A 115343-nucleotide genomic window follows, 5' to 3' on the forward strand; every position below is an offset into this window, starting at 1 on the left:
ACACTGGCCAAGCGCTATGCGGTCGCGGGCAGTTCATGGCTACATGTGGTCAACCTTGATGGCGCGCGAGAAGGCGGCACAATCGACTATGCTCTGCTTCGATCACTGTGCCAAATTCACGGCCTGCATGTGCAGTGCGGGGGTGGATTGCGCTCTGCTCAGAGCATTCAGCGTGCATTACAGATCGGCGTCGAGCGCGCCGTTGTGGGCAGCCTGGTCGTGAGTGATCCAGGTGCGCTCAAAACGTGCTTAAGCGATTACGGCGCCGAACACATCACGCTAGCCCTGGATGTTCGAATCGTTGACGGCGAGCCGCGTTTGGCCATTAACGGTTGGCAGGAACAATCAACGGTCACCCTGTGGGCAACGCTCGACGAGTACGCCAATCTGGGCCTAAGCGATGTGTTGTGCACGGACATCTCGCGCGATGGCGCCATGCAGGGACCCAATGTTGAACTGTATGCTGAATGTGTTGAACGGTATCCGCAGATCGACTTTCAAGCGTCAGGCGGCGTTCGAGGCATTGATGATCTTCACGCACTCAGCGACGCCGGCGTCGCTGGCGCAATTGTGGGTCGCGCACTCTACCAACGCCCGAAACTACTCGAAGAGGCACGGTCATTCTTGCCAAACGCATAGTTCCCTGCCTCGATGTGAAAGATCAGCAGGTGGTAAAGGGTGTCGCCTTTCGAAATCACGAGGTGGTCGGTGACATTGTCGAGCTCGCCAAATACTACAGCGACGAAGGCGCCGACGAACTCGTTTTTTATGACATCACGGCAAGCCCGGCCGGTCGATCGGTATCGCTCGACTGGATTGAGCGTGTCGCTCGTGTGATTAACATTCCTTTTTGTGTTGCCGGTGGCATTCGCTCCGTCGAGGCGGCCGAGCGTGTGCTCAATCATGGCGCCGATAAAATTTCGATCAATACGCCCGCACTTGAAGACCCCGACTTAATTGACGCGCTTGCCACGCGGTTTGGTTCGCAGTGCGTCGTGGTTGGCATCGACAGTCATCTGATCGATCACACCTATAGCGTCTATAAAAACACCGGCGATCCGTCGCGGACTGAACAGGTTTCACGTGACAGCGGCGAGTGGCTGGATGAGGTTCAAGCACGTGGCGCAGGTGAAGTGGTTCTTAACTGCATGAGCCATGATGGGGCGCGCACTGGCTTTGACATCGAGCAGCTAACGGCCATGCGTGCGCGCTGCGCTGTGCCACTCATCGCGTCAGGCGGCGCTGGTACAAAGCAGCACTTTGCCGATGTGTTTAATCAATGTGATGTCTCCGGCGCGCTCGCCGCCAGTGTGTTTCACAAAAAGCAAATCCGAATTGCGGATCTAAAATCTTTTCTCTCGAAAAACAGCGTGACCATACGATCATGAATACCGACCTACCAACACTCGACTGGGAAAAAATGAACGGCCTGATTCCGGCCGTCGTGACACACTATCTGACCGGCAAGGTGCTCATGGTGGCATGGTGCAACGAAACCGCCGTGCAACACACACTGGAATCCGGTGACGTGACGTTTTACAGCCGAAGCCGACAAGCGCTGTGGACGAAGGGCGAGACGTCGGGACACACGCTCAAACTTGTCTCGCTGCGCACCGACTGTGACCGGGACACGCTGCTTATCGATGCGCTTCCGGCCGGACCCGTTTGCCATACGGGCACGTCCACATGTTTTGATACGCCCAATCCCCTGACTGGCGCCGGATTTCTGGGCGAACTCGAACGCATTATCGACGAGCGTAAGCGCGCGCCGGCCGAGGGCAGTTATACCGCGCGACTATTGTCACAGGGCCACGCCAAAGTGGCTCAAAAGGTGGGCGAGGAAGGTGTGGAAGTGGCACTTGCCGGCGTACAGTCCGATCGCGCGGCGCTGATTGGCGAGAGCGCCGATCTGGTGTATCACCTGCTGGTCTTACTGTCGGCCCACGAGGTGCCCTTTGACGCCGTACTCAGCGAACTCAACCGTCGTCATACACAACCCCGCGAGCGCTCCGCGTGAACGTCGACTGTTCCTACAAGCAGTCGAGGTAGCGCTTTACGGTCTCTGACAAGCCATACTGGAGCGCATCCGAGATCAAGGCGTGTCCGATCGACACTTCGAGAATGCCTGGAATCTGCAAGAAATCACCTAAGTTTAGACGATTCAGATCGTGGCCCGCGTTCACGCCCAAGCCAATTTCTTGGGCGGCAGCGGCCGCCGCGGCGTATCGACTTAAGACTTTATCGTGATCCGACGTGTTGTGCGCGATGGCGTAGTCTTCGGTGTACAACTCCACACGGTCTGCACCCAGTCGCTTGACCAGCTCCAGTTCGTCCGAATCGGGGTCCATAAACAAACTCACGCGGCACCCTAACTCTTTGAGGTCGCCGATCGCACGTTCAAGGCGATCCCGGTGACGGGCAACGCGCCAACCCTGGTTCGATGTAATTTGATCAACACTGTCGGGCACCAGCGTGGCCTGCGCGGGTCGCACTTCTCTGACGAGTGATAAAAACCCAGGATAGTCGCCCAGCGCACCCTCAAAGGGGTTGCCTTCAATGTTGTATTCCACGGTTACCGCATCCGCAATCGCCCGTACATCATCCGGCCGGATGTGTCGAAGATCGGGTCTTGGGTGTACGGTGATGCCGTGCGCTCCCTGATCGATGATGGTTTGCACAGCCCACAAAATATCGGGATCGTTGCCCCCACGCGCGTTGCGCAACCAGGCAATTTTGTTGACGTTTACACTCAGCGCGGTCATGCCCGAAGCATAGCCCAAAAAGAGAGCGAGTACCTCACTCAACCCATGAGAAATTGTGATGCGAGCAACGCCTCTTTATCCTCAGCGTCCGCGATGCCACACGCGCCCTAAATGCGCCTCACACCACCCCGCGACGCGGGTAGGCGTCGCGGGGCGATGTGACGAAACGCGCCAGCTCTTCGGCACGCGTAATGATTGGATAGCGATCGCTTACAGCTCGTAGCCGCGCTCACCATGAAGCGCAAGGTCGAGACCTTCCGTTTCGTTTTCGTCCGAAACGCGAAGGGGTATGACAAAGCCGATCAATTTCAATAGCACCCAGGTCAACACCCCACACCAAACCAACGTTGCAAGACAGCCGATGGCCTGAACGCCCAGCTGACTGCCAATCGAGACGCCTTCATCTAAACCCAGTCCTCCGAAGACCTTGGCGGAGAACACCGCCGTGAGTAACGTCCCTAAAAACCCGCCTACTCCGTGCACTGGAAACACGTCAAGCGAGTCGTCGATCTCGAGTTTTCGCTTGATGAATTGGGTCGCGAAGTAACACACGACCCCCGCGGATAAGCCGATCGCCATGGCGCCCATCGGTCCCACATAGCCTGACGCTGGCGTGATGGTGCCGAGTCCGGCCACCATGCCGGTCACAATGCCGAGCACGCTGGGCTTGCCGTGGCGGATCCATTCCATCGCCATCCACGCCAACGACCCGCCAGCTGCACCCAAGTGCGTCACCAACATGGCCATGCCCGCACCATACCCCGCCGTCAGCGCACTGCCGGCATTAAAGCCAAACCAGCCCACCCAAAGCATCGCTGCCCCGGTGACGGTCATGGGCAAATTGTGCGGTGGCATCGGTTTGCGCGGGAACCCACGACGATTTCCGATCATGAGCGCCGCCACTAGGGCAGCCACCCCGGCGTTGATGTGCACCACTGCACCACCGGCGAAATCGCGAAAGCCCATTTCCGCGAGCCAGCCACCACCCCATACCCAGTGGGCCACCGGAATGTACACAACAAACAGCCAAAGGACTGAAAACAGAAGCAGCGCGGAAAAACGCATACGCTCGGCCACCGCACCGACAATCAGAGCAGGCGTAATCACCGCAAAGGTCATCTGAAACATCACAAATACGGTTTCAGGAATCGAGCCAGACGGCGTTTCCAACCCCACACCGTTCAGAAAGGCCTTCGCCAAATCACCGATGTACGCGCCGGAACCTGAAAACGTCAGCGAATAGCCGGCAAGGACCCACGCGAACGACATCACGCAACACAACGCAAAACACTGCATGAGTAACGATAAAATGTTGTGATTGCGAACAAGGCCACCATAAAACAACGCCAGCCCGGGCAACGTCATAAAGAGCACCAATGCGGACGACGTCAGCATCCAGGCGGTGTCACCACTGTCAATTCCGGCGTCCGCCATAACTGCGATCGGCATGGCGGCCAGCCCCATAAGAAAAACTTTTAACCCTCTATTCACCGCGATCCCCATTTGGTCTGCACACAAAAAGAGCGCCGATTGTGGTCAATTGATGCCACTGCATCAAGTTGGGGCGGTTATTCCGGGCCGCGTCTTTTTGGGTCAACATTCTGCACCAATATAGTGCGTTATTAAAGTCGAACTCACCTTAATACTAGCTGCTTATGCGCTGTAATTGCTTACTTTGTTTGATTCGATTATGTGAGTGTGTCGACAGATCGAAAATCCGCTGGATGACTGCACCAAATCGGGGACTTCAAGAGCGCTATGTCAGTGCGCACACTGCGCACCGGTGCCCTGCGTGCGCATGATGATTCGGTTAATACCGACTAATTTTGACCGACCGTCTTACGGTAAGCGCGCCGAGCGAGGTACCTGTGCGGTCGCAGGTAAGGGTGCGACCGCTTCGCGACATGGCCCGTATTGGTCGTCACACGCCGAAAGGCAGAATGGGCCGATTAGGGCACCCAGGCCGGCTGAATACTGAGACGAGTTTGGGAGGGAGAAAGCGAGACGAAATGGTGGGCCGTGTTGGGCTCGAACCAACGACCAACGGATTAAAAGTCCGGTGCTCTACCAACTGAGCTAACGGCCCGTTTCGCTTCAGAGAGCGGCATAATACCCCACTTTGGGTAAAAAACAAGACGATTCGGAGACTTATCGATAGCGCGTTGGGTCGCTCACCCCAGCATCCACAAACCCTTGTTTCCGCAAGCGACACGAGTCACACACACCACATGCCGCGCCGTCTTCGCTTGCCTGATAACACGAAACGGTCAGCGCGTAGTCCACGCCCAAGGCCATGCCGCGCTGAATGATCTGTGCCTTAGTAAGATCGATTAGCGGCGCCTCGATTTTTACCGACTGGCCCTCGACAGCCGCTTTGGTCGCCACATTCGCAAGCCGCTCAAATGCCGTAATGAATTCAGGTCGACAGTCCGGATAACCTGAGTAGTCAACGGCGTTTGCACCGATATAAATGTGCTGTGCATCCAGCGTCTCCGCATAGCCTAGCGCCAGCGCCAACAATACCGTGTTGCGGGCCGGTACATACGTAATCGGGATTCCCGTCGCCTCCTGCTCCGGGACCGCGATTGACGCCTCAGTCAACGCTGAGCCACCAATTGCGGTAAGGTCCACGCCGACCACCTTGTGACCGCTCACCGAAAACGCTCGTGCCAATGCTCGTGCCGCGTTGAGTTCAGCTCGATGTCGTTGGCCGTAATCCACCGACATCGCGAAGCACTCGTGTCCAGCATCTGAGGCCATCGCGAGGGCTGTCGCCGAATCCAGGCCACCCGAAAGCAGCACAACCGCGCGAGGAATATTGGATGAAGTCATTGATGTTACCCCCACCTGAGTGCAGGTAAGACTAACGCCATTTTGTCCGCATGTCCCGACCTAATAAAAAGCGGTATTAGAAAACAATACGAACAGATAGAACGTCGAAATGTAGAATCAAAGGAGCGAATTCTGGAACCACTCAATGAGTGAGACGCCACTTAGACAAACATGTTCGGGTAACACCCTTGGAACACTGCTCTTTCTAGGGCGCCGCGCCGCTTGGCCCTGGCGGCTGTTGAAAATAGTTGGCTAGAATCGAAAAATCGACAAAATTGAGCGTACCATCGCCATCGAGATCAAGATCACCCGAGCTATTCATACCAAAGCTCGGCGTCCAGGCGACAATGTCAAGAAAGTTCACAACCCCATTGTTATCGAAATCCGGATCGCATTGGTTCCCAAAGCCATCACCGTTGGTATCGCGCTGATCCGCATTTGCGACCGTCGTGCAGTTATCCAGCGAGTCGATGACGCCGTCCGAATCAACATCCGACAGCTGCGCATCGAGAGCATAAGTATACGCAAGCCCATTCGGATTGACGCCCCACGCGCCAACCACCGCATCTGAGCCACTTAGGGCAAGGCTACTCGCATAGTTATCGCCGTTTTCGGCATCTTCAGCATTAAATTTCTGCACCTCCGACCAGCTCCCATTAACGAGATTAAAGAGGTAGAACGCGCCAGTAGAAACCGACACATCATCACCACCAACAGGCGTACCAATGATAAGAGTGTCTCCGTCAAATCCGATGGAGCGACCAAATTGATTACCGTTTTGACCATCAGACGCGGTGATTTTTGACGATTCAATCCAGTTGGACCCACTGCCGGTAAAACTGTAAACCGTTCCCCCAAGCATATCTGGACTCACATTATTAGTGTTTCCGTAAAACAGCGACCCTGCTCGAAGCACCACGCTGCTAATACCGGCACCCTGCGTTAGCGGCGCATCACTAGCGACCAGATTGGCCTGTTGACTCCAGACGTCCGCCACACGCGCAAACACGTAAATGGAACCTGTAGATTCACCATTTTCGTCAGTTCTCGACGTAATCGCGAGTGAATCTTGATCCAAACTGACATCCCGACCGAACTGTGCATTTTCGGATGGCGTAGTGGCGACCAATTTTTGCTGTTCTGTCCAAACACCATCTGTACGTGTAAACACGTAAACCGCACCCACGTTTTGCATGAGGCTCGGCGACTCTTCTAGCCGGGCGCCCACAACGAGTGTGTCGCCGTCTAATGACAACGACGTTCCAAATGCATCCCCAAGGCCCGCACTGTCGGCGTCGCTCGCCACCAGCACTTGTTGCTCGACCCATGTGTCACCTTGACGTGCATACACATACACAAAACCACAGTTCATGAATGCGCCAACGCCTTCGCATTGAGATTCCGCACCAACCGCGATCGTGTCATTGTCTACTGCAACAGTAAGCCCGTAACTTAATTCGCCCTCAATAACTTGCTGCTCGGTCCAATATCCACCTGTATTGACAAAGACAGTGACGTAACCATTAGCCCCGACGACGGAAGTATCGCCATCAATCGCTACATCGATCCCATATCCCTGTCCACTCGATGGGAAAGGATTGCGAAGTGTTGTAATCGGTGCGGGCATCGGCGTAATGGTTTCGGTCATCAAAACGCCTGAGTTCGATTCGAACGTGACACCCTCTGGCAAGACAAATCGTGTAATCAAAGAATCACGGAAATCGATGGTGCCTCCAAAAGAGCCGCCGACTCCGGTCGAAACCGTGAGACCGTATACCTGGCCCGCATTGACCGTGGTATCAAGAACGATCTGATCAAATGGCAGCGCCAAGTCTCGAATACCTCGGCTGACGGTCGCGCCGTTAAAGTTAATGGTTGAATTCCAAAATGAACCACCTGCCACGCAACTTAAATCACCATTAAAGCAATCAATCAAACCTGCCGTGTCCATCACAATTTGAATGTCTGCTGACGTTTCGCCGTTAGGAAAATTAAAACACACATAGTCAGAAAAATTACCGCCAGCACCGGCGTAGGAATTTGTAGCGGTGGGCGACGTGGTAACGAAAAAACCGATCGCGCCGGTCCGCAAACTTGCCGAGGCGATGGCTTGAGAATTATTGGCAAAGCCCGTATCAAGCGAAAAGAATTCGGAATCCTGTGGATCGCCGCCAGAAGCTGTGCTGTTGAAGCTAAGCACAACCGGGTCCGGCTGATTAAGTGCACCCGCTTGTACACCACCGGTTAGGTAGCTGGCGCCAACAAACCCTGGATCCGGATCACACTGACCCAGCGCAGTGAGTTGGCAAAACAACAACCCAATTACAAGCAAACTTCGCTGCAACACCATATTTTGTCCCCCAGACATATTCTTGTTATTGACCCAGCTTACTGAGTCTTGAACGTCATTTGCAATGCCCCATTTCCGCCGGTTCGCCGTAACGACGACCATAGAATCCTAGATAGTTGAGAGAGCTCACAATTTTCGACTGGGCCGTTGACATTTTGGTGGCGTTCTAACGCATTAAGTCAATCCAAACACACCGTTGACGCCATTGAGCCGTACCCACACTCCAAATATTAGAGCGCTGCATAACACGACGTTGCGTCTTCTTGTCTAACGCCCCGGTTCGTCGTCCCATAGAATTTTGTGCAGCTGCAACTGGAATCTCACTGGCAAGGCATCAGCGACGATCCAATCGGCTAACTGCTGATGCGGAAGTTGATTAAAGCTCGCAGAAAACCACACGGTGCTCCGATCGGTGAGATTATGCCTCTCGATAAACGCCACGGACCAGTCATAGTCGTTGCGGTCACAAATCACGAACTTAATTTGGTCGTGAGGCGAAATGAAATCAAGATTCTCGAGTCGGTTGCGCGATTCTTCACGTGATCCCGGTGTTTTAACATCGAGCACCTTGCTACAGCGCGGGTCGACACGGCTGACGTCCATCGCACCGGAAGTCTCCAGTGACACCTTGAAGCCTTCGTCGCACAGCCGAGAGATTAGGCCGATCACGTTTTGTTGTGCGAGCGGCTCGCCGCCCGTCACGCATACATGGCGGACACCAAATTGATTAACCCGATCGAGTATCTCGTCGAACCCATGCCACTCACCGCCGTGAAACGCGTACTCCGTGTCGCAGTACTGACAGCGCAATGGACAACCGGTCAGACGCACGAACACCGTCGGCCAGCCGGCATCGAGCGCCTCGCCTTGCAGTGAACAGAAGATTTCGGTCAGGCGCAAACGTTGCGCCGCCGGCAGGTCGTCGCGTTGCATTCGTATCTCGGTTGCCTGATGCGCCACCGCGGCGCGTTGATTAGCGGCCTTCGCCTGCCATTTGCTGTAGGCGCTGTTGCGCTAAGCGTGCCGGCGTGGTGTCCGGATAATTGGCAACAACCGCCTCCAGTGCGCTGCGGGCTTCGCCATAGGCACCCAGCTCATATTGACAGTAGCCGGCTTTCATCCAGGCATCCGCCACTTTGGCACTGTTTGGAAAGTCTGTAATGACCTTTTGAAACTGAGCTAAGGCCGACTCGAAATCGCCCGTGACGTAGTGTGCTTCGGCCAACCAAAAGTTCGCGTTGTCGGCAAACGTGCTGCCTGGGTAATTTGTCGTGAACTCGCTAAACGCCGTTTTCGCTTCGTCGTAGCGCCCGTTCTTCAAAAGATCAAACGCCGCTTCGTAGCTTTGGCGATCAGATCCCGCCGCGAAAGCCGAGTTAGCGCCCGCAACATTGACACTCGGGAAAGCGCCTCGTCCCTGCTCCAACTTGGCAATACGACCATCAAGGTCCAAATACTGCGTGCGTTGGCGCTTGGCCACGGCTTCGTTCTCAAATTGCACCTGCTCCGCCGTACCCCGCACCGAGCGCATGTCTTCTTTTAACTGATCAAGCTGGCCTTGCAGCCCCACGAGACTTTGGTTATTCACCACCCGCTCGATCGCCACCAGTCGGTCTTCAAGCTCATTGAGTTTGAGTAGAACCGGATCGGGTTCGGGCGTGGTGGCGCAGCCGCCGAGTGCGAGTGTGGTGCCTAATGTAAGCGCGGTCAGTAAACGGGTTGCACGGTATGGCATGACAAATCCTGTCGTCGAATCTTAAAAACAAACAAAGCGCCAGAGCTCGCGAGAACTCTGGCGCTTTTCAATCTCAATCGATTAGTTGTACACCAACTCAACGCGGCGGTTGAGTTGCCATGACGATTCGGTGTGACCGGAATCGAGCGGCTTCTCTTCGCCATAGCTGATCGTGGACAACTGATCGGCACCCGCGCCTTGGAGCGCGAGGTTGCGACGGACCGTTTGGGCGCGACGCTCGCCAAGACCAATGTTGTACTCTCGCGAACCGCGCTCATCGGCGTGGCCCTCGAGTCGCAATTTCGATCCTGGGTTTTCTCGCAGGAAGCGTGCGTGTGCGGCCACCACTTTCTGATCTTCAGGGCGCAAGTCGCTGCGGTCGAAGTCGAAAAAGAGTGTACGAATTTTAAGCAATTCCTCGTAGGAATTCGGGTCAACCGGCTTAGGCTCGGCGGGCTTGGCCACTTGCGGTGCTGGTTTCGGCGCCGGTTTCGGCTTCGGCTTCATGACCTGTGGTTCGGGCGCGGGCTCCTCGACCACCTGTTGGGTCGACTGACACCCGAACAGCGCGACTGAAAGGACCAGTACCAGGCTTGCGATTTTCGTGTTCATGTAGTTACTCCAATTTGGTGGATCGAGTCATGTGCCCCCCATGGACGCGCTGACCGCCAAACACCGACACATTATAGTGATATTTCAGCTAAAAAATAGGATTGTTACGTGCTTAATTGGTTTCGAGCGGAAACGGCGACCAGACCGGTTCCCGCACCGACGTGCCTTTCGAATTCAACTCTCGCTTCACCTGCCCGTCGGACGATACGGTCGCGAGCCCGCCGAGACGTCCCCGGCTGGTCGCATAGATCAGCACCGCCCCGTTGGGCGCGATGCTGGGCGATTCATCCAAACGCCCATCACTGAGCAGGGTCAGGCCACCGGTGATCAGATCAACTCGGCCAATTTGATACTGTCCGTCATTCTCATGAACGACTGCCAGACTCCGCCCGTCCGGCGCCACACGCGGGCGCGCGTTGTAACGGCCCTCAAATGTAATTCGACTGGGGTTGCCCCCGGCGACCGGCACCGAATAGATCTGCGGGCCGCCGCTACGATCGGAATTGAAGTATAAAGTCTGCCCGTCCATTGACCAGGCGGGTTCCGTATCAATGGCACTCGAGCGGGTAATTCGATTGAGTTCTTGGGTATTCAAGTCCAGCGTATACACATCCAGATTGCCCGTTCGGCTCGACAACGTCAGCGCCAGCATTTGACCGTCGGGTGAAAAGGCCGGCGCGCCGTTGACGCCTTGTCGCGCCGAGACGCGAGTCGCCGCCCCAGAATAAATATTGCGGATGTAGATCGCCGAGCCGCCTTCCTCAAAAATCACGTAGGCCAGTTGTTCGCTATCGGGTGACCAGGCCGGGGACATAATCGGTTCACGCGCACGCACGACGGTTTTGGCATTCTCGCCATCCGCATCGGCCACGACCAATTCAAAGTCACCCGCCTCAGATTGTGTGACATAGGCGATCCGCGTCGAAAAGATGCCACGCTGACCCAGCAACGCCTCGTAGATTTCGTCGGCGATAAAATGCCCGGCACTGCGCATTCGATCAGCCCGCGCCTTTACGATCTGGCTTGCCAACCGCTCGCGCTTGACCACGTCAAACAGCGAATAGCGAATGTCTACCATGCCACTCTGACTGGGCAGTATTTTGCCGATCACAACAAATTCCACACCCAGCAAACCCCAGTCATCCAGGTCTACTTCGTAGTCGTCAGTGGGTTGCTCCAACATATTACGGCGAGGAAACGGCAGAAAGCGACCGGTGCTCGACAGGTCGTCTTCAATCACCTGGGCCACATCTTCAGCCAGCGCGGTCCCACCTTCCCAGCCAAACGGCACGATTGCGATGGGTGTGGGGTCGGTGACACCCGATGTAATCACGAGCTCCAGCGCGCCTTGGCCGTGACTAATCGATGCCAGCCCCATTAGGTAAATACCCACCAACACCTGTTTCAGTCGTCGCGTCATTCTCTTCACTCTCAATTCGTTCACTGTGGACTCACGTGTGTCCTACTGGTCATACAAGGCACGATCCTGCCGAAATTACACGCCATTCAGGTAGGGCTATTTAGCCACAATCTGCGCCAAAAATCTCAACTTGTCCGGTGCTTTATCTATTCTGCTCAACCACTTGCCGATCACGTAATCACGACTTTGGCTCAAACCGGAACACCAGATTACGCTCAAACAATGTGGGGTCGGCCGGCTCGGGCAGCGGTGAGGCTTTGAAAACCGCATTCTCAATCGATCGCTGCACGACGGCGTCGCCGTTGCATTCAACAATTTCAACCGTCGCCACCTCGCCGCCCGGCAGTTGAGACGCTTTAACTGTGCACGATAAGCCTTCCCCCGCACTGGGTGGGCGGTTCCAGTTCCGCTCAACTTTGGCCACGATCTGCGCGATATATTGAGCGAGCAAGCCGTTATCGACCGCCTCGGTGCGCTGTTGTTCCAACCCCATACTTCGACGCATTTCCTCTTCACGCGCCATCTGCTCCCGCAACTTACGCGCCGCTTCAGCTTGGCGCGCCGCCTCGGCCGCCTTTTCTTTCGCGATGCGTTCGCGCTCTTTACGCGCTTCTTCTGCCTTTTCTTTGGCGATGCGCTCGGCCTCGGCCTTTTCTCGTTCCCGCTGCTCTGCCTCTGCTTTTTCTTGAGCCAACCGCTCGGCTTCGGCCTGTTCTGCCGCCAATCGATCGGCCTCTGCTTTCTCTTTTGCCAAACGCTCCGCGTCGGCGCGTTCTTGTTCGCGTCGTTCGCGCTCGACTCGCGCGGCCTCCTCCGCCTCGGCCTGCTTTTCTCGTGCAATGCGCTCTTGCTCCGCTTGCTGCTCCTCGCGTGCGATTCGTTCCGCCTCCTCACGTTCGCGTTGCTCCGCTCGCGCTTGCGCGTCACGCTGGCGCTGGGCTTCACGCTCCGCTTCTTCTTTGGCCAGGCGCTCACGCTCGAGCTCCGCCGGGGTCGGCCCGTCGGGCTCCTCGAGCGGCACCAAATCGAGTTCACCTGGATCGATCATGACCGCCTCCATGACCGGTCCGGATGGCAGGGGTGGACGCACGGTCGGTCGCAACGATGGCCCAAAGACCATCAATGCTACGAGCGCAGCGTGAAACACGAGCGAGACTACCCAGGCGGTTTTGCTCGGTCCGTTCACGATGGATCTCGTCGGGGTTGTTTCATTGGTGGGGCCCACTCGGTGCGCTCAACGGGATCCGTTTACTCAGGTAGATCCGCTACGCGATCGGGTGGATCGGTGATAAACCCGACTTTTTTAGCGCCAGCGCTCTGCAAGAGAACCATGCCGGCCACCACGTCACCGTAGGCGACGCGATGATCCGCGCGAACCAACACGGGAATGGCCGGGTTAGTGTTCATCACTTTGCGGGCGCGATTGCGCACTTCGAGCTCATCAATAGGCTGATCCTCGTCTTTACCGACGCTCAAATACATGCGGCCGTTGGCATCGATCGACAGGACCAGAGGATCATTGTTGTCCAGCAATTCGTCGCTAATCGGCTCCGCGTCGGCACTCGGCAACTCCACCTCGACGCCCTGCGTCAGGAGCGGCGCCGTCACCATGAAAATGACCAGCAAAACCAGCATCACATCAATATAGGGCACGACGTTAATGTCGCCCATCACCCTGCGTTTACTACGTGCCATCAGAGACTCCTATTGCGCTTTCCGCTGTTGGGCGTAGCGCTGAAGAATGCTGGAAAACTCTTCCATGAAGGTTTCAAACCGACTTTCTAATCGATCGACTTGATCGGCATAGCGGTTATAGGCAATGACGGCTGGGATGGCCGCAAACAACCCCATCGCAGTGGCGATCAAGGCCTCGGAAATACCGGGCGCAACCACCGACAGTGTTGGGTTTTTTATGGCCCCAAGCCCCAGAAACGCGTTCATGATGCCCCACACGGTGCCGAACAAACCCACGTACGGACTTGTCGAGCCCACAGTAGCGAGCGTGGCCAAGTTGTGCTCGAGTCGATCGATTTCTTTTGCCTGTGAGACCCGCATCGCACGCTGACAACCCTCCACAATCTGCGCCGGGATGAGGTTGCTCTCGCCACGCAGTCGCGTGAACTCACCGAAGCCCGCCGCAAAGATCGCCTCCATGCCCTGACTGGATCGGCCGGACCCAGATATGCGCTGATAGATCGTGGTCAGATCACTGCCGGACCAGAACGTTGATTCAAACTCATCGGATATTTCGCGTGACTTTCGGATCAGGCGACTTTTATTCACGATGATTGCCCACGACGCGATCGACGCGAGCAGCAGCGTCGCCATGACAAGCTGCACGACGAAGCTGGCGCCTAGAATAAGATCGAGAATGGAATGATCGTTCATGAGTAGATTCCTAAACGGGTTGAAAGCTTAATCGGTAAACCGAGAGGTATAGTGAAGTGGCATTCGCGCAGGCTTAAGGGTCGATCCTGCCACATGCGCGCACCGGATGCTGGCCTCAAACAATCGGCGTTGATCTGAGTCCCTTTCCACAGTTTGAAAGAACGTGACGCTAGCCCGACCGAACTGTTCGACTGATGTGTTCACGCGTAGTTCGTCACCCAATCGCGCCGGCGCGATGAAGCGCATCGTTGCCGCGGCGACCACAAAGGTGCTTGACGACGAAGCCAGATCATCGAAGATGCCAAGATCAGCCAGCCATTGGGTGCGCGCTCGATCGCAAAACTTCAGATAGTTGGCGTGATACACCACCCCGATCGCATCGGTATCCTCATAATACACTTTAGCCTTAAATATATACATATTTCATAAGGTTATTTGGTATATGTGATGTAATTTAAGAGATAAAGTTTCGTGATGGAAGCGATCCGTCGACGCCATGTCCGTCACGCTGGCCACGACTCAGTGATTCAAGCCGATGGGTCGCCATCCTTAAACAATGGTAAGGAGTCATCGGCGTTGCCCGGTTCCAACCCGAAATGGCGGTAGGCACGTGCGGTCGCGACGCGGCCGCGTGAAGTGCGCATCAAAAAGCCCTGTTGAATAAGATACGGTTCGATCACGTCCTCGATCGTGCCGCGTTCATCACCGATCGCCGCAGCCAAACTCTCGACGCCAACCGGCCCTCCATCAAATTTATCGATCACCGTGCGCAATAGTTTTTGGTCCATGATGTCGAAACCTTGTGGGTCGACCTCGAGCATGTCCAAGGCCGCATTAGCCACCGCTTCCGTAACGCGCCCGTCCCCCTCCACCTCGGCAAAATCACGTACCCGCCGCAGTAGCCGATTGGCGATGCGGGGTGTGCCACGCGAACGGGCCGCGACCGCTGTTGCACCGGCCGCATCCGTGGGCAGCGCGAGAATATCGGCTGATCGCGCAACGATATCAGCCAATTCTGCGGTTTCATAAAACTCCAAACGCTGGACGATGCCGAAACGATCGCGCAAGGGTGAGGTCAGCAAACCCGCACGGGTCGTTGCACCTACCAAGCAAAAGCGCGGTAAGTCGATTTTGATGGACCGCGCCGCTGGCCCCTCCCCGATCATGATGTCGAGCTGGAAGTCTTCCATCGCTGGATACAGCACTTCTTCGATAACCGGGCTTAAGCGATGGATTTCGTCAATAAACAACACGTCACCGGCCTCGAGATTGGTCAGTATGGCAGCCAGATCGCCGGCTTTTTCGAGCACGGGCCCAGAGGTCTGCCGTAAACTCGCCCCCATTTCATTGGCGACGATGTGCGCGAGCGTGGTTTTACCCAAACCCGGGGGACCAAAAATGAGCATGTGGTCGAGCGCTTCATTGCGCTGTCGTGCCGCCTCGATAAACACGCGCATTTGCCGTTTTACACGCCGTTGGCCTACGTATTCCTCGAGGGTACGCGGACGAATCGCGCGCTCAATGGATTGCTCTCCCTCTTCGGGTACCCCGCTGACCAGCCGATCTTGCTCAATCACGACGCCACTCTCCTGCTCGTTTGGGCTTCATCATGCACTGGCTTTGAGCGCCTGACGAATGAGCTCTTCAGTGCTGAGCCCTTCGGTATCCATGTTTTTCAGCATGCGTCGAACTTCCGCTTCTTTGTATCCCAGCGCCTGGAGCGCGCTGACGGCCTCGCTGGTTGCGCTGCCCGTCGTCGCAGTACCACCAAAACTGAGTTTCGCCAGCGGGTCTTTCATTTCCACCAGCAGTCGCTGAGCGGTTTTCTTGCCAATTCCAGGAAGGCGCACCAGCCGATCGACATCGCCGTTGGCGATCGCATCGGCAAACTCGGCAGGCGTAATCCCTGATAACACCGTCATCGCCAGTTTGGGTCCAACGCCAGACACCTTTATTAACGCGCGAAATAAAACTCGGTCTTGGTTAGACGCAAAGGCATACAGCGTGTGCGCGTTTTCACTGACAGCCAAATGAGTAAAAACCGAAACGGTGGCACCGGTTTCGGGCAAGTCATAAAACGTCGACATCGGCGCCAACAGCTCATACCCCACGCCATTGACATCGATCACCAAGTCCGGCGGCTGCTTGAGCGCCAGCGTTCCACGCAAGTAGCCAATCATCGCACAATCCCAGCAGCTCGAGTCTTGGCCACCATGCCACGCGTGTTGGCATGACACACGGCGACCGCCAGCGCATCGGCCGCGTCGGCAGACAAATCGCCTGACAGCTTGAGCAGGTGTTTCATCATGTGCTGCACCTGTTCTTTCGACGCGCCGCCAAATCCGACGGCCGCCTGCTTAATCGCTCTGGGCGTATATTCGTAAATGGCCTCGGCATCCAGGTCATCCAGAATGCGACAGATGGCGGCCGCACGGGCCTGGCCGAGCTTGAGAGCACTGTCGGCATTCTTGCTCACGAAAACCTGCTCAATCGCCGCCTCTGCAGGCTGATAGTCAGCCAGTAATTGCCGTACGCCCTGCCCAATGGTGTGCAGCCGATTGATGTGCGAGCCCTTGGGCGTGCGAATGCAGCCACTGGCCACGTAACGCACCTGGCTACCGCGCACATCAATCACACCATAACCGGTCAGGCGTGAGCCTGGATCAATGCCCAGGATGCGCACCGATTCGGTCACGAACGCCTGACTCGCGGTCTGGTCACTGGGCTTAGTCCGCCATACCAGCCAGAATCTCGTCAGAGATCTCAGCGTTGGAATAGACTTCTTGCACATCGTCCAGGTCTTCGAGACGTTCGAGCAAGTTCATAATGGTCTGAGCTTCTTTGGCATTGAGTTCGGCTGTGGTTGACGCTTGCATCGTCACTTCAGAGCGTTCCACCGGAAACTCAGCACCGGTCAGCGCATCCCTCACCGCTTCAAACTCATTGGGATCGGTTGTGACATCGAAGGTACCGTCACTGTTATTGACCACATCCTCAGCACCGGCATCGAGCGCAGCCTCCATCAGGGCGTCTTCATCCGCCTCCTGCCCTATGCTGATCAATCCGACTTTGTTAAACAGATACGCCACCGAGCCGTCCGAGCCGAGATTACCGCCCGCCTTACTAAACGCATGACGCACCTCCGCTACCGTGCGGTTTCGATTATCGGTCATGCAGTCCACCATGACGGCGGCGCCGCCTGGGCCATAGCCCTCGTAGCGCACCTCCTCATAGTTCGCCCCTTCGAGTTCGCCCGCCGCTTTTTTGATCGCACGCTCGATATTGTCTTTGGGCATCGACACCGCTTTGGCTTTATCGACCGCTAACCGCAGTCGCGGATTGGCGTCCAAATCCGATCCCCCCATCCGTGCTGCAACCGAAATCTCTCGGATCACTTTGGTAAATAACTTTCCGCGTTTTTTATCCTGTGCGCCCTTGCGGTGCTGAATATTTGCCCATTTACTATGGCCTGCCATCGTGCTGTTCCTGTCGTATTGTCGAGTTGAAAAGAATTCGTGTTGTGATTCGGCTTCGATTAGAACTTGAGCCTAAAGCCAATATGAACGCCGGTATCAAAATTGAAATCGCCACGTAATTTGAAGTCGCCCTTTAGCGTACGCGCCCCGATATACACATCGCCATTGCGCAAAACGCTATAGCTACCGTACAGCCACAAGTCAGCAAACTCTTCGAGATCACCAAACGCCAATACGTCCGGCGAAAAATACAGATGACCGCCGTATCCAATGCGATCATAATTTGGCAATTGACCACTGAAGTAACCACCGATCGACAACGCATAACCGTCTTCGGTCGGCGACGACGGCGGCGGCACAATGGCGATAGTCGGGAGGTTGTCCAGATCCGTATTGGCGTAAACCACACGACCACCCAGACCCGCCGCTACCGGCCGCGCCTTGGTTGCGGCATTGCCGATGATATGAAAATCACCCGTGATCACCGTGCCGCGATCTTGATGATTGAACGCCGAGGCACCAAAGGCAATCTGTCGAGTCGACGGCGATTGCTGCCACGATAGCCGCACGGCATCATCGTTGATGTCCAGACCCAGCGTCGCGGTTTGCGCACTCGCGGCCATCGACCCTACCAGGCTGAGCGATACGGCAGCGGCCATGGCGCCCTTGGATACCCATTCGCGTAAGTTCTGCAAATTTGTCGAGATCATGACTCCCCCTTGGTGCATGGTGCACCTATTTTACGCACAAGACTGAATGAAAGCACCGTCTAACGGTCTATCTGACAACAGAAAAAGCGTATGATTGCGCGGTAATGTGCTCCATCACCGCCGCCTGCCAGAGTCTGACCCCAATAAACGGCCGCCCGCCATGACTGATAAACCCTCCGACAATCCGCGTTCCATCACAAACAGCGTCACGGCGCTTGCCCCGGACGAGCAGCTTGACGGCCGCGTGGTTCGATCCGAGGTCAATGAGGCCGAGGCGCTGCGCGAATCAGTGGAGCAATTTCTCGCGCATCGCAACGACGGTGGTGATCGCTTTGCCCAGGCCCTTGCCGAAGGACAGGCCATCGTCGCCATTGTGGGCGACCTGGGCGTCGACGCCACCATGCGCGCTGGCACCCTGCTCTTCCCATTCGTTCGCGACGAGCTCATTAGCCTCACTCAGATCGGTAAACACCTCGATAAAACACTCGGGGCTCTGGTGGGCGAAATCGTAAAACTATCCAAGTTTGGTGAACTGGGAAATTGGAACAACGAAACGGCCTTGGGTGCTCGTCAGGTCGACTCGCTACGGCGCATGCTTCTGGCCATCGCCGAAGACGTGCGGCTAGTGCTGGTGCGCTTGGCTGACCAGCTTCATCGTTTACGTCAATGTAAAGACGCGAGCGAGGCAGAGCAACGTCAAGTAGCCATGGTCACACGCGAGATTTTTGCACCGCTCGCCAGCCGTTTGGGTATCTGGCAGATCAAATGGGAACTCGAGGATTTATCGTTTCGATTCTTGGAGCCTGAGCAATACCAAATCATTGCGCGATTTCTAGCCGAACGCCGCGCCGACCGAGAGGCGTACATCGCGGACGTCACACACTTGCTCACCACTCGTATGGATGAAGCCGGTATTCGAGGCGACGTACAGGGACGACCCAAACACATTTACAGCATCTGGCGAAAAATGCAGCGCAAGCAGCTCGACTTTGAGCAGGTGTACGACGTACGCGCCGTCCGGATACTGCTCGATGATGTAACGGACTGTTACACAATGTTGGGCGTGGTACACGGCAATTTTCGCTACTTACCCGGTGAGTTTGACGACTACATCGCCACACCCAAAGAAAACAACTATCAGTCACTGCATACGGCGGTAATTGGTCCGGGCAACAAAACCGTTGAAATTCAAATTCGCACGCACGAAATGCACGCACATGCTGAGCTGGGTGTGGCGGCACACTGGACCTATAAGGAAGGCGCTTCCGCCAAACCCAGCTACCACAAGAAAATTAATTGGCTGCGGTCGATTCTCGAGCCCGCTGCCGATGAAGACACGCGGGTAGATGAGAACGACACCGAAGACTTCATTGACCGTTTCAAAGCGGAAATATTCGAAGATCGCGTCTATGCGGTAACCCCCAATGGGGATATCGTTGATCTGCCGTTTGGGTCCACGCCACTCGACTTCGCCTACTATCTGCATACGCAGCTTGGCCATCGCTGCCGTGGCGCTAAAATCAACGGTCGTATCGTGCCGCTCACGCACACGCTTGAAAATGGCGATGTCGTCGAGATCATCTCCGCCAAAGAGCCGAAGCCCAGCCGCGACTGGCTCATTCCACAATTGGGTTACCTCATTTCCACACGGGCCCGCGCGAAAGTGCGTGTGTGGTTTCGGCGGCAGGACAAAGAACACATCGTGACGCAGGGCCAAAATCTTTTGGAGAAAGAACTCAAACGACTGGGTGTCGAAGTGCCCCATGTCTCAGAGCTCGCCAAAGAACTCAAGCTGGAGGGCGCCACCGGACTGTATGCCGCTGTCGGCAATGGCGACCTCACGGTTGTTGACGTCGTGCGCGTGGTACAACGACTGACTACGCCACAGCTTCCCGATGACCCGCCGGTAATAAAAACGAAGAAGACGAAGGAAGCCGGATCCGGTCAAGATATTCGTATTGCCGGTGTGGGTGATCTGCTCACCACCATGGCGGCATGCTGTAAGCCCGTGCCACCCGACGATATCTGTGGCTACATTACGCAGGGGCGTGGCGTTACCATCCACCGCACCGATTGTGGCAATGCGTTACGCCTTCAAGTGACACACCCTGAACGACTTCTTGAGGTGACGTGGACCGAAGACCGTCCAGACAAATATCCGGTCGATATTGAAGTAGAGGCCTACGATCGCGAAGGCCTCCTCAAAGACATCACAGCCTTGTTATCCACGGAGCGAATCAATATCGCTGCCATTAACCTCATGCAAGATGAGGCAAGTTTTGCGATCAAAATTCAGATGACGTTGCAGATTGCGGGTCTCGATGAATTGAGCCGGATTCTGCTCAAAATTTCCTCTCTACCCAATGTATTTGCCGTTCAGCGCCAATAGCGAAACGGATGGCGGCGCGCTGTGCGCCGTCGGGTCACCGACCCGTTTCGCAGTTTAAGTGCAGACCAAACCGGCCAAAACCACCGCCTTAACGCGGGTATGACTGACTTTTTGCGCATTGTGCGTCGTGCTGTTGCCGCTTGGGACGTATGCAAGCCAGCGGGATTGCGGGTAGACTGTGGTGGAGTGGATCAGCCGGCCTAAGAGCCGCTTGTCACGAACACAATAATAAATCGCGATCGCGCGCGAGGCGCGTCGATCCAATTGGGAGAGCAATTCGATGAAAACGATTATTCGCGTTACGGCGACTGCGCTACTGTTTACCGCCTCGATTGTATCGCACGCGGCCAGCGTCAGCCTCGCGTCGTTCATGAGCGCAGACAGCTATATGGCAGAGACAAGCTTCAGTGGCGCTTTTGCCCAAATTGGCCGTGGCGATGGCAGTCTCGGCTCAGTCGGTGCGCTTACGGGCGACAACGATGGACTGTACAATTTCGCGGACTTTGGCGAGCCCGACCCGCAAGCGTTCGGCGGCGTTGACCTGTTTCCTCGCGAACAGAACTTTGAAGTGGGTAGCCTCACCTATGATGATTCGCAGCTCAATGGCTCCGGCACGGAAACGGTGCAAATCACAGGCATCGATTTGAGCGCCTTTTGGACCGCTGACCCAGCCCGCTTGGATAACTCGCCAGGCGCGGTACCGACTGTCCTCAGCGACATTTCGGATCAGGCGATTGGCCTATGGTTGTTCAACAATCCCGGCGGCATTAGCTTTGGCGGCCTGGACAGTAACGACACCTTGACGTTTGTTGACGGCGTGCTCACATCCATTGACCTGAGCATCACAACGCAATTTACGGTTGAATCGTTCACAACGTTGGTCTTCGACGGCACGTTCACGATTTCCGGCAGCGCATTGTCTTACATGATTAATGATTCCGCTGCAGGCTCTACGTTTATCGCCGATCTCAATGGCGAGGTCTTAGCGGTCTCTCAAGTTCCAGTGCCACCGGCGCTTGTACTACTGCCCTCCGCCCTCGCTCTACTGGGTCTATCCGGGCGGCGCCGTCGTCCGTAACGGAAAATAGCCACAGGGCTAAAACGAAAGGAAACGGGGTATCGGTCGACAATCAACGATCATCGGGCCCACGCTGGCGGATTAGCCAAAACAAAAACGGCGACATTAAGTCGCCGTTTTTCGTTCCCCGATATCAGACAGCACCGAACACACTCGAGTTGTTCGGCATGTCATTCACCGTTCGCCCTTCCTAGGCGGGCATGCTATCGATTAATGCCGTGAATGGCTCGCTTATCCGTTGCGAGCGCTGCCTCATGCAGTGCCTCGGACAATGAGGGGTGCGCATGAATGGTGCGCTGAAGATCTTCCGCACTGGCCGTAAACTCCATCGCCAATACTGCTTCGGCAATCAGTTCACCCGCCATCGGGCCGATAATATGCACACCCAAAATTTCGTCATCGTCGGTGGACGCCAACACTTTGGCCATGCCGCCGGCCTGTTCCAGCGCTTTGGCCCGACCGTTTGCACCGAATCCAAATGAACCGGATTTATACGGCACGCCCGCTTCTTTGAGCTCTTCTTCCGTTTTTCCAACCCACGCCATTTCGGGCGCCGTGTAAATCACTGAGGGAATCACGTTGTAATTCATATGGCCATATTTGCCGGCCATAAGATCACCCACCATCACCCCTTCTTCCGAACCCTTATGGGCCAACATCGGGCCACGCACCACATCCCCGATGGCCCAGACATTGGGGACGCCGGTTCGGCACTCATGGTCGACCACAATAAAACCGCGCTCGTCCGTGCGAACACCGGTATTGTCGGCCAACAGTCCGGCCGTATTGGGCCGGCGGCCGACCGCGACAATGACTTTATCGACATCGAGCGTGCCGCCACCTTTCTTATCTTCGTATTCCAGCGACACTGCACCGTCATTGACTGTTGCCGATTTGACCTTTGCGCCCAGGCGAATATCAACGCCCTGTTTTTTAAATTGGCGGTGCGCGTCTTTAGCAAGCTGCTGATCCGCGGTGGCCAAAAAGCTGTCCATCGCCTCAAAAATGGTGACCTGTGAGCCCAGTCGCTTCCAGACGCTGCCAAGTTCAAGACCGATGACGCCACCACCGATGACTCCCAGTCGCTCTGGGACATGATCAAACTCTAGTGCGTCCCACGAATCGACGATGTGTTCTCGATCAAAGGGCATGTTGCCGAGTTCAATCGGTACCGATCCAGACGCCAGAACGATATGCGTGCACTCCAGCACTTCCGCTTCTCCCTCATGCGGGATGTACTCGACCTTGCCCGGTGCCAGCATACGACCGTGACCAAACAGCCCCGTCACTTTGTTGGCTTTAAATAACTGCACAATGCCACCGGTAAATTGTTTGACGATGCCGGTTTTTCGTTCCTGCATCTTCGCCACATCAATGGTTGGCTTGGACACGCCAATACCGTGAAGATCAAACTCGTGCTCGGCGCGATGGTACAACTCCGACGACTCCAGCAGCGCCTTGGACGGGATACAGCCCGCGTTCAAACACGTGCCGCCAAACGCCGACGAATCGTCAAAATTTTTCCAGCCGTCAATGCAAGCTGTGTTGAGTCCATTTTGAGCGGCGCGTATGGCGGCTACATAGCCGGCCGGGCCCGCGCCAATGACCACGACATCAAATGTCTGTGACATGAGTATTCCTCTACTCTAGATAATTCGGATCGGATTGAACGCGCAGCGCACTTCGGTGCAAACGCGTTCGATCAGTGTGATTAAACGTGCAGCAATAGACGAGCCGGGTCTTCCAACGCTTTTTTGATTTCAACCAAAAACTGCACGGCATCGGCACCGTCAATGATGCGATGATCGTATGTCAGCGCCAGATACATCATCGGACGAATCTTTACTTCCCCATTTACCGCCATTGGTCGATCGGTAATCGCATGCATACCCAATATCGCACTCTGCGGCATATTCAGAATCGGCGTTGACATCATCGAACCAAACGTACCGCCGTTGGTGATACTGAAGGTTCCCCCGGTCAATTCTTCCAGCGTGATTTTTCCTTCACGTGCACGGGCCGCAAATCCTCGTATGCCTTGCTCTATATCGGCGAGTGTCATGTGTTCGGCGTTTCGCAACACCGGCACCATGAGTCCGCGTTCTGTCGATACCGCAATACCTACGTCGTAATAGTCGTGGTACACGATATCCCCGTCTTCAAGCGACGCGTTGATAATTGGAAACTTCTTGAGTGCCTTGACGGCCGCGACCACGAAAAAAGACATAAAACCCAGCTTAACGCCGTGTTCTTCAACAAAGGCCTCTTTGTACTTTGCGCGTATCGCCTTGACTTCGGTCAGGTCCACTTCGTTAAACGACGTCAGCATGGCTGCGGTCGATTGCGCTTCGATCATTCGTTCGGAGATACGCGCCCGCATTCGGGTCATGGGAACCCGTCGGTCGCCACGCGATCCCACCGGTGGCATCGCCGCGGGAGCCGAAGCCACATGCCCCATCACATCTCCCTTAGTGAGTCGACCATCCTTTCCGCTGCCTTTAATGCCCGAGGTATCGACCTGGTTTTCTTCCACAACACGACGCACGGCTGGGCTCAACTTATCGGCATCGTTGTCGGCCGTCGCGGCGGCGGCTGGCGCGGGCTCAGCCGCGGGCGTTGGGGCCGCGGCGGGCTCGGCGTTGACTTCGCCTGGCTCAACCACCGCGAGCACCTCACCTGCGACCACCGTGGTGCCTTCCTCCGCTTTGATTTCTTTGATGACGCCATCGACCGGCATGGGAATTTCAAGCACCACCTTGTCGGTTTCAAGCTCAACGACGATGTCGTCGCGACTCACCGCATCGCCAACAGCTTTGTGCCAGGTGCCCACCAATGCATCGGTCACCGATTCGGGCAGGGCATCAACTTTAATTTCAGTGCTCATAAATCATCCTTTGAGGAAGGCGTGTTTGTTTCATGTGGTTGGTTTAGTGCGCCAGACCCAGGGCCGCGGCGACGAGCCCGGTCTGTTGCTCTTTATGGATGCTTGGGTAACCCGATGCCGGCGCTGCCGACCCGGCGCGCCCGGAATAATAAAGACGACGGGTCGTACCCAGCGGTTCCTGTAAGCGATGGCGAATCTGGTACCAGGCACCCTGGTTTTGTGGTTCTTCTTGACACCACACCACCTCGGTCGCATTGGGAAACAACTCCAATTCTCGGGCGTAGTAGCTCGCTGGGAACGGATAGAGTTGCTCGATTCGTACGATCGCCACATTGTCGACGTTGTGCTGTCGACGCTGTTCATCCAGATCAAAATACACTTTGCCACTGCACAACACGATGCGGGTCACTTTACCGGGGTCGGGGCGACGATTGTCCGAAATCAGTAGCTGAAAACCACCGGATTCGAGTAACTTAATATTGGATACCGACTCTTTATGCCGCAGCAAGCTTTTGGGCGTCATCACAATCAGCGGTTTGCGCAATGGTCGCAACATCTGACGCCGCAGCATGTGGAACATCTGCGCGGGCGTTGACGGCACGCACACCTGCATGTTCCATTCGGCACACAGCTGCAAATAGCGCTCAAGGCGAGCCGACGAGTGCTCGGGTCCCTGCCCCTCGTATCCGTGCGGCAAAAAGAGCACCAGTCCGGACAAGCGCCCCCACTTGGTTTCGCCGGAACTGATGAACTGATCGATAACCACCTGAGCGCCGTTGGCGAAGTCGCCAAACTGGCCTTCCCAGATCACTAGTGTGTCGGGTGCCGTGGTCGAATAGCCATACTCAAAGCCCATCACGGCCTCTTCGGAGAGCAGGCTGTCGGTGACACGAAAACGCGGTTGATTCTCGGCAAGATGCTGGAGCGACACATACTGCCGGTCTTGATCCTGGTCGTGCAGCACCGCATGTCGATGGAAAAACGTGCCTCGACCACTGTCCTGACCGGTGATGCGGATGGCATAACCATCATCGAGCAAACTGGCATAGGCCATGTTCTCGGCGAATCCCCAGTCCATCGGTATCTGATCATTGAGCATGCGTGCGCGATCTTCGATGATCCGTTTGACCCGGTTATGCAACCGCAAATCTTCCGGCATCGTGAGCAGCACTTCCCCAAGTTTTTGAACCTGCCCAGGCGGCAAGCGCGTTTCCGTGCCCACACCAAGATCACCCTCTAAGAAACGTGTCCAGTCGACGGTGTGTTCGTTGCCCTCTAAGCCGATCAACGAATCCTGCACGGATTCTTTGCGATCAAGCTTATCCCGATACTCATCCGCCAGTGCTTTGACCGTGGCGTCGTCCAACACGCCAGTGCTGACAAGATGTTCGGAGTACATTTGTCGGGTAGTGGGGTGTCGCTTGATCTTCTGATACATCTGCGGCTGAGTGGCCGAAGGCTCGTCCGCCTCGTTATGACCATGACGCCGGTAGCACACCAGGTCGATCACAACGTCCTTGCCGAAACGCATTCGATAAGCGAGTGCTAGGCGACCCGCCGCCAACACCGCTTCGGGATCGTCACCGTTCACGTGGATGATCGGCGCTTCGATCATCTTCGCCACATCGCTACAAAATGGCGTGGAACGTGCATCGGCCGGATTGCTGATCGTAAAGCCAATCTGGTTGTTGCAAATAATGTGCACCGTACCGCCCGTGGCGAACCCGCGGGCCTGCGACATTTGGAAGGTTTCCATAACAACGCCTTGGCCTGCAAAGGCGGCGTCACCGTGAACAACGATCGGTACAACCCGCTGCCCGGTTTCATCCAGCCGTCGCTCCTGACGAGCGCGCACCGAGCCCACGACGACAGGACTGACGATCTCCAGGTGGGACGGGTTGAACGCCAATGCCACATGCAGCGGACCGTGCGGCGTGGACAAATCGGCCGAAAAGCCCATGTGATACTTAACGTCGCCCGATCCGTTGTTCGCAATTGCGCTGTTTCCCTCGAACTCATCAAACAAGGTCGCCGGCGATTTGCCGAGCACATTGACCAATACGTTGAGTCTTCCCCGGTGCGCCATACCGATGACGATTTCCTCAACCCGCTCTTTCCCACACTGGCGCACGATATCCTGCACCAACGGAATCAGGGAATCACCGCCTTCCAACGAAAAACGTTTCTGCCCAACGTAGCGTGTGTGCAGATAGCGTTCGAGGCCCTCCGCGGCGGTGAGATCCTTGAACAGTCGTGTTTGATCGTCTGCGGTGAGCTCCGGGTTCACTCGCCCCATTTCAAATCGTTCACGCAGCCACAACCGTTCCGCCGTATTCGAGATGTGCGAAAACTCAACGCCAATGCGTCCAGCGTAAATCGTATCGAGCAACGAAAGGATGTCTTTAAACGGTAAACGCTCTTTACCCGCCAATTCAGCGGTCAGGAAAGATTCATTGGGGTCTACGGCCGACAAACCATGAAACGATGGTTCCAAATCGGGAGAGCGAACCGGATCGGACAGTTCCAATGGATCGAGCTGTGCGCACAGATAACCATGCAAGCGATAATTGTTAATGAGCCGCAGGACAGCTGATTGGTCGCCTAGACTGCCTTGATCGGTGTCATCGGTCACACCGCTCGCGGCACCGCGCATGCTTTTGGCCTGTTCGGCCAGCGCCTTGCGGATGGGCCCATGGGCCACATCGCGGGCGGTTCCCTGGCCGCTCTGGCTTATGCCTTTGAAGAAGGTCTGCCAACCCGGTTCGACCGAATTGGGGTCTTCAAGGTATTGCTCATAAAACTGCTCTACGAGTGCGGCGTTACCGCCAAAGAGTGCGGAGTACTTATATAAGTCGGATAAGGATTGACCCATGGGGATTCCCGGCTCGCCGTGGCTCGGTCAGAGGATACAAGGGCCGTGATGACGGCCCGCGTCTGGCATTGCAAACATGCTCGAATTGTAGCGTATTGAATGCAGCGAAGGAACCGTTCAACCAACCGAAATCTGTCGGTTTTTTCGTCCAGCAACCCTCGCCACCAAGCGCACCCTCTGGCGGACCATCCGCGCCCGGATTTCAGGCTGTGAATAGACGCGCGAGGCGAACCGTTTCGTCCACCAAGAGATCGAAATCTGACTGTTCGCTACGGTGATTAGCGATCGCGACACGCAGGCAATACACGCCATTTAGAGTCGTATACGACGGCACAGCCGTGCCGCTTTCCTGCATCTCGATCAAAATACGCTTATTGAGCTGATTGAGCGCGTCTAAGTCGAGACCCGCAACGACCACGCGATAACACACAATATCGAGCCCGACGGGTGCCACAAGCTCTAGCTCTGGCACGGCTTGAACGCGCTGGGCTAGATACTGCGCCTGCGCCACATTCTTGCTCATCATTCGACCCAGTTTTTTCGTGCCGTGTTCTTTCAGGGACATCCAGATTTTGAGTGCTCGAAACTGCCTGGAGAGCTGCACACCATACTCACTCGCCCAATCGCTACCGCTGGCAACACCGGCTGTTTCTTTTGCCAGATATTCTGGAATGAGCGTGAACGCCTCTTTGTGTGCCTGGCCATGGCGGACCAGCACGCAGCCGGCCTCGAACGGCACATGCAGCCACTTGTGCAAATCGAGGGCCACACTATCGGCGCGCTCAAGGCCCGAGAGCTGGGGGCGAATGTCATCGGCCAACATCGCAATGGCACCGATCGCGCCATCGACGTGAAACCACAATCCGTACGTCTGACAAATATCAGCCAACGCCGGTAAATCGTCAATGGCGCCCGTATTGACGGTTCCCGACGTGCCGATCACGCAGATCGGTTGATAGCCTTTGGCCAAATCTGCCTCAATCGCGCGACGCAGCGCACTGATGTCGATGCGGTAGTTCGCATCGACCGGCACGCGAACCAATGCTTGGCTACCCATTCCCATCAGTTCAAGCGCCTTTTGATTACAGCTGTGCAACTCCGTGGAGGCATACACTCGCATTGCTGGGGCATTGGCACCGGGTCCCGACTGATAACCGTGTCGCCGATGGTCGTAGGTCGACTGGGCGTGTCGCGCGACCACCAGCCCCACTAAATTGGCCATCGAACCCCCACTGACCAGCAAGCCGGAACTGTCGCTTGGCAGATTAAGCGCCTGCACCAGCCAACCGATGACCTGTTGCTCAACCACCATGGCGCCATGTTTGCCAGCTCCGGAATTGGCATTGAGCATCGCGGTCAGAAGTTCAGCGTACGCGCCCATAACGGTGCCGTTGCCCATGTACCAAGCCCAAAATCGAGGATGAATATTGCCGAGTGGGAAGGGCCTTATATACGCCAGAAACTGCTCGTAGACGGCATCGGGCCTCATCGGCTCAGCGGGCGGTGCCTGCTCGAAAAACGCCTGCATTTCATCGCTCGGCGGTTGCCAGACCGGACGCTCGCGAACCTCGGCGAGAAAATCGATCAGATCGTCCACCATACGATGCCCCAATGCACGCATCGATGCCCAGTCGGCCGGGTCGAGCGTCTCTTGATCGCTCTGCGGATCGAGTGGCTCAGGGTGAAGATCGCTCATGGCATTCGCGCTCCCGACTCGCACATAGCGAAGTGACGCATCGTGCAGCGTTCTTGGTTCAACACATCGCACACGTTACGAAGACGCCTGTTTGTGCAGCATCGCCGTGCGTAAGAATGTGCAAACCACCTCTTGCCGTTGGTTTGTCACGCGATGCTCAAACGTCACAATACCGGCATTAGGACGCGAGCGACTCTCACGACGCTGAACAATTTCGGTCTCGACACTCAACGTATCATTTATGAACACCGGCTTGGGAAATCGCAGGTCGGTGTAGCCCAGATTCGCCACCAAGGTTCCCAGCGTCGTGTCCTCAACCGATACGCCCGTTGCGAACGATACTGTCAGCATGCTGTTCACGACCCGTTGCCCAAATTCGGTTTTCGCCGCGTATTCGGCATCCAAATGCAGTGGCTGAGGATTATGCGTTAACGCACAAAAGAACACGTTGTCCGCTTCCGTAATCGTGCGACTGAGTCGGTGAACAATAACCGTTCCCACTTCCGTCTCATCAAAATAAAGCCCTGGCATGCGTGCTCCTCTCCTGTTGTATTACCTCATGGTAACTCCGTGCGCAGGTCAATACACGCCCCGTGGCTGACACAAAAAACACGGCGATTCGCCCTGATGATGGTGTTTTGGACGATTTGCATGCCGTTATCCCCAACCATTTCTTAATTTATAAACCATTGTTTTTATTTTATTTTCCAAATTTATCGGCCGACGATTAACGAATTTTGACTTTTTTTGAGGGAATATCGCGTTGCGCGTCGCCTTGTGGGTCAGGAACGAATAAAAACCCAACTCGGAGAGAACAATGAAAATCAAAACGCTGCTTTTTATCCTTGCTGCCCTGACTGTAACCGGTGTGGCCACCCAAGCCGATAACACATCACTCTATATGACCGTGCATCACGATTACGCAGGCTCCGCTGAAATCTTGAATCAAGACTTCGCCCGAGGCGTTAAGCGCACGAAAATGGCACTGCGCGCTGAACAGTCTATCTCCGGACATTCGGTGGCGTCCTCTGAGCTGTTCAATAACTTGTGTGTTGCCTACGTCAAACAAAACGAACTCAAAAAAGCACGCACCGTTTGCAAGCGCGCCGTAAGCCACGCGATGCAAACTTCTTCGGGCATCGGTCAAAACCCAAAAGCCATTAAGCGCGTCAAAGCTGCTGCGCTATCGAACCGAGGCGTGCTTAACATGCTCGACGGAAAGCTCGATCGCGCCCTGGCAGACTTTAATAAAGCCAGCACGTTGAGTCCGGCCCTCGGTTTCGTACAGCTCAACATGGCGGCCGCGACGACCGCGCGCTCTGAGTCAGGCCTGGCTGTTGTCATCGACTAGACAGCGCCTATCGTCGATTACGGATAATCAAGGCCACGGAAGGCTCAATATCCAACGACTTCTCCCCTCAAACGAGTCGCGCCCCAGCTGGGCCGACTCGTTTTTTTATGCGTGACGACGTCAGTGCGCGAACGACGTGTCAGCACTTCATGCTACATTTGCATCCGACTCATCACCGGTATCCAACATGACTTCGCACGTATTCTCCCATTCTAATCAGACTCAGACCGCACGCCGCGTCACATCGTTTCGGCCCCGCCCGCGTCGAACCCCATTAGCGCTCTTCTCGATCCTGTCGACACCGGGTCGTGACTCGCTGCATTGGTTCGCGGCATTGACGTGCATCGGTTTGCTCGCTGCGTGCGGTGACGCCCCGCCGTTTATCGACAACGCCGACGCGGTATCCATGCCCGCTGAGCTCCCACCCGCTCGTGCTCACGTGGTCGAAGATCGTTTCGCTCAGCTCGCATTTGACTGCATTCACCGCGAATTCCCTAACAAGATCAGTCATGTCATGCAAAACGAGGGCGACGTCGAGCGACCCAGACAGCTGACACCCATGTTTTACGGCTGTTTCGACTGGCATTCGGCTGTGCATGGTCATTGGCTGTTGGTGCGCATTGCCAAACACACCGATTCGCCCGAGCAGGCAGCGGCCATCAAGCGCCGCCTGAGCATCAGCTTCACCGCGGACAAAGCCGCGGCAGAGCTGGCGTATTATTCGCAACCGGGCCGTGCGTCCTTCGAGCGACCCTACGGAATCGCTTGGTATCTGCAACTCGTGGCCGAACTGCACGAAAGCGACGATCCGGAGTTGCGTCAATTTCGTGAGGTATTGCGTCCTTTGGAAACGGCCATCGTCGCTCAGGTGCAATCGTGGTTACCCAAACTCGCCTATCCCATCCGACTCGGCACGCACAATCAATCGGCGTTCGCATTTGGATTGATGCTCGACTATGCGCGTACGGTTGGTAATACCGATCTGGCAACACAGCTTGAGAACAAGTCACTTGAGTTTCACGCCGATGACACCCACTGCCCGATGGCCTACGAACCCTCAGGCGAAGATTTTTTGTCGCCCTGTTTGATGGTGGCCGATCTGATGCGACGTGTGCTCGACACGCCCGATTTTCAGGACTGGCTTAGCCTCTTCTTGCCCGAGATTCCCCGTGACGGCACAGCAAACTGGCTTCAGCCTGGCGTGGTACGCGATGCATCCGACGGTAAGCTAGTGCACCTTGATGGCGTGAATTTGTCCCGCGCCTGGGCGCTGGAAGGAATGGCATCGTCGTTGCCCGTTGACGATACACGAATCGCAGCCCTACTCGCCGCCGCCGACGTGCACACTCAAACCGGCATCGCCGCGGTTTCCGATGAACACTACGCCGGCAGTCACTGGCTCGCCAGCTTCGCGCTCTATTTAACCAGCCGTCGCGGCGTGTCTCGCTAACGGCAAGACCAACACCAGACCGATGCTCAGCGCGCCTCCGTTAGGAAGCCTGTCCTGTTAATTCGATAAGCTGCTCATTGAGCAGCACAACGAGAATGCGACATTCCTCAGCGGACAGAGGCGCAAACAATTTGCCGTGACAAAGTTGCCGAGAAAAGGATTCGCTGGCGTTAAACGCCACACCGTTGGCGAACAGCTGAGTGCGTGAGTACGCCAAGCGTGCATGGGGCGCAGGACGCAGCACGAGAGATCCTGTCTGCGCCAGGCGCCGCTGAATGTGCGAGACATCGCACGACGTCTGCGTTTCGCTCGAACCCACATAGCGGCTATCGGTAACGAGTCGCCCCAACGCTTCGTGGAGTGCGGCGTGCCAGTGCTCAGGCGGCAGGTCGCGCCAGGCACGCACGGCATAATCAAGCGCGTAATCATTGAGCTTAAACGGATCATCGTCAAGCGATTGCCGCGTGTCGCGAAATCGATGCTCGGCGACCAACTGATCACTCAATATATGGATCGCCTCGCTAAACAGCTCATCATTTGAGGGCGCACGGAACCCGACCGACAGCGTCACGCAGTCGTCACTCAAGGACGTTCCCCAATGGGCGAGTCCACCCGGCACGTACAGCATATCGCCCGGCGCCATGTCGACACACGCGCTTTGTTCAAAGTGCGCCAATAATTTAATCGTGTCGTGTACCTGTATAGACGTACGGTCATCGCACTGCTGGCCGAGACGCCACTTACGCCGACCGCGACACTGTATGAGAAACACATCGTAATAGTCGAAATGTGGACCGACACCACCTCCTTGTGGCGCAAAACTGGCCATAATGTCCTCTAATCGCCAGCGTGGTAAGAACGAAAAGTGCTCAAGCAACGCCCGCAGCGCGTCATCCCATTGATCCACGCCTTGTACCAGCAGCGTCCAATTGCGTAGACCGAGCGCGTCGTAATCAAAGTCGGGAAACGGGCCCTGGTGACACACCCACTCTCCCTGGGGGTCATAACCCGCCACAATACGTGACTCAACGCTGTCTTCGCAGGCTAGCCCTGCCAGCTCATCGCCATCGATAAGATCCACCGCCTGCGGTAACGCATCAACGAACAGATACGGTTGCTGCTGCCAGTAATCGGTCAGAAAGGAATGCTTTGACAGTTTCGAGAACATCAAACGGAATCGTATCGTACTGAAGGCCAAAGTCGAAGGTCGGCTGCACTCAGGGCTCGTGCATGCGTATCTGGCACCGCGTCACAGGTCGCGGATCGAGCGATCACGGATGGAATTTCAATTCAATGGCTTAGGTGACCACGATCCGCGCATGGCTAGGTGGGGGTGGTCGGACGCAATTGATGCTGTAGTAACAAGTGGGGTCGGTCTGTCGCCAGTCGGCAAGCCGCGCTCACCCTAAAAGGACTCCATGCAGGTAAACTATTCACCTGCCAACACATCACGAAGCGAATAAGATGGATAAAAAAGCAGTCAGCCAGCTCAAGAAAGCATTTCTCGAGGCGACGTCGCTGAACCATGCGGCACAATCATCGTTTGTCGAGGCGCTGACCGCAAAAGACCCGCGTCTCGGTCAACAGCTCGCAGAGCTGTTGTCTTTTCAGGCAACCGGCGAAGACGAAATCGCCAAAGCGGTGCAGTCCGTGGCGACCGACTTCAACGAAACGGGTGACGACGCCTACATTGGGCAAACGCTCGGCCCCTACAAATTGATTGAACATCTTGGCCAAGGCGGTATGGGAACCGTCTATCTGGGCGAACGCATCGACGGCGAATTTGAACAAAACGTCGCCGTGAAACTGATCGGCAGCCAGTCGTTTTCAAGACAATTAGTAGAACGCTTTCGTAACGAAAGGCAAATTTTGGCACGTCTCAATCACCCTTTTATCGCCCGCATTTTGGACGGCGGCACGGCCGAGAACGGTGTCGCCTACCTGGTTATGGAACTGGTTGAGGGAATTCCGATCACTGACTATTGTTCCGACAACGCGCTTTCCATGACACAACGGTTGAATCTATTCCTCCAGGTTTGTGAGGCCATTGAGTTTGCGCACAAAAATTTGGTCGTACATCGGGATATCAAGCCGTCCAATATATTGGTAACGACTGATGGCACGCCCAAACTACTGGATTTCGGCATCGCGAAATGGCTTGATCCGATGAGCAGCACCGACGCTAACCAGCCCGCCACCGTGGTTGCCATCACGCCGGACTATTCAAGCCCCGAGCAAATTCTCGGCCAGCCGGTTACGACATCGTGTGACGTTTATTCACTGGGTATTTTGCTGTACGAAATGCTAACGGGCACACGCCCATACGAACGTCAAGGCAAACGCCTCAGTGAGATCGAGCAGGAAATTCGTCTTACCGGCGCCACCAAACCCAGCGCCGCTCTTGATCGTGAGGGCCGATCGGCTACCGCGCTGATCAATTCGCGCGCATTGAGTGGCGATCTCGACACGATTGTCATCGCGTCCATTAGGCGCGAGCCCAACGACCGGTACCAAAGCGTTAATGCTCTGGTGATGGACATTCATCGCTATCTCAACGGCGAACCCATTGCGGCTAAACAACGCCATATCGGCTATGTGGCGTTAAAGTTTTTGCGTCGCAATCGATTGCCCGCGACCATTGCGATGGCGATGATGCTGGCGACGGCCGGAGCGATCTACTTTCATATCGATCAAATTGAAACGGAACGGGATCGCGTTGTCGCCGAGTCGCGAAAGGCGATGGCCGTTACGCGTTACCTCGAAAACCTGTTTGAAATCACAGGTCCAAATGATGCACTGGGTAAGGAAATCTCTGCTTTGGATATACTTGATCGCGGCAGACAGAGACTGGACAAAGAATTGGCCGATCAACCCGATGTGCGGGCCCGTTTGCTCACGTCAATCGGCACGGTGTATCACAATCTCGGTGTCGCCGATCAAAGCGTCGACATAGCCAAACAAGCCGTCACGATCCTCGATGAACTGCCCCCTACTCCGCAAATGTTGCTCAGTCTTGCCAGTCTTGCGGAAATGCACCGGCTTCAGGGGGATTATGACCAGACGCGCCGCGTGTTGGAGCGCGCCGACCGCTACATGGCGACGTTGGATAAAAACGACGGGATTGAGGTTGCGCGGTTTCAGTATGAATACGGTGAGCTCTCTCTTAACGAAGGTAAATACCAAGACGCACTGACTTATTTCCATCGCACGATGACGCTGCTCGATGATTTGTCTGTGGGCGATCCAAAATTCAAAGCTAATCTGCTTGCCTCACTCGGTCAAAGTTATCAATTTGGCGGTGATGTTGATAAGGGTGAACGCTATATGCGCGAGTCACTCGAGCTTATCGATGAACTCGATTATGACATTCCGCTCGACCGATCGACGATTTCTCACAATCTGGCGACCTTGCTCCATGAACTCGGTCGCTACGAGGAAGCCGAGGTCCTCTATCTCGACACCTACGAAATTGAGGGCCGGATATTGGGGGAAGATCACCACGCGCTCGATGTTGTCATGACGAACATCGGGCGTCTTTATAAAGATATGCGTAATTTCGAGAAGGCTGAACAGTTCTTGCGTGGCGCCATAAGGGTAGTGCAAAAAGTGCATGGTGATAATCATTTCTTTACGGCCTACAACACAAAAAATCTCGCGGATCTCCTGCGAGATAAAAACGACTTCGCCAACGCCGACGTCCTGTACACTAAAGTGATCGCGACCTATGAAAACACACTGGAAACTGACCACCCCTATATGGCTTCGGCACAGCTAAGCCGCGCTCAACTGTTCGTCCGCCGTGCACGCCCAGACGATGCGGTTAGCGCAGCGGAAGAGGCGCTCCGTATCTGCAATCTGCACTTGCCCAACGACCATTGGCTGACGGCCACCTCCAAAAGCGCGCTGGCGGCCGGTCGCATGCAGAAAGTGTTGTTCGATGCAAGAACCGAAACGCTACTGCTCGAGTCCTGGGAGGCACTCAACGTGTCTCGACCGCATCACAGCACAACACTGGAAGTAGCTCGCCAGCTCTCTGCCTTCTATGCCAAAACGTCGCAGTTGGACAAGCAACGTGTGTTTTCAGAACACGCCGAGGCGATTGTCAACGCGAATCAATAGTCGAGTGCGTCCGGCCGTTGCGGGCATCGCGACGGGTGTTTACCATAGCCCCTCACTTTTGGGCGGAGTGCTTGCGTGTCCGACGATCAACTGACTCGCCTTCTTCAAGAATGGCAGCGCGGCGATGAGAGCGCTCTCGAACAGCTGACGCCAGCTGTGTATGACGAATTGAAGCGGCTAGCCACAGCGGCGTTTCGCAGTGAACGTCCTGGGCATACCTTACAACCCACCGCGCTCGTCAACGAAGCGTATCTCAAGCTGATCAATGCGAGTGTCGATTGGCAGGATCGCGCGCATTTTTTTGCGCTCGCTGCCCGTATGATGCGGCGCATACTGGTCAATCACGCCAAGGCACGAATCGCGCAAAAACGAGGTGGCGGCATGGGCCACGAAACGTATCAGGACGATGTGCACGCTAGTATCGATGACGACCAGTTTCTGGTGCTCACGCTAGACGATCAACTACACCAGCTGGCGGAGCTTGACCCGCGCAGCGCGGAGGCTATTGAGTTGCACTACTTTGCCGGCTTAACACATAAGGAAATGAGTCTCGCGCTCAACATTTCCACGTCTACGCTCGAACGCGATCTCAAGTTTGCCAAGGCCTGGATGCGCAAGAACCTCGCCGAACTCAAAGACGGCGAATAGTTCACCCGACTCTTTGCCCGCCCACCTATCCGGTGGAAAGCGTATGACCAGAGAGCTGATGACGATGAACGAGCGCCTCAAACTCGTTTGGTGGAATCGCTTTGCTGAACAGAAAACCCTGAACTTGTTCACAACGATGCTCCCGCAGATAGTCCACCTGGGTCTCACATTCGACGCCTTCAGCGACGACTTGCAGATTGAGCTTATGGGCCATGGCGATAATCGCTGCGCAAATGGCTGCATCGTCCTCATCAATACGCAAATCTTGAACAAACGAGGCATCGATCTTCAAGGCATCAATCGGAAACCGCTTTAGATAGGCCAGACTGGAGTAGCCAGTGCCAAAATCGTCCACGGACAGTCCCACGCCCAACTGTTTTATTCTCTGCAGCGTCTCGATCACCTTTTCAACATCTTGCATCAGCATGCTTTCTGTTATCTCAAGCTCGAGGTTGACGGGATCAACGCCGGCGCGTGCGAGTGTTTCTGCGACACTGGCGACAAGATCACCCGTGTACAGCTGCGGCCCAGACACATTAATGGAAACCGCGAGGTTTGACAGTGGAGAATGACGCCAAGCTCGGAGCTGACGACAGGCCTCCTCCAACACCCAATTGCCAAGTGACAGAATCAGACCGGTTTCTTCTGCTATAGGAATGAACTCACCGGGGGAAATCCAACCTCTATCGTGGTGACGCCAACGAACCAACGCCTCGGCGCCGACAATCGACCACGACGCGAGGTCAAGTTTCGGTTGGTAATGCAATTCGAAGTCGTCGTTTTTGATGGCCTTCCTGAGCTCCTCTTCCAACGACAGCCGATGAAGAGAACGCTGACGATTTGACCCCGAGTAGAAGCAATGCGTGTTTCTGCCTGCGGATTTTGCACGATACATGGCCGAATCCGCGTTCATTACCAAATCGTCTTTGGTGTGCCCATCTTTCGGGTAGAACGCCACACCAATACTCGGTGTCACCACAAGATGATGCCCTTTGCAGCTAAACGGCTCTGATAAGGTGGCAACGATTCGATTGGCGATAGACGTCGCCACCTCTTTGGAACTGACGTCATGCATGACGATGACAAATTCATCGCCGCCTAGACGCGCCAGTCGAAATTGATCGTAGGCCTGATCACCCATCTTCATTAAATCATCGCTGGCGCGCGTGCAATTATCCAACCTGCGTGCTACCGCCTTGAGCAGCTCATCGCCAATCGAATGACCCAACGTGTCGTTAATGCGTTTGAATCGATCCAGATCAACAAGCAGCATGGCGAATTTACGCTGGTCGCTCGACGCTGAGTCAAGAATTCGTTCCAATTCTTGGGAGAACAGATGCCGGTTAGGCAACCCTGTGAGACGATCAAAATAGGCTAAATCGTAAATTTGCGATTCGGACTGTTTGCGTTGAGTAATGTCGCGTACCATCGCAAGCACGGATTTTCGATCACGCGCCACAAAACGCGTTTCTAAGAACACACCCGCATCGGCGTACTCATGTTCCAATATTTGCGGTTCGGACGTCTTGAAGGCCTCAGCGATTTTGCTTATCGCTCGCGCTCTCACCTCACCCTCAAATAACTCTGAAAAGGCCACATCACGCAGCCCGTCAATGCCGACCGACACGACCTCATCGACGCCTGCCGGCCCGCTCAGCACAGCACCGTGCTCGTTCAAGACAAACAGCACATCCGGGATCGCACTCACCAATCCGCGAATGTCGTTGAGTGCGTTGCTCGAGCGTAGTAAGTAGCGCACGCGAAACGCAAGCACCGACCAATCGATAGGCTTGGTGATAAAATCCGTCGCACCGATGTCGAATGCTTTACCGGCAGAGGAAAAGTCGTCGAGGCCGGTAACGATACACACGGGCGTTGTGCGCCGCGTTTCGGTCGCACGGATTTTCTCACAAACCGTCAAACCGTCCATTTGCGGCATATCGACATCCAGAAGTACCGCATCGGGCGCATTCGCAAGATAGAGATCAAGCGCCTGCTCCCCATCGCGCGCCTCAAGCACGTGCATACCAGCCTGTTCCAAAACTTCACGGGCGATAAGACGAGTAGTCGGGTCGTCATCCGCGATCAAAATAACCGGTTGTGTCGGCTGAGAATGAGTCATCGCGCACCGCCCAATTCGATTTCCAGTTCGCAAACAACACGGTCATATTCGAATTCCAGGGTCTGCTTGAGCGACGGATCAGCCGAGATTGTATTATCTCGCCCCATCACCTCCAGTCGCTTACAAAAACTGGCAAGTTGCGTTGCGCCGATATTCATACTACTGGACTTCAATGCATGCGCAGTTTCTCGAACAATAACGGCATTCTCACTTTCGATCGCACTACTGAGTTTTTCTTTGATCACACTGGACGACGACAAATAGAGATTAAGAATTTTGCGTAGAAGATCTGGCGCTCCTGGCTGCTGAAGTTGCTGCAGTCGTTTTAGCGTGCTTCGATCGATAGCTGCGTCCACCTCACCGTCCTTGTTCAAGGCGGAATCGGTCTCTTCGAATCCCATCGAGGATTGATCCAACACGGTTGTTGACGTTAGGTCCGCCGCCTGAACTCGTTGAGCGAGCGGTAAATACAAGGATAAGAGCGCGTGAAGTTGTTCTCCCGTGAACGGCTTCGTGAGCCAGTCGTCCATCCCAGCGCAAAGGGCTTCTTCTTTATCACGTTCCAAGGCATTCGCCGTTGCTGCGACGATGGGTGTGCGAGAACGATCTGTTTCAGCCTCTATGAGTCGAATGGTCTCGGTTGCTTTCAGACCGTCCATCACCGGTAGTTGACAATCCATTAGGATAAGATCAATCGGCTCAGACGAAAATTTCTCAACAGCCTCGAGACCGTCGCTGGCCAACACCACCTGTAGACCGAATTTTTCCAACATTGAGAACGCCACTTGGCGATTGACGTGATTGTCTTCAACAAGCAAAACTCGCCCCTGCAGCTGTTGGCTGGCAGTAAAAACAGGCTCAAACTGACTCCGGTCCTCTTCGCCCCGCATCACCCTGGCGAGCGTGTCAAACAGCTGCGAGTGCTTCACCGGCTTGCACAATTGTCCGGCAATGTTGAGCTCACGCATATCGTCTTCAGGAATTTGCGATGCAACGGAACTGAGGATAATGATTTTTAGCGTACTCAATGCCGCACTAGCGCGAATGGTTCGCGCCAACTCGAGCCCATCTTCTAGCGGCATATGACGATCCAGTAAAACCAAATCATAGGGCGTATTGTTATGAGCGGCCTTCACCAGTTTCTCGTACGCCTGTCCGGCCGATGACGCGGTACCCACTAACGCGCGCCAACTGTCCAGCTGGTGTTCGAGAATGTCGCGATTCGTCGCGTTATCATCCACAATCAACACGCGTTGATCGGACAATCGCGGCATCTGCGTGCACTCTCCGGCGGCAACAAAATGACTGGTATGCATACGCAACCGGAATGAGAAGACGGAACCATCCGATGGATGACTGCTGACCTTTAGCTCGCCACCCATTTGCTCGACAAGCTGCTTGCAAATCGCAAGCCCAAGACCGGATCCGCCATAGAGCCGAGTAATGGAGCCGTCCGCCTGAGTGAAGGACTCGAAGATTTGTTGCTGTTCTTCCGGTGCGATGCCGATGCCCGTGTCGTGCACTTCGAAGCGGATCGTCTCATAGTCTCCAAGTCGCTCCTCCACGGACAACTTGACCAACACCTCTCCGTCGTGTGTGAACTTAATGGCATTGCTGACAAGGTTGGTGATGACTTGACGCAACCGCACAGGATCTGTTTTGACCAACTTATTGAGCCCGGGCGGCACCATGGTCATGAGTTCAATGTTCTTTGCGTGTGCCTGACTGGCCAAACTGTCGACCGTTTCTTCGATCACAGCACGAAGATGCACGTCGACGATCTCCAAATTGAGTTTGCCTGCCTCCATTTTGGAAAAATCGAGTATGTCATTAATCACGTTGAGCAGTGATTCAGCCGACGAGTAAATGGTGTCGGCGAATTTGCGCTGTTTGGGCTTTAGCGGCGTGCTGCGCAGTAGCTCGGTCATTCCGAGCACACCGTTCATCGGCGTTCGAATTTCGTGACTCATTCGTGCCAGAAATTCACTCTTAGCCTTTGAAATCGCTAGCGCGTCATCACGCGCTTTTTCCAGTTTCATACGCCCCCGTTGTAGCTGCTCCGCCATCGCCGCAAACTCACCGCCCAGCACACCGACCTCGTCACGACGCCATCTGTCTACATCAAACTGAAGATTGCCGGTTTGACGAATGGTTAAAATTTGACTTGTGAGTTTGGTCAGTGGCGCAATAATCAGACGCCGGACAAACAGCAGCGTCGACACCAGGAATATGGCGGTAAGCACAACGAGCAGTAACGTGAGTTTCTCGGTGATTTCCGCGCCCACGCGCGTTACGCGCTTGGGTGTGTGCACACGTAGGTTCGCCACGGTGTTACCGTATAGATCACGTAGAGGCTTAAAGCCAAACGACGCGATGCCGGTCGTTTCCACCACTCGCATTGCGCCATTTTCGGTGTGAGGTCCATGTGTCGACGTGGTGGGCCGCGGCGTGGCGTCATCCAATAAATACACACTCGCCATGGTGCGCTGTTCGATCGCCAGCATGCGCTGATGAGTGAAATATCGGCCCACGACGACGCTGCCGGCCACTGGCCCACCGGCCTCGTCGGTAAGAATCGGATAGGACGCGACCTGCATAATGCCGGAGCGCGTGCGCAGAAGACCCGAAATCGAGTCGCCAGGCGATTGATGAGTAACAAGAACATGATCGCGAACCAGAGGCGATTCGAACTCTTGTTCAACGCTCAGCGGCTCGTCCGCATCCGGATTGGTCAGTTCCGCGTAAAGACGCTCACCATTCGCGTTAAAAATTAGCACCATGTGCAGCCGACGACTCGCTCGATTCGCCCGCACAATGCTCTTGTCTGCAAATTCTGGACGGCGGCCCTGGGCAAACTCATACGTTAGGTCACGGCGTGACAACTCAATGTTGGCATTTTTCAACGCGCTCAGATCAGCCTCCAGCGCTTGTGAGACGCGGGTCAATGCCGCTTCGGTGGATTCGCGATCAAACTCATGAAACAACGGAAACACCGTCCATTTGAGAATGACGTAGCTAACGAGCGAAAACGCCAACCCAAGCCCTAGGAACAACCAGACTGTTTTTCTTCCCAGCGACATTCAATTCCTTTGAGCCAATCGCATCTCAATGCCCCCCGCCTCTCGCGGTCGTAATCTGCATCGCAGCCAAAAACATTGATGCACTAAGGAGATAGCGGCCAAAAACGGTGAACGTTTAGTCACAATCCAATCGATCCAGGCAATCTTGTTCTTATGTCAAAGCCGTGTCCGGGTAACCCCTATCAGAGCATTTCTTGCAGGTCCACGCTCAAGGCTAAAGGTGTGCCCGGGATTGCCGCTAAACGGTGTATTGGGCACCTGTCCCCGGATGGCTCGTGTGGAAACGGCCAGACGCGCCGCCCTGTTTGCCCGACCCGCGGGCTGACCACCCACACTGGAGACGCGCACATTGGATATCGCAACACTGGTCGGACTACTTGGTGCCATCATCACGGTGGGCGCCACGATTCTACTCGGCGGATCGGCCTCAACCTTCTTCAATATCCCCTCGCTGGTGATCGTACTGGTCGGTACGCTGCTGGTGACTATGGTCAAATTCAGCCTCGCTCAATTTCTGAGCGCAACCAAAGTCGCGGTCCATGCCTTTACCAACAAACTGCCTGAACCCGAGGCACTGATCGAAAAAGCGGTTGAACTTGCCAAAGCTGCACGTCAGTCGGGCATCCTGGCACTGGAAGAGGCAGAGGTACCGGATCCGTTCATGAAAAAGGGCATCAATCTGCTCATCGACGGTCACGACGCAGACGTTGTGCGCAAGATGCTTGAAGACGACACCCGCTTGACGGTGCAGCGCCATCTTAACGGCCAGGGCATTTTTAAAGCGATTGGTGATGTGGGTCCGGCGATGGGCATGATCGGGACGCTGATTGGTCTGGTGCAGATGTTGTCCAATATGGACGATCCGAAACAGATCGGGCCGGCCATGGCCGTGGCGCTGCTCACCACACTCTACGGCGCCATCCTCGCCAACGTGATCGCAATTCCAATCGCCGACAAATTGGTCAAACGCAGTGCCGACGAAAAACTCTGTAAAGCGATGATCATCGATGCACTGATGGGTATTCAAGACGGGCAGAATCCGCGCGTTATCGAGGGTTTATTGCAAAACTACCTACCGAGTTCGCTTCGTCCCACAGAAGACGCAGAGGCCGCCTGATCGATGTCCGACGCGCCTGAAGAAAAAGGTACTCCGGCGTGGGTCATGACCTTCGCCGATCTGATGAGCCTACTCATGTGTTTCTTCGTGCTGCTCTTAGCGTTCTCTGAAATGGACGTCATGAAATTCAAGCAGCTCTCTGGTTCGATGAAAGAAGCGTTCGGTGTGCAGGCCGACATGAAAGCGGACTTCATCCCTAAAGGCACCAGCGTCGTAACCACCGAGTTCAGCCCGGGACGTCCAGACCCGACCGTGCTCAACGAAATTCGACAGCACACAATCGACTCGTCCAAGAGCACGTTGGAGTTCAAAGACGGTGAGCACGATCTACCGCCCGAACTCGAGGAAATTATCGAGGACCTGGAACGAATCAAAGAGGAGCTCAAAGAGGAAATCGAGAACGGCAACCTCAGCGTCGAACGCGAAGGCTCTCGCATTGTCATTCGCATTCATGAGCAGGGCTCATTCGCGTCAGGCTATGCCGACATCCAAGATAATTTCTTACCAACGCTGGACAAAATCAGCGCACTCAGCGCGTCAATGAACGGCATCGTACAGATTACCGGACACACCGATAACGTGCCCATCGCCAATCAGCGATTTCGCTCAAACTGGGAGCTCTCGTCCAGTCGGGCGGTCACGGTGGCTCATCGTATGCTCAAGCGCAGCGATCTCGACCCTAGACGCATTGTGATCACAGGTTTGGCGTGGACTCAACCGGTTGTTGACAACGACACACCGGCTAATCGTGCGCTCAATCGACGCGTCGAAATCAACATTGTACGCAGCGTATTTGACGACGTTGCGGCCGACATTGATCAAGCCGACTCCCCCACTGAACCGCCCGCTGAATCCGACCTCTCCACCGCACCATAGAGCACCGCCGTGAGTATGAAAGAAACCGCCAATCGTCGTCAGGACTTTCGTGTCGAAGACCAAATTCTACTTGACTATGAAATTGTCACGGAAACCGAAATGCGTGGAGGCTTACGCAACATTGTTCTGGTCGACTCAGCCGAGCTGAACGCTACCACCACCCTGCGTCGTCTCGAAACCGACATCCAGGACGCGTTGGCCACGATTCAAAAAACCGACAAAGATCTGTCGCGGTGTCTGGATCTTCTCAACAACAAACTCAATACCATCGCAAGCCTTGTGCCGATGGCGGTTGAAATCGATGCCGCCCTCAAGCGGCGTGAGGTCCGGACTTGCAGTCTCAGCGCTTCCGGCATCGCATTTAGTTGTCGTCGAGCGTTAGAGGTAGGCAGCAACCTGTGCTTACGCATGGTCGTACTGCCCAATTACCATCATGTTATGGCTTATGGTGAGATCATTCGCGTCACGGAAATGCAAGAGCCCGTCGACGGATTCACTCATGTGATTGGCGTGCGTTTTGTTCATATACTCGATCGCTATCGCGAGGTTTTGGCCCGCCGCGCATTGCAACGCGAAATAGAAGATCTGCGAATAAAACGCCTCGATTCAGAGGAATCGCACGAGAACCCATGAACAACCGTCAGCATACAACGCTTGACTTGTCGATTGGATATTGACAGGTTGATGCGTATGGGGGAATGGTATTTGCGACGAGTCGTGAGTGCGGTGGTTTTTGTTTGGGTAACCTCGGCAGCGGCGGACAACACGCCTACGCCTAATCAAGCTAGCGCCTCGATGACCCTATCGGTAACGGTTAACACACCGATCAACGCGCGTGTGCTACAGCCACGCACAGCCGATCGTCCCGCCCAATCGGAACCGCGTGTGTGCCTTGAAGGCGGTGATTATTCCTATCGCCTCTACTCACTCAACCGAGCAGGCGAACATCCGTTAACGATAACTACCACAGCGCCAAACCCCATCAAGAGCGATACTGATGGAGCCTGTATGCTCACGGCGGATTGGGTGCGTCAACAGATAGAGCACAGCGATCACGCAATTGTGAGGCTGATCATTTCACCTGAGTAGTGGGACGGTTTATCGATCGATGATCACACCAGATGGCTCCGGGCTTTCCCAATCACATAGTCATTTCAGCACAGACCGCCGCCTTACTCTGGTGGCAGGTTGCCAACTCGTCCGATGAATCAGGATGCGACGTTTTCTTTGAAGCGAGCCAATAACTGCGCCTGAGACGGTCGGCGGGCGGAGCCCATTTGACCCAGCGTATCGTCCGACAAGGCCAACTCGAACTCTTCGGTTTCCGCGTGTCCGTTCACGGGCTTCTCGTCACTCGGTAACTGTTGTTTGGGGGTGGCGTGGGAATTCTCGGGCGACGAAAGATCGGTCGACCCCGAACTGTTGGGCGTCGTCAACGTCGTATCGACGCATCCTGTCGATTCGCTCTTAACCAGCGACGACCATTCGGTTGGAGTAAACGATTGCTTGGGTAATGACTCGGTGCGATGTAGTCGCTTGAGTAGCCGAATCTCTGACGTCTTAAGACCGATCTCTTCGAGCAACGCGGTCTCCACAGAGCCTCGTTTTAAGAGTCTCGTTGCCATGGCAAAACGTTCTGTCGGTGCTACCGACTGATTCAGCCGATTCTGGCTAAATTTGAGTGAGTCACATTGCTCGCTGAGTACGGTTACCTGATCGGTGGTCACGATTTGCTGCTGCAAACACACGACAAGCTGCTCATGGAGCTGTCGGGTGAGCGCGCGCTGGCGGCGAGCGTTGTCGGCCTCTGCGGAGATCGACCGAAACATAAACAGTCCGCCAGTGAGATACAATATGAGCGCGATAAAGGCGCTGTATTGATGGAACAATGTGGAAAAAACGGCGCTCATTACACGTACTCGTCAATCAGTGGTGGGGAATCCTCGTCGTCATCGCTAGGCGTGGACGGCAAAGGCTTTTCGGGCTTCGTTCGTTCATCGTTTGATTGCTTCTGTTCGCGACGACGTACGGGCAGAATCGGACTGGCCGGTTTAATTTCACTGACATCGCTCATTGACCTCTCCTACCGTCAGCCAGTCCATTCGCCCAGGCGCGCCCGTAATCGAACGACCGCTTTGCTGTGAATTTGCGATACACGCGATTCGCTCACCTGCAGGACTTCGCCAATCTCACGAAGATTGAGTTCATCGTCATAGTACAGAGACAGCACTAGCGCCTCTCGCTCCGGCAGCTTGCTAATCGCGTCCGCCAACGCGAGGCGAAACTCCTCCTCGGACGCACTCTCTTGCGGCCCTAATTCCAAATCGCCCGCAGGCTGTGTGTGACTGCCCTCACTCTGCGTCTGCTCGAGCGAGAATAATCGGCAGGTCGTCGCATCGCGCAACACCTTATGATATTCGTCAAGACCCAGACCGAGTTCCTCGGCGACCTCACTTTCGCGAGCGCTTCGGCCATGACGCATTTCGACAGCGCGCATTGCCTCGGTCACTTTACGCAGCTTTTGATACACCGATCGCGGCGTCCAGTCTGATCGCCTCACTTCATCCAGCATGGCGCCACGGATGCGAATACCGGCGAACGTCTGAAAGTTAGCACCGCGTGACGCGTCATATTTACGCGAGGCTTCAAGCAAACCAATCATCCCGGCTTGGATCAGATCGTCGACATCGACATTTCCGGCCAGGCGGCTAACTAAATGATAGGCAATGCGTTTGACCAACTGAGCGTTCTCAATAACCAGTTCGTCCTGTGCACTCGACGAGTACTGTGCATACGCTGTACTGACCACCATTACACAACCTCCGCGGGCATCGGCGCCACCAATCGTTCGGCGAAAAACTCAATATTGCCCCGCGCACCGGCACGGCTGGCTCGCTTAGATAAATTATGGGCCACGTCGCTCAACGCTTTGGCCGCCCGACTGTCCGGATACGTGTTTACGACACCGCATTGCTGCTGAATCGCTTTACGCACACTCGAGTCTTGCGGTACGTGCCCCAAGTACTTCAATCCGACATTGAGAAATCGCGCTGCGACCGCACTCAATTTGTCAAACAGATGCCGGCCATCGACCGCACCGCGAGTCTTGTTGCACAGAATACTGAAGTGCTTTACGCCGTGATCACGACTGAGAAGCTTTATTAATGCATAGGAATCGGTGATTGACGCCGGCTCATCACACACCACAACGACCACCTCCTGGGCCGCCGCACTGAAGCGAATCACGCTATCCACAATGCCGGCGGCTGTGTCGATAATCAGATCATCTACGGGCGTTGCCATATCGCTGAACGCCCATATCAAGCCACTGTTCTGAGCCGGTGTAGTATCCGCTAATTGCCGGATACCCGATGACGCCGGCACAATTTTAATGCCACCGGGTCCATCGATCATGATGTCGTCCAGCGAACACGTCCCATTCATGACGTGGGCCAAGTTCTTTCGCGCCTGCAACCCGAGACACACATCGACATTCGCGAGGCTCAAATCGGCGTCCATCAGCACCACATTCCGCCGCAACGAGGCGAGCGCCATGGCCAGATTGATCGAGACCATCGTTTTGCCCACGCCGCCTTTGCCACCGGTAATGGCGACTACGCGCACAGGTTGCGGCATCGCGCGACGCAGGCCGGCTGCTTGGTCCGCTGGATAATTAGGCGAAGACATGCGCATGACCCTCCGCAAAATGCCGGGCCATAAATTCATCGCCGTGCTCCATCGCTTCTTCTTGCGCGAGCCGCTCAGCGCGATCTATCAATGTTTGGCCGCTATTTTGTGTGCTGTGTAAATCCTCCGGCACCCGTTGTCCGTTCGCGAGCAGGGTGATCGGCAACTGTCGGCGAATGGCGACCGAGAGCGCTGGGCCTAAACTGGTTGCCTCATCGATTTTCGTTAGAACACAGCCATCCAATGGCACGTCCCCAAAATGTCGGACCACGTCATCAAGCGTTTGCTCTTGTGCGTTAGCCGCCAGGGTCAGATATGTTCGAATCGACGCATCGTCGAGATGGAGCGCTTGCAGATGATCCGCCAAGCCACGCGCGCGCTGGCTCACGCCGGCGGTGTCAATCAGCACCAGTTGTTTGTCGGACAGCCCTCGGAGTACGTCACTCAATTCGCCCGCTTCGTTGACGCACAGTGCCGGGACATCCAATATTCGAGCAAAGGTGGCGAGCTGTTCTTGCGCACCAATACGAAAACTGTCTGTGCTCACCAGCGCGACTTGATCACGCCCATATTTTAGCGCGTAGATCGCCGCTAGTTTGGCGATGGTGGTGGTTTTCCCGACACCGGTCGGACCGATGAGTGCGACGATACCGGGCGCGGTCGTCATGTCCTGATCCGGCAGCGGCAGCGCCTCGGCTAAGACGCGCGTCGCGTTTTCGATCTGCAGCGGCACCTCAAAACAGTCCGCCACACGGTCAGCGAGTTCCTGCGCCAGTCCCGCATGGATACCCATCGCGGCGTATTGCTGAAGTACGGCGGCTCGTTCCGGACTCCGCTCGCAGGTTGACTGCCACGCCATCTGCGATAACTGTTCGGTGAGCAGCGAGCGCATGCTTGTCAGTTCCTGGCGAACTGCTGTCATTTCGGTCGCCACTGGTTTTGACGCGTTGGATTTTGATTCATCGCTCACGGCAAGAGACTCACTAAACGGCGTGTCATCGGAAAGCAGCGACGACAGTTCATTTTGCTCAGGCGAATCGGCCAATGCCTGATGATCTGTCGACGGATCGGCGGGCTGGTGAATAAGCGTTTCGTCGTAATCCACGGCCGCCACCACTTCCACACCATTGTCCGCTCGGCGATTTGAGAGGATCACCGCATCGGGACCTTGTTCTCGACGAACAGCGGCGAGTGCAAGTCGCATTGTAGGCGCATTAAATCGTTTGATCTTCATACGTTGTCCTGTCTGTGGTTCGTGTTACTCGAACCGGTTTCTGTGTTATCCGCCACCCTGCTCGAGCACGCGGCCGTCAATGTTGCTCTGTTCGCGCTAACCCACTGTCGCGACCATACGGATGGGCTTGTCATCCGGCACCTCGTTGAACGCGAGTACATTCAAGTTAGGCAACGAGTGTCTGGCCAGCCGCGCAAACCAAGCACGCAGTCGTGGCTCAACCAGCAACACCGGCGTTTCACCTGCCGCCTCCTGTCGCTTCGCCCCGTCTTTCAGCGCACCATGGACCCGTTCAACCAGGTCGGGTTCAAAACCAGGGCCGTTATCCGCTGAATTGGCTTGTAGTGAATTTTGCAATATCTGTGCCAGCTCCGGTTCGAGCGTCAGCACCGGAAGCTCATCTCGTAAGCCACTGATTTGTTGAACGATTGACCGTCCGAGCGCAATGCGCACCTGGCTGATTAGAACGTCAGGATCCTGACTGACGGTCGCCGCAGACGCCAAAGTTTCGACGATTTTGTGCATGTTGCGCAGCGATATTTTTTCGTTGAGCAAGGCTTGCAGAACTTTGAGTAGAACACTCATCGGCAGTGATTTGGGTACAAGATCTTCGACCAATTTTGGCGAGGTCTCGGCGACACGATCGAGCAGCTGTTGCGATTCATGCGTGCCGAATAAATCCGCTGCATGATGTTGAATCAGTTTGCTCAGATGCGTCGCCACCACAGTACTCGTGTCCACCACTGTGTAGCCGAGCGTTTGCGCATGCTCTCGATGGGCCGGTTCGATCCATACCGCATCCAAATCAAAGGCCGGATCCTTGGTGTCGATGCCGGCCAGTTTGCCAAACACCTGGCCAGGATTGATGGCCAGATCACGATCAACGTGAATCTCTGCCTCCGCCACCGGCACGCCCATAATGACGATACGATACGCATTCGGCGCAAGCTCCAAATTATCGCGCACGTGAACAGGCTGAATAAGAAAGCCGATTTGCTGCGAGATTTTCTTACGCACGCCCTTAATTCGATTGAGTAGTTCGTTACCACCATTACGGTCTACGAGTGGAATCAATCGATAGCCAACCTCAAGACCAATCGCGTCGACCTGCGGAATGTCCTGCCAGCCAAGTTCCGTAGGCTCTTCCTTCACCGGCGCTTCGACCGCCTCCTCAGACACCGGGGCCGTTTTTTGACGATGCGTCAGATAGGCACCGCCTGCGCAGGCCGCGGCCAAGGTTAAGAAAGCCACGTTGGGCATGCCGGGAATCATTCCTAATAAGGTCAAGATACCCGCCGTGACCACCAGCACGTGGGTCTGACCGAAAAGCTGACCGAGCACCTGATCACCGAGGTTTTGCATACTCGAGACACGCGTCACAATGATCGCTACCGCTGACGACAGCAGCAAAGACGGAATCTGCGCCACCAAGCCGTCACCAATCGTCAGTAGCGTGTAGTTATGCATTGCGACCGACAGCGTCAGATCATGCTGGGCCATCCCGATTGAAATGCCGCCGATTATATTGATGAACAAAATCAGGATGCCGGCGACCGCGTCGCCTCGCACAAACTTACTCGCGCCATCCATTGAGCCGTAAAAATCAGCCTCTTCGCGAATGTCATTACGTCGCCGCTTGGCTTCTTCTTGATTGATCACACCGGCGTTTAAGTCGGCATCAATGGCCATTTGCTTGCCGGGCATCGCGTCGAGGGTAAAACGGGCCGTCACTTCCGAAATGCGTCCCGCGCCTTTGGTGACGACCACAAAGTTGATGATCACCAAGATCGCAAACACCACAAGACCGACGGCGTAGTTACCACCGACCACAAAGTCACCGAATGCCTCAATTACCTTACCGGCCGCACCGGTGCCGGTATGCCCATTGAGTAGCACGACACGCGTCGAGGCAATATTCAGAGCCAGTCGCAGAAGCGTGACGACTAATAGCACCGTCGGAAAGACCGACAATTCGAGTGGGCGACTAACGTAGATAACGGCGAGCACAATTACCAACGACAAAGCGATATTAAAACTGAATAGCGAATCGAGCATCAACGGCGGCAACGGCAAAATCATCATTGCGAGCAACAACAACAGCAGCAGCGGCACACCCACGCCACGCGCGCCCGCGCGGGTCGTTGAAAACAGTTCCATCAATTTATTCATGTATTGTTCTCTTCATCATCGAGCTCCACGGTTGGCCGATCTGGCTCCAATCCTCCGTGTTGCTGCACGTGTCTTACCTGAAACACCCAGGTCAACACTTGGGCGACCGCGGAATACAGGCGAGCTGGAATTTCATCGTTTAGTTCGCAACTTCGGAACAAGGCTCGTGCAAGTGGTGGCGCTGAGAGCAACGGCACGCCGTGCTCGCGTGCCGACTCGCGAATTCGGGCTGCAACTAAGTCCGCGCCCTTGGCCACCACGCGCGGTGCCGCATGACGCTCGGGGTCATACCGTAATGCCACCGCAAAATGCGTCGGGTTGGTGATGACCACATCCGCGGTTGGAACCTCTTCCATCATGCGCGCGTTTGCTTGCTCCATTTGGAGTTGACGAATCCGTGATTTGAGTTCGGGGTTGCCGTCGGTCTCCTTCATTTCATCGCGCACTTCCTGTCGTGTCATGCGAAGCTGTTTGGCGTGCTGCCACAACTGGAACGGCACATCGACAGCCGCAATGAGTAGCAACGGCGCGCTAAACATGAGCAGCGCTTTGACACCGAGAACGGCCGCTTCCACCAACGCCGCTCTAACGGGCATGGTGCTCAGGGCTAAAAACTCCAAGGCGTAGAGCTTGAGAAAGACCACGGCAAAGCCGCCCACCACGGCAAACTTGGCCAGCGCCTTAACAAGCTCGAGTAAGCCGTTCGCGCTAAACACGCGCTTGAGTCCTTTGATCGGATTGAGCTTGCTGGCCTTAAAGGCGATCGCCTTGGTGCTGAACGACCACCCGCCCGTCATGGCCGGTGCGCAGATGGCCGCCGCAAGCACCACCGCAAAAAACGGCAATAGAGATTTGAGTGCCGTGTAGATGGCCTCGCCGAAGGTGGCGATCGGTGCATTGAGATCAAACAGTTCGCCGCGCTCAAGCGCAAGACCCGAGCGCAAGGCCTCCAACGTGTCAACAGCCAGGTTATCCCCAAACGCAAACAGCCCGGCCGTCGCAATAAGCATCACGGTAGCCGTATTGAGTTCGCGGGATCGTGGTACTTGCCCTTTCTTGCGCGCGTCGGCCAGACGCTTCGGTGTCGCCTGTTCGGTTTTTTCTTGACCATTGTTTTCGCTCACGGCGCTAGTATCCGGAACGACTGTTCGAACGCGCCCTCAAGAAGCGATACGAAGACGCCAACAATGTTCGGCACGCTCACCATGAGAATGACAAACCCAAGTACCATCGTGATAGGGAAACCCACCGCGAACAAATTCAGTGTCGGTGCAGCACGGCTAATTACCCCGAACGCCAGGTTCACAATCATGAGCGCCGCCATAGCCGGTAACGCGATCTTAACCGCACCCACGAAAATTTGACTGCCCCAGTAGGCCAGCTGCTGAAAGCTGCGTGGCGCCAGTCCGGTTTCCCCAATCGGTAACACAAAGAAACTCTGTGCAAGCGTATCGATAATCATGATGTGGCCATCAATGGCCAAGAACGCCAAGGTGGCGAGCACCATGAAGTACTGACTCACCACCGGCACGTTTACACCGCGGGCAGGATCGACCGCGATCGCAAAACCTAAGCCCATGCTCATGGCCGCCGCTTGACCGCCCAGTATCAGCGCGTCAAACACAATCTGCAGAGCAAACCCCATGCCGATACCAATCAGCAATTGCTGAGCGGCAACAAGCCCGCCGTTAATGCTCAACGGGTCAATGGCTGGCGGCGCAGGGATCAACGGCACAAGAATGAGCGTCAGTGCGACGGAGATTAGAATACGAATCCGCGGCAGTACCATCGACGCACTGAAGATTGGTGCGACCATTATCATGCCCATGATGCGTATGAACGGCCAAAGATAGATCGCCACCAGATTGGTCAAATCGACGCTGTGCAGCTGCAAGAGCCCGTTGTTGACCGTCACCACCGACATCACCCGACAAGTTGCGGGATGGTGTGGTAAAGACGGCGGGTGAAGTCGAGCATTTTGTGCATCATCCACGGACCACCGATAGCCAATGCCGCCGCCAGCACCAGCAGCTTGGGAATAAAGCTCAGGGTCATCTCATTGATCTGCGTGGCCGCCTGAATCATGCCGATAAACAAGCCAACGGCGAGGGCCGACAGCAACATGGGCGCCGCGATTAACACCGTAAGTGCTAACGCGTTCTGCCCGATGGTCATGACGGTTTCAGGAGCCATAAGTCAAGCGAAGAAACTGGAAGCAAGCGTGCCGACTACTAAGGCCCAGCCGTCGACCAGCACAAACAGCATCAGCTTAAATGGCAAGGAGATAAGCATCGGCGACAACATCATCATACCCATCGACATGAGTACGCTCGAGACCACCAGATCGATAATCAGAAATGGAATAAACATGAGAAAACCGATCTGAAAAGCGGTTTTCAATTCGCTGATAATAAAGCTGGGTATTAATAGCGTGAGTGGCACGTCATCCGGCGAGGCCATTGGCGGGGAATCGGCAATCTCAGACAGAAGCGCCAAGTCCGACTCGCGAGTTTGCGCGAGCATAAATTGCCTTAGCGGAACGCCGGCGGCGACCACCGCTTCATTAAACTCAATATCACCGGCTGAATACGGCTGGATCGCTTGCGTGTTAATCTCGTTTAAAACCGGCCCCATGATAAACAGCGTCAGAAACAGCGCAACACCAATGAGTACTTGGTTGGGTGGCGTTTGCGCCGTTCCCAGCGCTTGACGCAGTATCGATAGCACGATAATGATGCGCGTGAAGGACGTCATGGCCAGCACCAATGCCGGTAGCACGGTGAGCAACGTCATCAGCAGCAGCACCTGCACGCTTAAGGTGTAGGACTGTCCACCATTTTCAGTGGGCGTTGCCGATAGCGCTGGGAGTCCGTCAGCCGACACGGACAGCGAAAACAGCACGGCGACTAACACGCCTGCGACTCGGATCATGAACGGGACTCCGAATGTGGCTGGGCATCGACGCCTTGCAGTGCGCGTTTTAGCTTAGCGCTAAACGATACAGCGTCAACGTCTTCCGAATCAGACAGCGCATTTAGGGGCGCGGCCAATACGTGCAACGTCGTCAACCCCGCCTGACTGGCGCCAACGAGAATCTGCTCTTCGCCTACTTCAACCACGAGGATCTTTTCCTTGGGCCCAAGAGGCAGCGCCGCTGTTACTCGAAGCTGGCCGGTGCTGGGCTGATCGATGCCCTGAAATCGTTTAAACAGCCAAGCCAGGACAAAAATCGCGATGAGCACCAAGCCAAGATTGAGTGTGACTTCAACAAGATTGGTCGTAAGACCCAGTGCTTCTGGCGTCGCGGCACTTTGTGCGTGCGCATGCACAACCGACGCACTCAGCGTCAACGCCATCCATCGTTGAACGTGAGAAAGAACGCTCATGCAGCCGCGTCATCCTTCAGGTTCTTAATGCGTTCACCAGGGCTCACTACATCAATGAGCCGAATACCGAAATTGTTGTCGACCACCACGATCTCAGCCTTGGCGACGAGTGTGCCGTTGACCAGTAAGTCCATCGGCTCGTCGGCCGCACGCTCAAGTTCAACAACCGAGCCTTGATTGAGCTTTAACAGATCGCGAATGGTCATTTGTGTGCGGCCAACCTCGAGCGCTAACGTCACAGGCACGTCCAAAATAACCGCCAAATCGACCTCTTCGGATGACAGACTGGTATCGGTCAATTCATCAAACTGCGCTGGTTCAGCACTGTCGGGGTTAGCCGGTTTGTTCACACCCTCGGGGGTGGTGGACTCCGTGGTCGCGGCTTCTGTGCCGTCGGTTGCCACTGCATCGTGTTCAGAACTCATGAGTTTGCCTCGCTGGATGAAAGGTTTGACTTGCGGTCGGTTACTCGGCCGTAAACGCTGACCGCGTCCATGCCGCGCGAACGACCAAATCGGCCATAGAGCACAGGCGCGTCGTCCACATCCAACTCAATGGTCGACGGCAAATCGATTGGAATAATGTCTCCGGGTGACAAGGCCAGCAGATCGCGTAAGGTCATTGGTAATTCGCACAATGTACCGCTGAGGGCGACGCGTGCATCTTTGATCGCCTGCTGCATGCCGCGTCGAAAGCGCGCGCGTTCGAGCAAACCACCTTGATTGCTCGCCTCGAGGCGGGGTCGTATCGGCTCAATCATGGCAAGCGGCATCGCGACATGACAATCATGTGGCGTGCCCCCAATAGCAATCGTAATACGGACAACGAGCATTGACTCGGTGGACGCGGCCACAGTCACCATGGACGGGTCGGTTTCAAATTTTCGTACCGAGAAATCAAGCGTCAACACATCCGACCAAGTGTCCGCCATAATCGAGAGCAACTGCTCGAGTAGTCGACGAGACATACGCGCCTCAGCCGGTGTAATATCGCGCTCCTCGATCTCGGTCGGATCGCCTTCGCCACCAAAATAATTATCGACAAATCCGTACACCAGGCTAGCGTCGAAAATGATCAGTGCGGTGCCGGGTAGACGCGACTCTTTGAGCGTGTACAGGCAGATGGGGGCTTTCATCGACGCGAAGTATTCGTCGTAGCGGTGACGACGAATCTCACTCAGTGTGACACTGATATCTTTACGAAGCATCGTATAAAGCGCCGTTTGAAGGCGTCGCGTGGTGCGTGTGTACAGCGTGACCAGCGCCGCTGGACAATAACTTGAAACGTGACAGTTTGATTTATACTCAAACGCCGACACGTCGCCGCTAGGTTTGACACCGCTGTTGGTTTTGATCACACCATCCGCGACACCGGTGAGTAGCGCGCCAACTTCCGCCTTGGACAAGACATCGCTATCGCTCATATCGCTACTGCACAACGAACGACGTGAAATACACGCCTTCGATTTGGTTACTGCCGTGATATTGCTTCAGCACGCGGGTGATTTCGTCGAACGCGATCGTCTGCAGTGTTTCGACGCCTTCCGAACCAGCAACAGTCGCGTAATCGACTTCTTGGAACAGTTTAATCAGGTTGTTACGCAATATCGGATGAAACTGTTCGACGCCCTTAATGACCTCTTCATCACGGGCCATCACGTCAATTTTCAATTTGAGGTAATGCGAACCTTCGCCGCGCCCGAGCGTGACCAGCATGTCGGGGTAGAAAGAGAAAAAGAAGGCGGGTGATCCAGCGGCCGCACCATCGCCCATGTCGTCACCGCCGTCCGCGCCTTCACTACCTTCGCTCGCGCCACCCTCTTCGGCCATCGCATCAGCCGGTGGGGGCCCGAATGAAATAATACCGAAGAAGCTCAATCCACCGACCGCAGCGCCGGCGACCACCAGCGATAAGATGACGGGTAGCATGAGCCGTTTAATCAGTGACGGTTTGGCTTCTTCGCCCGCGCTTGCCTCTTCCTCGGCCATGGTGTTTGTCCTTTGCAGTGGGATTGCTCAGTCCAATGCAAACACCGTGCCATTTAGACGCGATCGTTTATTTCTATATATAACAGTAATTTAGGATTTCTGTATGGCCTCAAGGCGTCGCGCATTTGCGTCGGTATTTTGACACGCCGGCAAAAACGTCAACGGCTCAGACAAACTCATCAATCAACGCACGACCACCGCCGATCGGCAGTGCGCCAAGCCGAGGTGCCCCTGGCTCGTGCACATGTCCTCGCCCGTTTTCCGCAATCTCTTTATCACCCGACAGCATGAGTTGCGGATGCGAATTGTCAGCCGATGCATCGGCGTTGTGTTCACGTTCCGCACTACCGTCCGAATCCAAAACATCGGCATCCGCTAACGTCATGCCGTTTTGGGAGAACAAATCCCGGAGTTTCGGCAGCGCGGATTCTAATGCCTCGCGGGCGGCCGGATGCGAGGCCTGAAACAGCAGCTGTGCTTGATCGTCAAATAAGCTGATGCGAACACTGACACTGCCCAACTGCGGAGGATCAAGCCGCAGCTCAGCCTGATTCAGCCCATTGTCGACCATCCACATGAGACGCTGACCCAGGCGTTGGTCCCAGCCGGGCGTACCGGTGCGGGCAAGCGGCGCTAAGTTGGCCACCTGCTGAAGTGCCGCGGTTCGCTCCTGAGCACTGATTTGCGCGGTTCGGAACGGATCGGCCGGCAACGCGCCGTCTTCGGTCAACTCCCCCGCCAGAGCGGCGTCGTCGATGAACGACGCGCCCGTCGCCACCGCGTTCAGTGCGTCGCGACCGGTCAGCGTGTTGGATCGACCAATCCCCGCCCAACCCTGAGCGGGCATCAGCGCCAGCGACTGAAATCCGTTGGGTCCAAGACCACTCGGCAACGGCGACCCACTCAACTGAGCCGGCCCCGCGACCGCCGCTGGCGGCAGATGCCAGCCAGCCAACGGCAACAGGTTGCCGCTCGGTTGCCGCGGTCCACCGGTCGATGGGGCAACCGGTGCGCTTAAGGCGTTGGGCAGAGTCGATCCGCTCACGCCGGCATCCCCGTGGGCAGATAAGGACGCTGAGCCGGACAAACCGACGTATTGAAGCGCGATCCCTTCGCCCGGGCTGGTCGTCGCGCCACTAGCCCCTAATCCGTGCATAGTCAATGTATTAAAGCCATATTGTGATGCAACTTCTGGGTTGGCGGGTGGCACCTTCGGTCCGCCTGTGCCACCGGCGACGGACAGCGTGCCCATAGAGCCAGGATGCGCATCGAAGGGGGCCCCGCCAAGCGGATTCCAACCACCAGGTTGAGCGGCGTCGACAAACACCTGTCCATCGACCAAAGGCATCATAAATAGTTGTTTTTCTTTACTAACTGCGACTTCCTCGAGTGAGACTAACCCATCCTGAGAGGCGAGCGCGGCCAGACTGAAGTGACTGCTTGGCAACGCGTCTGTCGGCAACGGCCGAATGCCGCCGTTCAGCGCTGGTGTGGCGTGAGACAGTCCGTCTTGCCGATGACTCGTAGTAGAGAGGTTCATCGCCTGACTGATTTGCTGTGCTTCTGAAGAATCATCCATATTACTTTGAAAATATTGATAAAACTTCTTGGCATCGTCACTCACATCCGGTGCAAACGAACCGGAACGTCCACCCGGGAGCACGCCCGAAGGTCCACTGAAAATGTGAAAGGCAGAATCGGTTGGTGTGCTTGTACTCACGAAAATCTCCTGAACAAAAGGGTCGCCTCCCGAGAGTTTGCAAATTGTGTGCCATTCGGCCTTTCACAGGTGGCGTACGCTCGACATAACGCCCTAAAAATTCGTCAATTTTTCGACTTCTTTGACTCAAGATCAGGCGGCGTCGGTCGCTATATCGGCTAGGCCGCTAATAAAAGCGTGAATCCCCTACTGACACGGTACCCATCCGCCACCTGGAGTCATCACATGAACGCCGATTTTCTCGCCAAATTGCAAAGTGTCACCAACTTACCCACGCCACCGGCCGTGGCGTCGAGCGTGATTGCCCTTGCTCAGAAACCCGAAGTGGCCATGGCCGATCTGGCCGAGGCCATCACGTGTGATCCGTCGCTCACATCCAAAGTGATGCGGGTGGCGAATTCGCCAATGTATGCACAGAGACGCCAATGCGGCAACCTGCAACAGGCGCTTGTGGTGCTCGGCATCAACGCGGCGGTGACGCTGGCCTTGGGCTTTTCGTTGATGCCCATGCTCCGACGCTCACCGACTGAGAATCGACACCTGGCGTATTCCTGGAAACGCGCCGTGCTCTCCGCGGTGTCCGCGCGCGTGATTGCCAAGCGACTCAACATTCGACAAGCCGAGGATGCGTTCCTAGCGGCTTTGCTCCAAGACATCGGTATCATGGCGATCGACCGAGTGAGTCCAGATTTTTATCAAGACTCTGATTCTGTGTTTACGCAGCATCAAAAACTGATTGCATTCGAGAATAAATACCTCGGTGGCGACCACGCCGAAGTGGGCGCCTGGCTCATTAATCACTGGGCGCTGCCCGGCTACCTACAGCGCGCCGTCGCCGCGAGTCATGATTTTGATGTGCGTAATGAAGACGTCACGCAGGAACGGCTGCTGCGTACCGTTGCTCTGTCGGGCCCCGTTGCCGATTTATGGCTCAAAGAGGGCGACGAGGTTGAAGGCTTTACCGAAGTGGCTGACCTGGCGCGCGACGCGGTTGGCATGGACAATGAAACCTTTGCGCTTGTCATGAGTGAAATCGGTACCAACATTCCGGATATGGCCGCCACCTTTAAAACAGAGTTACTGTCCGAACACGATGCACAGGCAATTGTTGAGCAGGCGCAGGAAGCGCTTACACTGCGTAACTTGGTGTCGATCAACGAAGTGGCAGAGCTGGGTAAAAAGACGCGCCAGCTGCGCAACCTTGCGTACGAGCTACAGCAGGAAAACCAGCGCGACGCGCTGACCAACGTGTCGAATCGCGGCCACCTCAATGACACCCTGTCCAAAGGGTTTAAACACGCTAAACGATTCGGCTGGACTCTGTCGATCGCGTTCATCGATCTGGACGGTTTCAAACAGCTTAACGATCAATACGGTCACCAATTCGGTGACGATGTCTTGCAACGCATCGCAGATTGTCTGTCGGGCGCCGTGCGCTGTACCGATACCGTTGGTCGTTATGGAGGTGATGAATTCGTGCTGATTCTACCGGGTGCCGACGAAGAAGGCGCTGAAGTGGTCGGTGATCGGGTGGTAAATGCGTTACGCGAAGTGCGTCACGATCCTTCCGATAACGAGACCCTCATTGTCACGGCATCGATCGGCCTGGCTACGCTCAATGAGTCTTCCGCATTCTCGACGGTCGCCGAATTTGTGGCCGCTGCCGACAAAGCGGCCTATGCCGCCAAATCCGCGGGTCGTGATCAGTATGCACTCTATCAGCCGGATGGCAATTCCACTCTGGCCAAAGAAGCCTAGTTAAGGCGTATGATCTTTGCCGGGACGGCGTATCGCATGCCGCCCGCTTAGATCATCAAGTTGTTTCTGCTCCTGACGTAACGTCTCATGTCGGGCCGTTTCTTCACGTCGATCGCAGAGCTTTTCGACCGACTGTGTTTTGCGATGTCGGGCTAACCAGCGCGCGCGCAGAGCGAGTCGCTCTGCTTCTGCACGCTCAATTAACTGTTCTTGCTGATGGATGGCTTCATTGAGTCGCTGCGCAAACGCCTGCTGATTTTGCAGCCGACTGGGATCGCAGCGATACCCACCCCGAATTGAGGCGGTATACGCCTCACGATGTTCGCGAAGCTGCGCGAGTTGCGTTGTCGCGGTATCGATTTGTTGTTGAAAACGCCCCATTTCCCTGGCCAACGCCTCTTCTTGACGCGCAAAAACGTCTTTGACCAGCTGAAGACGCTTGGGATCCGATTTCATGAATGAGTGGCCGGATTATTCGGCGTGTGACTGAGCGCGGGCAACAGGGCGCTCAGTTCAGTAATGCTTTGCTCTGCCGGCACACTCGCGTGCATATCCTGGGCCAGAAACTGCACCATTCGGGGCCAGCTCTCGATGGCCCGATCAATGAGCGGGTCGGTGCCCGCTTGATAAGCACCGACATTGATCAAATCTCGGTTTTGTTGGTACGCGCTATACAATGTTCTGAACTGTACAACCCAATCGCGATGCTCGTCGGTCACAATTTGATTCATGATTCGACTGATGGACGCTTCGACATCGATTGCCGGATACAATCCCGACTCCGCCAGTTGTCGAGATAACACAAGATGACCATCCAAGATGGCCCGCGCTGCATCGGCAATCGGATCATTGTGATCATCCCCTTCTGTTAGCACGGTATAAAAAGCGGTGATCGATCCTTGGCCGTCATCGCCGTTGCCGGCGCGCTCCACGAGCCGCGGCAACATGGCAAACACGGAGGGGGGATAGCCTTTGGTTGCTGGCGGCTCGCCAATCGCTAGCGCAATTTCGCGCTGTGCCTGGGCAAATCGTGTTAGCGAATCCATCAACAGCAGCACATCTTTGCCTTGATCGCGAAAATGCTCTGCGATGCTGGTCGCCAGTTTTGCGCCGTGCATGCGCATCAGCGGTGAATGATCGGCCGGACTGGCTACGACGACGGCTCGGCGCATACCGTCTTCACCGAGTGTATCTTCGATAAATTCTTTCACTTCGCGGCCGCGTTCTCCGATCAACCCCACCACAATCACATCGGCCGTAGTGAAACGCGTCATCATCCCCAGCAAGACACTCTTGCCAACGCCACTGCCCGCAAACAGGCCCATTCGTTGGCCGCGTCCCACAGACAGCAGCGCGTTAATCGAACGCACACCCACATCCAACGGCTCACGCACAGGGCGTCGCGACAAAGGATTCACCAGTGTTCCAGTCAACGATGTGCGATGGTCGAGCCGCAGCGCACCTTTCCCATCCAACGGTCGACCCTCGGCGTCAATGACTCGGCCCAGCATGGCGTCACCCACGGCAGCCTCACCCGCTACACCGGATGGAATGACACGCGCATTCGGCACCACGCCGCTCATATCACGGGTTGGCATGAGATAGAGTTTGTCGCCAGAAAATCCCACCACTTCGGTTTCGACTCGCGTGGCATCGGGTGCGACAACCTGGCAACGCCCGCCAATCGGCGCCCGACAACCAGCGGCTTCGAGCGTCAATCCAACGACGCGGCGCAGGACACCCTCCACCACAAGGGTCGGCGCGTCGGCAAGGCGTGATTCGTAGTCCGCTAGACGCGCGGCCCAGATTCGCTCTCTTGACGGTGTGTCAGACGCGTTCAATGCAACAGGCTGTGTCGTTGAATCAGTCATCGGGAGTCGATTGATCCGTGTGGCCAGGGAATGAAGGTGCTTGGTTTTCGGAGTCCGCCGGCGTGCCCGTTGCGACTGACGGGCGTGTACCGACGTCGGTCGTACGTGGCGCGTCGCGCTCGTCGCCCAAGAGTGTCGCTACGAGCGTCGACATCCGCGACTCGATGCGCGCGTCAATATGCGAAAACTCCGACTCCACGCGACACCCTCCGCGTGTCAGAACCGGGTCTTCTTCGATTGTCCACGCCAAGTCGCCGTCCGCGGGTTTGAGCAGCGAGCGCACCAGTTCGGCGTCATCTGGATGAAGTCGCACGCGCACATCGCGCGAGGCAATCGGCAGCGCGGCCAAGGCGTCGCGCACAGCGCCGATCACATGAGCGGGCTCGGTCTTCAATTCTCGACGGATAATGTGGCGCGCCACGACGAGTGCAAGTTGCACAAGCTGCCGCTCCACGCAATCGTCCAGTGCTGCAAACGGCTGAGCGAGTTGATTGACCATGCCAGCAAGACGTTGCGCGGCCTGCAGTGATTGCTGCTGTCCAGCTTTGAGGCCTTGCTCGAGTCCGGCTGCATAGGCCTCGTCGTAGGCTTGCTGCTGCAACAGCTCCAGTTGGCGTATTGACATGCCAGGCGAGGCAACTGAACCGGAAACGGCAAAATCGGGCCCTTCCCATCGATCGATATCCGCGTCTGGCTTGGTCGAGGCGGCGTCAGACAAACTCGTCTCCACCACCGGATGAAATCACGATGTCTCCAGCTTCTGCCATGCGTTGCGCAACCGTAAGAATGTCGCGTTGCGCTTCTTCAACATCACTGAGTCGGACAGGCCCCTTCGCTTCCAAATCCTCACGCAGCATTTGTGCTGCACGCTTGGACATGTTGCGATAGATCTTATCCTGCATTTCGGGGTCCGCGCCCTTCACTGCCAAGCCCAACGAATCGCCAGAAACTTCACGCAACAGTGCCTGAATATGGCGATCACTCACGCTCAACAAATTATCGAAGACAAACATCAACTCTTGAATGCGCGTTACAAGCTCACCGTCGCGACTATTGAGATGCTCAACCACCTGTTCTTCTTGACTCTTGGCCAGCGCGTTTAAGATACCCGCGGCGACTTTCTCGCCACCAATTCTCTCCGATTTGTTATCGGTGCTGCCCTCCGATTGCTTGTCGAGCATCGCTTCAAGCTCACGAAGCGCGGACTGCTGGACGTCATCGAGCTTGGCAATGCGAAAAACAATGTCGCCACTGAGTTCTTCGGGTAGCAAGCTGAGCACGTCAGCTGCACGATCCGGATCAAGATACGCCAGGACAATCGCAATAATCTGAGGATGCTCGTGCCGAACCATTTCAACAATGGAACGCGTGTCCATCCAGGCAAGGGCCTCCAGACTCTTACTTGTTCCTTCGGCAAAAATTCGATCCAAGAGCGTGTTGGCCTTCGCTTCACCGAAGGCGTTGGTCAGCAGGTTGCGAATATACGCCTCACCGCCTGCACTAATACCAGCCTGATCTTCCAGTGATGCGTCCAGCGACTCGAACACGGTTTCCAGTTCGTCTTTGCCAATCTTCTCCAGGCCGCTCATCGCCATGCCGAGCTTCTCCGCTTCGCCTGGCGCCATGAGCTTGAGTACGTTCGCGGCGTCTTTCTCGCCTAACGACAGCAGTAGAATGGCGGCACGATCCGTACCGTTAATTGACGCGTTATTTCTATCCATCTTCAGCCACCCAGTTTTTGACGACGCCTGCCACACTTTCAGGACTGTCTGCGGCCAGCTTTCGCGCGTTTTCGATGCGTTGTTCAACCGGTATTGGCGGGGCCTCGTCAACGGTTGCGACCGCGCCAGAGTCCTCCACCGCCAGCATACGGCCCGTAGCTTCGCCGGCGCCGGCATAAGCGATTTGCGGCGCTGACGCTGCCTGCATGAGGCTGCGCGTCATCGGTCGCAGCGCGCCAAAGAACAGCACGAGCACCAACACAACACCCAGACCCTGCTTGAGCAGATCTCTAAACATCGGGGTTTCCCATATTTTTGGTGCTTCCGGCGGCTCGCCGGGATCGAACGTCTCAAATGACGAATTGACCACTTGAATACTGTCGCCTCGTGCCTCATCAAACCCTACCGCTTCACGCACGAGTGCATTGATTTGCTGCAACTCTTCGTCGGAGCGCGCCGTCTTCGTGACGTTGCCCTCTTCGTCTGTAGACTGACGATCGTCGACGATGACGGCAACGGACAATCGACGAATCTCACCGGACGCTAAACGCGTATGACTCACGGTTCGATCAACCTCAAAATTACGGACGGCGTCGCGCGTGGTATTGATCCGCGATTCAGGTGTGGCGCCCGCGGTCGCCTCATTACCGCCGACAGGCGGCTGATTGGTCAGTGCACCCGGCACGCCTTGCGCGTCAGCGCTGTCTCCACGACGTTCGGAGATACTGGTGGTTTCGCTGCGTACGGCAGAGCGCTCCGGATCAAACAACTCACGTGTTTCTTCGCTCTCGGTAAAATCGAGACTGGCGACGACTTTGGCGCGCACTTTGCCGACGCCCACGATCGGACTCAACAGCTCTTCAATGCGCTGGACATAAACGTCTTCAACCCGGCTGGTGTGCTCGAACTGATTGGCCGACAACGCATGGTTGCTCGACATATCCGGGGAATTGAGCATACGGCCCGTTTGATCCACCACCGTGACACGCTCGGCCGCGAGACCGTTGACACTGCGCGCGAGAATATAGACGATGGCGGCCACTTGCTCGTCGAGCAATCGTCGGCCAGACAGTACATCCAACACGACTGACGCAGACGTTTGGCCACGATCACGAACAAACACCGAGTCTTTTGCCAATGCAATGTGCACACGGGCGCTGCGGACCGGGTCGAGTGCCGAGATGGTTCGGCCCAGTTCCGTTTCTAGGCCGTGGTTGTAGCGCTTGCCTTCAACAAACTGACTGACACCGAAGCCCTGCTCTTCCTTAAGCATTTCAAGTCCGATGCCGCTCTCGCGGGGCAATCCATTTGAGGCCAGTTCCATCCGCGCGACATGCACTTTTGCAGCGGGCACGGACACCATACCTTGTCCCTCAATGTCGTACGGGATGCCTGCCGCCTCGAGTGCCTGAACGATTTCTGCCACCTCGCCATCCGGTAGATTCGAGGCCAGCACATTGTAATCCGGTGTACTGCTCCACATGATGACCATAACGCCGAGCGCGACGCTCGCGGCAATCGCCACCATTGAGATGAGCTGCCGCACGGCGGCATTCGCGAGTAGACCCTGTAACGGGCTGGACGGGTTTTGAAGCGTGACGCTGTCCATTTACGCAATCTTTCCTTATAAGTGTCTGACGGTACCGACGAAACTGTAGTGCCAATTAAACCGGCATATTCATGATTTCCTGATACGCGGTAACTAGCTTGTTACGCACTTCGGTCATGGCGCGAAAGGATAAGTCGGCTTTCTGCACTTGAATCATGACTTCGGTGAGATTGCTTGACGGATCACCTTGCTCAAACGACTGCGCCATGGTCGCCGCGGTCTTTTGCGTATCGCTGACTTTTTGAATGGAGTCTTTGAGTAGTACATTAAAATCGGCGTTATCACTCACACCTTCGGGTCGGGCTGGCGGCAATGACTTCTCTAGCCGAGCCGTGGTCACACGCATTTGTGCCAATAGAGAATTAATGTCGGTCGTGCTCATAGCGGGAAAAACCTCCTGTCACTTTTCTGACGCATTACTGTGCCCTAAAAGTGTTTAAGCAAATTTCGAGCCAAACCGGTCAGGAATGACGATACCAGCATCGCGAAGCCGCGCAATTTTATAGCGCAACGTACGCGGACTAATGCCTAAGCGCTCTGCCGCTAGCTTGCGATTACCATGATCCGCGGTCAACGCTTCGAGTATCAGCGTTTCTTCTTTGGTTTTAAGGTCCTCTTTGAGCACGCCTGAAGACGATTCGAGTGTTGCTGTCCCCTGCTCAAAACACAGATCATCGACATCCACTTCGTGCCCGCCGAGCAATATCAGCGTGCGCTGTACAAGATTGTCGAGCTCCCGCACATTGCCAGGCCAGCGATGTGCGCGAAGCGCCGTTTTAGCGGCTGCAGTTAAGGTTACTGGCTTACCGTTTACTGGCTGTTGTCCGACGAAGCGTTCGACTAACGGCACAACATCGTCGGGGCGTTCGCGCAAGGGCGGCAGAGCCAACGGAAACACATTTAGGCGATAGAACAGATCTTCGCGAAACGCGCCGCGATCGACGTGTTCGCGCAAGTCTCGGTTGGTCGTCGCCAACACGCGCACATCGAGCGGTATCGTGACTTGACCACCTAGTCGCTCAAGCTCGCGCTCTTGCAGCACGCGCAGCAGCTTAGCCTGCAAAGCTAGGTCCATTTCTGAAATTTCATCCAGCAACAAGGTGCCACCCTGAGCCTGTTCAAATTTTCCGGGCCGCGCTGTGGTCGCGCCGGTAAACGCCCCTTTCTCGTGACCGAATAGCACTGCCTCAAGCATGTTCTCCGGTATCGCCGCGCAGTTGATCGCAACAAACGGTCCCGTGGCCCGATCAGAATGCGTGTGAATATATCGTGCAAAGACTTCCTTGCCCGTACCACTCTCGCCACTGAGCATCACCGTGGCATCACTGCCCGCCACCCGAGTCGCCAGGGCTAACACGTCTTTGGTACGCGCATCCTCTGCAACGAGTCCCTCGTCAGACGATTCAGTCGGCATAAAGCGATTGACCGTTTCAGAGAGCGTGTCGGCGGAAAACGGTTTAACCAAATAGTGACTGGCCCCCATTTCCATCGCTTCAACCGCTTTTTGTATGGTGCCAAATGCTGTCATCAGAATGACCGGCACATCAGGGTATTGGGCTCTTGCGCGTGCCAGAAGATCCGCACCATCCATTTTCGGCATTTGTACGTCACTAATCACCATCGCAACATCATCGGTATGCAGACACTCCAGTGCCTCATTACCATTGCCAGCGGCTTGCACGGCGAAACCTTCTATTTCAAGTGTTTCTGACAGTGCTTCGCGCAGCTGCTCATCGTCTTCAACTATTAATACCGTTTGTGAACTCATTCACTATATTCCTTTATTGGCAAGCGGCGACCAATCGGTCAACGAGAGAGGGACAGCGTGATGCGGCGCGTCCGGCATCGCTTGGCAGTGCTTCGTCCGCGTGCCGATTGAGCAAGATGCGAAAGCGGGTGCCGTTGTCCACATGACTGTCGACCTCAATCGAACCGGCATGGGCGTCGACGGTCGACTTGACCACCGCCAATCCAAGACCGGTTCCCGACGGTCGCGTTGTATAGAAGGGTTCGAAAACGCAGCTCAATTGGTCCGCCGGAATGCCGGAACCATTATCTTCAACGCGAATTTCGATAGCCGCAGAATCCGGTTGCTGCACCGAATAGCGCACCACGGAACTGCCTGCTTGAAGTGCGTTGGTGCCCAAGTTGCACAGCGCGCCGACCAACGCCTCTCGATTTCCCGAAAATGGCGCCGGCTCATCCAAAAGGTCTACATGGATACGCTGCCCTTGATTGAGTTGAGGTTCGAGCATTTGCTCAACTTCGCTCAGCAACGAGGCCGCGGACAGACGTTCATTGTGGTGACCCTCGTCGCCGCGGGTAAACCGCAGCAGGTCATCCACCATCTGTTCAAGCTGCGTGACGCGGCCGCCGATCTTTCCAGCAAAGCGTTGTCGCTGCACATCGGACACCGCTTGCCGTTCCAGATGCGAGCTATACAGAAAAATGGCTGACAGCGGCGTGCGAATTTGGTGTGCGAGTCGCGCGGACATTTCACCCATCGCAGCCAGTCGCTCGCGACGGGACAACATCGTTTGCAAGGCGTGTTGCTCTGTCACATCGGTTAAGAGCAGAATGTGACCTGGCTCGGCCACTAACGGACGGCGCGACACACTGATGCGACGGCCATTGGCTGAGTCAAATTCGCTGGAGCCGACTGAGCGAAGACGTGACAGTACGTCCTGCCACGATCGGGTGGTCAACGGTCCACCTAAGATTTCAAGGGCCGCGGGGTTGTGGTCGACGATCTTCCCTTCGCCGTTCAACACCACAACCCCTCCTGGTAGCGCTTCGAGTAAGCGCGCCAGACGACTGGCTAGCCGTTCCTTTTCCTTCAGCTGGCGAACGCGTTCGCTGCGAGCGGCAGCGAGCTGTTCGGATAAATCGTGTACCTGTTGCTTAAGCGCCTGATAGGCGGTTTCGAGTTGGGCCGACTGCTGATTGAACGCGGCAAACGCCTGCTCGAGTACTTTCGGTTGTGCTGATTGCATATCGGACTCTCTTTGTGGCGCTCACGTCGTTGTTCGAAAATTCGCAAAACGTATTTTGCAAGTATGATGCCAACTTGAGATTGCCTATAAAAACAGTCGCTTTCCTAACCCTCCATTCCGCGCGCGTCAATTTCTTGACGAGTGTGCGGGCGATTCAATTTCATATTTGCGCAGCTTTTCAACCAGTGTCGTGCGACCGAGATTTAGCAATCGCGCAGCACCCGCAACCGTGCCATTTGTCGCATCGAGTGCTTGACGAATGAGATGCTTCTCGACGCCGCTGAGGTGCTCACGAAGATCAAGACCTTCGCCAGGAAAACTGCCGCTGTCGGTCGGATTCAAATGCAGTGGCTCGTCGTCTGCGCTGTCGTCGATCCGATCATCAAAGCCGTCTCGATAGCGCGCGGGTAGATCGTCAATGTCGATCTTTCCTTGCGAATTTTGAATGGTAAGCCGCTCGACCAGATTCGACAGTTCGCGGATATTGCCTGGCCAGGGATAAGAGGCCAAAGCGGTCATCGCCGCGGTGGTCAGGCGTAAGCTGCGTCGCCCATCACCTTCTTGCTTCAACATCAAGTCGTTGACTAACTCTGGCAAATCCGTTTGTCGCTTGCGCAAGGGTGGCATTTCAATCGGAAACACGTTTAGTCGGTAAAACAGATCGAGGCGGAATTCCTTTTTCTCAATGGCCTCCTCCAAACAGCAATGCGTTGCAGCCAGCACGCGTACATTGCATCGACGGGTTTGGGTGCCACCGACTCGCTCGTAACAGCGCTCTTGCAGCACACGCAGTAGCTTTACCTGCATCGACATACTCATATCGCCGATTTCGTCGAGAAAAATGGTGCCGCCTTCCGCCAACTCGAAGCGGCCCTTACGGCTGGTCAGAGCACCGGTAAACGCACCCTTCTCATGCCCAAACAGTTCACTTTCCAATAGCTCGGGCGGAATTGCGCCACAGTTGATCGGCACAAACGGCATGTCGGCGCGCGAAGAATTCTCATGAATGGAGCGTGCGACCACTTCCTTACCCGTTCCCGATTCGCCCGTAATCAACACCGTACTGTTGTGCGGAGCCACTTGATGAATGAGCTCGCGCACACGGGAAATACGCTTTGAGCGGCCTGTAGGGGTGAATCGAAGGTTTTGGTTCTTGCGACGATCGCAGCGCTCAGCACGCTCCAGTAGCTGTGCCAGACGCGGTGTTTGGACCGGTGAATCCATCTTCCAGGCACGTTTGGGATCCAGTTTGCTCACCAGTTGCATTAGGCCCGGATCATCCGCGCTGTCGGATATCATCAAAAACGGTATCTTGCCATGACCGGGTCGCCCAAGCTTCAAGAGCGATTCGAGTCGATCGGTCTCGGACACTTTGCCGAGCATGACGGCAAGATAGTTACTGCGAGACTCGATGCCCGGTAGTTCCGCCATGTCGGTGACGACCACCGGCTGATAGTCGATTCCCTCAAGTGTTCGGCTGGTGTGATGCGCTCGTTGAATGTCCTGATCGACAACGAGCACTTTGGACGCTGAACTGGTGGCCTTCATATTCGATTTCCTTATTGTTTTGGCGGCCGGTGCGACCCGGCCCATTCCCTTTATGGTTTGACTTAATAGTGTGACGTTTTCAGCACAGTACGAGCGAAGGCCGGCTCGAATCTGTGAACGCAATCACACAAGTTTCTGGATCGGCAATAACCCTATAAGGGAAACCCACTAAATTGGCACAATATGTAAAGAAAACTCCTAAGGTTTATCGGAAACCACTTGTCTAGACACGACATGGTTAAGGGGAAAAAACGCGCAGAATGCGCGGGCATTGGCTAATTCGACGTCGGACATGAGCGATGTGTTGCCAGCCGTAGACGGGGCATCAGTCGCCGTATCGTTATACGCACTCCGCGTAGGCGGCCACCGCTTGCTGACCCACCTTAATGTGATCCACCGACGCGACGAGTTCTTCGCGACGCGTGCGGGCGAGCATGACCACCATGTCAGTGTATAAACGCACTTGCGCCAGTCCCGCGAGCACGTCAGCGGTCAACGGCTTGTCGCCTTTTCGTGCCTCAAACCAGGCAAGCAGTTCGCGCTGCTCACATTCAAGCTCGACGACATGATCCCATGTGCCATTGGCGGCCGACTCGGCCAGTTGACGACTGACCGTCAAAAGCTGTGCGAGTACATTTTTGATTGACTTGTTCATATCCTTGTCACTCTTCTATCCAGTCTGCCGTCGTCGCCGTTCGACTACGCGTGCTCCGCGATCGCCGTCCACGCGCCACGAATCTCACGCACAAGTCCCGACACTTCATCGAGTATCGGTACGTCGTTGCTGAGATTCGCCTCGACGAGTCGGCGACTCATGTATTCATACAGGTTTTCTAGATTGGTTGAGAGCTCGCCACCCGAGTCGTGATCGAGGCAGGCACGAAGCCCATCAACAATCGCAACGGCCCCTCCGATATGCTCGCCCTTCTCGGCGGTTTCACCGCGCTGCATATGACCTTTGGCAATCGCGATTCGCGCGAGCGCACGCTCCATCAGCATATCGATCAACTTGTGGGGATCAGCGCTCTCCACAGCCGTTTGAGCTCGCGTTGAATGATAGTTGCCGAGTGCACCCTGTGAAGCGAAATTATTCATAAATTTTTTTCCTAATCTTGCGCCAACGCTACAGACCGTTGTTAGGCAAAGAATTGAGTTGTTGAGCCAAAAAATTACTGGTGTTGGTTAACTGCGAGACGATACTGTCGAGCGCGGAGAACTGGCGCAAATAGCGTTCTTCCACCGAGGCCAATCGCAAATTCAGTCGATCGCGTTGCTCGGTAATCAAATCTATCGACTCTTGCAGACCGTCTGTTCGAGTATCGATGCGGCCGCCGGTTTGCGTATAGGGCTCCAAAATGGCGTCCAGGCGGACCGCGAATCCGTCGGCATCGGCAAACAACTGCCCCACACTGTCGAAATCACTCGACAGGCTGTTAGTTAAAACCGTATCGTCAATGCTCAACTTACCGTCGATTTCGGTCGTGATACCCACGACCGATAGACTGCGGTAGAAACCGTAGCCTTGCACACCGCCGCCACCCATTTCGCGTCGCAGTGCGCTACTCACATCACGTAACGTCGCATCGCCAAGTAGTGTTGACGCGGTATTGGTTTCGGCATCAAAACTCGACAAGCCGTTAAACGCATCGAGTAGTGTGTTGTAGCTCTCGACAAAAGTACGAATTTTATCCGCCGCAACCGTTTGGTCATAGGCGATGGTTAATTGTGAAGTGGACCCTTCGCTGGCCGAAACCAGGTTAATCGTGACGCCGTCAATCGCGTCCGAAATTGAATTGCTACCGCTCGTCCGCGTGAACGTATCCACCCGAATCTCCGCATCCACCGCTTCTTGCAATTCGGTCATGGTCGGCGCACCCACATGCGCACCAAATTCAAGTGCGGATAAGCCGCCATCACCGCCCTCGGCGATCACCGTAATTTCGTTCTCGACTCCTGTACCGGTCGCGGTTAACACCAGGCGCGCGCCATCTTCCGCTTCAACAATCGAGGCACCCACGCCCCGATTATCGTCCGCATTATTGATCGCATCGCGAATGGCCTCCAGCGTGGTAGTCGGCAGCGGCACCGGATCATCCGGGTCGGTTGGTGGCGGCAGGTCTTCGGCGATGTTAATGGAAAAACGATTAAGAGGGTCACTGCCAAGCTGAATCGTAAGCGTTCCGAATCCAACCGATTCTTCCGCGCTCGTAAACGCTTCCGAGGCAAGTTTATGCGATTGCGCCAAACGCACCACTTCGACGTCGTAGCTCGACGGTACCGCGGAGCTGGTGGCCGTTGCGGTGAACAAAGCCTCGTTCGATGACGTCGTGGAACGCGATCGAAAGTCGTCAATATCTTTAATGGGGTCTAACGCGCTTTGAAATTCAGCGAGCGCGCTTTTTAGGCTGCCGAGCGCGGACAGTTGAGACTGAATGCTCGCCTCGCGCGTCGACAGCCTCAAAAATCCCGGTTGCCCTTCAGCAGCAACCAGCTGCGAAACGATCGAGGCAACGTCCAGGCCAGAGCCAATCCCTTGCGCAGTAATCAATGTTCATCTCCTTGCAATTCAGTCAGCGCATAGCGGCGCGATTTGGGCAAACGTCTCCCTGGCGACGACTCGTGCCGTCGCAGAAATGGGATGCATCCCGAATGTTTGCAACAACTGTGCCAGCAGCGATATCGAATCGCGCTGGTGGCCGATGCGTTGCTACACGATGTCGTCGATCAGATTCATTGCTGACGTGTCGCGGCTGCGTGCCCGCTCCATCGCCTCTTCGCTTGGAATCTGACGCACCACTTCCTCGGTCTCTGGATCCACTACCTTAACCACTGTCGTGCCGCTGTCCGAATCGATTTCGAATTGGAGTTCACGGCCTAGGTTACGAGAGTGCTCGGCTAGTTTTTCAACCGCTAGACGAAGATCCGCTTCCTGTTGAGCGGTGTCGGTGGGTGCAGTTTCTGGCTGTGTTTCGCCGGGAGGCGGCACTTGTTTGCCGCTCTCGGAATGCGCAGCGCTTTTGCTTTCTCCCACCGAATAGGGACGAGGTGTGTAGGTCACCGAAGTGACGTTGCTGACTTCATTTGTCATGGTACTGCTTCCTATAGCTTGCAGCCCGACTTACAGTCCGTTGCGTACGGGTAACCCAGGCTTTTCCCTTAAAGAAGGGACCCTCCGGGCGGAGTGAATGGTGGCCCGGAGGGTTTTCTTGCTACTCAGTCCAATTAACCCAAAAGACTCAGGGCAACCTGGGGCTGAGCGTTTGCCTGTGACAGCATGGCCACGCCGGCCTGCTGCAGGATCTGCGCCTTGGTCAATGCAGCCGTTTCGGCAGCAAAGTCGGCGTCCTGGATTCGGCCTCGCGAGGCCGCTAGATTTTCATTTACCGTCTGGAGGTTAACGATGGTGGACTCAAGTCGATTCTGGATAGCACCCAGATCACTTCGGAATGAGTTCACCGCTTCCAGCGCTGAATCGATACGGTTGATCGCATCGTTCGCACCGGCAACATCCGTGATAGCCACGTTGTCGAGCGTCTGTGAGTCTTTGGCGATAACGGCACCCAAACCGAGTACGGCGACATCGGTACCGGCCAAAGAAATATTCTCTGACGCACTCAGGCTGATTTGACCGGTGGTGGTTTCACCATCGGCGTCAGCAATCGCGTCATCGATACCACCCGCACCGGTGTTTGTCAGTACTTCCGTGATGTCAATGTTGCGGCCGTCCAACGCCGTGAAGGTCATTTCACCCGCTGTGCTATCAAACGCGGCTGTCACGCCCGTGCTGCTTGAGAACAAGTTGATCTGCGCAGCAACATCGGCACCTTCAAGGTCTCCGGTTGTACCTAGATCGGTTTGACCGGCGGCATAAACGGTAACGCCATTAATCTCGAGGTTGTACGTGTCGCCGGCAACACCGGATACCGTGGTGAAGTCGTCGGTCACAACGTTGGTCGCCGTCGCGGTCAGTCCCGGTACACCAGCTGAGTTAATCGCCGCGACCACGTCCTGGGCGCTCCCGGATGCAGAGGTGCCGATTTCGACCGGTGAGTTAGCACCCACCGTGATCGTCAGGGCACCGGTTAGCGGACCACCTGAGACATCGCCGGTGGCGCTCGCGATCTGGCCCAGTGCTCCTGAGCGAGCGTTGGTGTTCAATCCCAGGGCAATGGTTTCACCTACGTTGGCACCCACCTGAAAAGTGGCTGAACCGGCGCTTCCGTCAAGCACACGCAGGCCATTAAATGTGGTTTGTGTGGCAATTCGATCGATCTCATCGATCCGCTGCTGCACTTCCGCGTCCAATGCAGCACGGTCAGAAGCCGAGTTCGTGACGTTAGCCGATTGCACGGCGAGCTCTCGAATGCGCTGTAGGTTGTTGGTGAGCTCGGCCAGCGCGCCCTCCGCCGTTTGCGCCAAAGAGATGCCGTCATTGGCGTTTCGCATGGCCTGATCGAGACCGCGAATCTGAGCAGTAAAGCGCTCAGAAATTGCCAAGCCAGCCGCATCGTCCTTTGCGCTATTAATACGCAGACCGGTCGACAGTCGCTGCATCGCCGTGTTCATCGCTCCCTGCGAGCGACCAAGATTGCGCTGCGCATTGAGTGATGCCACGTTAGTGTTAATGTACTGAGCCATTTCAATACTCCGTTAGTTTAAAGCTAGTAGTGTGTAAGCGGATCGACAATTGAATTCGCTGTACAGTGTCTATAGCGGCGCGATCGATCATTACTTTAGAGTTTTGAAATGGAATTGCGTCATGTTTTTGACGCTTTGTTTTTATTATGTATATCAGTGGTTTATAGGGTCTCGGCGCATACTGTAGCGTATCGCAACGCAACCTATTTCACACTTTTGCCACACGGATTTAAGGCCCGTCGTGACCATCTCAAGGCGATATTCGGATAACCGGCATCGGCCTTAAAAGAAGAACGATTTGGCTCCCACTGCGTATGCATGCGGTCTTGCGCCGACCGACCATGCACCGCACAGAATCCGCACGTCGTCTAAGCAAAGCACGAAACGCGGGCGTCGCGACGGCAACAGTAAGCCACCTTATAGACGACGCTGGTCGATCAAATAAAGCGGAATAAACTCAAGCCTTGAATTTGTGCAAATGAACGTTGCGCCGCTTCGAGGCCGACAAGCTGCTGACTCAGACGGGTCACCGCTTCGGCGTAATCCAGCTCCTGTAACTCCGCGCGAGTGGTCTCGAGGGTAATGGCAAAATCTTCATTGCTCGCCTCTTGTGCGTCGATGCTCTGCAACCGCGACCCCACTCGCGTACGAAACTCCAACAAGTTGTCCACGCTTCGATCCAAGTCTTCAATCGTATTGCCCACTTGATTGTGAAGTTGCGCAATACCGGTTGGGTTGGTTGGCGAGTCGAGCGCATCAATAAAGTTCTGAATCGTCGTGAACATGTCCTGTGACGTTGAGGGCCCAACGTCGAACGAGTCACCGACTTCAGGCGCCCCACTGAGCACCAGTTCGACACCTTGCACACTGATGGAGTCACCGCTGGTATAGCTGCCAATCGCAACGGTGGAGCCCCCGGAGTCCGTCACCGTATAGGCATCCGCGGCGGTAAATTCGATGGTATAGGTGTCGTTGTCCCACAGCGCCACATCGGCAAGCGCCCGGGCGCCGAGCACACCCGTGCCGCTATTTGTGGCGTTGGCGGATACCGCAAACGTGCCTGTGCCGTTTGGGATAGACATAAAAATTGAATCACCCGAATCGCCGTCGGCCACTGTACGTGTATCGCCAATCTGGATCTGCCGTTGGCCCTGATCGCCGTCGTAACGGATACCCGCAGCGGTTTGTGCAAACGGACGCGAATCGGAACTGAAGCCAGCAAAGATAAAGTTACCTTGCGCATCGCGCGTATTTCCAAGCTGCACGAGTTGATCCAGTGCTTCGGCGGATTCAGCAGCGATATAACCGCGAGTGGAACTGTCCAACGTATCGTTGTTCGCCTGAATCGCCAGATCTCGAATACGAAACAATACACTCTCGATATCGCTTAACACTTGCTCCTCGAGTCCGAGGCGGTTGCGCGCCATATTGATATTGCGCTGATACTGATCATTTTGTTCAACCGCCGAATTAATATCGAGTAGTCGCGCGGCCGCGACAGGGTCGTCAGACGGACTCAACAAGCGATTACCGCTGGCCAATTGCATTTGAGTCCGAGCCAAACGCGATTGCATTTCCGTCAAGGAGGAAACGCCCTGCGCGTAAAATTGAGCTGTCGAAATACGCACGACTTATCTCCCGACCGCATTAAGCAGACTATTAAACAAGCTATCTGCCACGGTAATCATCCGGGCCGCCGCCTCATAGGCTTGCTGATAGCGCAACATATTCGCGGCTTCTTCATCCAGATTCACACCCTGAACCGCCTGCTGATCGGCCAGCGATTGATCCAATAGGGTTTGCTGTGCGGTAAGTGATGTAGCCGCTTGCTGGGTCGTGGTCCCGACGGCCGCCACCAGTTGGCTCACGCTCCCGCCCAAGGTGGTGCCGCCACCGTCGAGCACGCCCGCACCTTGTAAGCCAGCCAACGCGAGCATATTGCTGTTATCGCCAACTCCACCTGAGTTCGCATCGATGGTGAACACATCACCCGCTTCAGGCGCACCAGTGATCGTAAATGACGCACCGTTAATCTCGATCGGCTCTCCCTCCGTGTAAGGAAAAGAACCGGCACCGTTGATGCTGTACGTAGTCGGGCTGGTGAACTCGATGGTCGCCGTGTTCAGCAGCTGAGGATTATTAATATCGGTTATCGCGCCAAATTGAATACTGCCTGAGCCGACGTTGTCCGGCGACGAGGCTCCGCGCACGGGTGCTGCGGCGGCCAGGCCTTCCGCTGAGATGGACGTCAACTGCAAGGCGCCGGCGGCGCCGGCCGTTGGTCTAATCGTCAAGCGATCACCATTGGCGGGTGCGCCATCGACCACAATGCTAAGACCATCCGCGACAAACGGATCGCCTGCCGTGCCACTACCGGTCATCGGTACCGATTCGCCGGTGTCGCTGCGGCTCAGTGAGTAAGCCCCACCATTAAACGCTAGGGTGTAATCGGCCGTTGTCAGCGCGCTCACGTCGCTCACCGTTGCCGTCGCCGAGCCGGTACCACTATTACCAGCGTTGGGTACAACAGCAGGATCACCAATGCTGAATAGGGGCGCGCCGAGATTGCCATTCAGGTCCATGCCGCTCGCCTGCTGCGAATTGACCGCCGTGGCCAAGGCAATCGCAATGCGGCCCAATTCATTGCGGGCTGGATCGAGCACTTCGCGCTGAAAGTCCATCAGTCCACCCATAGTTCCGCCGGCAATGGATGACGAAATATCGGTAACGCTGCCAGTATTGCTCAACACCACATTAAATCGTGTGGGATCCGCTGCATCGGTCTGCACATCAACGCCCGCCGCCTGAGTGCCTACCACCAGCGCTTGGCCGCTACCCACAAAGACGTTCATTGATCCGTCTTCCTGGACGAGGGTATTCACATCAATCTTTGTCGCCAGTTCATTGATGAGCTGATCGCGGTAATCTAAAAGGTCATTGGGTCCACCCGAGCTGGCGCTGCCGTTTGATGACAAAATATCGCGATTCACGTCCGCAATCGATTGCGCCAACGCATCGATTTGCTGCGCTTCCTGCTGCATGCGACTCGAGATTTCGCCCTGCATTTCGGTAAATCGATTCGACACGGACTGAAAACGACTGGCAATCGACTCAGCCTGTCCCAACATGACCTGTCGGGCCGACAACGAGGAAGGGTCATTCGCCACGTCCTGCGCTGAGCCAAAAAAGCGCTGCATACTGGCCGTGATGCCCGTCGATTCATCGCCGAGCAAGCGATCCACGCGAGAGGCCATGGAGTGAAACGCATCGAGACGATTCACCTCGCTCTGTCCACCACGCGCCGCCGCCACAATAAACGCATCGTAGCTGCGTGTTACGTTGAGAAGCTGCACACCCGATCCGATGGTGAATGCGCCGTCGGTCGCGCCAATGCGCGCTGCCAACTCCACTCGCTGTCGCGAGTAGCCGGGCGTGTTCACATTAGCGATATTATGTCCGGTGGTCGCTAAGGCGCGCTGCGATGTGAGCAGTGCGCTAAGACTTGTTTGTAAAATGTCAGCCATATTGAAAATCCCTGGAGTACAAAGTCTCCATGCCGGTTATCGGCAGGCGATGACGGAACTTTAGGGGAATGTCACCTCTGGTCATGCTTGCCTGAGAGATGCATCGCACTTTTGAGTGCCTCGCTGTTTACGATGCCAATAATTTTGTTTGCGTACTCTGGGTCGGTGGCGTAGCCACCCTCTTGTAGCGCCTGTGCAAAGGCTTCGGAATCGTTGCCACTGCCAACAACGGCTGCATAACGACTATTACCTAGCAGTAAGCTGGCGTAATCGTTGAAACTGTCAAACATTGAGGAATAGCTACGAAACGCCGCCGACACCTTGCGCGGTATACCAGCGGAATACTCATAGGTTTTAACCATGGCGGTCGCACCGTCCCATTGTTTACTGGCTTTGATGCCGAACAAGTTGTGAGTCGGGCTGCCGTCTGAGTTGAGTATTTGCTTACGGCCCCAACCCGATTCCAACGCGGCCTGGGCCATGATTAGTTGAGGCGCAACACCGAGACGCTCGCCGACGCGCTTGGCGTGAGGCAGCGTGGATTGCACAAAGGCCAATACCTTGTCGGCGATGGACTGTGTCATCTCGACCGGCGGCGTTGCCGCTTCCACCGACACATTCCGTCGCGGTACTCGGTACGACATCGACGTCGACTGCTCACTGGTTTTCAATCCGCTGAGCTGCCTAACCAACATGTCTGCGATCCCCAGTCCACTACCTTTACTGAGTTCAAGCGCCATCTGCTGATCAAACATACCTTCATAAAATCGAGTCTGATCGCTATCGAACACACCATCCGCCAAACTCGCCGCGCGCATATTTTTGAACAGCATATGCGTGAACAACGACTCGAATTGACGCGCGACCTCTCGGAGGTTGTCGTCTTCGCCTTCGCGTGCACCGTGCTTCAGCTCGGCCAGCTGTGCGGGGTCCGTAAACAATGCGGGAGGGATCGTGTTCATATCACCACCAGCTCCGCGCGCAGCGAACCGGCTTGCTTCAGCGCTTCGAGAATGGCAACCAAATCACCCGGCGCCGCCCCGACTTCGTTCACAGCCCGCACAATTTCGTCCAGCGTCACACCCGGTTCGAACAAAAACATGCGTTCACTTTCTTGCGTGACCGTGATGTCACTGTCCGGCACAACCGCTGTTTGGCCACGACGCGCAAAGGCTTCGGGCTGACTCACAATGGGGTCCTCGCTGATGGTGACAACCAACGAGCCGTGCGAAACGGCGGCGGGGGTCACCCTTACATTTGATCCGATCACAACGGTTCCGGTACGCGAGTTAACGATCACACGGGCCGGTGCGGCACCGGGATCGACCTCAAGGTTTTCAAGTTCGGCAACAAACGCGATGCGCGCCGCGGGAGAATCGGGCGCACGTACCCTCACGGAGCTTGCGTCCACCGATTCGGCAACGCCTCCGCCGAGCAATGTATTAATGCGGGTAGACAGGCGGTGCGCGGTCGTGAAATCGGGACTATGTAGATGGAGCGTGATAAAGGGTGCCGTATTGAAATGACTGGCCACGCCACGCTCGATGCTCGCCCCATTGGGAATACGTCCGACGCTCGGTACATTCACAGTAATGCTCGAACCATCTTCCGCGCTTGCACCAAAACCGCCGACAATTAAATTGCCCTGCGCGATCGCGTAAATTTGTCCATCCGCCCCTTTAAGCGGCGTCATTAACAAACTGCCTCCGCGCAAGCTGTTGGCATTGGCAATGGACGACACCGTGACATCGATTTTCTGACCAGGCTTGGCAAACGGCGGCAAATCGGCGTGCACCGCGACCGCGGCCACGTTCTTCAACTGCGGATTGGCACCAGGCGGCAGGGTGATGCCGAACTGTGTGAGCATATTCTGCAAACTCTGCACGGTAAAGGGCGCCTGACTGGTTTGGTCGCCGCTACCATCTAAGCCCACCACCAGGCCGTAACCGACCAGCTGGTTGGTACGCACACCGTCAACCGACGCGAGATCTTTGATTCGATCCGCCAGAACCACGGAGGGTGCGGCGTTGGCAATCAACAGGATGCTCAGCTTGGCGATCGCCGAAAAGAAGCGGCCACAGGTGAGCAGAAGAGTCTGGCCAACGCCGGCTCGGCGGCGATCCATTCTGGGTCGGTGTATCTGAACGAAAAGAGACATAGCAAGTCTTCCTAATTGGCCGTGTGTGCGATGCCTGCTAAAACGGCACCCAAGGTGAATTGAAAAAGCGCGCCAACCAGCTCATCCGATTGGCGTCGGCGAGCGCTCCTTTGCCCGCGTACTCGATGCGCGCGTTCGCGACTTTTTCGGACGACACGGAGTTATTTGCCAAGATGTCGACCGGACGCACGATACCGCTCACGCGCACATATTCTTTGCCTTGATTTAGGGTGAGCCACTTCTCCCCTTGAACATGCAAATTGCCATTGGGCAAACGCTTCACGACGGTGACGGTGACACTGCCGTCCAGTCGATTACTTTGCGTTGCTCCGCCCTCTCCGCTGAACTCCTGATCCCCGCCCAAGTTGCCACTTAAGATCGGTACGCCGTCGCGAGTGACGTTGTAGCCCATGACCGTTGGGTTATTGATGGTTGCGGCGGTTGATTTGCTGGTGCTGGTTGTCGAACTCTTTGTCGCGTTAGTCGCCTCGGTAAGCGTAATGGTCAAAATATCACCGACGCGTCGGGCTTTTTGATCCTCAAACAAAGCAAGACTGGTGGAGGCCTGATAAATGGCACCGTTTGCTTCCGGTATTGAATAGCCGCTCTCGTAACGTGTGGGCGGCGGCATGTCATTGGACGTATCCGCGCGCGGTATCAAGGCGCAGCCACCAAGCATCAGCGCAATACTGATCAGAGTCAGACGGGCACAAAGAAAAAACGGCTTCATCCGGTCATCCTCTTAGAGTTGGTTGTTGACGTATTCGAGCATTTGATCACTCGTTGAAATGGCCTTTGAGTTCATTTCATACGCGCGCTGCGTTTCAATCATGCCGACGAGTTCTTCGACGACATTGACATTGGATCCTTCGAGTGAGCCTTGCGCGAGAGTGCCAAGCCCATTGAGACCAGGGTTACCAACTTGAGGGGCACCACTGGCGGCGGTTTCAACAAATAAATTCTGTCCGCGCGGCTCAAGGCCGGCCGGATTGATAAAGTCCGCGAGCTGCACATTCCCGACTTGCACGGGCGCTGGTTGGTCGATAAGACGTACCGAAACCGTGCCATCGGTACCAATTGTGATGCTCTGCGCACCATCTGGAATGCTGATTCCCGGTTGCAATGAATAGCCGCTGGACGTCACCATTTCGCCTTGGCTATTGAGCTGAAACGCCCCATCCCGGGTGTAGGCCTGACCGCCATCTGGCAATAGGATTTCGAAAAACCCGCGACCTGACACCGCGATGTCCAATGAGTTATTTGTTTGTCCGATGTTGCCTTGTTCAAACGTTTTTTGTGTCGCAACCAGCCGCACGCCGGTGCCGAGCATCGTGCCGGAAGGATACCGGGTGTCTTGGGACGATTGGCCGCCGGGCTGACGACGGTTTTGATACAGCAAATCTTCGAATACTGCGCGGCTTCGCTTGAATCCACTCGTGGTTGAATTCGCGAGATTGTTGGAAATCACGGCCATCTTGGTTTGCTGTGCGTCAAGGCCGGTTTTGGCTGCCCAAAGTGCTGAGTTCATGGTGAGTTGTCCTTCGTTAGAGTGTCAAAAAAGGGTCGAATGCCTTGCGCTAATCAAAAAGCTGCAAGTTGCATGCCATATCAACGCATACGCATGAGCTGGGCGGCTGCGTCCGCATCTTCTTTCGCGGTGGCGATGAGCTTGACCTGCATTTCATAGAGCCGAGAGATTTCGATCATGTCCACCAGCGACTGCGCCGCATTGACGTTGCTCGATTCCAGTGAACCCGACAGCAGTTTTACCTCGGCATCGGCATCGGCAACCCCCCCGGCTTTAAGCCGAAAGAGACCGTCCGGACCACGCTGCAAGTCTTCGTTTGGCGGATTAACTAGCTTAATTCGATCGACAACCGCGAGCGTAGTGGGTCCTTGTCCAAGCGGCACAATCGAAATGGTGCCGTCTCCACCGACCGTCAACGACGCGTGAGGCGGTATCGCCACCGGGCCACCGTCACCCATAACCTGCAGTTGGCGCCCGGTCGTCATCAAGCCAAACGCATCCAAGTGCAAATCGCCCGCGCGGGTATAGGCTTCGCTACCATCGGGTGCTTGCACGGCGATCCAACCTTGCCCCTGCACCGCGACGTCCAACTCGCGTCCAGTAGACCGTATTGCACCGTAGCCAAAGTCGGCACCGGTGCCGGCGTTGATGACATTGGCACGGCTTTGGTAGCCATCTCCGCGTATCGGTGCATCAACACTCCCCAGTAGCTCCGCTCGAAAGCCCGTGGTGCTGGCGTTAGCGAGGTTATTACTTACAATGGCCTGCGCCTGCATGCTGTGTTTAGCGCCGGTCATAGCGATGTAGCCAAGTCTGTCCATGAATGCGATTCCTGTTGGGCCGTCTTACGCGTTAACTCAAAAACGTTATCGAATGTTCAATACTGTCGATGTCACCTGGTCCGCCGTCGTAATCATCTGTGCATTGGCCTGGAAGTTCCGCTGCGCGGTAATCATGTTTACAAGCTGCGCCGTCAGATCGACATTAGACGCCTCCAATGCGCCCGACTGGATCAAGCCAAAACTTGATGTGCCGGCCTCGCCCAACACAACGCTGCCAGACTCAAAGGACTCACTCCAGAGTGTGTCGCCACGTTGCCCAAGGCCATTGGGGTTCGCAAAATTGGCCAACGCCACTTTGCCAAGTGAGCTGGACTGCCCATTGGTGAAGCGCGCGAACAACACGCCGGTAGTACCGACCTCAAGTCCGATGAGACGCCCTGTGGTGAATCCATCCTGAATAAGTGAGTTCACGGCAAACTGTTCGCCAAACTGCGTCGTGTCGTTGTAATTCACCGTAAGATTGATGTCATCGGAGCCGGTACCGGTTGGAAACGCGGGTAAGGTCACCTGGCCGCCGGCCGGCGTCGTGATTTGCCCCTCACTATCGAAGATCAGCGGTTGTGCTGGACCCACCGGTGAGCCGTCGATGTACGTTTCGGCTAGCCACTCGTTGTTACCGACGTCTTTGATGTAGTAAAACGTAGCGGTGTGTGCAGCGCCCAACGAATCGTAGATCGTGGTCGATGTTGTGTGGTTATAGCTGGCGGGGTCGTCCGGATCGAAAACGGGATTGGTCGGTTGCTCCGCCGCCGCTGGCAAGTTAACACCGATTTCAGCTAGGGTCGTTTCGGAAGGCGCATTGGTGCCGACCAGCACGCGCATATCGGTAAGCAACCCCGTGTTGAATGAATCATTGTCCGCCGGTGGAAAGCCCTGCAGTCGCGCCCCTTTGGGATTGACCACAAAACCCTCGCGGTCCACGCTGAAGTTTCCCGCTCGGGTGTAAGCACGGCTACCGCCATCAAGCAGTGTGAAGAAGCCTTCACCACCAATCGCCATGTCAAGCGCGTTATTCGTAAAATCAACGTTCCCTTGCGAGAACGCCTGCGACACACCGGTCATGCGCACACCGCTGCCGGAGACGCTGGTGGCCAAACTACCGCTACCCGCTGCGAACACTTCCGCAAACTCAGCGCGAGAGCTTTTAAAACCATAAGTATTCGCGTTGGCAATGTTATTCGCCGTCACGTTCAGATCAGAAGAAGCGGCGTTCAATCCGCTGAGTGCAATTCGAAAAGGCATAGTGGGTTTCCTTGCGGGTTAGATTTTGAAAATGTTGCCTATTCGCGGCTTACTGAATCTGACGAATCTGATTCAGTTCCAGCGAATCCATATTGTGAAAGTTGAGGCTGAGCGCACCCGAATACGGCGAGAGCGACACGCTCTCGACTTCGGCGGCGACCAATACACCGACGGCTTCAGAGCCGCCCGGGGTGTCGATTTGGGCTTCAAAGGTGTAGCGCCCAGCAGGGGCTTCAACACCCTCTTCGGTCATTCCATCCCAGGTAAATGACGCCAGACCGCCGTCGTGCTGCCCAAGATTGAGTCGACGCACAACCTGCCCTGCACTATCACGTACCTCAACCGACACGCGCCCAGTCGGGATGGGCACATCCACCGCCCCGGCAAGCTCTCGTTTGTCACCCAACGTCGCACCGTTGGTTTCGGCCAGAACCGTGCGGCCGATCAAACCGGAAGCCTGAAGTGTTTGATCCGATGAGATCGAGGCGGCAACCGCACCGAAACTCTCCTTGAGTTCGGTAATTCCCGACACGGTACCGAACTGTGCTATTTGACCCAGAAATTCACCGTTCTCCATTGGTTTAAACGGATCCTGGTTTTGGAACTGCGTGATCATGAGCTTGAGATACTCCTCCTGTCCCAAGTCTGAGCGATTGGCGCTGCTGGCAGGCGCTTGGGCGCTGATACCGCCGGCGGCTTCTAAAGCGTTAATGGTTGACATGCTTATTTCCTTTTGAGTTGATTTACTGACCCATGCTCAATGTGCGCATGAGCAGCTCTTTCGATGTATTCATGACTTCGATGTTGTTCTTATACGAGCGTGATGCCGACATCATGTTGACCATCTCCTCAATCGGATTCACGTTACTGGAAAACACATAACCTTCGTCATTGGCGTTGGGGTTGTCCGGCGCGTAACGCGCGACAACGTCAGCCTGGCTCTGAACCACGCCGAGCACGCGCACCATCGGGTTTTCATCGGGTTTCATCGCGTCAGCGAAACTGGCAAATACCGGCTGCCGAGCGCGATAGGCGCTGGCCGCGTCGCCACTGACGTTGTCGGCGTTGGCCACATTGCTGGCCGTCACGTTTAAACGCACGGTTTGGGCGTTCATCCCGGAGCCGGCGATATCGAGAATATTGAAAAAAGACATTATTGATGGCTTCCTGAAATTGCCGCGCGCAGTGACTTAACGCGCCCGCTTAAAAATCGAAGACTGGCCTGATAGCGCAGGGCGTTCTCACCAAACTTGGCCTGTTCGACATCGGCTTCCACGCTGTTGCCGTCCAGTGACGGATGCAACGGCGTGCGATACATCAAAGCCGCGTCATCATGAAGACGTGCCTGACGCTGATGAGACGCATGCGTTGTGTGCATATCGATCTGCTTGGCGCGACCGAGCGCGGCTTGAAAGTCGATATCACGCGCCTTGTAGTTGGGCGTATCGGCGTTCGCAATGTTGGCGGCGAGAACCTCTGTTCGGCGACCCCACATGGACAGGGCTTTAGCGTGTATGCCGAGTATCGGATCGAAACGGTTCATGACGGGTTCCTTGTGGATGACATGCCTAGCAAGGAGCAAAGATCGTGCCAGTCTTTGAAACGGCCAATTTGCCGCGTGTTTGCCCGTTTATTTCCGTCAACCACGTGTCAAAGCGGCAAGGATTTTCCGGCGAGCGGCAATTCCGAACACTCCGACCGCCGGTTCAGCGGTGCCGCCCGGCGTGGTCCAGGGGATGTCCAGCCGGCATTCACGTCGTTAGGCGAACGGATTGCGTTCGGTATCTAACGGGTGGTGGGCCTCACGCGACACGCGATGGGTCCTTCTCTACCGACTGGCCAGCCTTATGCGGAACAAACGCCAGGCACCGAAATCGTCTGGCACGTTTCGTGCAATCAAACTCTTAAGCCGTGTTAGCCGATCGCCGCAGATTGACGATATGGCCGAGAATAGAAGTCTTAGATGACTGATTTATATTATTTTATTGGAACATTGATGGCTGTTAACCGACCTTTGCTCCGTCCACATCATGCGTACCGTCAGCGGCGGATCGTCGTGATTTTGACGCTTTTAACCGGTATAAGCACGACGGCTCTCGCCGCCACGAGCGCGTGGCAGGCCTTGCCATCCATTCGTCAAGTGGCCGTCGACTTCGTGACCCCGCGCGTCCAACAGCCGGGCCGTGAGGTACACATCGTTGCCGGCGAGCTTGATTCGCGCCTTCGATTGCCGCGTTGTACTGCACCGCTGGAGGCCTATCTCCCACCTGGCGGTCAGATTCGTACACAAACGGCGGTGGGGGTACGGTGTCACGCACCGAAATGGAAGCTGTTTGTGCCGGTGCGAATCGGCACCTCGGCCAATGTGTGGGTCGCGGCACGCCCATTGACAAAGGGCGCCGTCGTCTCGGCCGACGATCTGCGTGTGATGAAGCGCGATTTGGGATCATTACGTACAGGCTATGTTCTGGCGGACCAGACCATCGAAGGCCAGGTAGTGAAACGCGCCATCGACGTTGGTCAGGCGCTGCGGCCTCAGATGCTCAGCGCGCCGATCGTCGTTCGCCGCGGACAGTCACTGACCATTAGCGCCGGCTCAAAAACCGGCCCGATTCACATTCGCATGGCGGGCCAAGCACTCGCCGACGGACAAATTGGGCAGCGAATTCGAGTAAAGAACCTGTCTTCGGGGCGAACCATCGAAGGTATTGTCCGCTCTAGGGGGCGGGTTGAAATTCCAGAATAAAGTATTTTTTTCAATGATTTATAAGATTTTATTAACTATAATTATCACTTACTGGGGTATACCACGACGTCGACGTGAGACGGCGATGCACCTCAAGCAAATAATGTTCTAAAGTTTCCAATGCTTGCGCCGATACAGTGGGTGCAGGACCAAAAAGGAGAGCACGTGCTCATGGCAAACAATATCGATTCACTGACCAATCAGTCTATGCAAATTTCCGGTAAAACCACGCAAACCAGCGGCACGAGCAGCGCCAGCCCAGCCAATGCCAAAGCGGAAGGCGCGTCGAGTAGCGCCGGTCAGACGATGGATACCGTACAGCTGACCGATGATGCTCGACTGCTGCAGGCGGCCGAGCAGAAACTCAATCAAGTGAGCGAGGTCGACAGCAAGCGCGTGGAAGCCGTGCGCAGCCAGATTGAGTCGGGTGACTATTCCGTCTCTGCTGAACGCACCGCCTCCAAGATGATGGCTTACGACCGCTCCCTGCCTGACGCGAAATAAATGCTGACCGTTGTTCCTGATAGCGGCGAGTCGGTCACGCACCGTCGCGCGCGTGAATTGCAGCGATCGCTCGAAGAGGCGGTCGACTGTGTTGATCATCTACTCAGGGTGTTGCACAACGAACGGGACGCGTTGAGCGCCGGAAACGTGGAGCAACTCGACTACTGTGGGCAGCAAAAAGCGGATTGTGTCGTGCAGCTTGAAACGGTCGATAGTCGACGCGCGCAGCAGTGTCGTGAGTTAGGCATCCGAAACGACGACATTGACGAGTTTCTCGCCGCGCACAAGTGCAGTGACGGCACATCCTGGCAACACTTTACGACGCGCCTCGCATCCTGCCGGGACGCCAACTCTCTGAACAACGCGCTGGTACGTATTCGCCGCGGGCATATCGAAAAAGCGCTCGGCATTCTCCGGGGCGCCTCCGGCGACACGCCACTCTATGGCCCAGACGGTCTAGATACACCTTCGGGCTCACCGTTGGGCCGCGCCTAGCAACACCCTACTCTCACGCTCTTTTATGTCACTGCTGCGTCCGGCACCGGCCGTTCGCCGGTCCATCGCGGGTGTCGTCTGTCACGCCAGTTGGGCGCGACGCGTCGCGTTCACTAAACGACCGACACTCAAGTTTAAGGCCTGTCGGTCGCTGACCTATTAGGCGCACTATTCGGTAAGCAGATTGATCCATTCGCACCACTCCCCCTCCCTACATCGTGTACCGGCATCGACCGCACCCGCGCGACCGGATTTGGCGCAGTCCGACCGGCGCGCAGCGTCTGCACTACGCGCCAACACGCTGGATGCGTCCGCACCAGCACCCTCAATCGCGCTGAATAGGACCGACCACACGACTGAACCGGTACCTGTCGAATCCGTTGAACAACGACCACCGCAGACCGCCGCCAACGGCGTCCATTCCGCCGAATCCCACAGCGCGCCAGCCGACGACTCGGCAGCGACAGACGCCCAACTCAGCGAGGCTGAAGAGAAAACACTGCGTGAGTTGCAAGAACGCGATCGTGAGGTGCGTGCGCACGAGCAGGCCCATCTCGCCGCCGCGGGCAGTTTGGCCATTGGCGGGGCGAGATATACTTATGAACGCGGGCCTGATCAACGGTTGTATGCGGTCGGCGGGGAGGTCCAGATTGACACCTCCGAGGTAAAAGGGGATCCCCAGGCAACACTTCGCAAAGCACAGACCGTACGTCGCGCGGCGCTGGCACCGGCCAATCCATCCGCACAAGATCGACAGGTCGCCGCCGAGGCCGCGCGCATGGCCGCCGAGGCCCAAGCGGATATCGCGCAAGAGGCGTCTCCCGCGACGGCCGAATCGTCCTCAAGTTCCGTGTCCGAAAACGCGCCCTCCTCCGCCGGTCAGGCGATCGAACCGCTGCACTGTGCCGCCTGCGGCGGGCGTCATGCCGATTCTGCGCACGCTGGCCTGACGGCCTATCACGACAACACAAACCTCCACTCAGAATCGGTTGGAACCAGCACGTCGATCGAATACAAAGCCTGAGCAAGCCGCTGGGTCCCGCCAGTGGAAACCACGCCGCCGATCCGGCCAATACACCGACGTGTCGTCATAGTCTTAGCGGGTGATGCCCCGGTGCATGGGCACGAGAATGGGCGTGACCGATGCCGGGCCGGCATCGGTCAAGCGATGCGAACGATTATCATCATTTTTTATCGAAAATTTCAACTTATATGATTGTTTTCAATAGTTATTTACTGTTTCAAGCGCCCGTTCTTCGACGCACTTGCATTCGAAGTACATTTTGCCGCACACTCTCAGTATCGAGGCAGTATTATGTCCGATTTACCGCACAGACCATTTTGTCCTTGGGGGAATTCCAATGAGTCAGTTTTTTGTACGAAAAGAGTCGCTGAAGTCTCTTTTTCTCGGGATTGTCGGCGGCAGTGTGTTCTTCACACCGCTCGCATCAGCCCAGCTTGAGGAGGTGCTGGTGACCGCCGAAAAGCGCGAGGAAAGCCTTCAGGATGTGTCGCTCTCGGTGACCGCGCTAAACGAAGAAGCGTTGGCGTTTGGCGGGATCGAGGACGTATCACGCCTGGAATTACTCGTTCCGGGTCTCAATTACGCGTTCGCCGGTAACGACGCGAAATTTAATGTCCGCGGCGCGAACTCGACCAACACCTTTGGTGACAATAGCTCGATCGTCGGCGCTTTTGTCGACGGTGTGTATAAGGCCCGCGCCTCACAGCAAACCCGCGCATTTTTCGACGTCGCAAGCGTTGAATTTCTACGTGGACCTCAGGGCACGCTGTATGGCCGCAATACCTTTGCTGGGGCGCTGAACGTGTACACCAATGCGCCAGACTTCGACGGGTATGCCGGCAACATCAAAATTAGCCGAGAGGCATTCGACCGATTCCGCGGCGAAGGCGCACTTAATGTGCCGGTCAATGACCAATTCGCTCTGCGCTTTGCCGGTTTTTTTGATAAGAGCGATGGCCAGATTCGAAACACGGCCGGACCGGACATTGGTGCACAAGATGACAAGGGCATGCGGGTTTCGGCGCTGTGGCGTCCCACGGACAACCTCGAAGTGATCGCTCGATACACGCGTGTATCCGAAGACGGAAACGAAGCCGGTTTGTTTGGCTACACATTCCTGTGCCGAAACGAAACATCAGACGGTCTCACCGACCCATTCGGTACGGTGCGAAACTGCACAAACCCAGTACGCGGCTCGGGTGGCCGAGGTGTGGCGGCAAACGGCCCTAACGGCGACCCTTGGACGATTCAACAAGACTATGTTCGCCCGGTGGTGCTCGACGATGACGAATTTGCGCTCACCGTCAATTATGATCTGGATCGATTCTCCATCAAGTCGATCACGTCGTTTAACGATTTTAAGAACGACATTAACTTTGACTTTGATTTCAGCCCTACGCCGAACTCAAATGGCGGCTACCTCGAAGAGTCCGAAGGCTTCTCGCAGGAATTCGTATTGACGTCCAACTCGGACGGCCCCTTGCAGTGGACAGCTGGTGCTTACTATTCCGACCTTGAGGACTACAGCAGCTTCTACATTTACCAGCAGACGCAGCGCGACGACTCAACGCGACCGACGGTGACTAACTCAGAAGGAACGTTCACTGTTCTGCAGGGAACCGACATCGTGTCGGATGCCACCGTGCTAGGCGGCTTCTTTGCCAACTCAGTCATCATCGACACCGAGTACTTTGGTATCTTTTCCCAACTCGAGTACTCGGTTAACGATCGGGTTCGCTTGATCGGTGGATTGCGTTACAACGATGAGTCTAAGCGCGCTTCGTGCGGCGGCTCCAACTTTACAGGCGACACGAACGGCGACGGCACCGTTGACCGCGTGGTGAACGTGGCGCCGGGCGTTGCGGGTTCTTCTCCACTCGTGCTGCCGAGTAACGCCATCGACGTCTTCACGTACAACTGCGGGGCCTCAGACGCGGTGACCAGCGATCAGGTCAGTGGTCCAGACTTTGACGGTGACTACGACAACGTGACCTGGCGAGCCGGTGTGGAGTACGACTGGCGAGACGACACGATGGTGTATGTGACTGGGTCTACCGGTTATCTGTCCGGGTCGGCAAGCACGTCAACGACCACTGACGAGCAGGAGTCACAAGTGATTGAGCTGGGTTTCCGCAGCCTTCTTGCAGGCAACACCTTGCAACTCAATGGCGCCATGCATTTTACGGAGTACACGAACCTGCTAACACAGCGACAGCGTCTCGATGATTCCGGTCTGGTCGTGATCACCTTCTCCGATAATGGTGGTGACATCGAAGCTTGGGGTCTGGAATTTGATGCGATCTACGCGCCCAACGACGCATTGACCATCTCGGGCAACGTGGCGTTCCTCGACTCCGAGTTCGGTGTATACGGTCAAACGAACCCCTACCAACTGTATAATGGGCAAGTGCAAGGCTTCGTCGATCAGGCGGGTGAACGCACGCCTTGGTCACCGGAGTTTACCTTCGGCGGTAGCATCGCTTACCGCTACGACTTAGGCGATAAGGGATCGCTGACACCCTACCTGCAGACGTATGTGTCGGACGGCTACAACACATCAAACCTGTTGGCCACCGATCCCTCACACGATCAGGAGTCCTTCTCAAAAACAGATTTTCGTTTAATCTGGGACTCGCCAGATGGCAACTACTCAATCGAAGGATTTGTTGAGAACATCGAGGACGAAGCCGTGCTCGCGCGTGGCAACAACAATAGTGACGACGTTGTGCAAACTTCGTATCTGTATCCACGCAACTACGGCGTACGGGTTAAAGCCCGCTTCTGATTCGCCATGCGGTTTGGACTTTCGTTTAAAGGGACCTTCGGGTCCCTTTTTTATTGCGTAAGACACGGTGCTTACACATCACAGTCCGGGCGAATTGCCTCGTTCTTATTGCCCTTCGGGGCACCGTCTTGGGAAGGCCGATTATGAATCGACGTGACTTTTTAAAAACAACCGCTGCACTGACCGCTGGTGCATCACCGGAGGCGCTTGCCGATGCCACACAACGGTCGCGTGAACACCCGCAAGGCAAACATTGGGCGCCGCGGACTCTCAACCGCCGACCCAATATTCTCATCGCGATCGTCGACGACGTAGGCTACAGCGATTTTGGTTGCTACGGATCTGAACTGCGCACGTCGTGCATTGATCAACTCGCCGAGGAAGGCACACGATTTAATAATTTTCATGTAACGGCAGTTTGCGCCCCAACGCGAGCTTGCCTGATGACCGGCCGCAATGCTCACGCGGTCGGCGTGGGCAATATCGCTGAATGGGGACGTGATTTGCCCGGTTACAAAGGCTGGATTCGACAAGACGCGGCGACGTTGGCTGAGATGCTCAAACCGCTTGATTACACCACGCTAGCGATCGGCAAATGGCACTTATCGAGCATCGATGATCAAAACGCGACAGGGCCATTCGACCGCTGGCCCAATGGCCGGGGCTTCGATCGATGGTACGGTTTTCATGGCAACGCCATGGATCACTTCCATCCTGAGCTATTTGAAAACACAGTCGAAGTCCACCCGGAAAAAGGCGCGGACTATCACTTAAGCACCGATCTGGTCGACCACGGCATACAATATCTACAAGATCATTTAATCGCCGCGCCTCAGAATCCATTTTTCATGTATATCGCTTTCGGCGCGTGTCATTTTCCGCTTCACGCCCCGCCCGCCTATATCGATCGTCATCGAGGAAAGTACGGCAAAGGCTGGGAAGCGCTCAGACGGTCGCGATACGCCCAGCAACAAGCGCTAGGTTTGCTTCCCAGCCACGCCTCCCTCGCGCCGTCCAATCCCAATGTGGGGCGCTGGGAGGCACTGTCGCCCGATGAGCGGCGTATTGCCGAGCGTGGGCAGGAAGTGTACGCCGCCATGCTGGAACACACCGACGACCAACTCAAGCGGATCATCGACTTTTTACGCGAGGAAGATCAACTCGACGACACTATTGTCCTGGTGCTGTCCGATAACGGCGCCGCTGTGTCTTCGCAGCCGCTTGGTACACTCGATCTTCGGCGCTCGGCCTACCTCGATAAGGAAACACCGGCCCATTTGAGCGCGCATCTTGATGCCTTTGGGACGGAGGACTCGCAGTGCATGTATGGACCGGGCTGGGCGCAGGCTAGCAACACGCCACTTCGTTGGTACAAGGGGGATACCCACGGCGGTGGCACCCGATCGCCGCTCGTGATGCGTTGGCCCAACGGCAACGTGCCCGCTGATCGGATTGTTGGCCAATATCATCATGTGATTGACGTTGTGCCCTCGTTGCTTGAGATGATCAACGCCATGCCGCCGGACCGGGTTAACGATGCAGCGGCTCTGCCTTTACAAGGCAGCAGTTTCGCCTACACGTTCGACCATCCCGACGCCGCAACGAACAAAACGGTGCAGTATTTTGAGACATCGGGCGATCGCGCGATTTGGGTCGACGGTTGGAAAGCTGTTGTCAAACATCAGTTTGGCGAGTCCTTTGAAAACGACGTCTGGGAGCTCTTTCACGTTGACCACGATTTTTGCGAATTGAATGATCTTTCAAAAACGCACCCCGATCGGCTCGATGCACTCGTTAAAAAATGGTACGACGAGGCACAGCGCTACGACGTTTTGCCAATGAGCGACGATCTGCTTGGCATGTACAAAGCGGTGGTACCCGCCCCGCGCGCGCGACATGTCTTCTATCCCTCCATGACGCGACTCGATCGACTGAGCGCGCCAGACATCTTTAATTTTGACAGCACGCTCATCGCGGATGTGTCGCTAACGTCCGATCAAACGAGCGGTGTGTTGCTCGCCTCGGGTGATGGTTCAATCGGCTACGAATGGTTTCTGCAGCAAGGCTTTGTGTATTTTGTTTACGTCTATACGCGCGAACGCGTCGTCACGTATCGGTGGCCAACACGCATTGGAAAAGGTGATCACTTGATCGGTCTTCAACTGCACAAAACATCGACACACGCCGCGAGCGCCAAGGCGATCGTCGACGGTGCCGAGGTCGGCCAATTCGAGCTGCCCTCCATGTGGCCGATCTGGGCGCCGAATTCAGGTATCCGCTGCGGAGAAAATCGCGGTGCCCCGATTAGTAAAGCGTATGACGGCGATCTGATCTTCGAGGGGACCCTCAACCGCGTGATCGTGGATATCGGTCTCAACGGATGAGCGGTTGAGTCAGTCGGGTATACGGTCGATTTCCCGACTGCGCGCGAGCACGTCCAAACCTTGCCCGTATAAGTAGTGCAAGAGGTCGATAAATACCCAGTTCTCAACGAGCTTGTCGCCCTCGCGACGATAAATATCAACCACGCGCATTTCGGCACGCGCGGCATTCGCGGTCATGCCCAAAAAACCGCCCCGACTTGAATTGTGCAAGTTTGGCCAGCCAAACCAACCTGCATAGTTCCCCTCGGCAATGCGCGCCACATGGCCATTAAACACCTTATCGGCTAGGTTGCGGCGAAACGGGTACTGATGCTGTTTCTGGTAGCGAGTGATCGTGGTCGTCGCCCCGATACCGGTGGGTCCATACCAAATCATCTGTTCGTCCCACGTTTTGCGCAGAACATCGGGGGAACACTCGTCATCGCCCGTTTCATTTAATATCGACAGATCGCTCACCATACGCTCGGTCAGGGCAAGTGTACGGGCGCCTTCTGCAGGGTCTTGTGCCTCGAACAACAGACCATCATGCGTGCGAGGTCCTGGCTGAATGATGTGCGCACCCGTCGGCGGCGGCAGTGGATAACGACCGGCCTGCGCCATCACGCTAACCACGTCGATAAACAACGCCGTTTCGGCGATGCGATCGCCGTCAATGCGATGAAACTCGGCATACGGGATAAAGGTGAACTTGCCGGTGGGTGGGATACCCAACCAATGATCATCCATCAATCCTGTGAAGTGGCCCATGCTGCAGGTCCAAACCGTCGGCTCATCGCGTTGCTCGAGTTCGCCTTCGCTTATGCCCGCAAAAAATATGTCTTCACGACGCTGGTACGCGCGAAAAGACGAGCGCAACGGCGCCCAAAACGCCGCGATCGCGCTATCCACATTTGGTTGCTCGTAAAAAGGGTGTACGCCCCGCCAGCGGTAATCTACGCTGGCAACATCCGCCAACGCCGCGGCATAGTCGACGGCATGATCAAATGTTTCGATGTACTGACGCACAATGCGTTTGCACGACTGCAGATCGCCGTCACGTTTATCCGTATTGGTCATGGCAGAGTCACGATAGTGGCAAAGCAGTGTGTCAACACGCGTTAAACGCTTGGGTGCACATTAGCGAACCGCGACATTCGCCTGATCGAGCCAGAGCGGCGCGACGGGCATATCGCCGCGGCGAACGACAAAGACACAGGCCGGTTGCGCATCCGATTCACGCAGACTGCGTACGGCACCGATCGGGGTGGTAAACGTATCCCCCTCGCGCAACACAAAACGCGCGTCATTGACACAGATCTCGACCTCCCCCTGATGCACAAACAACACTTCCTCTTCGGCTCGAGTGTGGGGAGGAATGCACGCGTGTGCCTGGAGAGACAGACGTCGAAACACAAAACCGTGCGGCGTCGCGACCTCGCCTTCATCGATGTGCTCTGCCGCGTTGGCGGGCCCCAGTATGGGGGCCTCGGTAACCCCTTTGGCCCGCTGTGCGATGGCCGAATTGATCGACGCACGATAGTCATTTTGCCGAATAACACAACGCCGCATTTCGTCCGCGCTCATTCGACGCATCGCCGCCGCCTCGTCCGCGCTCGTCGGTGCGCACGCTCGGTCGTCGTGGGGAAGATCACCCTCTTCAACGGTATCGAATAGGCGCCCGCTTTCAAGCAACACCAGACCGTGATCCCGAGCTTGCTCGAAGACATAAGGCGCCCACGTAACGTGTCCAGGGTCGTCTCGGCCCAATATCGCGAATAAAAAGCCCGGCTCGTCCGATACACACTCAAACCCACGAAACACATTAATCGGTATCGAGATTACCTCGCCTTCATGCAGCGTGATATCGCCATCGCTGCCGTCCTCGCCCCACATGAAGCGCCACGCACCCCGGTGGACCATAAAGACCTCTTCCGAAACATGGCTGTGCTGGGAATTAATGCACCCTTTAGGCTGCCGAGCCGCGCCGATATTGAAGCCGTGAGGAATGCGAACGTGCACATGCTGCCCAGGGTTCTCGGCTACGCCCGGACCAATGATCGTGAAATTTTCTTTTTGATCGCTGCCGGGCGTACGGGCATCGATAAACGCGGTGCGACAGGCGATTAGCTCGTCGTATCGCACCAGACGCTGCCGCAGCGTGTAGGCTAATGTTGTCATTTTTCGGTCAATTCCTTCTCGCCCTCGACTAAAATGTACTTCGAATGCAATAATGACGCAACACCCATGAAGGGTAATTAGATTCCGTATAAAAATGAGTATGTTACATGGGCAATTCAACGCACCCTGTTAGCCGGGCCGCACTGGCCGATATCGGCGACCTGCTGTCGCCCTCGCCCAGCGGCCGTCGTATGCCCATGCCGGGTTTCGACGACGAATTTGTCGACATTGTCGATTACATCATTCGAATCACGGATCGCATTTGGCACGAGCGGCGCATTGAACTCTGTCTCGACTACTACGCGGCCGATAGCGTCATCCACACGCTCGGTGGGGACATAACGGGTGCCCAGACGGTTGTGGACAACACTCGAGACACGCTTCGCGCGTTTCCCGACCGAACGCTCGATGGAGACAACGTCATCTGGAGTAACCGTGGCGCGGCAGATGGCAGTAACGGCTACTACTCCTCCCACTTAATCACCAGCCGCATGACCAATGAAGGCGACACCGAATACGGCAAGGCAACCGGACGACGCGCACGCATCCGCACAATCGCAGATTGCGTGTGTGTGAACAATCAGGTGGTGGAAGAATGGCTCGCACGGGACAACGCGTCGCTGGTTATGCAATTAGGATTCGATCCTGATGACGTCGCTCACGCCCAGGCCCGGCATGATTGGGAAAGCGCATCGCCACTTTACAACACGCTTCAACAGTGGCGTGAGCAGCTGGTACCCCTTCCCCCTGCCACCCCGCCTGCTCCAGAAGAGTCACCGGCAGAGTTTGCTCGCGCGGTACTGGGCACGGTGTGGGCGCGCAATGATCAAGCCGTGTTGCCCGATGTCTATGACTTTCGCGTCGCCGCGCACATGACTGCCGGTCGCGATTTGTACGGCACACTCGAGTACGGTGAATATCTCGATGCCCTACATAACAGCCTGTCATCAGTTGCAATCAGCGTCGATCACGTTGCCGACATCCCCTATTTAGGCTCAGCACGGGACATCGCCGTGCGTTGGTCCCTGTCGGGCGTCCATTCCGGCGATGGCTTGTTTGGCCGAGCGTCCGGTGCACCGATTTACTTGCTCGGCATGACCCACTGGCGGATCATCCGTGGACGGATCAAAGAGGAAACAACCGTGTTTGACGAACTCGCACTTCGACGCCAGATTGCGCATCACCGTCTAAGATTCGAGGCGGGCAACTGACATGGCTGTGCCGGACGAGACCTTTTTTAGTCGAGCACCCGTAATCGACGCCCATCACCACTTGTGGGACCTCGGTCATTGCGATTATCCATGGCTCATGACTCCGGGTGTGAAGCGCTTCTTTGGCGACCCGACTCCGATTCAAAAGAACTACTTGCCCGCGGATTTTGTCCGCGATGCCGCACCGCTGTCGCTCGCCGGCTCTGTGCACATTCAGGTTGGAGTGAGCGACGCCGACTGCCTACGCGAAACCGAGTGGCTCGCACAGCTGCATCAAGCAGCACCGCACTTACCCACCGCCATTGTGGGCTTTGCGGATCTCACGCAAGCCCGCTTTCCCGCTGAGCTGGACGCGCACCAAAAGGCCTCTGCGTTTCGCGGCGTGCGCCAAATCATCGGCCGACATCCATCGGAAGACCGTCAAAACAATAGCGCCGCCGCACTCGATGCTACGTGCTTCATTACGCATCTTCGCGAACTCGCCGCGCGCGATCTGTCGTTTGACCTACAACTGACTGAACATCAGTATGCACGCGCGTTTGAGGTGTTTGCGCAAGTGCCCGAGCTTAAAGTCGCCATTTGTCACGTCGCCTCACCTTGGGATCAAACTCCCGATGGCTTTGTGAATTGGTGTGATGCCATGACGCGATTTGCGCAGTTACCGAATTGTGCACTAAAGTTTTCTGGATTCGGCATGTTTCGCCCGGACTGGACGGCCACACACGTAGCACCGTACCTTGTCCAGGCACTCGAGCTGTTTGGCGCCAAACGCCTTATGGTGGGGAGCAATTTCCCAGTAGATAAGTTGTACGGTGATCACAATAGAATGTATCGCGCGGTGGCGGCGCTGACCGATCGAGATACCTATACGGCACTCACGTTTGACACCGCCTCGCATTTTTATCGGTTAGGCCTCTAACCCTTCGCAACGATATCGACGGACATTTCTATGGAAAAATTTGGTGCATTAAACTGGTCGATTATCGGACTCTACTTGATCGCAAACCTGTCCCTCGGTTGGTACATGAGTCGACGTGTCAAGACATCAGCCGATTACTATATCGGCGATCGCTCCTCACCTTGGTGGGCCATCGGCATTTCTGTTTTGGCTACGTATGTCAGCGCCCTCTCGTTTTTGGGGGGACCGGCCTGGGCCTATGGAGACGGTATGGCCGCGCTCGCGATTCATGTGAATTACGCGCTGGTCATTTTTCTCTGCATCGTCTTTTTTATTCCGTTTTTCTACAACAGCGGCGTTGCATCAATCTATGAATACCTCGAGCGTCGCTTCGGACTCGCATCGCGCGCAGTCATGGGCCTGGTGTTTATGCTCACCGCCGTAATTGCCGCTGCGTCCATTCTCACCGCCACGGCCTTCGTGGTGCGTTTTGCGACGGGCATGTCTTTAGAGCACGCGATCATTATGATGACCGTAATCGTATTGCTGTATACGATGATGGGCGGCATGAATGCGGTGATTTGGACCGACGTGCTGCAGGGCGTGATATTGCTCGGTGGTGCAGGCATCATCATGATCGCGCTGCTCGGCGAGATCGGTTCACTGCCTGACGCACTGCGCTTTTTAGAGGCCAACGGTAAACTCGACCCACTTAATTGGTCCCTTGATGTTTCAATCGCCCCCACCGTATGGGCAGGCGTATTCGCTATGACGGCGTATCATGTGACCGTGTATGGCGCCAATCAATATATGGTGCAACGCGCGCTGGCAGCCAAGACAATCGGCGATGCCAAGAAATCCTACTTTCTGATGGGCCATGCGGCCTTTATTTTGTATTTCGTGTTTTTCTTTGTCGGTGCACTGTTGTTCGTGTTCTACCGCGGCGAACCGTTCGAACAGCCCAATGAGATCATCCTTATTTTCGCTGAAACGCTTGCCATACCCGGATTGCTTGGCGTCATTGGCGCCGCAATCTTATCGGCTTCGATGTCGACCACATCGTCAGCGTTTAATTCACTGGCCACGATCACGGTGACTGATTTTTATCAAATGTTCTGGCGCAAAGAGGCCAGTGAAAAACACTATCTATTGGCGTCGCGAGTGTTCACGGTGATGTGGGGTCTAATCGTCATTCCACTGGCGATGGCGTTCGCGGGCACAAAAGGCTCGATTCTTGAGGTGCTATCGTCAGTTGGATCTTATTTTGTGGGCGCCAAGCTCTCGATGTTTGGCCTCGGGTTTTTCTCTAAGCACACCACAGAACGCGGCCTGCTTGTCGGTGTGGCCGCCGGGTTTATCGCACTCACCATACTCGTCCCTCTCAATGCATTTGCGCCGCTCATTGATCCACTTTGGGAGGCACTTAACCTGACAAGGCCAACCATCGCCTGGCCGTGGTATGTCGTCATCGGAGCCGTGTTTAATATCGTTGTGGCCTGGACGGCCAGTGTGTTACTAGATGGTTTTCAAAGCGAATGGCATGAGCACAGCGTGCCAGGGCAGCTGGCCAAGTGGCGCGCAGAAGGACGCGAACTCAAACAAGATGGATGGTACCTCGTGCCGGGCAAAGTCGACCCCGTGGTGTGGTCGCTACCCGTCATGTTTATCCTCATCATGGTGTTCTTAGGCTGGTTTGGGACACTCGGCTAGCCCGCTGTTCGAAACCTTCCGGCACTCAATACGAGTTGATCAAGCGTCAGCTACGACCTTTGGCTGCCGTATCAAAGCGCGCACGCAATGCCTCAGCGCCTTCGAGGAGAAAACTGTGATCCGACTTGAGAATAAACAGCGATGCGCCCTGGTCCAGCCACATCGGAATTTCGTCCAAATCGGCGACGAACATACCGACTCGACGGTCCGCATCCAAACCCGCTCGACATATCGCGCGTACCGCATCGACTACCGGTGGCTCTGACGGTGCGCAGGCCATGGCGACGGCAAGATCTATTCGCCCGACGAACAGGCAATCGATACCCTCCACCTTGGCAATGTCATCTAGATGCTCAAGCGCCTCGAGGTCCTCAATCTGAGCAATGGTCGTTGTATCGCGAGCGGACTTAGCCAGATGTTCGCTCATCGAGCGCGTTGTGTAACCCGCTGCTCGCGATGAGCCGGCGTATCCACGGCCCTGACCGTATTGTGCGCTGTGCGCCAACCTGGCCGCCTCATCCGGGGTGCGAATGTGAGGTGCCATCACGCCGGTCGCACCGCAATCGAGTGCATTGAGTACTGACTCCGGTGTCGCGTGCGGCACTCGTACAATCGACGGCATGCTGGCAGCACGCAAGGCGCTAACCGACACGTCTAGTTCAGTGCGTCCAAAGGGCGCATGCTCCGCGTCGAGACAAACACAATCGAGTTCGGTCTTCCCAAGCACCTCACCGATGATGTGCGAGGGCGTTTTGCAAAACGTGCCGATCAGCGCCTCACGTGCAAGCAAGCGTTCACGGAAACCATTATGTGCCGTCACGTCAGTTCACCCAAAGCTGATTAGAGGCCAACTTCGCACCTTCAGCCAGTGCGCCCAGTTTGGCGTAAACGATATCCTCATCGACAGCGCCAAAACCGGCAAAAGTGGAGAATCCGCAATCGGTGCCGGCCAGCACCCGTTCCTTACCCACAATGTTGGCAAATTGAATGAGTCGTTGCGCAACCAATCTCGGGTGCTCAATAAAGTTGGTGGTTGAATCAATCACACCGGGCACCAGAATTTTGTCGTCGGGTATCGATGCATCACGAAACGTCTCCCATTCGTGAGCATGACGGGGATTGGCGCTTTCAAACAACAGTGCCTGCGGTCGGGCTTTTAGTGCAATGGGTAGCACCATATCCATTGGCGCATCGCAATGGTGCGGGCCCTCATAGTTGCCCCAACAAATGTGCAACCGCATTTTTTCGGCCGGTATATTGCGCGTCGCGTAATTGAGGGCCTCGACATGCTGCATCGCCAAGGCTTCGTACTCGTCATCGGCGGCGTCCTTGAACATCATATGCCGCCCCAGGCCCAAATCAGGGGAATCCAGTTGAAGGATAAATCCGGCCTCGACAATTGCCTCATATTCAGCGCGCATGCCCTCCGCGAGGGCACCGAGATACTCTTCCTGAGTCGCGTAAAACTCGTTGGGTTGAAACAAAGCGATGACACCCGGCGACGCGGCATTCATGAAACCTTCGTGATCGGGTACCTGCTGGAGCGCGTCATGAAAATTCGAGAGATCCTCATGCAGCGGCTCCATTGTCTTTACACTGATTTCATTGACGCAACAAGGTCGACGATAGCTAGGCGTGCCACCGCCTTTTGCCTGTCGTTCAAGAAAACCAGGGAACGCCTCTAGGTCTTTTGGCGCGCGGCGTGGGCTATCACCATCAAACCCAGTCAATCGATCTTTGATGTAGGTCGCGTAAGATATCTTACTCATTTCCCCATCACTGATGACATCGACCCCCGCGTCGTGCTGACGTTCGACGACCGACTTGACTGCGTGTCGAATGGTGCGTTTAAACGCTGGAATATCGTCAAGTGTCTCGCTTTCTGCCGCGAATACCCCGTCGGTCACGGCTTTAGAACGTGGCAAACTACCGACGTGCGTGGTGAGTATTCGCTCCGTACTGTATCGCATGGGCCTATACCCTCAAGGTTGTACGAATCGCGCGGAAGTGCCGGCCCGTAGGATGCCGGAAAATACACGTTTTTCGTCTTTGGTTTCCGGTTGCTCGATCAAGTCCATTAGCAGCGACACGGTCGCCTCCGTCATGCGCCGCACGGGCTGCCGAATGGTGGTGAGATTATACGCATGCCAGTTTGATGGATCGACGCCATCAAAACCCACAATGGAAATATCCGTGGGTGCCTCAAGGCCAAACATTTGACGGCACCCGTCGAGGGCACCCAATGCCATCACGTCGTTCGCGCAAATAATTGCTTCAACGCGCTCGCTCTGATCATCGATAAGACGTTTGACGCCATTAAAACCACTCTCGTACGAATAATCGCCCGAGATGATCGGCACGTGATCAATTCCCAGGGTATCCAGTTGCTCCAGAGCCCCCGTGACACGCTCGATGCTCACCGTCGAATCCTCCGGTCCGGCAATGAGTCCAAACCGTCGATGCCCCGCCGCATACAGCCCATTTACCAATTGCCGTGCCCCCTCTTCTTGATCACAGCACACAGCACTGCCCGAGCCATGGGCAATGTGTCGGTTATAAAAGACCAACGGCATATGACGTCGCTCAAACTCCGCCACGTGCTCAGACGTGAGCTCCGCAGCCGCAATCACGCCGTCGGGCCGATAGGGCCAAACCTGCGTCAGCACATCGCTGGCGTCGGCTTCCGCACTCAGCGAAAATAACAGCACACGCACGCCACGCTGCGACAGCTGTTGCGTCAATTCGGCCAGCACTTCGGGATAGTAGAGGTTTGTCAGATTGGAGATGAGCACCGCGACAAGATTAGACCGACGCGTGATCAGACTGCGCGCTATGGCGTTGGGCTCATAGCCTAATTCACTAGCAGCCTTCATCACGCGCTTGCGCATATTCTCCGATACGCTAGCGCCTGGTTTGAAACAACGCGAAACAGCGGATTGCGAGACACCTGCATAGCGTGCCACGTCGTACGACGTGACCGGCTTGTTCTTTTTTACGGCGCCGTTCTCTTTATCCGGTTTTGCCATAGCGTCTGAGCCGGATATCGGCCTGCTCCTTGTGTCCGGCAAATCCTTCAATCGCGCACAGACGCGAGCAATACTCCCCAATGTGTAGAGACGCTTCCTTTGTGACCTTCTGGTACGTACAGGTTTTGATAAACTTACCCACCCACAATCCACCCGTGTAGCGAGCCGCTTTTTTCGTTGGTAGGGTGTGGTTGGTGCCGATAACCTTATCGCCATACGACACATTGGTTTCCTCGCCCAGAAACAGCGCACCGTAGTTCGTCATGTTATCGAGAAAATAATCGGGATCGCGAGTCATTACCTGCACGTGCTCGGACGCCAGTTCGTCGGCTTTTTGCACCATCTCTTCATACGTGTCACACACGATCACCTGGCCATACTCGTTCCACGCCGCGCCGGCAATGTCAGCCGTGGGTAAAATAGTCAGCTGTCGTTCAACTTCTTTGATCGTATCGTTTGCAAGTTGCTCCGAGTTGGTGAGCAGCACCGCCGGTGAATTTGGGCCATGCTCGGCCTGGCCTAATAAATCGGCCGCACATAGCTCACCGTCTACCGACTCATCCGCGATCACCAAAGTCTCCGTCGGTCCCGCAAACAAGTCTATTCCCACTCGACCGAACAGCTGTCGCTTGGCTTCGGCCACAAACGCATTGCCGGGCCCGACAATCATGTCGACCGGCGCTATGGTTTCGGTGCCGAGGGCCATGGCACCAACCGCCTGAACCCCCCCCAATGAATAGATCTCGTCGGCCCCGGCCATATCCATTGCCACCACAATCGCGGGTGCAGGTTTGCCCTCAAAGGGTGGCGCAGCGGCGATCACCCGTTTAACCCCCGCCACTTTGGCGGTGACCACACTCATGTGCGCGGACGCGACCAACGGGTATTTCCCGCCCGGCACGTAACACCCAACGGAATTCATCGGAATGTTCTTATGACCGAGAATGACGCCTGGCAATGTCTCGACTTCAAGGTCTTGCAGCGCCGCACGCTGATGCTCCGCAAAATTGCGGACTTGTTCTTGGGCAAACCGGATATCATCAAGGTTTTGCTGTGACAGCGCGTCATAGGCCGCCTTAATTTCCTCGCGACTGAGTCGATAGGACGGCGGCGACCATTTGTCGAATTTTTGCGAATACTCGCGCACGGCGTGGTCGCCACGCTCGTCGATGTCTTTAAGGATATTTTCAACAATACCGCGCACTTGCGCATCATCTGATGCGGCTAATTCAACGTCATAGCCATTTTTTAGATAGCGAATCACAGGGCACTCCAAGGACCAAATTCGGACAATTTGCATTCGAATGCAAGTTATATAATCTAGATGGAAAAGACGCAAGCAGATTTGTGTCCAACGCTCGCTGAACGGCCCGTTAAACGGGCATTCTTCCCTACCTTTCTACGCAGGAGTTGATCGTGACGCTCGAAAACAAGACTGTTCTGGTCACCGGCGCCGGTCGAGGTCTCGGCAAGGCCATCGCACAACGTTTTCATGACCTCGGTGCGCACGTGATTGCCGTCGCACGAACCCAAGCGGAGCTCGATACCGTATTTAATCACACCCATCACTGCGAAACGTGGTGCGAAGATGTGACGGCAGACGCCTTTCTTGCGCGTATCGAACAGCTCTCGTCACTGGATGTACTGGTGAATAACGCCGGCTCTAACCGCCCCGAGCCGTTCGCTCAGGTGAGCGACGCGAACCTCGACTTTGTGTTGGATTTAAATGTGCGCACGGTGTTTCGTGTCGCGCGGTCAGCCGTGCGGGTAATGAAACGCCATGGAGGCGGCGCGATCATTCACATGTCCTCCCAAATGGGCCGGGTCGGCTCGCCAGAACGCACCGTCTACTGTATGACCAAACACGCGGTCGAAGGGTTAACCAAAGCGATGGCCGTGGAATTGGGTTCGGACAACATCCGCGTCAATGCCGTCGCCCCGACCTTTATCGAAACACCACTCACCCAACCCATGCTGGACAAGCCCGAATTCAAAGCGTTTGTGGATCGCATGATTCCGTTGGGTCGCATCGGTCAGCCCGAGGACGTGGCAGACGCGGTCGTGTATTTAGCGACGGCGAGCATGGTGACCGGAACCAGCCTCTTGGTCGACGGCGGCTGGACAGCCCATTAGATCGCATGGTGCGTTAGCGAAAAAGCGCGACGTCTCGTTCCACGGCTTGCTGGTGGCCTTCGCGGCTGCCGGCCGGCGAAAAGAAACTGTGAGGACTCACACCAAGAATGTGCGTGTTGTACGGATACTCAAACCCCTCACAGCGATTGCCAGCTTGAGCGAGTCGCTGACACAGCGCGTTATTCCAATCCGGCGGAGAATAGAAGTCGCGGTCGGAAAAATGAAGATTGAGTGGTTCGGTTAGCCACTCGGCACGATCGAACACTTCAATTCGATCATACGCGTTGATGACGCGCGGATCGTGCACAATACGCGTTTTCATCGCGTCGCCATGTTCCACAGAAAACGCATAGTCCGTGTGTCGATCATGCACGTGACGATTAAGCGCTTGATACATGACGGTTGTCTTAGCAACCAGCACATCGTGGACCGTTCTATCCCCGTACTGCTCGTGTTGCCACGTCCATTGCTGCGCGTCGAGCGACTCAATTTCATCGGACGGCCAAGCAAAAATGAAATCGGCGTTTTGTTCGCCATCGCTTCCAAAAGCGGTGCCCGTCCAGGTACCGTCGCCTGACAGAAACGCCTGTGCGCTCTGCTGCATCGGCGCAATAGAAACAAGCTGTGTGAAACGCGGCGCGATCGTACCGGCCCAAATCGACGCCGCGTGCACTGTTTGCGAGACGGCCGAGCCCTCGCCCGCAATGGCGAGCGCAAACAGCGTGGCATCGCCGCCCTGTGAGTGTCCAACCATGTTCACGCGCTTAAGATTCAGCGATGCCACCTCAACCGACGCTAAACCATCGAGCAAATTGAGCAAGTCAATCGCGTAGAACACCGGCGTGAGATAGGTACCGGTGTCCCATGCGGCTAAGTAGTCTAAGCCTTCGGCTAACTCCCCGGCTACCGTGCCGTGGCCACGGTAGCCGGGCACAAACACAACAAAACCCGCGTCACGAAACGCGTTGATGGTCGCGTAGTAGTAGGTGTCCGATGCATAGTAAAAATCCAGCGAAGGCGCCGCATCGATGCCTCGCCATCCGTGCGCAAACACCACCACCGGGTAACCCTCCGGCGGAGGCGGCGTTACCGGTACATCAATGCGGGTGTACACTCTAAGCCCATCGGAGTGATACGCCGCCACAAACGAACGGCCCAGTTCGATATCTCGTGACTCGACCACCTGGATTAACGAACCGTACGTGCGTTGACGAAGGTGTTCGATGGACAGCGTTTGCAGTGAATCGAGGTCAGCGCCCCGTGGTGGATTCACGTGAGGCGATACGGGGTTTCCAAATGGCGCGCAGGCCATCACCAAGAGCGCGGCGACGCCCACAATCCATCTCGATCGAATCCGCCGGTGCGATCGATGATCGCACCCTGGCTCGCACAGAAACGACCGACACGTCATGCGAATTCGTTGTCGCTCATGGTGTCGGCGCGTGCGTTTCAACACGCATGCCGTCAGCGCCCATAAGGGGCACGCGAAGCGGCCACGCCCGGCGTACAGCCTGGAATGCCCAGACCGGTGCCGGCGTTAAGGTAGTCCAGTAACGCCGGATCATCCGTCTCAAGTGGTGCATCCCATCCTTCTGCGGCCAATGCGGCGATATCAAAGGAATCCGGCGCATCCCAATTTGTGCACCAAACACCATTCGCCTCCGACAGTGCGGTGGTGAAGCCGCTTTGAGGATCGGACAAATCATAGAGGTCGTCCAAATCCGACTGCGTGGCGCCGAGCTGGGTCGCGACACCGGTGGTAAAGCCGCCGATGCCGTCTTGTCGATTAATTAACACCACCCGTTCGCACCCACCGGCGACCAACACTTGTGTCGGCACAGGATCGCTCCAGCCACCCGCCGAGACACGACCGTCTGGCAGCTCAACGGCTCGCGACAACCCTGGTTCGGCCGGCGACACCGCTAAGATATCGCGCCACGCCGTCTCACCCAGCGAACTGAATCGCGCACTCTTCGCATCCGCAAATTCAGAAATCGCATGCTCGGCCCGCACCAAATCGTCTGCTCGGCCCCAATATCCGAACTTCACGTCGTCAAAATCCACATTGAGCGATACGGGCTGGGCCGCCAGATACGCCTGGCGGGCCTGCCCAAATTCGTCCACTGCCGCTCCTTCCAGCACGGAGGTCGTCACATAGGCTCTCAAATAGCGCCCGATGGGGTCATCGAGTCGATTACGCCCGGTATCGGGATCGTACTGCGCTTTGAAGTTCTCAAACAGTGAGGTAAACAGCGTGCCGCAGGTGCCGCCGGGTGCCGGCAACGCGGACACGGCCGGCCAATCAAGTCCGGTGCCCGGCGCTGCGCAGTGTTCCATGAAGCGTCGCATATTGGGTCGATCAAACGGTCCGTACCCTGCGTAAAAATTACCCAACCGGCCCACAATGTTGGCAAACGAATCAAAATTTACTGGCCCAGGCCGTACCAGTGGTGTTGGATCATTCACTTGAAAACTCAGTGCCGCCAGCGTGCCCTGAACGATGTCATTGGCGTGGAACACCGGATCCGGGGATGTAAGTAATAGCGTGAGGATTTCAGGATTGAGAATTTGCTGAAGGTCTTCGTCTTGGAGGATCGCAATCAGCGCATCGACGCCTTCTTGGGGCTGGTCGCCTGCCAAAAGACCCGCAATGTCGCCGGCCTGTATTAGCGCAACGAGCTCGCCGACAGCCGCAATATCATCGATCAGACCGGCGTCACTAAGGCCCTCAACCGATTTAAACAGCAATGCCATGCGGGCCGTGGCCTCGTCTTTTGAACAGCGCTTTCCGCCACCGCATCGGGTCAGCAGCGGGTTAGCGTGAATGGACTCAGTTACGAACACACTGATGCTGCCCGAACTGCCGCCGGCGGCGCCACCAATCAAGCCAAACTCCTCTGTCACGCGAGCCAGCGACGAGAAATGGGCCCAAAGTCGCGGCCCATTGCCGCGAATGCCAACACACGTAGGCGCGTCATAACCAAACACATTGGCTTGCCACAATGGTGGCTGCCAGTAGCCCCACCAAGCATCTTGTGTGTCATAAAAATTAGATCGATTGTTGCGCCATCGGTAGAGACTTGACCGCCAGCCAGCAAACGTCGTGTAATACAACGGAAGACCGCGATTATATTGAATCTCACCCCAACGACTGCCAATCGGGTGTCCATCGGGAAACACGAGCCCATCGCTCTGACCAAAGTAGGTGACACGCGCGAGTCGTTCAATTTGCGTTGTGTCATCAATGGTTGAGAAGCGTTCGAGTTGCTTGACTGTGCGGACATTGCCAAATACGAACTCGACGAACACGCCGGCAAACGCGGTAGAAGCAAATAACAACATGGAAACGAGCGTGACACGGACGGCGGTGGATTGAGTCATCCTATCTCTCCTTGAAACGTGCGCGTGGTTCCAATGACCACGCGTCATGGTTTCATTCTAGACAGGCACACGCAGCAGGCAAAGTCACGGTGCAGCATACCGCTCGCAATATGAACTATTTTGCGAGCGATTGAGAACCGCGAGCCCCTTCACATCCTGTTCGTCTGCTAACTCAATAGGCTGGATTGGCCTTTACTGCGCAACGAGACGTGGGGTCACCAGCATGATGAGTTCTTTTTTTGCGTCACTGGTGTATCGGGATTGAAATAGTCGACCCAATACCGGCAAGCTGCCAAGACCTGGGACAGCCCGCACGGTTTCCGTTTGTTGATTCTGTATCAAACCGCCAATTACCACGGTTTCGCCACTGCGTGCGCGCACAAGCGATGACGCCTGGCTGATATCCAGATTCGGGGCGGTCGACTGTACGTTGCCGTTGTCGTCCAGCACCTCGCTCACGCTCGATACCCGCGTTACGACCGGCGACACGTCAAGCGTTACCCAGCCATCGCGCGAAATCTGAGGTGTGATTGACAGTACGATGCCCTCGGTGACCACCTGCGGCACGTCGGTCGAAAAAGTTTGAGACCCTGCGCTCGTCGCGTCGGTGAGCTGTTCTTTTCGAAAAAAAGTTCGATCCGTGCCAACTTTGATCAGTGCCGACTGATTGTTGAGGGTACGGATATGTGGCTGCGACACAATCGATACATCGCCCTGTTCCTCGAGCGCCTGCAAGACGGCAGAAACCGTGTTGAGTCCATTCTCGATGTTGTTGTACTCAAGATCGACGGTCGGGGGAAGCGCCGTCTGTCCGCCGGCGGCACTCAAAATAATGGTCGACAGATTGCCACCCACGAATTCGCCATCACCGTTGCGTACAAAACGCGACCAGTCGATGCCCAAACTCGCGTCGTTGCTGAGCGTCACCTCAACGAGCCTCACGTCGATATCGACTTGCCGAAAAATAGACTCGTTGAGTTGTTCGATAAAGGTCGCCACCTCCTCAACCCGCTGATGTTGATCGGTCACTTGGACTGTGCCAGCCAAACGGTTAACAAGGAGTCTGCCTTCTTCTGACACCAGCCGATTGAGCTGCTCTTCAAGTTCCGACCAAAAATCCACTTTATCGGATTGTTGGATCGTCATTGTGCCAGCCGTGTTTTCATCACCGCTGTCGTCGCTGGATGCACTGGAGCTCACTTGGGCTTGACTGCTACCGGATCCACTGCGCACAAGCCGAATGTAGTCGATCGAGAATGTGCGCGTCTCCCAGGATTTGACGTAGACGATATTGCCTCGGCGTTCCCAGTAGTAGCCATTGGCACCGAGCAACGATTCCATGACTTCATCAAACGGTAGATTCGTCAAATCGACACTCACCGTGCCGGTGACGTCTTTGTCGACCACAATATTCAATCCGTATGTCTTACCAAACAGACGACACGCACGCTCAATGGGCAAGTCGCGAGCGACAAAACTGTATCGTTTATCACGCGCGGTATCGTCCTTCATGCCGTCCACCACACGACGCGTACCCTGCACACCGGGTGCGATGGTCAAGGACGGCTTTAGTTCTTTTGCGGTTTGACGAAATTCGTCGCGCACCGCCTGATCGTCCTGTATGTCGATCGACGAGGTCGACGTGGCGCAGCCTGCGATTAACAGTATCGTCAGGACCAAAAAGGGATGGGAGAGTGTCCGCCTATTCATTTCGAAACCTTTACTTTTACCGCCTGGCCATTGTGTTTGTGTCGCAATTCCACTTCCGTTCCGAGAATCTGGCTCACCCGATAGTCACCGTATTCATCGCCACTTCGCACGATATCGCCGCCGATCACCGCTAACCCCGTGTCCTCGGAGTGCACAATGGCGGTTACCGTCGGTCGAAAGCTCGCCACTCGTTTCTTAACAGGTGTTTTCGGACTATCTGCCTTGCTTTGAACCGCTTCGATCTGTGAGTCATTCAGTGTCGCGCGCGCCACAAACGGATCACGACTGGGCGCCGTATTCCAATGCACGGAACCGGCGTCGATCTGCACCAGCTGGGGACTCAACGCCTGCACTTTGAGCGCTTCGATGGAATTCGTGTCGTCCCATGAGCCTTCTTCGATCAAAATGGCGTCGAGATCCGAGTTCGACTCGTCGTCGACTGGCGTTTGCGAAAGCGCTCGATACGGGGTAATGACCTTCGCATACACCACGAACGCCGCGATGAGCACCAACCCAACAATAATCCAGTGACTGTTAAAGAGTTTTGCCATCGTGCGGAACCTTTCCATGCACCCAGACGCGGAGCATGACCGTTAATTTGGTAGCGCCTTCACCCTCGCTCTCGATCGTCGATTCAACAATTTCGACATACCAAGGTGAGCTTGCCAAATAGCGCATGAACTCCAGGAAGTGCAAGAACGTCTGCTCTTCACTGTTATCCATCGCGGTTATCACTACCTGTATCGGCACCTCCAGCATATTCTCAATACTGGATGCTGATCCGGTATCCATGGTGTAGGAAAAATCCAGGTCAATTTGCTCTGCAAACGCGCTTTTCTCGCGAAGCCAATTCGCAATGCCCCGGTAATCCACGAACACGCGACGACGGTCTGTGCTCTCGACAGTTTCAGCCAGTTCTTTCATTTCCTCTTCAGACCAGGCCTCTCGGCGGCGAATCAACTCTGTTTCAACGATTCCCAGCTCCGAAAACTCTTCGAGCGACGAATCCATCGCTTCAATACGAAACAACAGATAGAACGCGATCGTCGCGATGCACAGCACAGTCCAACCCACTAGAGCCACCTGGGCCCAGCGCTTGGTCACAATATGATCAACCATATTGTTCAAAAAGCGTTGGACGCGAATCTGCCATGAGATTCGTAGATCGTCTCGCCGTTCGGACTGACGACGCTCAAAGGCAGTTTGGTCCGGCGACTCCTCTACGCCTTCCCACGGCACCTGGTCCGCCACCCTGAGCTCTTCGACCCGATGTTTGCGCGCCGCCGCTTCCGCAGCAATGTCAGTAAGGTCTTCCAGTTCGAGTAATTCATGCAGCTGTTTCATCGGAAATTCCCTCGAATTTCGAACCCGACATCACCGGATTCCGCCGCACGCCCCTGTTGAAGCTGTTGCATCCAAGATTTTTCCCAAGAAACCGTAATCGCGGTATTCCACGGATCACTGCTTAGCTTGCTCTGCAACGATTCAAGAAGCGGTGCCACGTCACCCAAAGCCACTACAGACGTGCCGAGCAATGCGACTTCCCACGTGTCGCCGGAGCGATTGACCTGCGCGCTCTCGAGCACCAATCCCTCGGGCACCATCTCGCCCAGGTGACTCATAAACAGCGCCGGTAGATTGAACGCGTCAACGTTAAGTAGGTCGAGCTTGGTCTTCTCGACGTCCATACGAGCGATTTCACTATTGAGCTGATCGAGTTCGTCGTTCAGATCACTGATGTGATACCGCAACTCTTCACTGTCTGTCCGATATTTATAGAGTGAATATTCAATCACCGCGGAAATGGACAGGGCCGCAATACTGGCGACAGCCGACATCATGACTGCACCGCGTAGCAGCGTTTTGGATGTAATCGAGCGCCTCGCGAGCCTGGGGATAAAGTTACTCGCCAATCCTTGTGGCAGCTGTGCCACTTGAACCATCCAAAAGGACGGCGTGGCCGCGATTGGATCAAACCCAACCTCGACGTCAATTTTCTGTACTAATTCGCTTAGCGCGATGCTGGCGCGATCACCGATCAGCCAGGCTTTTTCGATCTTGCCACCGATACGTTGTTTGGCGTAGCCAATGGTGCGGTTCACATCCATTGCTAAGCGGTCGACCGTGCTCTCGTTCCATGGATAGGACAACTCGCGAACAAACAGTATTTCGCCATCGCCGTTGGACACCAACATCTGCGTGCGCTCGTCAAACAGCGCAATGAGGAGTATGGCCTCATCACCCACATCCGCCTCGAGAAGCGGCACATACTCAGACATGATCTCTGTGAGCGGCACAAGCAAACGAGGTTTCAAGTAGAACTCTTCGCAGATTCGGATCACGGCTTCGACAATGTCTTTTGGCATCAAGTGCAACAACACACCGTCGTTACCCGTGGCGCGTTTAACCGGGTGATGCCGCCACGAGGCTTCGCCATCAAACGGCTTGTTGTTGGTCACATGACGAGTCAGATATTTACGTAAGTCACGTGTGGATAGCGGTGGTATTTCGAGAAATTCGTGTGTGTGAAAATCGTCTTCATACGCGATCGCCACGGTACCGCCGCGGCTAATATCAATGCGGTGGCAGGCTTCGTACATCGCGGCACTTAGACTGGTCAAATCGGTGACCGGCGTTGGAGACTTCCAGATTTCCACAACCGCTTTGCCTTTAAGCCGCGCAATCCGGAACTCGCCGTATGCCCATTCGATGCCGTAGTCGATACTCATTGGGCCACCCACATCCAGTTCGTACCGTTGTCAATATACGAGTAGCCGACAGCTTGGGTGACCAACACAGTGTTCAGCAATGTCCCAACCGGAAACGGATCGGCATTGAGCTGCAGCCGTGTGCCTTCGAGCAGATAGCGTTCCGCTACACCGGAAATGGCGCCCGATGCAGAAGGTATGGCGGCCTCCGCCTGGTTCTCGAGCGCATAACCCGGTTGGTTCGAGTTGGTGTTGGTCAACACAATACGGTGAAAGTAACGGCCCAGGTGCACGCGCTGGATCATGACCTCATCGCTCTCCAGATACCGCGCGCTCGAACTTTGATTCCAAATCGCGTTAAATTCCGCGGCGTCCGCGGGCAGCGTCGGCACGTTGCCTCCAAAATCGGAAATGATCATCAAACGGGGCGAGTTAGGTTGGGCAGACAGACCACTGGTTTGCGTGTAACCGTTAAACGCCACCTGTGCTGTCGTCATAAACTGCGGATCAAAGTAAATGCCGCGCTGATAACCACGCGCGTTGTCCAGAATCTGCGCCTCTCGATAGCCACTCATCGAGGCGATGGCGCTACTCCAGTTTGCGGGTTGTCGTGAAGGAATGGATAGACTTGACGATATGTAACGCTCGAGATCATCCGCGAGTGTTTCAAGGTTGCCGCGTTCGGCCGTGGCGTACGCTTCGTTGATACCACTGAAGACACTAGGCGCCATCATGCCGGCCAAAATCGCCATCACCGCTAACACACCGATTAGCTCCATCAAAGAGAAACCTCCCGCGTGCCCTGCAAAACGTCGATCACTCTGGCTCATGAGATTCCCTGTACAAGTGAGAACATTGGCAAGAAGACCGCGCCGGCGATCAGGCCGACGATTGCCACTAAGGTCAGCGTGATCATCGGTTCGATGATGGCAAACACGCGCTTAATTTGACGTGGTATCTCCTCGTCAAACCGGTCGGCCGTCTGCTGCAGCATTTCATCCAACGTGCCGGAATCCTCGCCCACGATGATCATGCGCAACGTCAAGTTGGAAACGATGTCATGATTGCGCAGTGCATCGCTGACGCGATTGCCACGCTGGACGGCGATTTCAGCGTCGCTAATTGCCGTATCCATGATCGAGTTGTTGGTCAGCCCTTTGCACAGCGTGAGCGATTCGACAATCGGAACGCCGGCTTTGAGCATCAGTGCGAGGTTATGCACAAACTGAGACTGGACTAGCAGCCGCTGGATGCTGCCAAATACGGGCATCGACAATTTAGTTCGATCGATGACTCGGGCCACCGCGGACACACGCCGTGCCGCTTGTCGAATACCGATGATCAGTGCCGCAAGCGACAGCAAAATCGCCCACCAGTACTGTTGAGCGAACAGTCCGATTGCGACAACGCCTCGCGTTAACGCCGGCAGTTCGAGTTCCAATTCAGCAAAGATCGTCGCAAAACGTGGCACCACAAACACGAACATCAATCCCACAAGTCCGGCCACGGCCACGATAATCATCAGTGGATAAATACTGGCCTGCTTGACATCGGCAATGATGCGGTCGACCCACGCCAAGTGACGCGAAATATCGGTAAACACCTCGACAAGATTGCCACCGTGTTCGCCGGCCTGGACCAGGTTACAGACCTGCTCAGAGAACACTTTTGGAAACTTTCGAAAGCTGGACGAAAGATCATTACCAGCCTGTACGTTCAGACCAATGTCCTCGAGAATCTGGCGCAGCACAGGTTGCTCTGTTTCCTCGGCCATCGCGGCAATCGCATCGGCAATGGGAATACCGGCCTTGAGCAGTGATGTCGCGCCATTGAAAAAGTCAATCAACTCTTGACGCGGCACCTTCTTACGACGGGTCTGCTTGCGGGCTACCTGTACCTCCGCATCGATCAGCCAATAGCCAATCTCGCGTAAGCGGCGCTCCAGCAGCTGCTCGGTATCGGCGACCATTGTGCCGTCTGCTTGACGTCCAAGCTTATCCACCGCGTGATAGGCGTACTCCGGCATCGCAAGGCTACCTCACTACTCTGAGCACTTCTTCGAGCGTGGTGGTCCCTGCTTTCGCTTTGAGTATGCCGTCATCGAACATGCTGACCATGCCAGTTGACCGCGCGAGCTCCGCAATTTCGGTGCTGGATGCACCATGAATAATAGGACCATGGAAGCGCTCATCCACCGTCAGTATTTCGTAAATGACCTGACGCCCCTTAAACCCGCTGTGATTGCAGTCTGGACAACCTTCGCCTCTATACAAGGTGGTCGACTGATCAAAGTGGGCCTGCAAATCCAGCTTTTCGATGAGCGCGTCGCTATCGGTTACTTCCGTTTTACACGACGGACAAATGCGTCTCACCAGCCGTTGGGCGAGAATCGCCGACAGCGACGGCGGCAACATATACCGATCGACACCCATATCGATCAGACGTGGAATCACGCCGACCGCATCATTCGTATGTAAAGTCGACAACACCAAGTGCCCCGTGAGCGCTGCTCGCGCCGCGAGCTGAGCCGTTTCCACATCGCGAATCTCGCCGATGAGAATGACGTCGGGATCCTGTCGCAGCAACGCGCGCAAACCACTTGCAAAGTCCATCCCAACTTCAGGCTTTACCTGCGTCTGACGGATTTTATTAAGCGAATATTCAATCGGATCTTCCAGCGTGAACACACTGCGATCATTGGCATCGATAAGCCCGAGTGCGGTGTAGAGCGTGGTCGTCTTACCACTACCGGTCGGACCGGTCACCAGGATCATGCCATACGGCTGCTCCACCAATTTTTGGACCCGCTGTGTGTCGACCTCGGAGAATCCCAACGCCGGCATGGCCAGCACAACACCGGTTTGATCGAGAATACGCAGAACAATGCT

102 protein-coding genes, 1 tRNA gene and 2 pseudogenes (1 of these 105 running past the window's edge) are annotated in these 115343 nt (G+C 55.7%); 24 read left to right on the top strand and 81 right to left on the bottom strand.

All coding sequences use genetic code 11. From position 1 onward, the window contains the following. From AAF465_04330 to hisIE, 3 genes are all read left to right on the top strand, one after another. Window positions 1–639: 1-(5-phosphoribosyl)-5-[(5-phosphoribosylamino)methylideneamino] imidazole-4-carboxamide isomerase (locus tag AAF465_04330; protein MEM7081937.1), on the top strand; the 639-nt coding region annotated here is incomplete at its 5' end. After that, a complete protein-coding gene (hisF, locus tag AAF465_04335; GenBank protein MEM7081938.1) occupies window positions 621–1388 on the top strand; it encodes an imidazole glycerol phosphate synthase subunit HisF in 768 nt (255 codons plus the stop codon). The genes AAF465_04330 and hisF, both read left to right, overlap by 19 nt. After that, on the top strand, window positions 1385–2017 hold the full coding sequence (gene hisIE / locus AAF465_04340) for a bifunctional phosphoribosyl-AMP cyclohydrolase/phosphoribosyl-ATP diphosphatase HisIE (protein ID MEM7081939.1): 633 nt from the start codon (window positions 1385–1387) through the stop codon (window positions 2015–2017). Before hisF ends, hisIE begins: the two co-directional genes overlap by 4 nt. A 13-nt stretch (window positions 2018–2030) precedes the next feature. On the opposite strand, the gene AAF465_04345 is transcribed toward hisIE, so the two are convergent. The 18 genes from AAF465_04345 to AAF465_04430 all read right to left on the bottom strand — a co-directional run bounded on the left by AAF465_04345 (window position 2031) and on the right by AAF465_04430 (window position 18285). Next, a complete protein-coding gene (locus tag AAF465_04345) occupies window positions 2031–2762 on the bottom strand; it encodes a pyridoxine 5'-phosphate synthase (protein MEM7081940.1) in 732 nt (243 codons plus the stop codon). 210 nt (window positions 2763–2972) lie between these two features. Next, complete coding sequence (locus tag AAF465_04350; GenBank protein MEM7081941.1) at window positions 2973–4211, bottom strand: ammonium transporter; 1239 nt, start codon at window positions 4209–4211, stop codon at window positions 2973–2975. Between the two features lie 561 nt (window positions 4212–4772). Beyond that, window positions 4773–4848: transfer RNA gene (locus tag AAF465_04355), tRNA-Lys, on the bottom strand. 62 nt (window positions 4849–4910) lie between these two features. Further along, on the bottom strand, window positions 4911–5594 hold the full coding sequence (queC, locus tag AAF465_04360) for a 7-cyano-7-deazaguanine synthase QueC (GenBank protein MEM7081942.1): 684 nt from the start codon (window positions 5592–5594) through the stop codon (window positions 4911–4913). A 205-nt stretch (window positions 5595–5799) separates the two neighbouring features. Beyond that, the gene (locus AAF465_04365; GenBank protein MEM7081943.1) at window positions 5800–7962 is read right to left on the bottom strand and encodes an FG-GAP repeat protein; all 2163 of its coding nucleotides are present in this window, start codon (window positions 7960–7962) and stop codon (window positions 5800–5802) included. Window positions 7963–8211: 249 nt separating this feature from the next. Next, window positions 8212–8877 carry a 7-carboxy-7-deazaguanine synthase QueE gene (gene queE / locus AAF465_04370; protein MEM7081944.1) on the bottom strand — a complete coding sequence of 222 codons (666 nt, stop codon included), beginning with the start codon at window positions 8875–8877 and terminating at the stop codon, window positions 8212–8214. A gap of 40 nt (window positions 8878–8917) precedes the next feature. Continuing rightward, window positions 8918–9679, bottom strand: a complete 762-nt coding sequence (ybgF, locus tag AAF465_04375) for a tol-pal system protein YbgF (GenBank protein MEM7081945.1) — start codon at window positions 9677–9679, stop codon at window positions 8918–8920. A gap of 81 nt (window positions 9680–9760) precedes the next feature. Next, window positions 9761–10291: a peptidoglycan-associated lipoprotein Pal gene (gene pal, locus AAF465_04380; GenBank protein MEM7081946.1), complete on the bottom strand. Its 531-nt coding sequence runs from the start codon at window positions 10289–10291 to the stop codon at window positions 9761–9763. 112 nt (window positions 10292–10403) lie between these two features. Next, entirely contained in the window at window positions 10404–11711 is a 1308-nt protein-coding gene (tolB, locus tag AAF465_04385) for a Tol-Pal system beta propeller repeat protein TolB (GenBank protein ID MEM7081947.1), read from the bottom strand. A 178-nt stretch (window positions 11712–11889) separates the two neighbouring features. Then, the gene (gene tolA, locus AAF465_04390; GenBank protein MEM7081948.1) at window positions 11890–12897 is read right to left on the bottom strand and encodes a cell envelope integrity protein TolA; all 1008 of its coding nucleotides are present in this window, start codon (window positions 12895–12897) and stop codon (window positions 11890–11892) included. Window positions 12898–12959: 62 nt separating this feature from the next. Further along, the gene (tolR, locus tag AAF465_04395; GenBank protein ID MEM7081949.1) at window positions 12960–13406 is read right to left on the bottom strand and encodes a protein TolR; all 447 of its coding nucleotides are present in this window, start codon (window positions 13404–13406) and stop codon (window positions 12960–12962) included. Between the two features lie 9 nt (window positions 13407–13415). After that, window positions 13416–14099: a protein TolQ gene (gene tolQ / locus AAF465_04400; protein MEM7081950.1), complete on the bottom strand. Its 684-nt coding sequence runs from the start codon at window positions 14097–14099 to the stop codon at window positions 13416–13418. A gap of 27 nt (window positions 14100–14126) precedes the next feature. Beyond that, a complete protein-coding gene (locus AAF465_04405; protein MEM7081951.1) occupies window positions 14127–14519 on the bottom strand; it encodes a YbgC/FadM family acyl-CoA thioesterase in 393 nt (130 codons plus the stop codon). 107 nt (window positions 14520–14626) lie between these two features. Beyond that, window positions 14627–15676, bottom strand: coding sequence for a Holliday junction branch migration DNA helicase RuvB (ruvB, locus tag AAF465_04410; protein ID MEM7081952.1), 1050 nt, complete (start codon window positions 15674–15676; stop codon window positions 14627–14629). A 30-nt stretch (window positions 15677–15706) separates the two neighbouring features. Continuing rightward, window positions 15707–16279 carry a Holliday junction branch migration protein RuvA gene (gene ruvA, locus AAF465_04415; protein ID MEM7081953.1) on the bottom strand — a complete coding sequence of 191 codons (573 nt, stop codon included), beginning with the start codon at window positions 16277–16279 and terminating at the stop codon, window positions 15707–15709. Beyond that, entirely contained in the window at window positions 16276–16782 is a 507-nt protein-coding gene (gene ruvC / locus AAF465_04420) for a crossover junction endodeoxyribonuclease RuvC (protein ID MEM7081954.1), read from the bottom strand. The genes ruvA and ruvC overlap by 4 nt, the downstream gene beginning before the upstream one ends. Before the next feature lie 43 nt (window positions 16783–16825). Beyond that, on the bottom strand, window positions 16826–17575 hold the full coding sequence (locus AAF465_04425; protein ID MEM7081955.1) for a YebC/PmpR family DNA-binding transcriptional regulator: 750 nt from the start codon (window positions 17573–17575) through the stop codon (window positions 16826–16828). Window positions 17576–17634: 59 nt separating this feature from the next. Then, window positions 17635–18285, bottom strand: a complete 651-nt coding sequence (locus AAF465_04430; protein ID MEM7081956.1) for a YfaZ family outer membrane protein — start codon at window positions 18283–18285, stop codon at window positions 17635–17637. A 160-nt stretch (window positions 18286–18445) separates the two neighbouring features. Between AAF465_04430 and AAF465_04435 the strand changes: the two genes are divergently transcribed. Further along, complete coding sequence (locus AAF465_04435) at window positions 18446–20674, top strand: bifunctional (p)ppGpp synthetase/guanosine-3',5'-bis(diphosphate) 3'-pyrophosphohydrolase (GenBank protein MEM7081957.1); 2229 nt, start codon at window positions 18446–18448, stop codon at window positions 20672–20674. A gap of 280 nt (window positions 20675–20954) precedes the next feature. Then, window positions 20955–21752 (top strand): hypothetical protein, encoded by a 798-nt coding sequence (locus tag AAF465_04440; GenBank protein ID MEM7081958.1) that lies wholly within the window; start codon window positions 20955–20957, stop codon window positions 21750–21752. Between the two features lie 203 nt (window positions 21753–21955). Here AAF465_04440 and lpdA read toward each other — a convergent pair whose 3' ends face one another. From lpdA to AAF465_04465, 5 genes and pseudogenes are all read right to left on the bottom strand, one after another. Beyond that, entirely contained in the window at window positions 21956–23383 is a 1428-nt protein-coding gene (gene lpdA / locus AAF465_04445; protein MEM7081959.1) for a dihydrolipoyl dehydrogenase, read from the bottom strand. Window positions 23384–23463: 80 nt separating this feature from the next. After that, on the bottom strand, window positions 23464–24636 hold the full coding sequence (odhB, locus tag AAF465_04450; protein MEM7081960.1) for a 2-oxoglutarate dehydrogenase complex dihydrolipoyllysine-residue succinyltransferase: 1173 nt from the start codon (window positions 24634–24636) through the stop codon (window positions 23464–23466). A gap of 43 nt (window positions 24637–24679) precedes the next feature. Next, window positions 24680–27508, bottom strand: a complete 2829-nt coding sequence (locus AAF465_04455; GenBank protein MEM7081961.1) for a 2-oxoglutarate dehydrogenase E1 component — start codon at window positions 27506–27508, stop codon at window positions 24680–24682. Between the two features lie 202 nt (window positions 27509–27710). Further along, the gene (locus tag AAF465_04460; GenBank protein MEM7081962.1) at window positions 27711–29204 is read right to left on the bottom strand and encodes a pyridoxal-dependent decarboxylase; all 1494 of its coding nucleotides are present in this window, start codon (window positions 29202–29204) and stop codon (window positions 27711–27713) included. 75 nt (window positions 29205–29279) lie between these two features. Continuing rightward, window positions 29280–29741: pseudogene (locus AAF465_04465) on the bottom strand (MaoC family dehydratase). 280 nt (window positions 29742–30021) lie between these two features. Here AAF465_04465 and AAF465_04470 point away from each other — a divergent pair. Beyond that, the gene (locus AAF465_04470; protein ID MEM7081963.1) at window positions 30022–30555 is read left to right on the top strand and encodes a tetratricopeptide repeat protein; all 534 of its coding nucleotides are present in this window, start codon (window positions 30022–30024) and stop codon (window positions 30553–30555) included. Window positions 30556–30742: 187 nt separating this feature from the next. Then, entirely contained in the window at window positions 30743–32005 is a 1263-nt protein-coding gene (locus tag AAF465_04475; GenBank protein MEM7081964.1) for a DUF2891 domain-containing protein, read from the top strand. 40 nt (window positions 32006–32045) lie between these two features. Here the strand turns inward: AAF465_04475 and AAF465_04480 are convergent, their stop codons facing one another. Next, window positions 32046–33173: a cupin domain-containing protein gene (locus AAF465_04480; GenBank protein MEM7081965.1), complete on the bottom strand. Its 1128-nt coding sequence runs from the start codon at window positions 33171–33173 to the stop codon at window positions 32046–32048. Between the two features lie 296 nt (window positions 33174–33469). On the opposite strand from AAF465_04480, the gene AAF465_04485 reads away from it, so the two are divergent. Together AAF465_04485 and AAF465_04490 are read left to right on the top strand one after the other, a co-directional pair. Further along, window positions 33470–36124 carry a serine/threonine-protein kinase gene (locus AAF465_04485; protein MEM7081966.1) on the top strand — a complete coding sequence of 885 codons (2655 nt, stop codon included), beginning with the start codon at window positions 33470–33472 and terminating at the stop codon, window positions 36122–36124. Between the two features lie 75 nt (window positions 36125–36199). Further along, complete coding sequence (locus tag AAF465_04490; GenBank protein ID MEM7081967.1) at window positions 36200–36772, top strand: sigma-70 family RNA polymerase sigma factor; 573 nt, start codon at window positions 36200–36202, stop codon at window positions 36770–36772. Between the two features lie 25 nt (window positions 36773–36797). Here the strand turns inward: AAF465_04490 and AAF465_04495 are convergent, their stop codons facing one another. Both AAF465_04495 and AAF465_04500 read right to left on the bottom strand, forming a co-directional pair. Beyond that, complete coding sequence (locus tag AAF465_04495) at window positions 36798–38894, bottom strand: EAL domain-containing protein (GenBank protein MEM7081968.1); 2097 nt, start codon at window positions 38892–38894, stop codon at window positions 36798–36800. Next, window positions 38891–41974 (bottom strand): response regulator, encoded by a 3084-nt coding sequence (locus tag AAF465_04500; GenBank protein ID MEM7081969.1) that lies wholly within the window; start codon window positions 41972–41974, stop codon window positions 38891–38893. The genes AAF465_04495 and AAF465_04500 overlap by 4 nt, the downstream gene beginning before the upstream one ends. A 349-nt stretch (window positions 41975–42323) precedes the next feature. Between AAF465_04500 and pomA the strand changes: the two genes are divergently transcribed. From pomA to AAF465_04520, 4 genes are all read left to right on the top strand, one after another. After that, complete coding sequence (gene pomA, locus AAF465_04505) at window positions 42324–43091, top strand: flagellar motor protein PomA (protein MEM7081970.1); 768 nt, start codon at window positions 42324–42326, stop codon at window positions 43089–43091. Window positions 43092–43094: 3 nt separating this feature from the next. Beyond that, a complete protein-coding gene (locus AAF465_04510) occupies window positions 43095–43967 on the top strand; it encodes a flagellar motor protein MotB (GenBank protein ID MEM7081971.1) in 873 nt (290 codons plus the stop codon). Between the two features lie 15 nt (window positions 43968–43982). Continuing rightward, window positions 43983–44600 (top strand): PilZ domain-containing protein, encoded by a 618-nt coding sequence (locus AAF465_04515; GenBank protein MEM7081972.1) that lies wholly within the window; start codon window positions 43983–43985, stop codon window positions 44598–44600. Window positions 44601–44684: 84 nt separating this feature from the next. Next, the gene (locus tag AAF465_04520) at window positions 44685–45056 is read left to right on the top strand and encodes a hypothetical protein (GenBank protein ID MEM7081973.1); all 372 of its coding nucleotides are present in this window, start codon (window positions 44685–44687) and stop codon (window positions 45054–45056) included. A gap of 119 nt (window positions 45057–45175) precedes the next feature. Here AAF465_04520 and AAF465_04525 read toward each other — a convergent pair whose 3' ends face one another. The 15 genes and pseudogenes from AAF465_04525 to AAF465_04595 all read right to left on the bottom strand — a co-directional run bounded on the left by AAF465_04525 (window position 45176) and on the right by AAF465_04595 (window position 58151). After that, complete coding sequence (locus tag AAF465_04525) at window positions 45176–45877, bottom strand: hypothetical protein (protein MEM7081974.1); 702 nt, start codon at window positions 45875–45877, stop codon at window positions 45176–45178. Continuing rightward, window positions 45877–46041: a hypothetical protein gene (locus AAF465_04530; protein MEM7081975.1), complete on the bottom strand. Its 165-nt coding sequence runs from the start codon at window positions 46039–46041 to the stop codon at window positions 45877–45879. Before AAF465_04530 ends, AAF465_04525 begins: the two co-directional genes overlap by 1 nt. Before the next feature lie 15 nt (window positions 46042–46056). Continuing rightward, on the bottom strand, window positions 46057–46779 hold the full coding sequence (locus AAF465_04535) for an RNA polymerase sigma factor FliA (GenBank protein MEM7081976.1): 723 nt from the start codon (window positions 46777–46779) through the stop codon (window positions 46057–46059). Next, window positions 46779–47654: a P-loop NTPase gene (locus AAF465_04540; GenBank protein ID MEM7081977.1), complete on the bottom strand. Its 876-nt coding sequence runs from the start codon at window positions 47652–47654 to the stop codon at window positions 46779–46781. The genes AAF465_04535 and AAF465_04540 overlap by 1 nt, the downstream gene beginning before the upstream one ends. Continuing rightward, window positions 47641–48888, bottom strand: coding sequence for a flagellar biosynthesis protein FlhF (gene flhF / locus AAF465_04545; GenBank protein ID MEM7081978.1), 1248 nt, complete (start codon window positions 48886–48888; stop codon window positions 47641–47643). Before flhF ends, AAF465_04540 begins: the two co-directional genes overlap by 14 nt. Before the next feature lie 96 nt (window positions 48889–48984). After that, window positions 48985–51057: a flagellar biosynthesis protein FlhA gene (flhA, locus tag AAF465_04550; GenBank protein ID MEM7081979.1), complete on the bottom strand. Its 2073-nt coding sequence runs from the start codon at window positions 51055–51057 to the stop codon at window positions 48985–48987. Next, entirely contained in the window at window positions 51054–52181 is a 1128-nt protein-coding gene (gene flhB, locus AAF465_04555; GenBank protein MEM7081980.1) for a flagellar biosynthesis protein FlhB, read from the bottom strand. Before flhB ends, flhA begins: the two co-directional genes overlap by 4 nt. Next, complete coding sequence (gene fliR / locus AAF465_04560; GenBank protein ID MEM7081981.1) at window positions 52178–52972, bottom strand: flagellar biosynthetic protein FliR; 795 nt, start codon at window positions 52970–52972, stop codon at window positions 52178–52180. Before fliR ends, flhB begins: the two co-directional genes overlap by 4 nt. A gap of 8 nt (window positions 52973–52980) precedes the next feature. Continuing rightward, window positions 52981–53250, bottom strand: a complete 270-nt coding sequence (gene fliQ / locus AAF465_04565) for a flagellar biosynthesis protein FliQ (protein ID MEM7081982.1) — start codon at window positions 53248–53250, stop codon at window positions 52981–52983. Window positions 53251–53253: 3 nt separating this feature from the next. Further along, window positions 53254–53988 (bottom strand): flagellar type III secretion system pore protein FliP, encoded by a 735-nt coding sequence (gene fliP, locus AAF465_04570; GenBank protein MEM7081983.1) that lies wholly within the window; start codon window positions 53986–53988, stop codon window positions 53254–53256. Further along, the gene (fliO, locus tag AAF465_04575; GenBank protein MEM7081984.1) at window positions 53985–54443 is read right to left on the bottom strand and encodes a flagellar biosynthetic protein FliO; all 459 of its coding nucleotides are present in this window, start codon (window positions 54441–54443) and stop codon (window positions 53985–53987) included. The genes fliP and fliO overlap by 4 nt, the downstream gene beginning before the upstream one ends. Further along, window positions 54440–54769, bottom strand: a pseudogene (gene fliN / locus AAF465_04580) (flagellar motor switch protein FliN). Before fliN ends, fliO begins: the two are co-directional and overlap by 4 nt. A 95-nt stretch (window positions 54770–54864) precedes the next feature. After that, window positions 54865–55866, bottom strand: a complete 1002-nt coding sequence (locus AAF465_04585; protein ID MEM7081985.1) for a FliM/FliN family flagellar motor switch protein — start codon at window positions 55864–55866, stop codon at window positions 54865–54867. Between the two features lie 4 nt (window positions 55867–55870). After that, window positions 55871–56431, bottom strand: coding sequence for a flagellar basal body-associated FliL family protein (locus AAF465_04590; protein ID MEM7081986.1), 561 nt, complete (start codon window positions 56429–56431; stop codon window positions 55871–55873). Window positions 56432–56597: 166 nt separating this feature from the next. Then, window positions 56598–58151 carry a flagellar hook-length control protein FliK gene (locus AAF465_04595; protein ID MEM7081987.1) on the bottom strand — a complete coding sequence of 518 codons (1554 nt, stop codon included), beginning with the start codon at window positions 58149–58151 and terminating at the stop codon, window positions 56598–56600. A 225-nt stretch (window positions 58152–58376) separates the two neighbouring features. Between AAF465_04595 and AAF465_04600 the strand changes: the two genes are divergently transcribed. Continuing rightward, window positions 58377–59909 (top strand): GGDEF domain-containing protein, encoded by a 1533-nt coding sequence (locus tag AAF465_04600; protein MEM7081988.1) that lies wholly within the window; start codon window positions 58377–58379, stop codon window positions 59907–59909. Here AAF465_04600 and fliJ read toward each other — a convergent pair whose 3' ends face one another. The 25 genes from fliJ to flgB form a co-directional block, all read right to left on the bottom strand. Further along, window positions 59910–60365, bottom strand: coding sequence for a flagellar export protein FliJ (gene fliJ / locus AAF465_04605; GenBank protein MEM7081989.1), 456 nt, complete (start codon window positions 60363–60365; stop codon window positions 59910–59912). Continuing rightward, on the bottom strand, window positions 60362–61780 hold the full coding sequence (fliI, locus tag AAF465_04610; protein MEM7081990.1) for a flagellar protein export ATPase FliI: 1419 nt from the start codon (window positions 61778–61780) through the stop codon (window positions 60362–60364). Before fliI ends, fliJ begins: the two co-directional genes overlap by 4 nt. After that, window positions 61773–62498 (bottom strand): flagellar assembly protein FliH, encoded by a 726-nt coding sequence (locus AAF465_04615; protein ID MEM7081991.1) that lies wholly within the window; start codon window positions 62496–62498, stop codon window positions 61773–61775. The genes fliI and AAF465_04615 overlap by 8 nt, the downstream gene beginning before the upstream one ends. Next, complete coding sequence (gene fliG / locus AAF465_04620; GenBank protein ID MEM7081992.1) at window positions 62491–63501, bottom strand: flagellar motor switch protein FliG; 1011 nt, start codon at window positions 63499–63501, stop codon at window positions 62491–62493. Before fliG ends, AAF465_04615 begins: the two co-directional genes overlap by 8 nt. Then, window positions 63494–65110, bottom strand: coding sequence for a flagellar basal-body MS-ring/collar protein FliF (fliF, locus tag AAF465_04625; GenBank protein ID MEM7081993.1), 1617 nt, complete (start codon window positions 65108–65110; stop codon window positions 63494–63496). Before fliF ends, fliG begins: the two co-directional genes overlap by 8 nt. A 55-nt stretch (window positions 65111–65165) precedes the next feature. After that, window positions 65166–65492, bottom strand: a complete 327-nt coding sequence (gene fliE, locus AAF465_04630; GenBank protein MEM7081994.1) for a flagellar hook-basal body complex protein FliE — start codon at window positions 65490–65492, stop codon at window positions 65166–65168. Window positions 65493–65546: 54 nt separating this feature from the next. Beyond that, window positions 65547–66878 (bottom strand): sigma-54 dependent transcriptional regulator, encoded by a 1332-nt coding sequence (locus tag AAF465_04635; protein MEM7081995.1) that lies wholly within the window; start codon window positions 66876–66878, stop codon window positions 65547–65549. A gap of 13 nt (window positions 66879–66891) precedes the next feature. Continuing rightward, entirely contained in the window at window positions 66892–68103 is a 1212-nt protein-coding gene (locus AAF465_04640) for an ATP-binding protein (GenBank protein MEM7081996.1), read from the bottom strand. A 126-nt stretch (window positions 68104–68229) separates the two neighbouring features. Next, on the bottom strand, window positions 68230–69651 hold the full coding sequence (locus AAF465_04645; GenBank protein ID MEM7081997.1) for a sigma-54 dependent transcriptional regulator: 1422 nt from the start codon (window positions 69649–69651) through the stop codon (window positions 68230–68232). 340 nt (window positions 69652–69991) lie between these two features. Beyond that, window positions 69992–70306, bottom strand: coding sequence for a hypothetical protein (locus tag AAF465_04650; protein MEM7081998.1), 315 nt, complete (start codon window positions 70304–70306; stop codon window positions 69992–69994). A 44-nt stretch (window positions 70307–70350) separates the two neighbouring features. Further along, on the bottom strand, window positions 70351–70746 hold the full coding sequence (fliS, locus tag AAF465_04655; protein ID MEM7081999.1) for a flagellar export chaperone FliS: 396 nt from the start codon (window positions 70744–70746) through the stop codon (window positions 70351–70353). Window positions 70747–70774: 28 nt separating this feature from the next. Next, the gene (fliD, locus tag AAF465_04660) at window positions 70775–72199 is read right to left on the bottom strand and encodes a flagellar filament capping protein FliD (protein MEM7082000.1); all 1425 of its coding nucleotides are present in this window, start codon (window positions 72197–72199) and stop codon (window positions 70775–70777) included. Window positions 72200–72358: 159 nt separating this feature from the next. Further along, window positions 72359–72739: a flagellar protein FlaG gene (locus AAF465_04665; protein ID MEM7082001.1), complete on the bottom strand. Its 381-nt coding sequence runs from the start codon at window positions 72737–72739 to the stop codon at window positions 72359–72361. A gap of 134 nt (window positions 72740–72873) precedes the next feature. After that, window positions 72874–74289, bottom strand: a complete 1416-nt coding sequence (locus AAF465_04670) for a flagellin (GenBank protein ID MEM7082002.1) — start codon at window positions 74287–74289, stop codon at window positions 72874–72876. A 437-nt stretch (window positions 74290–74726) separates the two neighbouring features. Further along, window positions 74727–75917: a flagellar hook-associated protein FlgL gene (flgL, locus tag AAF465_04675; GenBank protein ID MEM7082003.1), complete on the bottom strand. Its 1191-nt coding sequence runs from the start codon at window positions 75915–75917 to the stop codon at window positions 74727–74729. A gap of 3 nt (window positions 75918–75920) precedes the next feature. Continuing rightward, complete coding sequence (gene flgK / locus AAF465_04680; protein MEM7082004.1) at window positions 75921–77813, bottom strand: flagellar hook-associated protein FlgK; 1893 nt, start codon at window positions 77811–77813, stop codon at window positions 75921–75923. A 71-nt stretch (window positions 77814–77884) separates the two neighbouring features. Further along, window positions 77885–78775: a flagellar assembly peptidoglycan hydrolase FlgJ gene (flgJ, locus tag AAF465_04685; GenBank protein MEM7082005.1), complete on the bottom strand. Its 891-nt coding sequence runs from the start codon at window positions 78773–78775 to the stop codon at window positions 77885–77887. Beyond that, window positions 78772–79971 (bottom strand): flagellar basal body P-ring protein FlgI, encoded by a 1200-nt coding sequence (locus AAF465_04690; GenBank protein ID MEM7082006.1) that lies wholly within the window; start codon window positions 79969–79971, stop codon window positions 78772–78774. The genes flgJ and AAF465_04690 overlap by 4 nt, the downstream gene beginning before the upstream one ends. 37 nt (window positions 79972–80008) lie before the next feature. After that, complete coding sequence (gene flgH / locus AAF465_04695) at window positions 80009–80701, bottom strand: flagellar basal body L-ring protein FlgH (protein ID MEM7082007.1); 693 nt, start codon at window positions 80699–80701, stop codon at window positions 80009–80011. A gap of 12 nt (window positions 80702–80713) precedes the next feature. Further along, window positions 80714–81499 (bottom strand): flagellar basal-body rod protein FlgG, encoded by a 786-nt coding sequence (gene flgG, locus AAF465_04700; protein MEM7082008.1) that lies wholly within the window; start codon window positions 81497–81499, stop codon window positions 80714–80716. Window positions 81500–81579: 80 nt separating this feature from the next. Continuing rightward, window positions 81580–82320 carry a flagellar basal body rod protein FlgF gene (locus tag AAF465_04705; GenBank protein ID MEM7082009.1) on the bottom strand — a complete coding sequence of 247 codons (741 nt, stop codon included), beginning with the start codon at window positions 82318–82320 and terminating at the stop codon, window positions 81580–81582. A gap of 45 nt (window positions 82321–82365) precedes the next feature. Next, on the bottom strand, window positions 82366–83583 hold the full coding sequence (flgE, locus tag AAF465_04710) for a flagellar hook protein FlgE (protein MEM7082010.1): 1218 nt from the start codon (window positions 83581–83583) through the stop codon (window positions 82366–82368). Window positions 83584–83632: 49 nt separating this feature from the next. Further along, window positions 83633–84304, bottom strand: a complete 672-nt coding sequence (locus tag AAF465_04715; GenBank protein ID MEM7082011.1) for a flagellar hook assembly protein FlgD — start codon at window positions 84302–84304, stop codon at window positions 83633–83635. 22 nt (window positions 84305–84326) lie between these two features. After that, on the bottom strand, window positions 84327–84737 hold the full coding sequence (gene flgC, locus AAF465_04720) for a flagellar basal body rod protein FlgC (GenBank protein MEM7082012.1): 411 nt from the start codon (window positions 84735–84737) through the stop codon (window positions 84327–84329). Continuing rightward, a complete protein-coding gene (gene flgB, locus AAF465_04725) occupies window positions 84737–85126 on the bottom strand; it encodes a flagellar basal body rod protein FlgB (GenBank protein ID MEM7082013.1) in 390 nt (129 codons plus the stop codon). The genes flgC and flgB overlap by 1 nt, the downstream gene beginning before the upstream one ends. 420 nt (window positions 85127–85546) lie before the next feature. On the opposite strand from flgB, the gene flgA reads away from it, so the two are divergent. The 6 genes from flgA to AAF465_04755 all read left to right on the top strand — a co-directional run bounded on the left by flgA (window position 85547) and on the right by AAF465_04755 (window position 93521). Then, a complete protein-coding gene (gene flgA, locus AAF465_04730) occupies window positions 85547–86329 on the top strand; it encodes a flagellar basal body P-ring formation chaperone FlgA (GenBank protein ID MEM7082014.1) in 783 nt (260 codons plus the stop codon). 171 nt (window positions 86330–86500) lie between these two features. Further along, the gene (gene flgM, locus AAF465_04735) at window positions 86501–86833 is read left to right on the top strand and encodes a flagellar biosynthesis anti-sigma factor FlgM (GenBank protein MEM7082015.1); all 333 of its coding nucleotides are present in this window, start codon (window positions 86501–86503) and stop codon (window positions 86831–86833) included. Next, on the top strand, window positions 86834–87328 hold the full coding sequence (locus AAF465_04740) for a flagellar protein FlgN (protein MEM7082016.1): 495 nt from the start codon (window positions 86834–86836) through the stop codon (window positions 87326–87328). Window positions 87329–87512: 184 nt separating this feature from the next. After that, window positions 87513–88352 carry a putative metalloprotease CJM1_0395 family protein gene (locus AAF465_04745; GenBank protein MEM7082017.1) on the top strand — a complete coding sequence of 280 codons (840 nt, stop codon included), beginning with the start codon at window positions 87513–87515 and terminating at the stop codon, window positions 88350–88352. 337 nt (window positions 88353–88689) lie between these two features. Next, the gene (locus AAF465_04750; protein MEM7082018.1) at window positions 88690–91137 is read left to right on the top strand and encodes a TonB-dependent receptor; all 2448 of its coding nucleotides are present in this window, start codon (window positions 88690–88692) and stop codon (window positions 91135–91137) included. A 143-nt stretch (window positions 91138–91280) separates the two neighbouring features. Continuing rightward, window positions 91281–93521: a sulfatase-like hydrolase/transferase gene (locus AAF465_04755; protein ID MEM7082019.1), complete on the top strand. Its 2241-nt coding sequence runs from the start codon at window positions 91281–91283 to the stop codon at window positions 93519–93521. Between the two features lie 9 nt (window positions 93522–93530). Here the strand turns inward: AAF465_04755 and AAF465_04760 are convergent, their stop codons facing one another. After that, window positions 93531–94577: a nuclear transport factor 2 family protein gene (locus AAF465_04760; GenBank protein MEM7082020.1), complete on the bottom strand. Its 1047-nt coding sequence runs from the start codon at window positions 94575–94577 to the stop codon at window positions 93531–93533. Window positions 94578–94637: 60 nt separating this feature from the next. Beyond that, complete coding sequence (locus tag AAF465_04765) at window positions 94638–95678, bottom strand: cupin domain-containing protein (GenBank protein ID MEM7082021.1); 1041 nt, start codon at window positions 95676–95678, stop codon at window positions 94638–94640. 107 nt (window positions 95679–95785) lie between these two features. Between AAF465_04765 and AAF465_04770 the strand changes: the two genes are divergently transcribed. Genes AAF465_04770 through AAF465_04780 form a run of 3 tightly spaced genes read left to right on the top strand, consistent with a single transcriptional unit; the run spans window position 95786 to window position 99497 of the window. Continuing rightward, window positions 95786–96889 carry an ester cyclase gene (locus AAF465_04770; GenBank protein MEM7082022.1) on the top strand — a complete coding sequence of 368 codons (1104 nt, stop codon included), beginning with the start codon at window positions 95786–95788 and terminating at the stop codon, window positions 96887–96889. 1 nt (window position 96890) lies between these two features. Further along, the gene (locus tag AAF465_04775) at window positions 96891–97808 is read left to right on the top strand and encodes an amidohydrolase family protein (protein MEM7082023.1); all 918 of its coding nucleotides are present in this window, start codon (window positions 96891–96893) and stop codon (window positions 97806–97808) included. A gap of 30 nt (window positions 97809–97838) precedes the next feature. Then, window positions 97839–99497 (top strand): sodium/solute symporter, encoded by a 1659-nt coding sequence (locus tag AAF465_04780; protein MEM7082024.1) that lies wholly within the window; start codon window positions 97839–97841, stop codon window positions 99495–99497. 46 nt (window positions 99498–99543) lie between these two features. On the opposite strand, the gene AAF465_04785 is transcribed toward AAF465_04780, so the two are convergent. From AAF465_04785 to hisD, 4 genes are read right to left on the bottom strand one after another with little or no spacing between them, the layout of a single operon-like run. Then, on the bottom strand, window positions 99544–100317 hold the full coding sequence (locus tag AAF465_04785) for an aldolase/citrate lyase family protein (GenBank protein MEM7082025.1): 774 nt from the start codon (window positions 100315–100317) through the stop codon (window positions 99544–99546). A gap of 1 nt (window position 100318) precedes the next feature. Continuing rightward, a complete protein-coding gene (locus AAF465_04790) occupies window positions 100319–101467 on the bottom strand; it encodes a cobalamin-independent methionine synthase II family protein (protein MEM7082026.1) in 1149 nt (382 codons plus the stop codon). 12 nt (window positions 101468–101479) lie between these two features. Next, the gene (locus AAF465_04795) at window positions 101480–102523 is read right to left on the bottom strand and encodes a LacI family DNA-binding transcriptional regulator (protein MEM7082027.1); all 1044 of its coding nucleotides are present in this window, start codon (window positions 102521–102523) and stop codon (window positions 101480–101482) included. Continuing rightward, entirely contained in the window at window positions 102507–103787 is a 1281-nt protein-coding gene (hisD, locus tag AAF465_04800; protein ID MEM7082028.1) for a histidinol dehydrogenase, read from the bottom strand. Before hisD ends, AAF465_04795 begins: the two co-directional genes overlap by 17 nt. Window positions 103788–103936: 149 nt before the next feature. Between hisD and AAF465_04805 the strand changes: the two genes are divergently transcribed. Then, window positions 103937–104656, top strand: coding sequence for an SDR family NAD(P)-dependent oxidoreductase (locus AAF465_04805; protein ID MEM7082029.1), 720 nt, complete (start codon window positions 103937–103939; stop codon window positions 104654–104656). Between the two features lie 13 nt (window positions 104657–104669). On the opposite strand, the gene AAF465_04810 is transcribed toward AAF465_04805, so the two are convergent. The 9 genes from AAF465_04810 to AAF465_04850 all read right to left on the bottom strand — a co-directional run. Next, window positions 104670–105929 carry an alpha/beta hydrolase gene (locus AAF465_04810; protein ID MEM7082030.1) on the bottom strand — a complete coding sequence of 420 codons (1260 nt, stop codon included), beginning with the start codon at window positions 105927–105929 and terminating at the stop codon, window positions 104670–104672. Window positions 105930–106120: 191 nt separating this feature from the next. Beyond that, entirely contained in the window at window positions 106121–108037 is a 1917-nt protein-coding gene (locus tag AAF465_04815; GenBank protein MEM7082031.1) for a hypothetical protein, read from the bottom strand. A 192-nt stretch (window positions 108038–108229) separates the two neighbouring features. Continuing rightward, window positions 108230–109747, bottom strand: a complete 1518-nt coding sequence (locus tag AAF465_04820; GenBank protein ID MEM7082032.1) for a secretin and TonB N-terminal domain-containing protein — start codon at window positions 109745–109747, stop codon at window positions 108230–108232. After that, a complete protein-coding gene (locus AAF465_04825; protein ID MEM7082033.1) occupies window positions 109744–110298 on the bottom strand; it encodes a hypothetical protein in 555 nt (184 codons plus the stop codon). The genes AAF465_04820 and AAF465_04825 overlap by 4 nt, the downstream gene beginning before the upstream one ends. Beyond that, window positions 110282–111091 carry a hypothetical protein gene (locus AAF465_04830; protein ID MEM7082034.1) on the bottom strand — a complete coding sequence of 270 codons (810 nt, stop codon included), beginning with the start codon at window positions 111089–111091 and terminating at the stop codon, window positions 110282–110284. The genes AAF465_04825 and AAF465_04830 overlap by 17 nt, the downstream gene beginning before the upstream one ends. Next, window positions 111088–112476, bottom strand: coding sequence for a hypothetical protein (locus AAF465_04835; protein MEM7082035.1), 1389 nt, complete (start codon window positions 112474–112476; stop codon window positions 111088–111090). The genes AAF465_04830 and AAF465_04835 overlap by 4 nt, the downstream gene beginning before the upstream one ends. After that, window positions 112473–113285: a hypothetical protein gene (locus tag AAF465_04840; GenBank protein MEM7082036.1), complete on the bottom strand. Its 813-nt coding sequence runs from the start codon at window positions 113283–113285 to the stop codon at window positions 112473–112475. The genes AAF465_04835 and AAF465_04840 overlap by 4 nt, the downstream gene beginning before the upstream one ends. Then, window positions 113282–114481 (bottom strand): type II secretion system F family protein, encoded by a 1200-nt coding sequence (locus AAF465_04845; GenBank protein MEM7082037.1) that lies wholly within the window; start codon window positions 114479–114481, stop codon window positions 113282–113284. The genes AAF465_04840 and AAF465_04845 overlap by 4 nt, the downstream gene beginning before the upstream one ends. A 7-nt stretch (window positions 114482–114488) precedes the next feature. Further along, a protein-coding gene (locus tag AAF465_04850; protein MEM7082038.1) for an ATPase, T2SS/T4P/T4SS family crosses the window boundary here: on the bottom strand, window positions 114489–115343 show its final stretch. 855 nt of this gene lie beyond the right edge of the window; 855 of the gene's 1710 nt are visible here — the last part of the coding sequence; the start codon falls outside the window, past its right edge — the gene reads right to left on this strand; its stop codon occupies window positions 114489–114491.

The sequence above is a fragment of the Pseudomonadota bacterium genome (assembly GCA_039028935.1).
GTDB lineage: Bacteria > Pseudomonadota > Gammaproteobacteria > Steroidobacterales > SZUA-146 > SZUA-146.

Bases quoted from the DNA above. Each gene is read 5' to 3' on its own strand.
- AAF465_04650 (MEM7081998.1), bottom strand. From the start codon at position 70,306: ATGAACAAGTCAATCAAAAATGTACTCGCACAGCTTTTGACGGTCAGT.
- AAF465_04645 (MEM7081997.1), bottom strand. From the start codon at position 69,651: ATGAAGGCCACCAGTTCAGCGTCCAAAGTGCTCGTTGTCGATCAGGAC.
- fliQ (MEM7081982.1), bottom strand. From the start codon at position 53,250: ATGGCTCCTGAAACCGTCATGACCATCGGGCAGAACGCGTTAGCACTT.
- AAF465_04840 (MEM7082036.1), bottom strand. From the start codon at position 113,285: ATGAGCCAGAGTGATCGACGTTTTGCAGGGCACGCGGGAGGTTTCTCT.
- flgB (MEM7082013.1), bottom strand. From the start codon at position 85,126: ATGAACCGTTTCGATCCGATACTCGGCATACACGCTAAAGCCCTGTCC.
- fliI (MEM7081990.1), bottom strand. From the start codon at position 61,780: ATGACTGATTCAACGACACAGCCTGTTGCATTGAACGCGTCTGACACA.
- flgH (MEM7082007.1), bottom strand. From the start codon at position 80,701: ATGAAGCCGTTTTTTCTTTGTGCCCGTCTGACTCTGATCAGTATTGCG.
- AAF465_04470 (MEM7081963.1), top strand. From the start codon at position 30,022: ATGAAAATCAAAACGCTGCTTTTTATCCTTGCTGCCCTGACTGTAACC.
- flhA (MEM7081979.1), bottom strand. From the start codon at position 51,057: ATGAATAAATTGATGGAACTGTTTTCAACGACCCGCGCGGGCGCGCGT.
- AAF465_04665 (MEM7082001.1), bottom strand. From the start codon at position 72,739: ATGACAAATGAAGTCAGCAACGTCACTTCGGTGACCTACACACCTCGT.
- AAF465_04350 (MEM7081941.1), bottom strand. From the start codon at position 4,211: ATGCCGATCGCAGTTATGGCGGACGCCGGAATTGACAGTGGTGACACC.
- AAF465_04670 (MEM7082002.1), bottom strand. From the start codon at position 74,289: ATGGCTCAGTACATTAACACTAACGTGGCATCACTCAATGCGCAGCGC.
- AAF465_04765 (MEM7082021.1), bottom strand. From the start codon at position 95,678: ATGACAACATTAGCCTACACGCTGCGGCAGCGTCTGGTGCGATACGAC.
- AAF465_04825 (MEM7082033.1), bottom strand. From the start codon at position 110,298: ATGGCAAAACTCTTTAACAGTCACTGGATTATTGTTGGGTTGGTGCTC.
- lpdA (MEM7081959.1), bottom strand. From the start codon at position 23,383: ATGTCACAGACATTTGATGTCGTGGTCATTGGCGCGGGCCCGGCCGGC.
- AAF465_04780 (MEM7082024.1), top strand. From the start codon at position 97,839: ATGGAAAAATTTGGTGCATTAAACTGGTCGATTATCGGACTCTACTTG.
- AAF465_04435 (MEM7081957.1), top strand. From the start codon at position 18,446: ATGACTGATAAACCCTCCGACAATCCGCGTTCCATCACAAACAGCGTC.
- AAF465_04845 (MEM7082037.1), bottom strand. From the start codon at position 114,481: ATGCCGGAGTACGCCTATCACGCGGTGGATAAGCTTGGACGTCAAGCA.
- AAF465_04635 (MEM7081995.1), bottom strand. From the start codon at position 66,878: ATGAGTTCACAAACGGTATTAATAGTTGAAGACGATGAGCAGCTGCGC.
- fliP (MEM7081983.1), bottom strand. From the start codon at position 53,988: ATGATCCGAGTCGCAGGCGTGTTAGTCGCCGTGCTGTTTTCGCTGTCC.
- fliG (MEM7081992.1), bottom strand. From the start codon at position 63,501: ATGGATAGAAATAACGCGTCAATTAACGGTACGGATCGTGCCGCCATT.
- flgA (MEM7082014.1), top strand. From the start codon at position 85,547: ATGACTGATTTATATTATTTTATTGGAACATTGATGGCTGTTAACCGA.
- tolR (MEM7081949.1), bottom strand. From the start codon at position 13,406: ATGGCACGTAGTAAACGCAGGGTGATGGGCGACATTAACGTCGTGCCC.
- AAF465_04500 (MEM7081969.1), bottom strand. From the start codon at position 41,974: ATGTCGCTGGGAAGAAAAACAGTCTGGTTGTTCCTAGGGCTTGGGTTG.
- fliO (MEM7081984.1), bottom strand. From the start codon at position 54,443: ATGAGCGTTCTTTCTCACGTTCAACGATGGATGGCGTTGACGCTGAGT.
- pal (MEM7081946.1), bottom strand. From the start codon at position 10,291: ATGAACACGAAAATCGCAAGCCTGGTACTGGTCCTTTCAGTCGCGCTG.
- flhF (MEM7081978.1), bottom strand. From the start codon at position 48,888: ATGAAGATCAAACGATTTAATGCGCCTACAATGCGACTTGCACTCGCC.
- AAF465_04750 (MEM7082018.1), top strand. From the start codon at position 88,690: ATGAGTCAGTTTTTTGTACGAAAAGAGTCGCTGAAGTCTCTTTTTCTC.
- flgM (MEM7082015.1), top strand. From the start codon at position 86,501: ATGGCAAACAATATCGATTCACTGACCAATCAGTCTATGCAAATTTCC.
- flgE (MEM7082010.1), bottom strand. From the start codon at position 83,583: ATGCCTTTTCGAATTGCACTCAGCGGATTGAACGCCGCTTCTTCTGAT.
- AAF465_04440 (MEM7081958.1), top strand. From the start codon at position 20,955: ATGAAAACGATTATTCGCGTTACGGCGACTGCGCTACTGTTTACCGCC.
- ybgF (MEM7081945.1), bottom strand. From the start codon at position 9,679: ATGCCATACCGTGCAACCCGTTTACTGACCGCGCTTACATTAGGCACC.
- AAF465_04510 (MEM7081971.1), top strand. From the start codon at position 43,095: ATGTCCGACGCGCCTGAAGAAAAAGGTACTCCGGCGTGGGTCATGACC.
- fliS (MEM7081999.1), bottom strand. From the start codon at position 70,746: ATGAATAATTTCGCTTCACAGGGTGCACTCGGCAACTATCATTCAACG.
- tolQ (MEM7081950.1), bottom strand. From the start codon at position 14,099: ATGAACGATCATTCCATTCTCGATCTTATTCTAGGCGCCAGCTTCGTC.
- AAF465_04430 (MEM7081956.1), bottom strand. From the start codon at position 18,285: ATGATCTCGACAAATTTGCAGAACTTACGCGAATGGGTATCCAAGGGC.
- AAF465_04585 (MEM7081985.1), bottom strand. From the start codon at position 55,866: ATGAGCGATAGCGATGTCTTGTCCAAGGCGGAAGTTGGCGCGCTACTC.
- odhB (MEM7081960.1), bottom strand. From the start codon at position 24,636: ATGAGCACTGAAATTAAAGTTGATGCCCTGCCCGAATCGGTGACCGAT.
- AAF465_04705 (MEM7082009.1), bottom strand. From the start codon at position 82,320: ATGGACAGACTTGGCTACATCGCTATGACCGGCGCTAAACACAGCATG.
- AAF465_04525 (MEM7081974.1), bottom strand. From the start codon at position 45,877: ATGAGCGCCGTTTTTTCCACATTGTTCCATCAATACAGCGCCTTTATC.
- hisIE (MEM7081939.1), top strand. From the start codon at position 1,385: ATGAATACCGACCTACCAACACTCGACTGGGAAAAAATGAACGGCCTG.
- flgG (MEM7082008.1), bottom strand. From the start codon at position 81,499: ATGAACTCAGCACTTTGGGCAGCCAAAACCGGCCTTGACGCACAGCAA.
- AAF465_04820 (MEM7082032.1), bottom strand. From the start codon at position 109,747: ATGAATAGGCGGACACTCTCCCATCCCTTTTTGGTCCTGACGATACTG.
- AAF465_04790 (MEM7082026.1), bottom strand. From the start codon at position 101,467: ATGCGATACAGTACGGAGCGAATACTCACCACGCACGTCGGTAGTTTG.
- AAF465_04455 (MEM7081961.1), bottom strand. From the start codon at position 27,508: ATGGGTCAATCCTTATCCGACTTATATAAGTACTCCGCACTCTTTGGC.
- AAF465_04345 (MEM7081940.1), bottom strand. From the start codon at position 2,762: ATGACCGCGCTGAGTGTAAACGTCAACAAAATTGCCTGGTTGCGCAAC.
- AAF465_04640 (MEM7081996.1), bottom strand. From the start codon at position 68,103: ATGCAATCAGCACAACCGAAAGTACTCGAGCAGGCGTTTGCCGCGTTC.
- AAF465_04425 (MEM7081955.1), bottom strand. From the start codon at position 17,575: ATGGCAGGCCATAGTAAATGGGCAAATATTCAGCACCGCAAGGGCGCA.
- AAF465_04535 (MEM7081976.1), bottom strand. From the start codon at position 46,779: ATGGTGGTCAGTACAGCGTATGCACAGTACTCGTCGAGTGCACAGGAC.
- AAF465_04830 (MEM7082034.1), bottom strand. From the start codon at position 111,091: ATGAAACAGCTGCATGAATTACTCGAACTGGAAGACCTTACTGACATT.
- fliF (MEM7081993.1), bottom strand. From the start codon at position 65,110: ATGGACAGCGTCACGCTTCAAAACCCGTCCAGCCCGTTACAGGGTCTA.
- AAF465_04755 (MEM7082019.1), top strand. From the start codon at position 91,281: ATGAATCGACGTGACTTTTTAAAAACAACCGCTGCACTGACCGCTGGT.
- flgK (MEM7082004.1), bottom strand. From the start codon at position 77,813: ATGGCTGACATTTTACAAACAAGTCTTAGCGCACTGCTCACATCGCAG.
- flgJ (MEM7082005.1), bottom strand. From the start codon at position 78,775: ATGAACACGATCCCTCCCGCATTGTTTACGGACCCCGCACAGCTGGCC.
- AAF465_04405 (MEM7081951.1), bottom strand. From the start codon at position 14,519: ATGTATATATTTAAGGCTAAAGTGTATTATGAGGATACCGATGCGATC.
- AAF465_04775 (MEM7082023.1), top strand. From the start codon at position 96,891: ATGGCTGTGCCGGACGAGACCTTTTTTAGTCGAGCACCCGTAATCGAC.
- AAF465_04600 (MEM7081988.1), top strand. From the start codon at position 58,377: ATGAACGCCGATTTTCTCGCCAAATTGCAAAGTGTCACCAACTTACCC.
- AAF465_04480 (MEM7081965.1), bottom strand. From the start codon at position 33,173: ATGTTCTCGAAACTGTCAAAGCATTCCTTTCTGACCGATTACTGGCAG.
- AAF465_04795 (MEM7082027.1), bottom strand. From the start codon at position 102,523: ATGGCAAAACCGGATAAAGAGAACGGCGCCGTAAAAAAGAACAAGCCG.
- AAF465_04460 (MEM7081962.1), bottom strand. From the start codon at position 29,204: ATGAGCGATCTTCACCCTGAGCCACTCGATCCGCAGAGCGATCAAGAG.
- flgC (MEM7082012.1), bottom strand. From the start codon at position 84,737: ATGTCTTTTTTCAATATTCTCGATATCGCCGGCTCCGGGATGAACGCC.
- AAF465_04530 (MEM7081975.1), bottom strand. From the start codon at position 46,041: ATGAGCGATGTCAGTGAAATTAAACCGGCCAGTCCGATTCTGCCCGTA.
- AAF465_04365 (MEM7081943.1), bottom strand. From the start codon at position 7,962: ATGTCTGGGGGACAAAATATGGTGTTGCAGCGAAGTTTGCTTGTAATT.
- queE (MEM7081944.1), bottom strand. From the start codon at position 8,877: ATGCAACGCGACGACCTGCCGGCGGCGCAACGTTTGCGCCTGACCGAA.
- AAF465_04815 (MEM7082031.1), bottom strand. From the start codon at position 108,037: ATGACTCAATCCACCGCCGTCCGTGTCACGCTCGTTTCCATGTTGTTA.
- AAF465_04715 (MEM7082011.1), bottom strand. From the start codon at position 84,304: ATGTCAACCATTAACGCTTTAGAAGCCGCCGGCGGTATCAGCGCCCAA.
- AAF465_04515 (MEM7081972.1), top strand. From the start codon at position 43,983: ATGAAAGAAACCGCCAATCGTCGTCAGGACTTTCGTGTCGAAGACCAA.
- ruvA (MEM7081953.1), bottom strand. From the start codon at position 16,279: ATGATTGGCTACTTGCGTGGAACGCTGGCGCTCAAGCAGCCGCCGGAC.
- AAF465_04770 (MEM7082022.1), top strand. From the start codon at position 95,786: ATGGGCAATTCAACGCACCCTGTTAGCCGGGCCGCACTGGCCGATATC.
- fliJ (MEM7081989.1), bottom strand. From the start codon at position 60,365: ATGAAATCGGATCCCAAGCGTCTTCAGCTGGTCAAAGACGTTTTTGCG.
- AAF465_04495 (MEM7081968.1), bottom strand. From the start codon at position 38,894: ATGACTCATTCTCAGCCGACACAACCGGTTATTTTGATCGCGGATGAC.
- AAF465_04485 (MEM7081966.1), top strand. From the start codon at position 33,470: ATGGATAAAAAAGCAGTCAGCCAGCTCAAGAAAGCATTTCTCGAGGCG.
- AAF465_04475 (MEM7081964.1), top strand. From the start codon at position 30,743: ATGACTTCGCACGTATTCTCCCATTCTAATCAGACTCAGACCGCACGC.
- AAF465_04835 (MEM7082035.1), bottom strand. From the start codon at position 112,476: ATGAGTATCGACTACGGCATCGAATGGGCATACGGCGAGTTCCGGATT.
- AAF465_04590 (MEM7081986.1), bottom strand. From the start codon at position 56,431: ATGGCCGAGGAAGAGGCAAGCGCGGGCGAAGAAGCCAAACCGTCACTG.
- tolB (MEM7081947.1), bottom strand. From the start codon at position 11,711: ATGACGCGACGACTGAAACAGGTGTTGGTGGGTATTTACCTAATGGGG.
- queC (MEM7081942.1), bottom strand. From the start codon at position 5,594: ATGACTTCATCCAATATTCCTCGCGCGGTTGTGCTGCTTTCGGGTGGC.
- AAF465_04540 (MEM7081977.1), bottom strand. From the start codon at position 47,654: ATGTCTTCGCCTAATTATCCAGCGGACCAAGCAGCCGGCCTGCGTCGC.
- AAF465_04690 (MEM7082006.1), bottom strand. From the start codon at position 79,971: ATGTCTCTTTTCGTTCAGATACACCGACCCAGAATGGATCGCCGCCGA.
- AAF465_04740 (MEM7082016.1), top strand. From the start codon at position 86,834: ATGCTGACCGTTGTTCCTGATAGCGGCGAGTCGGTCACGCACCGTCGC.
- AAF465_04760 (MEM7082020.1), bottom strand. From the start codon at position 94,577: ATGACCAATACGGATAAACGTGACGGCGATCTGCAGTCGTGCAAACGC.
- fliE (MEM7081994.1), bottom strand. From the start codon at position 65,492: ATGAGCACGACCGACATTAATTCTCTATTGGCACAAATGCGTGTGACC.